Source organism: Morganella morganii, from assembly GCF_019243775.1.
In the GTDB taxonomy this organism is placed as follows: Bacteria; Pseudomonadota; Gammaproteobacteria; order Enterobacterales; family Enterobacteriaceae; genus Morganella; species Morganella morganii.
The window spans coordinates 2,702,946-2,818,288 of sequence record NZ_CP069157.1; the positions used below are offsets into that span (position 1 = coordinate 2,702,946).

Genomic DNA, 115,343 nt, shown 5'->3' on the forward strand with positions numbered 1-115,343 from the left:
GTTATCCGGATGGGTATTCCCCAGCGCCACAGTGATACCGCCCTGGGCGGATACTGTATGAGAGCGGGTCGGGAACACTTTGGATAACAGGGCACAGGACAGGCCGGACTGAGAAATCTGAAGTGCCGCGCGCATACCTGCGCCGCCTGCACCGATAACAACTGCGTCAAACTCTCTGACAGGTAAGCTCATTTAGACACCCCACACAATGATTGAACCGTAAATGACATAGGCTGCCAGCACAATAATGATAATAAATTGCAGCAGCAGGCGCAGGCTCAGGCACTTGACGTAATCCGTCAGTACCTGCCATAACCCGACCCAGGCATGGGCGAGAATGGCGATCAGTGTCAGGGTGGTGAACACCTGAGTGAATGAAGCGGTAAAGAAGCTGGACCAGACGTCATAAGTGATGTCAGAGGTAAAAGCCACAAAACCGACGAGGTAGAGTACATAAAGTGTAATCACAATGGCGCTGGCACGCAGAATTAACCAATCCTGAATACCGTTACGGCCGAGCGTGGTCGCACTGATTTTTGAATTTTTCACCATACCAGAACCCCCGCCAACACGGCTAAAATCACAGTCAGAACCATGGAAATCTTCGCGGATGAAATACCGGCAGCCAGCGTTTCATCAACAAATCCGAAATCCATTAACATGTGACGAATGCCACCACAGATGTGGTAAGCCAATGCAGTGAGGATGCCCCAGAGGATAAACTTCGCGAAGAAACCGCTCATGATATCAGCAGCCTGCGCAAACCCTTCCGGCGAGGACAGCGACAACCCTAATAACCACAGCAGAATCGCTACAGCAATGAAGGTAATGACGCCTGAGACACGGTGTAAAATTGAAGCGATTGCAGGGATCGGAAAGTGGATCGTCTGCAAGTCTAAATTGACAGGTCGTTGTTTTTTCACAATTTTGCCCACACAGCTCTTTATTATTTTTCCTTCCTCCGGACCCGGGCGGAAATCAGACAGCGCTGGGGAAATAAGAACAATCCTTAAGTAAAATCAACATCCGTATTGTTTTACAAAAGTAATGATTCAGTTACGCTGGGTGCTCCTGCTTCAGGGAATTCCGGAGACCTTGAGGCAGTATATGGACTTCACAATATGATTACAATTCCCATACAAAATGTTTGGTCAGATTTAGCCAGAACAGTGAATAAGATCACGGTTCACACAATAAAAACGCCCATTATTATGACTTGTGACATTCTGACAACATTTGAATTACATTATGTGGTTAAATACAAAAATTAAAACGGCAATTACCGGTAAGAAAGACTTCCCGTAAGTGCAAACTTATGCAAAAGTGTAACTTGCAAAAAATGCACAATATCTTGCTGTACAACATAACTTTTATCGCAACACAAAGTTTCATTAACAATCTGATAACCCGTCATGCGCCGTACCGGATAACGTAACACCAGGTACGGTATCCATTCAGGTAACGCATCAGGGGTTATCACAATAAGATTGAAAAACAAATAATAAATGCGCTAAGGAGACCTACATGTCTAATACAAAGGCGGAGCTGACACTAAACGGCGTCAGGGTTACTGATCTGGATATCCTGAGCCCGACTCTCGGCCAGCCCGTAGTTGATGTCCGGACGCTCGGCGGAAAAGGCTACTACACCTTTGATCCCGGCTTCACCTCCACTGCGTCCTGTGAATCAAAAATCACGTATATCGACGGTGATGAAGGTATCCTGTTACATCGCGGCTTCCCGATTGAAGAGCTGGCGATGAAATCTGATTATCTGGAAGTGTGCTACATCCTGCTGTATGGCGAAGCGCCTGATCAGAAAGAGTACGACGAATTTAAAGAAACCGTAAAACGCCACACCATGATCCACGAGCAGATCACCCGCTTGTTCAATGGGTTCCGCCGTGACTCTCACCCGATGGCCGTGCTCTGCGGCGTGACCGGCGCACTGGCGGCGTTCTACCATGACTCGCTGGATGTGAACAATCCGCGCCACCGCGAAATTGCGGCCTACCGTCTGCTCTCCAAAATGCCGACCGTCGCGGCAATGTGTTACAAATATTCTGTCGGGCAGCCGTTTGTCTATCCGAAGAACAATCTTTCCTACGCCGGTAACTTCCTGCGTATGATGTTTGCCACCCCGTGTGAAGAGTATGTGGTTAATCCGGTGCTGGAACGTGCCATGGACAGAATCCTGATCCTGCACGCAGACCACGAACAAAACGCCTCCACTTCCACTGTCCGGACCGCCGGTTCTTCCGGTGCCAACCCGTTCGCCTGTATCGCAGCCGGTATTGCCTCCCTGTGGGGACCTGCTCACGGCGGTGCGAACGAAGCCTGCCTGCGTATGCTGGAAGAGATCCAGACCGTCGATCACATCCCGGCCTTTATTGAGCGCGCGAAAGATAAAAATGACTCTTTCCGTCTGATGGGCTTCGGCCACCGCGTGTACAAAAACCATGACCCGCGTGCCAAAGTGATGCGTGAAACCTGTCACGAAGTACTGAACGAACTGGGCCTGAATGACAGCCTGCTCGAAGTGGCGATGGAGCTGGAACGTATCGCACTGAACGACCCGTACTTTATCGAGAAGAAACTCTATCCGAACGTGGATTTCTACTCCGGTATCATCCTGAAAGCGCTGGGTATTCCGTCAAATATGTTCACGGTAATCTTTGCTATCGGCCGCACCATCGGCTGGATCGCCCACTGGAGCGAAATGCACGACGACGGCCTGAAAATTGCCCGTCCGCGCCAGCTTTATACCGGTTACACTGAGCGTCCGTTTGAAACCAAAGTCACCAAACGCTGTTCATCGTGACAATACCGTATTAATCCTTATAAAACCCTCTCCGGAGGGTTTTTTTATGCATTTTTAACTCCCAGCTATTCATTTACCCATATATTCACCGGGTGTTTTTCCGGTCATCTTACGGAAGAAAGAGACAAACGCGCTGTCACTGGCAAATCCGAGAGCCTGTGCAATATCACTGCTGCGGTATTTTTTCGCCAAAAGTTCAACAGATTTTATTAATCGCCACTGCTGCCGCCATTGCTGATAGCTCATACCGGTTTCCCGCCGGAAAATCCGCGTTATCGTCTTTTCCCCGGCACCGCAGCGGGATGCCAGTTCATTAAGCGGCGACGGCAGTATCCGGGTGTCCAGGGTTTTCAGCCGCCGGTCTGAAGGCAGCGGTAATTGCATATCTTCCCGCCCGGCCAGCGCCAGCTCATCCAGAAACACCGGCAGCAGATGCTGTAAGCGGGGTTGTGTCCAGTCACTGTCAAACGGCAGTCCGGCAAAGAGAAACAGGATCTCACGCAGCAGCGGCGATACGCCGAAGATTTCACAGGTTGACGGCAGACAGGCACTGAGTTGTGCATCCGGATACAGTGAGCGGTAACCGACAGCCTCAAACATCTGCGCGCGATGCAGCATCTGCGGCGGGATCCACGCCACCCGCGTCGGTGGCAGAACGGAGAGAGTGTCCGTCAGGGTGATCTGAATCGCCCCTCGTTCGGTAAACAGCAATTGTCCGCGCTGATGGCAGTGAAAACCGGAATCATGCTGCGCCGCCATCTCTGCGGCAATGCCAATCAGTGGTGCGGAATAGCTGTCCGCATCAAATGCATCACTTTGCTTCAGCCACGCCATGTTGTCCCTTTTGATAAACAGAATGTCCTTATTATTATAATAAGACATCCCACCTTTTGCTAATCTGCTCCCCGTTCATTTCAGTTACAAAAAAGGGGGACAAAATGACAATACAAAAACCCGCATTAACACTTGCCGTTGCCCTGATGATGTTCCCGCAGATAGCGGAAACCATCTACAGTCCGGCGCTGACAGATATCGCACAGGGATTCGGCGTCAGTGCGGCACAGGCAGGACAGACTCTGTCCCTGTACTTTTTCGCCTTCGCACTCGGCGTGGTCACCTGGGGACGTTTATGTGATATCGCCGGGCGCAGACGCACCATGCTGAGCGGTCTGATACTTTACGCTGCCGCCTCCTGCGGCGCGGTTATCACACAGGATTTCAGCGTGTTACTGATCCTGCGGATGCTGTCTGCCTTCGGGGCGGCGGTCGGCTCAGTAGGCACACAAACCATCATGCGTGACTGTTACCGCGGGGATGAGCTGGCAAAAGTATTCTCTGTCATGGGGATAGCACTGGCTGTCAGCCCGGCACTGGGCATGTTCAGCGGCGCGTTGCTGACCGGTTTTGCCGGATATCAGGGCGTCTTTACCGGGCTTGCGGTACTGGCGGTTGTTCTGCTGGTATGGACAGCACTCCGGTTACCGGAAACACGTCCGGCACATATCACGTCAGTTTCGCTGCCGGAAACAGCCGGCCGTATGCTGTGTGACCGCTTTATTCTGCGCAATGTGCTGCTGATTGCCTTTCTGAATATCAGCCTGTTCAGCTACTACCAGTTAGCACCATTTTATCTCAGCGGGCTGGGCTTTACACAACAGGAATTCGGTTACAGCGGATTACTGCTCGCGCTTGGCGTGGCCGCAGGCTCTGTGATCAACCGTGTCCTGCTTAAACGCGGATGGCACAGCCATTCACTGATCCGCCTTGCTGCCGTAACCGGTATGGTCAGCGCTGCTGCGGTCTGGCTGTTGTCAGGATCGATTTTGTTTGTGCTGCCGGTAACAGGTATCGTGATTTGTTACGGGCTCGCCATTCCGAATATTCTGGCCGGTGTGTTACAGGATTACCGTGACCGCCCCGGTACTGCCGGTGCGCTGCTCGGTCTGATGTATTACCTGCTGATTGGCGGCGGACTGGCACTGGCCGGGCTGAGTCAGCATCTTGGCCTGACACTGTGTGTCTGTGCTGCGGGAACACTGCTCTGTGCACCGCGCAAGACAGTACAAAGCACACAAACAACATAAGAAAAAGCCGGTCTTCTGACCGGCTTTTCCTGTTACCCGTTATGCCGGGTTCGGGATATCCACAAAAATCACATCCAGCCCGTGCGTTTTCTGCAGCCATTCACCCAGAGCACGGATCCCGCCGCGCTCGGTGGCATGGTGACCGGCGGCAAAGAAGTGCATCCCGCATTCACGGGCGATATGGATTGTCTGCTCTGATACCTCGCCGGTCACAAAGCCGTCAAGCCCCGCATCTGCGGCTGCCTGAATAAAACTCTGACCGCCGCCGGTACACCAGCCCAGTTTTTTAATCTGAGCAGGCGCGTTATCCCCGCAATGCAGAATCTCCCTATCCAGCCCCTGCTGTAAACGCTGCACCAGTTCCTCGCCGCTGACCGGTTGCGCGAACTCACCGCACGGAAGCAGCGGATCAACCTGTCCGGTGACCGTGACCCCCATCAGTTGCGCCAGTTTCGCGTTATTTCCCAGTTCCGGATGGGCATCCAGCGGCAGATGATAACCGTATAAATTCATATCGTTACACAGCAGTGTTTTGATCCGGCGCTGCTTCATGCCCCGGATACTGACCGGCTCGTTTTTCCAGAAATAGCCGTGATGCACCAGCACCGCGTCCGCATTCAGTCTCACCGCTTCATCCAGTAATGCCTGACAGGCGGTCACGCCGGTCACCACGCGCTGAACCTGTTCACGTCCTTCAACCTGCAGACCGTTCGGGGCATAATCCTGAAAATCCTGTACTGCCAGCTTTTCATTAATAATCTGTTCTAATTCAATATGATTCATACATTTTTCCTGTCCGTGCGGATAGATTTACCATACCTTCCCTGCCCGCCAATAGCAATTTGCAGACATAAAAAAACGCCCCCGCGATAACATCGCCGGGCGTCTCTTTTGCTTTCCGGATGCCGGTATCAGTGCTGCTGGGTACTGCTTACCGCATTTTCTGAACGTGCCAGCCAGACCGGTTTATCGCTTGTCTTGGACCACACACGGTACAGATAGCTCCAGAAGCGGGCGCGATCCCGGTAGAACAGCATAAACGGGAACGCCAGGATACCTAAAGATACTGCACCGGTACGGCGCAAGAGAACCTTATGCAACGGATATACCTGAAATGTTGACATTGAGACCCTCCTTAATAACGGATTATCGCAGAACAGCAATAATCACCGAATGTATTTCTCTTTCATATTAACCCGGCTGGTGAAAATTTACCACTCATCTGACCACTTGACGCCGGTATGATACGCACAAAATGCCCCTTTTAAGTAATTAAATTACATAATTGTTATTTTTATCATTTCATTAACAATTTTATTATTTAAAATTAAGCTACCACGCTGATGAAAATACCTTATGATATTCACATCACTAATTGATAATGGGAATTATTTATTATGAGCGCCTGGCTGATCTATGCCCTGCTGTCTGCTATCAGCGCCGCAATGGTTGCTGTCTTCGGGAAAATGGGGTTGCAGCATCTGGATGCCAATACCGCAACCGCGATCCGTGCCGTGATTATGGCGCTGTTTCTGGTCGGCGTGGTGGTGGTTCAGGGAAAATTTAATCTTATCAGTGAGATAATCGAAAACCGTAAAGCCCTGTTCTTTATCGCTCTGAGCGGAATTGCCGGAGCACTTTCCTGGCTGTTCTATTTTATGGCAATAAAAAACGGTCAGGTTTCACAGGTTGCCCCGATTGATAAACTGAGTGTGGTCTTTGCCGTTATTTTTGCCGTGATCCTGTTCGGTGAGAAAATTTCCCTGATTGCAGCCGGTGGCGTTGCGCTGATCACCGTTGGTGCGCTGATGGTCGCGCTGGGCTGAGACAGGCAAAAAAAAAACGCGGAGGGAAGATCCGCTCCGCGCTGCTTTTCCGGGGAATGCGTCAGTCCGCAATCACCTGGTTGACTATTTCAATCGCTTCTTTTTCTATCTGTACCAGATGTTCCGGACCCCGGAAACTTTCACAGTAGATTTTATAGGCATCTTCCGTACCGGAAGGACGCGCGGCAAACCACCCCTGCTCACTCATGATTTTCAGGCCGCCGATCGACGCACCGTTACCCGGCGCGGCTGTCAGGCGGGCGGTGATCGGATCACCGGCCAGGGTATCTGCAGTAACCATTTCCGGAGACAGTTTTGACAGCCGGGATTTCTCCGCGTGACTGGCCGCTGCCTGGATCCGGCTGTAGCACGGTGAACCGAATTTTTCCGCCAGCTCATCATAATGCTGCTGCGGGTTTTTGCCGGTCACGGCGGTCAGCTCCGCTGCCAGCAGGCAGAGGATAATACCGTCTTTATCGGTTGACCACGGTGTACCGTCAAAGCGCAGGAACGAAGCCCCCGCGCTCTCTTCCCCGCCGAAGCCCAGTGTGCCGTTATACAGCCCGTCCACAAACCACTTGAACCCGACCGGGACTTCCACCAGATCACGCTGCAAATCGGCAACCACGCGATCAATCATCGCACTGGATACCAGGGTTTTGCCGACACCGACAGAGGCCGGCCAGTCCGGACGGTGCTGAAATAAATAGTTAATCGCCACCGCCAGATAATGGTTCGGATTCATCAGCCCTTTCGGTGTCACAATCCCGTGGCGGTCGTAATCCGGGTCATTGGCGAAGGCCAGCGAGAAGCGGTCACGCATGCTGAGCAGACCAGCCATCGCCCATTTTGAGGAGCAATCCATACGGATAACCCCGTCGTGATCCAGCGGCATAAAGCGGAATGTCTGATCCACCTGCTCATTGACCAGCTCAATATCCAGCTCATAGAAATCACGGATGCGTTTCCAGTACTCAATCCCGGCACCGCCCAGCGGATCCACGCCGATTTTGAGTTTCGCGTTACGGATAGCATCCATGTTGATCACGTCACTGAGCGAGCTGACATACGGCTCAATCAGATTCACCGCGCTGACCAGCGGGCTGCGCAGGGCATCACACACCGGCATCTGTTTCACCTGCGCCATATTACCGGCCAGCAGCACGTTGGCACGCTTTTCGATAACAGAGGTGAGGTCAGTGTCTGCCGGGCCGCCGGTCGGCGGGTTATATTTGATACCGCCATCTTCCGGCGGGTTGTGCGACGGGGTGATCACAATACCGTCGGCTTTATCAGCATGGTCGCGGTTGTAGGTCAGGATGGCATGAGACACCGCCGGGGTCGGGGTGAAACCATTATTTTCCTGAATAATAACGCGGACACCATTTGCTGCCAGTACGGATAACACCGTCTGAAATGCCGCTTCAGAGAGGGCGTGGGTGTCTTTGCCCACATAGCACGGGCCGGTAATACCCTGCTGCTGACGGATTTCGGCGATTGCCTGAGTGACCGCCAGAATATGTGCTTCATTGAAACTGCCGCGCGCCGCACTGCCGCGGTGGCCGGAAGTCCCGAATTTGACCTGCTGTGCCGGATCCGCCGCATCAGGTGCAAGGGTATAATACTGAGAGGTTAGCTGCGCCACATTGATTAAATCGGATTGTTGCGCAGGCTGACCAGCCCGCGGGTGCGTATGAGCCACTGTGTCATTCTCCCCTGATTATGCCGTCACCGGCAGATAAATACCCCTTACAGGGTATTGCAGACTTTCTCGACAGTATTTGCCGGGAAGCCCATTCCCTGCATAATCTGTTCTACCATGCTCTGCTTGCGCTGAGTATTGGTGTTGGTGATAACCCAGAACGGCGTGCCCGGAATGTGGCGCGGCTTGCTGGTTTTACCGCTGGCCAGCAGCGTGTGCTCATCACCGGCAAAATAGACACGGGTGCGGCCGTGGAGTTCATCAGTACTTTTGCTGAACCCTTGCGGATCAATATTATACAGTGCGGATAACACCAGCATAAAACGGTCGATCGTTTTCTTTTTCTCTGCATAGCTGTCGGACAGCAGCAGTTCGCGCATGACGCGGACCGGATCCTGAGAAGTGGCTTTTACCGGACGCGGGGTAACCGGCGGAGTTTTGTTATCCGCGCTGTCAGTTGCAACAGGTGCGCAGGTGGTACCCGGAGCCTGCGGCCCTAAATTGAGCATACGGCGCAAAATTTCCGATGCACTTTCACCAATGTGCTGTGTGTGGCTGGCAATATAACTGTAAAGTTCTTCATCTACATCGATTGTTTTCATTTCTACCCGGTTCTTTTATTCGTTAACGCGGAACACGTTATTATAAGATAGAAAAATGCAAAACAAAACAAGTAAAATTTCAATAACTTAAACTAAAAACCCCCGCAGTTTGCCCCGTACGGCATTTAAAAAATAAATCAGTAAGTTATCGTTTCCGGACGCACAATCAATCACAGAAACATTTACTTAACATGTTGGTTTCCGGGGGCTGCCGTGTCATCATATCCGCCTGTTTTGCTCTGCGGATCGGTTGTTAATATGAAATTACCTGCATTACTTCATCATGAAATATTCACGCCTGAAATATCACATCACACCACACCCATTGTTCTGATCCACGGTCTGTTCGGGGATCTGCATAACCTCGGGGTGCTTGGCCGTGAACTGCGGAAAACGCATACCGTGGTACAGATTGATGTCCGTAACCACGGCGATTCACCGCGCGCACAAACCATGACTTACCGGGAAATGGCGCAGGATGTACTTGATCTTATCCGCTCCCTGAACATTGAAAAAGTAATAGTGATTGGCCATTCCATGGGCGGAAAAATCGCCATGGCGCTGGCTGCACTGGCTCCGGATGTTACTGAAAAACTGATTGTTATTGATATGGCTCCCGTCGCTTACGGTGTACGTCGTCATGATGAGATTATCGCGGCACTGGAAGATGTTACTGCCGCCGGTGTCACCACACGCACTGAGGCCACCGCAATTATGGCGCGCCGCATCCGTGAGGATGGCGTTATTCCGTTCCTGCTGAAATCCTTTAAGCAGGGAGAATGGAAATTCAATCTGCCGGTTATCAAAGCACAGTATGAATCCATCATCGGCTGGGAAACCCTGCCGCCGCAACAGGTTCCGCTGCTGCTTATCCCGGGCGGTAATTCATCGTATGTGAAACCGGAATACCGCGACGCCATTATGGCGCAGTTCCCGCAGGCAACCGCCCATGTGATTGCCGGATGCGGCCACTGGGTACACGCTGAAAAACCGGACGCGGTTCTGCGCGCCATCAGCCGTTTCCTGGATAAAGCCTGACAGTAGTGCCGCCGTCACGGCGGCATCATTCACTGACGGAAACTCAGTATCAGACTGTCATCGTCACTCTCCTGCCACCAGGCCACAACAGAACGCACCTGATGTCTGACATCCTGCCCCGGCAGATCAAAACAGATATCCAGCAGGCAGCAGCCGGATAAAATCAGACACAAATACTGAAGCGGACGGATAAACACCGTCAGCATCTGCTTTACTTTGCAGCCGTAGTGATACTTTTTGTGCGACATCCGCGATAATTCCGCAGATTCTGAGATACGATCCATGTGCGCGTCCTCTGTTATTCCCTTGCTGAAAATACATACTACGTAATGCCTGCCCGCAAAAACACTCCGTTATCCTGAGCTGAATACTCTTTTTTTTCTAATATATTCATAACGATAATTGCAATATTTAATTCATTGACGAAACCCATCACCCGTCCTGCAGGGCTGCCGCACAGGCGGGCAGACGGTGCGATGTTAATCAATCTGCACGAAATCCGCGGTAACAGGCCGCGAAGCGGTGGCGGTAAGCGGGATGGCGGTGTATCATTGCGCGTTTATCATTGTAATCCGCCTTTTCGTAGTAAAATTATGGCCAAAGAACAAACGGATCGTACCACGCTGGATTTGTTCGCTGACGAACGCCGGCCCGGACGACCGAAAACAAACCCGCTCTCCCGTGATGAGCAGTTGCGGATTAACAAACGCAATCAGCTGCGGCGTGACAAAGTTAACGGATTACGCCGCGTTGAGCTCAAACTGAATGCGGATATTGTCGATGCCCTGAACCAGCTGGCATACGAAGAAAACGTGAACCGGGGCGAACTTATCGAGCAAATTCTGCTTGATTACCTTCAGCGTTCTGATTTATGCACCAAATTGTGAGACGACACACCACACAAATTTGACAGACTTCAAATACTGTTTTCGTCAGAATGGTATTTATGAAGATGAAATAGTTATAATTTCTGCTTGTTGTCGCTGCGGCGTCCTTTTGCAGGCACAGAGATTTTCGGTTGAGAGGCTTATTTATGGCAATCGCAGGTATATTTTTTGGTAGTGACACCGGTAACACAGAAAATATCGCTAAAATGATTCAGAAATTACTCGGCGATGATGTTGCTGAAGTCCGGGATGTTGCCAAGTGCAGCAAAGAGGACATCGAAGGGTTTGATTTCTTACTGCTGGGTATCCCGACCTGGTATTACGGCGAAGCACAGTGTGACTGGGATGATTTTTTCCCGACACTGGAAGAAATTGATTTTAACGGTAAAATTGTGGCTATCTTCGGTTGTGGTGACCAGGAGGATTACGCAGAGTATTTCTGTGACGCCATGGGCACCATCCGTGACATCATTGAACCGCGCGGCGCGACCATTGTGGGCCACTGGCCGACAGAAGGCTACCACTTTGAAGAGTCAAAAGGCCTGGCGGACGACAGTCACTTTATCGGCCTGGCTATTGATGAAGATCGCCAGCCGGAGCTGACTAACGAACGCGTGGCAAAATGGGTTGAGCAGATCCGCGAAGAAATGAGTCTTGACGAGATTCTGGCAATTTAAGGTTTTCCCTTAAATTGCGAATGATAATTCTGCTTATTTATGTAATGATATTATTTATCCGGTCCGGCATCGGTCAGGCGAATCGCACCTGACACCTTTTGATAGCCGGACATTGTGTTCAGCCGTTGAGCGTTTTCCCGAATGTGCGCTCACCAGCGACAATATAGGACTAAATCCGCATGACCGATAACAATAAAGCATTGAAAAATGCAGGACTGAAAGTCACACTTCCCCGCCTGAAGATTCTGGAAGTGTTGCAGGATCCGGAGTGCCATCACGTCAGTGCGGAAGATCTCTACAAAAAACTGATCGATATCGGTGAAGAGATTGGACTCGCAACTGTCTACCGCGTTCTGAACCAGTTTGATGACGCCGGTATTGTCACCCGTCATAACTTTGAGGGCGGCAAATCCGTTTTCGAACTGACCCAGCAACACCACCACGATCACCTGATCTGCCTGGATTGCGGTAAAGTGATTGAGTTCAGTGATGAATCCATTGAATCACGTCAGAAAAATATCGCGGAACGCCACGGTATTAAACTCACCAACCACAGCCTGTACCTGTACGGCCACTGTGCGGATGGTGACTGCCGTTCTGATGAAGGTATCCACGACGAGAAAAAATAATTCTCGCCGTTAACCATTTTGTATGAAAGGCGCGTATCGCGCCTTTTTTGTTGCCGTTTTTCAGAACACATGCACACAAAAAAAGCCGTTCCTGCGAACGGCTTTTTTATATTAATAACACTGTGTTATCTGTTATTTACTCTCAATTTTCGCCCAGGTATCACGCAGGCCGACAGTCCGGTTAAAGACTAATTTATCCGCTGAGGATAATTTGGCATCAGCACAGAAATACCCCTCACGCTCAAACTGATACGGCTTGCTGCTGTCAGCGGCAACCAGTGACGGCTCCACAAAACCCTGACGGATCACCAGAGAATCCGGGTTAAGCGTCGACAGGAAATCATCTTCTGCGCCCGGGTTCGGTACACTGAACAGACGGTCATACAGACGGATTTCCGCCGGTACCGCGTGCTTCACGCTGACCCAGTGGATAACGCCCTTCACTTTACGTCCGTCAGCCGGATCTTTATTCAGGGTTTCCGGATCATAGGTGCAGTAGATAGTGGTGATATTGCCTTCGCTGTCTTTTTCCGCACGCTCTGCTTTAATCACAAACGCATTACGCAGGCGCACTTCTTTATTCAGCACCAGACGCTTGTACTGTTTGTTCGCTTCTTCACGGAAGTCTGCGCGATCAATCCAGATTTCACGGCTGAACGGCACTTCGCGGCTGCCCATCTCCGGTTTGTTCGGATGATTCGGCATGGTGACCATCACATCACCTTCCGGCATGTTTTCAATCACGACTTTCACCGGATCAATAACAGCCATGGCGCGTGGTGCGCTTTCGTTCAGGTCATCACGGATACAGGATTCCAGTGCCGCCATTTCGACGTTGTTGTCCTGTTTGGTGACACCGATACGGCGGCAGAACTCGCGGATAGAGGCAGCGGTATAACCACGGCGGCGCAGACCGGAAATGGTCAGCATGCGCGGGTCATCCCAGCCTTCAACAAATTTCTCTGTTACCAGCTGATTCAGTTTCCGCTTGGACATCACAGTGTATTCAAGATTCAGGCGGGAGAACTCATACTGACGCGGATGGCAGTCAATAGTGATGTTATCCAGCACCCAGTCATACAGGCGGCGGTTGTCCTGGAATTCCAGTGTACAGAGTGAATGGGTGATCCCTTCCAGCGCATCAGAAATACAGTGGGTGAAATCGTACATCGGGTAGATGCACCATTTGTCACCGGACTGATGGTGAGTCGCAAACTTAATACGGTAAATGACCGGATCACGCATCACCATAAAGGAGGATGCCATATCGATTTTGGCACGCAGACACGCTTTACCTTCCTCAAAGCCGCCGTCACGCATTTTTTCAAACAGCGCGAGGTTCTCTTCCGGAGTACGGTCGCGGTACGGGCTGTTCCGGCCCGGCTCTTTTAAGGTGCCGCGGTATTCACGGATCTCTTCCGGACTTAATTCGCAGACATACGCCAGGCCTTTGTTGATCAGCTCAACGGCGTAGTTGTACAGCGTGTCGAAATAGTCGGAGGAGTAGCATACTTTGCCGCTCCACTGAAAACCGAGCCATTTGACATCGTTTTCAATGGAATTAACGTATTCCACGTCTTCTTTAACCGGGTTGGTGTCATCAAAACGCAGATTGCATTGCCCCTGATAGTCTTGTGCAATGCCGAAATTCAGGCAGATTGATTTCGCATGACCAATATGCAGGTAACCGTTCGGCTCAGGCGGGAAGCGCGTGTGAACCGTGGTATGTTTTCCGGAAGCCAGGTCTTCGTCAATAATCTGACGAATAAAGTTTGTCGGGCGGGCATCAGCCTCGTTCATTGTCATAATTCCTCAATGCAATATGCGCGTTAATAACCTCTTATCATCCGATATGATGCGCTCATATACAACCACCTGAGCACAGAAATATCAGCCGGGCAGATGCCTTCGCGCAAAAAACAGATAAAAAAAACGGGAAGCAGCTGCCTCCCGTTATTATCATAACCGCAATCACTTATTTAATGACATGATACAGCTCAGATTCGTTTGCCTTAACCAGACCTTTGGCAACAATCTCCACGCGATCATAATCATCGATATTACTGATGATTACCGGGCTTATCATGGATTTGGCATGTTCGTTCAGATACGCCAGATCCAGTTTCAGCACCGCATCACCGGCAGCAACCTGTGCGCCTTCTTCAATCAGGCGGGTAAAACCGTTACCGTTCAGATTCACGGTATCAATACCCATGTGGACAATAATTTCCGCACCATTATCGGTTTCCAGGCAGAATGCATGGTTGGTATCGAAAATTTTCACCACAGTACCTGCCGCCGGGGCATATACGGTGTCACTTTCCGGTTTGATGGCAATACCGTCGCCGACAACACGGCCGGCAAATGCTTCATCCGGTACAGCGGATAAATCAACCACTTCACCGTCGAATGGTGCCACCAGCGTCAGTACCACGTTACCATTGCCCTGTGCTTTGGCTTTCACAGCTTCCGGAGCCGCCGCCGCAGCCTGAGCTGCCGCAACCGGGCCTTCTTTCAGCACATCACGCATTGCGTTGGCGATCAGCTCGGCACGGGTGCCGACAATCACCTGCACACTCTCTTTATTCAGACGGATAACGCCGGAAGCACCGATTTGTTTCGCATAAGCATCATTGACCTGCGCGGAGTCTTTTACAGTCAGACGCAGACGGGTGATACAGGCATCAATACCGGTCAGGTTATCTGACCCGCCGATAGCCGCGATATACTGACGTGCTTCGCTGCTGATGGATTTTTTCTCATCTTTTTTGTTATCAGTGCTGACATTCTCACTGTAACCATCAACGGTATCGTTGGTTGCCATCGCCGCTTCACGGCCCGGGGTTAACAGGTTGAATTTGGTGATAACAAAGCGGAATACCACATAGTACAGCGCGAAGAAGACCAGGCCCTGCAGGATCAGCATATACCAGTTGGTTGCCAGCGGGTTGCGTGAAGACAACGCCATATCCACCAGCCCCGCACTGAAGCCGAAACCGGAAATCCACTGCATGGTTGCAGCGATAAACAGGGAGATACCGGTCAGGAAGGCGTGGATGACATACAGCACCGGTGCCACAAACATAAAGGAGAATTCAATCGGCTCGGTGATACCGGTGAAGAACGCGGCAAATGCACCGGCGATCATAATACCGGCAACTTTTGCTTTGTTTTCCGGTTTGGCGCAGTGATAAATCGCCAGCGCGGCACCCGGGATACCAAACATCATGATCGGGAAGAAACCGGCCTGATAGCGCCCTGTGATACCCGGAATCGCCGTACCGGCATCAATGGATTGCTGACCGGCCAGGAAGTTAGGAATATCGTTGATATCCGCCACGTTGAACCAGAACACGGAGTTCAGTGCGTGGTGCAGACCGACAGGAATTAACAGACGGTTAAAGAAGCCGTAAATCCCCGCGCCCCACGCGCCCAGGTCTTTAATGCTCTTACCGAAGGAAACCAGTGCATCATAAATGACCGGCCAGACATACATCAGCACCGCAGCCACCAGGATCATCACGAATGATGCCAGGATAGGTACCAGACGGCGGCCACTGAAGAATGACAATGCCATCGGCAGCTCAACACCGCTGTAACGGTTATACAGTTCGGCGGAAATAACACCGACCAGAATACCGATAAACTGGTTGTTGATCTTACCGAACGCCGCCGGAACGGCTTCCGGAGGGATCCCCTGAATCATACCGACCGTCGCGGTGGAACACAGAGTGGTCACCACCATAAAGCTGACAAAACCGGTCAGTGCTGCCGCACCGTCTTTGTCTTTTGACATCCCGTAAGCGATACCGATAGCAAACAGCATTGACATGTTATCAATGATAGCCGCACCGGATTTAATCAGGAACGCGGCAACCACGTTGTCCGCACCCCAGCCCGTCGGGTCGATCCAGTAGCCGACCCCCATCAGAATTGCCGCAGCCGGCAATGTGGCGACAGGCACCATCAGTGCCCGGCCAATCCGCTGCAGATAGTTCAGTATACCCACTCACTCCCCCTTGCCGCCCTGACGAACGGCCTTTTTGTTTTACAGCATTATTATCACAGCCATGATTGGCTGCCTTATTGTGTACAACTGAATTTGTAACAACCGGTCTGATCACTCACCGGATTGCGTAACACTTATTTTACTGCCAACTATACGTATCAGTCTAAAAAGTTTATTTCGCTTCGCAAATTAAATAGCTGTGATTTGTGATTATTGTCACCAATATTCGTCACCGGCTGGTTAAAATGCTGGCAGTCACACAAAACTTATTTTAAGATAAAAAATATCTTTTCCGGCGGCTGTATTCTCTCCCGTGACTAATAAATTCCGGGTATTCATGCTATAGATGAGACAGGAAGGATCTTCCTGAGACAGCACAGCAGATACCGGGCCGATAACCCGGTATAACTTAACGAGGTAGAATCGATATGCGTTTAATCCCTCTTGCGAAAGCGCAGGATGTCGGTCAGTGGTCCGCACAGTACATCGCTGACAAAATCAATGCGTTCCGCCCGACGGCAGAACGACCGTTTGTTCTGGGACTGCCGACCGGCGGCACCCCGCTGGCCACCTACAAGGCGCTGATCGCCCTGCATCAGGCCGGAAAAGTCAGTTTCCGTCATGTGGTGACTTTTAATATGGATGAGTATATCGGCCTGCCGGAATCCCATCCGCAGAGCTATCACTCATTTATGCATGAGAATTTCTTTAATCACATTGATATCCCGGCAGAAAACATCAACCTGCTCAATGGTAATGCCCCGGATACCGATGCGGAATGTGAACGCTACGAAGCGAAGATGAAAGCTTACGGCGGCGTGCAGCTGTTTATGGGCGGCGTCGGTAATGACGGTCACATTGCCTTTAACGAACCGGGCTCATCACTGACTTCACGCACCCGTGTCAAAACGCTGACACCGGAAACCCGTATCGCCAACTCCCGTTTCTTTGATAATGACATCAATAAAGTGCCGAAATATGCGCTCACTGTAGGTGTCGGCACACTGATGGATGCCAAAGAACTGCTGATCCTCGCCACCGGCCATAACAAGGCGATGGCGGTACAGCAGGCGGTTGAAGGCTCGGTGAATCATATGTGGACGATTACCTGTGTGCAGATCCACCCGAAAGCCATTGTGGTGTGTGATGAACCGGCCACACTTGAGCTGAAAGTGAAAACCCTGAAGTATTTCTGTCACCTTGAATCTGACATTATCGAACAATTTGCTGCTGAATAACCGCTGCTGACCGCCCTTTATCCGGGCGGTTTTTGTTGTGTTGTCTTATCTTTAAATAAGTATTCTCTCCCCCAGGAGGCGTTATGTACGCATTAACCAATGCCATTATTTATACCGGTCACGATCGTCTGGAAAACCACGCGGTCATTATTGACGGCGAATTAATCCACAGCGTGTGTCCGGTCAGTGAGTTACCGGACGGAATTGACACCCGGGATCTGGGCGGTGCCATTCTCTCCCCGGGATTTATTGATTTGCAGGTCAACGGCTGCGGCGGCGTACAGTTTAATGACAATGAGGACGATATCACTGTCCGCACCCTGGATATTATGCAGAAAGCCAACGAACGCACCGGCTGCACCAGCTTCCTGCCGACACTGATCACCAGCCCTGATTCGCTGATGAAACTGAGTGTCAGCACCATGCGTGATTATCTGAAAAACCATAAAAATCAGGCGCTGGGACTGCATCTGGAAGGGCCTTACATCAACCCGGTGAAAAAAGGCACACACAATCCGGACTATATCCGCAAACCGGATGCCGCGATGATTGATTTCCTGTGTGATAACGCAGATGTGATAACCAAACTCACCCTGGCGCCGGAAATGGTGGAACCCTCTGTTATCCGCAAACTGACGGATGCCGGAATTGTGGTCTCCTCCGGGCACTCCAATGCGAGTTATGAAGAGTCCCGTGCCGGGTTTGAAAACGGTATCACCCTCTCCACACACCTGTTTAATGCCATGCCGTACATTTCCGGCCGCCAGCCGGGACTGATTGGCGCGATTTATGATACCTCAGAAATATATGCCGGAATTATTGCTGACGGCCTGCATGTTTCCTGGCCTAACATCCGCAACAGTAAAGCCCTCAAGCGCGACAAGCTGATCCTGGTCACCGATGCCACCGCCCCGGCGGGGCTTGATCCGAAAACCAGCGGGCTGGATCATTTTATCTTTGCCGGCAAAACGATATATTATCGTGATGGTTTATGTGTGGACGAAAACGGCACACTGAGTGGTTCCTCACTCACCATGATCCGCGCAGTGGCAAACTGTGTTCAGCATGTCGGTATTCCGCTGGATGAAACCCTGCGCATGGCCACACTCTATCCGGCACGGGCAATTGGTGTTCAGGACAGACTGGGAAGTATTAAATCCGGCAGTATTGCCAACCTGACCGCCTTCACCGCTGATTTTTCTGTCTGTATGACAATCGTTAACGGGAATGTGGTCCATACATCATGAGTAAAAGACGCCGATGGGTAACGGAATTCCGCAGATAGGTAATATTGATTTAGTCAAACAGCTGAACGGGGCGGTGGTTTACCGCCTGATAGACCGTTCCGGCCCGATTTCACGCATTCAGATTGCCGAACAAAGTCAGCTGGCACCCGCCAGCGTGACCAAAATTACCCGTCAGCTTCTTGAGCGCGGCCTGATAAAAGAGGTGGATCAGCAGGCATCCACCGGCGGACGCCGCGCTATCTCCATTATTTCCGAGCACCGCGCCTTCCAGACTATCGGCGTGCGTCTCGGCCGCCATGATGCCACTATCGCACTGTTTGATCTCAGCGGACGGGCGCTCGAAGAAGAGACCTGTCCCCTGGAAGCCACTTCTCAGGCAGATGCGGAAGCTAAACTCATTGCGCTGATCGACAACTTCAGACAGACGCACCAGCGCCGCATCCGCGAGCTTATCGCTATTGCGGTGATACTGCCCGGACTGGTCGATCCGGATCGCGGTATTGTGCGCTATATGCCTCACATTACTGTCAGTGACTGGCCGCTGACTGAAAATCTTCATCACCATTTTAAACTGCCGTGCTATGCCGGCCATGATATCCGCAGCCTCGCGCTGGCCGAACACTATTTCGGCGCCACGCGCGATTGCGCGGATTCCCTGCTGGTGCGTATTCACCGGGGGGCCGGGGCGGGGATCATTATCAACAATCAGATCCTGCTGAACCGGCGTGGTAATCTCGGCGAAATCGGCCATATTCAGATAGATCCGCTCGGCGAACGCTGCCACTGCGGAAACTTCGGCTGTCTGGAAACAGTCGCGTCGGATGCCGCCATTGAAACCCGGGTAAAACACCAGCTGGCTCAGGGATTTGAGAGTGAACTGACGCCGGATAACTGCTCCATCCGCGCCATCTGCCGTGCCGCTAACCGGGGGGATGCTCTCGCGGCAGAAGTGATAAAACAGGTCGGTAATTCCCTCGGAAAAGCCATTGCCATCACAATAAACCTGTTTAACCCGCAAAAAGTGGTGATTGCCGGTGAGATAACTGCCGCTGAAAATGTGCTGCTCCCTGCTCTGCAAAGCTGCATAAATACGCAGTCGCTGAAAAATTTCCGCGAGGATCTGCCGGTGGTGATTTCACAGCTGCCGCCGAACTCCGCTATCGGGGCATTTGCCCTGATAAAACGGGCGATGCTGTACGGTGAACTGCTGCTGCATGTTCTGGAAAATAAACCGGATACGGCGGAATAATCCGCCACCGGATAAATGCGTCAACTCCGTGATTTTATCCTGTTTTTTGTACTGTTTATCTTCAAAGTGATTATTATGCAGGCAAACAAACGGATTTCATCAAAATATCTGCAAAAAGCAGTTGACGCTTTTGGCTGTAATCCGCATAATGCGCCCCGCAACGCCGATGAAGGTCACGCAAAAAAAAGATGGCTACGTAGCTCAGTTGGTTAGAGCACAACACTCATAATGTTGGGGTCACAGGTTCGAATCCCGTCGTAGCCACCATCTTTTTTGCGGGAGTGGCGAAATTGGTAGACGCACCAGATTTAGGTTCTGGCGCCGCAAGGTGTGCGAGTTCAAGTCTCGCCTCCCGCACCATTTCTCGTGACATTCGTTGTTGTTTATTATATTTCCGGATGGGGTATCGCCAAGCGGTAAGGCACCAGGTTTTGATCCTGGCATTCCCAGGTTCGAATCCTGGTACCCCAGCCATCTTCCACTGAGTGGAAAAATGAAGTATGATAAGCCTCGTTTTTCAGGTGGGGTATCGCCAAGCGGTAAGGCACCAGGTTTTGATCCTGGCATGCCCTGGTTCGAATCCAGGTACCCCAGCCATATTCTGAAAAACGGCTTTGTTAAAGCAGTAAAAGATGGCTACGTAGCTCAGTTGGTTAGAGCACAACACTCATAATGTTGGGGTCACAGGTTCGAATCCCGTCGTAGCCACCATCTTTTGCAGCCACTATCTTTTGGGGTATCGCCAAGCGGTAAGGCACTGGATTCTGATTCCAGCATTCCCAGGTTCGAATCCTGGTACCCCAGCCAAATTCTGAAAGCCCGTCTCTGACGGGCTTTTTGCTTTTCTGAATCCGGATAAATATTTCATTGTACTCAATGTGCAACGCGCGACAGCAGGCAAAATCAACGAAAAGCATGCGCGTCAGGGATGACGCGCCTGAGCGCACACGGATGTGTTTACAGCGGCTTTTCGTTTTTGCCTGCTGTCCGCCATCCCCGGAAGCAGAAGAGAATCACCTGCCCTGCCTGAATCCGTAATCAGACTCCCAGCGCATATTTCAGTGCCAGTTTTTTCAGCGGTGTTGCACGTTGTGCCACCGTCAGTGCCAGGTTACGCAACGGCTGTAATCCCGGCAGGGTATTACTGAAAGTGAGATAAAACGCATCCATCCCGGCCTGCATCAGCAGATTATCGGGACGGCGGCGGCGCTCATAACGTCTGAGAACAGATTCACTGCCCCAGTCCTCACAGCACTCCCGCGCCGAAATCAGGGTATTCAGCAGGGTATCCGCATCACGGTAACCGAGGTTTACCCCCTGTCCGGCCAGCGGATTGATGGTATGCGCCGCATCGCCGATCAGCGCCAGACCGTCCTGTACATAACAGGCGGCATGATGCCGCACCAGCGGGAAAGAGCCGCAGGCCAGCGGCGTGACATCTCCGAGACGCTCAGGGAATGATGCGCGGATTTCCGCCTGCAGTTGCGGCAGCGGCAGTTTACTGAGCTGGCGGATCCGCGCTGGTGAGTCATACCAGACCAGCGAGGCATAAGAATCAAACAGCGGCAGAAACGCACGCGGGCCGGACGGGAAAAACTGCTGCCAGGTGATATCCTGCTGCTCACGTCCGGTATCAACGGTGATCAACATACAGGACTGACGATACTGCCAGCCGCGGCTGCCGATACCGGCCAGCGTTCTGACCTGTGATTTCGCACCGTCCGCGCCGATAACCAGACGGGAACTGATTACGTCGCCGTTATCAAATGTAAGCAACCATTCACCGGATTGCTTTGTCATACTCTGCAACCGTGCCGGGCACAGACAGGTGATCAGCTCATGAGCGGTGATCATCTCCCACAATGCCCGCTGCAGTACCGGGTTTTCCACCATATACCCCAGCTCAGGTAACCCCAGGCTCTCTGCGGTAAAGGTTACTTCCGACCCTGGTTCCTCATAAGTTTCCAGAGTGCGGTACGGCACACAACGCATGGCACGGACACGCTCCCATACCCCGAGACTCTCCAGTAACTCAGCTGACGCGCGGCTGATGGCGGAAATCCGCACGTCAGGGCGGCTCTGAGCATCGAACGGTGCCGGTGCCTGTAACTCAGCCACAGTGACACCAAAACCGGCCTGAGCCAGTCCCAGGGCTGTGGCGGCACCAATCATTCCCCCGCCGATAACGGTGACTTCAGAATGTGTTAACGGGTTATCCATGACATACCTATTCTAATACGTTGATTTTTTGTTCAATTGCCGTAAATTCACCGGGAAAGGTGAAGATCCGTGCTGCCGGGTCTGGTCACTGGTGTGTCAAATGACTACAATATCGACCATTGGTTACATCAAAACCTGATTGAATACACACAATGCTTTTCAGTGTTGCGGGTATTGTTTCACTGAAAACAGCGGATTGAGAAAATGTCGACGAGTAAAAAACTGTACATAAAAACCTGGGGCTGTCAGATGAATGAGTACGATTCATCCAAAATGGCTGACCTGCTGGAAAGCACCCACGGCTATACTTTAACAGACAATGCCGATGAAGCCGATATTCTCCTGCTTAATACCTGTTCTATCCGTGAGAAAGCGCAGGAAAAAGTGTTCCACCAGCTCGGCCGCTGGAAAAACCTCAAGGATGTGAATCCGGACATTATTATCGGTGTCGGAGGCTGTGTGGCCTCCCAGGAAGGAGATTTTATCCGCCGCCGCGCCCCGGCTGTGGACATTGTCTTCGGCCCGCAGACACTGCACCGCCTGCCGGAGATGATCAACAAACTCAGAGGCGACCGCAGCCCGATTGTGGACATCAGCTTCCCGGAAATCGAAAAATTTGACCGCCTGCCGGAACCGCGCGCCGAAGGCCCGTCCGCCTTTGTTTCTATCATGGAAGGCTGTAATAAATACTGCACCTTCTGCGTGGTGCCTTACACCCGTGGTGAAGAAGTCAGCCGTCCGTGTGATGATGTGCTGTTTGAAATCGCACAGTTAGCCGCTCAGGGCGTGCGTGAAGTGAACCTGCTGGGTCAGAACGTGAATGCTTACCGTGGCCCGGCGTTTGACGGCAGTATCTGCAGTTTTGCCGAACTGATCCGTCTGGTGGCCGCCATTGACGGTATCGACCGCATCCGCTTTACCACCAGCCATCCGATTGAATTCACGGATGATATTATCGCTGTGTATGAAGATACCCCGGAACTGGTCAGCTTCCTGCATCTGCCGGTACAGAGCGGCTCAGACCGTATTCTGACCCAGATGAAACGCGCCCATACCGCGCTGGAATACAAATCCATCATCCGCAAACTGCGCAAAGCACGTCCGGATATCCTGATAAGCTCTGACTTTATCGTCGGCTTCCCTGGAGAAACTAATGACGACTTCGAAAAAACCATGCAGCTTATTGCAGACGTGAATTTCGATATGAGCTTCAGTTTCATCTACTCCCCGCGTCCGGGTACCCCGGCGGCTGATCTGCCGGATGACGTGACCGAAGAAGAGAAAAAACAGCGTCTGTACCTGTTACAGCAGCGGATTAACCAGCAGGCGATGAGCTACAGCCGCCAGATGCTCGGCACCACACAGCGTATCCTGGTGGAAGGCCCGTCCCGTAAAGACGTCATGGAATTATCCGGACGCACCGAAAACAACCGCGTGGTGAACTTTGAAGGCACCCCGGACATGATCGGCAAATTTGTGGATGTCGAAATTACCGATGTCTATACCAACTCACTGCGCGGCCGCGTGATCCGGACAGAAGATCAGATGAACCTGCGTGTTCACGAAACCCCGGAATCCGTGATTGCCCGCACCCGTAAAGAAGACGAACTGGGTGTCGGCATCTATCAGCCATCCGTACACTAACTAACGATCACGCGCAGAATGACCTGCGCGTGAGAATACACAGAGAGATTCAGTGACAGAGACCTATATATCACCTTCACAGGTAGCAACACAGGAAATTTTCCTCGAACCCGCCGAAAATCAGCGTCTGCAAAGCCTCTGCGGTCCCTTCGATGATAACATCAAACTGCTTGAGCGCCGTCTCGGCACCGAAATCAGCCGCCGCGACAACCGCTTCCGGCTGACCGGCAAACCGCACTGCGTCAAAGCCGCTGCGGCTATCCTGCGCCAGCTCTATGTGGAAACTGCCCCGGTGCGCGGTGTGATCCACGATATCGACCCGGAGCAGGTTCACCTGGCCGTGGCAGAAAGCCGTGTACTGGAACAGAGTGACGAACATGTGCCGGACTACGGCAAATCCGTCAATATCAAAACCAAACGCGGTGTGGTTAAACCACGTACGCCAAACCAGGCACAGTATATCGCCCATATTCTCGACCACGATATCACCTTCGGTATCGGCCCTGCCGGAACCGGGAAAACCTATCTGGCGGTCGCCGCAGCTGTGGATGCTCTTGAGCGTCAGGAAATCCGCCGCATCCTGCTGACTCGTCCTGCCGTTGAGGCCGGTGAAAAACTCGGCTTCCTGCCCGGAGATCTCAGCCAGAAAGTCGATCCGTATCTGCGCCCGCTGTACGATGCGCTGTTTGAAATGCTCGGCTTTGAGAAAGTGGAAAAGCTGATTGAGCGCAACGTGATTGAAGTCGCGCCGCTGGCCTATATGCGCGGCCGGACCCTGAACGATGCCTTTATTATTCTCGATGAAAGCCAGAACACCACCATCGAACAGATGAAAATGTTCCTGACCCGTATCGGCTTTAACTCCAAAGCGGTTATCACCGGGGATATCACCCAGATTGACCTGCCGAACGGCAATAAATCCGGTCTGCGTCACGCCATTGAAGTGCTGGCGGATGTACCGGAACTGAGCTTTAACTTCTTCCACAGTGAAGACGTGGTGCGTCATCCTATCGTGGCAAAAGTGGTTATTGCCTATGAAGCGTGGGAAGCCGCAGAACAGAAACGCAAACAGATGCTGAAACAGCAGCGTGATGCCGAACGCGCGCAGGCGCAGCAGGAACAATCTCATGAGTAATCCGGTTCTTGATTTACAAATCGCCTGTGAAAACACAGACAACCTGCCCTCTGAAGCTCAGTTTCAGCGCTGGATTGACGGCGTGCTGCCGATGTTTCAGGAAGAGAGTGAAGTTACCATCCGCCTGGTGGATGAAGCGGAAAGCCACGAGCTGAACCTGACTTACCGCGGCATGGATAAACCGACCAACGTGCTCTCCTTCCCGTTTGAAGTGCCGCCGGAAATTGAACTGCCGCTGCTGGGGGATTTGATTATCTGCCGTCAGGTGGTGGAGCGCGAAGCCGCCGAACAGGAAAAAACCGAAGAAGAACACTGGGCGCATATGGTCATCCACGGCTGCCTGCATCTGCTGGGTTATGACCACATCGAAGACGATGAAGCAGAAGAGATGGAAGGCCTGGAAACGGAAATCTTAAAAAAATTAGGCTATTCTGATCCGTATATCACAGAAAAAGCGTAGTCAGCGATGCCGTTTTTATGCTACATAATACGGCATCTTTCATTAAATCGGGGAATGTAAAAAAACCGCCATGAGCGACGACCATCCATCGGGTAGTGATACACCGAACCAGAAAAAGGGTTTCTTTTCTCTGCTGCGCCAGCAACTGTTCCACGGCGAGCCCAAAAGCCGTGAAGACCTCGTTGAGGTCATCCGTGATTCCGAACAAAATGCACTGATCGATCCTGACACCCGCGACATGCTCGAAGGGGTAATGGATATTTCTGATCAGCGTGTCCGCGATATCATGATCCCGCGTTCACAAATTGTGACTCTCAAGCGCAATCAGACACTCGACGAGTGCCTGGATGTCATTATTGATTCTGCCCACTCCCGCTTTCCGGTGATCAGTGAAGACAAAGATCACATTGAAGGCCTGCTGATGGCAAAAGATTTGCTGCCGTTTATGCGCAGTGATTCCGAAGAATTCAGTATTGATAAAGTGCTGCGCCAGGCGGTTGTTGTGCCGGAAAGTAAGCGTGTTGACCGTCTGCTTAAGGAGTTCCGCTCCCAGCGCTATCATATGGCGATTGTGATCGATGAATTCGGCGGAGTCTCCGGACTTGTCACTATCGAGGATATTCTGGAGTTAATTGTCGGCGAAATTGAGGATGAATACGATGATGAGGATGACGTGGATATCCGTCAGCTCAGTCTGCATTCTTATTCTGTCCGCGCCCTCACCCAGATAGAAGATTTTAACGACGCATTCGGCACCCGCTTCAGTGATGAAGAGGTCGATACCGTCGGCGGGCTGGTGATGCAGGCCTTCGGCCATCTGCCGACCCGTGGTGAAACCATTGAGATTGACAACTACCAGTTCAAAGTTGCGATGGCAGACAGTCGTAAAATTATCCAGTTACATGTTAAGATTCCGGACGATGCTCCAATCCCGTCTTTAGATGAAGATAATCTGACATGATAAAATCACCTCATGGTTTACGCCAGTGGCCGCGTCTGCTGCTGGCACTGATTTTCGGGGCCGGCGGAACGCTGGCCTTTTCGCCTTTTGATCTCTGGTATTTCTCACTGCCCGCACTGGCCGCCCTGCTGCTGCTGACTCTCAACCGGACAGGTAAACAGGCCTGTGCTATCGGTTTCGCCTGGGGGCTGGGTTTATTCGGCAGCGGCGTAAACTGGGTGTATGTCAGTATCGCGGATTTCGGTGGTATGCCGGAAATTGCCAACCTGTTCCTTGTTGTCCTGCTGGCTGCCTATCTGGCGCTCTATCCGATGCTGTTTGCCGGCCTGCTGGCCAAATGCTTCCCGCACGCCACAGTCTGGCGTCTGGTGATTGCCGCCCCGGCACTCTGGCAGCTCACTGAATTTTTACGCGGCTGGGTGCTGACCGGCTTCCCGTGGCTGGAATTCGGCTATACCCAGATTGACGGCCCGATGCGTGCACTGGCGCCAATCCTGGGTGTGAATGCCATCACCTTCCTGCTGATGGTGATAAGCGGGCTGATTGCTCTTTCACTCTCACAGCGCCGTATCCGTCCGCTGATCCCGGCGCTGGTACTGCTGTTCGCGCCGTGGCTCGCCCGCAACTACCAGTGGTATCAGATGAACAACGACCCGACTCAGGTCGCGCTGGTTCAGGGAAATATCGCCCAGTCCCTGAAATGGGAACAGGGTATGCTGGATAAAACGCTGGGTATCTATCTCAAAGAGAGCCGCCCCTACTTCCGGCCTGATACCCTGATTATCTGGCCGGAATCCGCTATTCCGGATTTTGCCGCCAGTCAGTCTGCGTTTCTGGATCAGCTCAACGGCCTGCTGACACTCAGCGGCGCACAGCTGATCACCGGTGTGGTTGATGCAGTTCCGAAAGCAGACGGTAAAGAGTACGATGTTTACAACACCCTGATTGTGCTGGGTAATAAAAGTGAATACGACAGCCGGGATAAAAACCGCTATTACAAACATCACTTAGTGCCGTTCGGGGAGTTTGTGCCGCTGGAAGATTTACTGCGTCCGCTGGCGCCGTTCTTTAATCTGCCGATGTCTGCTTTCAGCCGCGGGGGTTACATCCAGCCGCCGCTGACCGCCGGAAAAATGACACTCACCGCCGAGATTTGCTATGAAGTGATCCTCGGGGAGCAGGTGCGCCGCAATATGACCGATAAAACCGGCGTGCTGCTGACTGCCTCCAATGATGCCTGGTTCGGCCGCTCCATCGGCCCGTGGCAGCATTTCCAGATGGCACGGATGCGTGCGCTGGAGCTGGGTCGTCCGCTGCTGCGTGCCACCAATAACGGTATTACCGCTATTATTGCGCCGGACGGCTCTGTCACCGCTCAGTTGCCGCAGTTCACACAGGCCACCCTGAGTGCCACTGTAACCTCAGCGTCCGGCTTCACACCGTATTACCGTATGGGCACCTGGCCGGTCTGGGGTGCCACCGTTGTCTTCCTGGGTCTGGCACTGATAAAACGCAGAAAGAGCACAGAACGCGGTCTGCATTTTCGCTGATACGAAAAGTTTCCGCAGATAAAAAAATCCCGCCGTGATTGCTCACCGCGGGATTTTTCATTTCAGACTGATTACTTCGCCAGCCACAACCGTGCCATCATCCCCAACTGACTGGTCCAGCCGCTGGTGTAACTGACTATCTCCCCTTTGTGATAAATCACAAAAGTCGGCGTGACATTCACACCCCAGAGCTGAGAGATACGGCCATCCGGATCATTAATCACCGGAAAATAGTAACCTTTCGCTGCCATCCCTTTCGCCAGCCGGTCATCTTCACCGGAGCGGATAGCAACCGTCACCACATTGTAGCCAGACTCAGACAGTTCGCTGACTGACGGCGAGGTCAGTTTGCAGATCCCGCACCAGGATGCCCAGAAGTAGACCAACAGCGGTTTTTCCGCACTCATCTGCGCAATGGACACCGGTGTGCCATCTGTCAGTGTCAGCGAAGGCACCGTGTTTAAATCCGGTGCCTGCGGTTTGCGCCAGTAGTCCATCGCCTGTGACGCAATAAATAAAATCACCAGCAGCAGGAGAAATTCCTTTCCCCATCTGCGCAGTAACCGCATTATTTAACCTTAGCCAGCTGTTCCTTAATGATGGCATCCAGCTGTGCTTCATCCACGGCACCCGGCAGCATCACATCACCAATCAGCGTTGCAGGGGTTCCCTGAACACCTAACTGCTCTGCCAGCATCATATTCATACGCATGGTATTCATACTGTTATCAGTGACTTTCACATCACCGGCTTTGGCGGTTTTCAGTGCGCTGTTGATGTCATCCTGAGTCAGTGCGGTTTTCTTCTGCATCAGTCGGTTATGCAGCGGTGCAAATGCTTCCGGCTTGCTTTCCCATACAGAAAGTGCGGCACGGCTGGCATTCAGGGAACTTTCCCCTTTGAACGGCAGCAGTTTGAAGACAACTGCCACGTCAGGGTATTTTTTCACCATCGCTTCCAGCTGCGGATCAAAACGTTTGCAGTACGGGCAGTTGTAATCGGTGAAAGACACGATGGTCAGTTTCGGTGATTTTGAACCGATACGCGGTGTGTACTTATCATTAAACAGCGCGTCAGCATTGGCTTTAACGGCATCTTTCATCTGTGCGGTCTGTTTTTCGGTCTGTTTCTGCTGAAGCGCCATAATCGCTTCTTCCAGAATTTCCGGGTTTTTGACCAGCGTGTCACGAACCAATTCACGCACCTGCGCTTCCTGGTCAGCGGTAAAAGCGGCCGCATGAGCTGTGGCGGTAAAGATAAGCGGAGCAATCATTAAAGCCGCGAGTGTTTTTTTCATGGTTCAATTCCTTGTGACTGATTTAACAGATGTAAGAGTGTTTCTTTATCCAGCAATGGTGACAAGATTTCACCATCAGGTAAAGCGGGGCCGTAAATCTGATTAAACGGTACTGCCAGATGCCCGCGCTTTTGTAAAAATGCATTAATATCCGGTGACGGTTTTGTCCAGTCCCCGCGCAGTGCGACAACATCCGGTTCACGGAGTGCGTCCTGAACATCATCGCGTAATAATACATTGTATTTGTTTGCTTTGCAGGTCACGCACCATTCGGCGGTCACATCCACAAAAACCCGTTTACCCTGAGAAAGCGCGGTGTTCACCGCCTCTTCCGTCAGCGGCTGCCAGTCCACCTGATCACTGACCAGGCTCTGCTGCCGGTCATCCGTCATATTGATAGCGGCCCAGATACCACCAGCCACCAGCAGTGCCACCAGTGCCGCAGATCCGCGCTTAATACCGGTACGGCGGAAAGCCAGCAGCGCAAGTACCAGCAGCACAACTGCCACCATCACCACAGCGGTTTCCGGCCCGGTGTGCGGGATCAGCAGACTGATCAGCCACAGTGCCGTAATAAACATCATGCCACCCAGTACCAGACGCAGACCGTTCATCCAGCGGCCCGGTTTCGGCAGCGCCCGGGCAATTCCCGGAAACGCGGCGATCAGCAGCCACGGCAGGCTCATCCCCAGCCCCAGCGCGGTAAAAATCATCCACAGCTGTGAATACGGAGCCACCAGCGCAAACGCAACGGCGGTACCGAGGAACGGCGCGGTACAGGGGGTCGCCAGCAGCGTGGCAAACATACCTTCCATAAAGTGGCCGCGCATCCCTTTGCCGCCCGCTGTCGCCAGTTTTGTGGTTGCATTACTGCTCAGGCGGATAGAAAAAACACCGAACAGATTGGCACTGAACAGTAAAGTTACCACCACCATAAAGCCGAGGAACCACGGGTTCTGGAACTGAATACCCCAGCCGACCGCACTTTGTGTCAGGCGTAATACCGACACCAGCGCCGCGAGGATCCAGAAGGAGACCATAATACCGGAGGAGGAGACCAGGAACTGGGTGCGGATCATCCGCCGCTCACGGTTTTCCACATACAGCACAGCGCCGAGTTTCATCGCCAGCACCGGCAGAACACACGGCATAACGTTGAGGATCAGCCCGCCCAGCAATGCAAACAGCAGCAACATAATAAAGGAGGTATCACTGCCGGATTCGGCCGCAATATCCGGTCCGCTGCCGATCACCGTGGTGAGCGCCTGCGCTGCCGGGCCGTCTGTCACAACGACCGACAGCGGTTTTCCGTTCAGATCTGACGGTATTTCCCCCCAGTCATCCGTTACTTTAACGGTGGCGGTGAGATTATCCCCGGAAATCGTAAATGACGGTGCGGCAAAAATGGTTTCTTTATCCGCATTAAAAAACAGCTGCGGATCCTGCCAGCCGCCCGGGCGGTGCAGTGCCATCGTCAGCGTCCCGCCGTTCACCCGGCTGCCGCCGGTGGTGATATCACCGCCGGTCTGCGGCACCTGCTGCATGGCCATCGCATACTGACGGTCAAAATCGTCCGGCGCGGGTTCTGAGGTATCCAGTGAGACCGGATAATCGGTCAGGATACAGACATTACTGCATGTGGATAAGGTCAGTGTCCCGCTGAGCACCGGCAGCGCCTGAGCCGCCGTGACTTCCAGCGGGAACACCACACTGCCGCCGTAGCCCTGGGTGGAGAGCCCTGCGACATCAAAACGCTGAGGTGCGGGCCAGAACCACTGTGTGTCAGCGGAGGCCTTCTGCCATGTCAGTTCAGGGGCAACGCCCCCCTCGCCCGGTGACTGCCAGTAAGTTTTCCAGCCGGGTTGTAATTCAACCGCCAGCAGCAGACGCAGTTTTCCGTCTTTCCACTGATCTGATGTGACTCTGACACGGGCGTGATCATTGTGCGGCATTTCGGTCCAGCCGGTATCAGCCGCATGCACAGTGGTCAGCGTGAACAAAAACAGCACAAACGCTGTTAATACAGAACGCATAATTTTTTTCATCTCCGAATTAAGCAAAAAACCCGACAATACACAGATTGCCGGTTGCTAATCCCTCATCACACAGAAATGGAGATGCCTGCGCAGCCGCATCGGCGGGATATGCTGACGCCACGAGCGCGAACGGTAACGGACAGGAACAATCACCGCGGTCATGACGAAGAAAAGAAGGGCAAAAAAGAGAGGTTCTGCCGGGAACTGCGGCACGGTACTCAGCGATTTGGCGCTGATATCACAGGTGCCGCCGGGATTGGCACTGCCGGTTTCCGTATCACTGAGCAGCACCGGGGTGGTGAAATCCGCAGACGGGCTCAGACTGATGCGCGGCGCACCAGACATCCGTTGTGTCAGACACAACAGGATAAAGAATAATGTGAAAAACAGCAGCAGATAACCCTGCCTGCGTTGCTTCAGCATAGCCCGCTCCCCGATAGTTACCGCCTATCTTACACAGCCTGCGATTTCAGACAACCGGATAACCATAACTTTACACATTTAACCGCAATGTGATGTTACCGCCGTACCGCAGAATTGTTACAACAGCGGATTATGACACAATAGCACTTCCCGGCCATAAAAGCACCGCACCAAGCAGTAAAAAACACCATTAAAAGGTTAATAAACACACCAAAACCAGCATATAAAACCAAACCAATTCAAAATACCATAATTTAATGTGAGTGTACGTTCTGTGTGTAACTTGCACATCTTTATCTGACAGAGTGAGAGGGATCTCCCGATTTAAAACAAATTAACTTCCATTAATTAACAATTATGTTCTATTTTTAACAATACAAACACAAGAGCAATACACGTCCTTATACCGTTTCCCGAAAAGGAGTTGTTTATGCGCAAGTTAGTTTTGTCTGTACTGGTCACCGGAGCCGCGCTTGCCAGTGCGGCGGTTTCTGCTGAAGAGCTGACCGGTACACTGAAAAAAATCAATGACAGCGGCGTGATTGTTGTCGGTCACCGCGAATCCTCTGTTCCTTTCTCTTATTATGATAACCAGCAAAAGGTGGTCGGCTATTCCCAGGATTACTCCAACCATATTGTTGATGCAGTGAAAAAGACCCTGAATAAGCCGGATTTACAGGTCAAACTAATTCCGGTGACCTCTCAGAACCGTATCCCGCTGTTACAGAACGGCACATTCGATTTTGAGTGCGGCTCCACCACCAACAACCTGGCCCGCCAGCAGCAGGCCGCCTTCTCCAATACTATTTTTGTGGTCGGTACCCGTCTGCTGACCGGTAAAGATTCCGGTATCAAAGACTTTGCCGATCTCGCCGGGAAAAACGTGGTGGTCACATCCGGTACCACATCTGAAATGCTGCTCAACAAACTCAATGATGAGAAGCAGATGAAGATGCGCATTATCAGCGCCAAAGATCACGGGGATGCCTTCCGCACCCTGGAATCCGGTCGGGCGGTCGCCTTTATGATGGATGATGCCCTGCTGGCCGGTGAGCGCGCCAAAGCGAAAAAACCGGATAACTGGGTGATTGTCGGCACGCCGCAGTCCGAAGAAGCCTACGGCTGTATGCTGCGCAAAGATGATCCGCAGTTCAAAGCCCTGATCGATAAAACCGTTTCTGATGCACAAACCTCCGGTGAGGCTGAGAAATCCTATACCCGCTGGTTCAAACAGCCGATTCCGCCTAAGAACCTCAACCTGAATTTTGAATTATCCGATGAAATGAAAGGGCTGTTCAAAGCGCCGAATGACAAGGCCTTTGAATAACCACCACGGCGGCTGACAGCCTGACCGGCTGCGCCGTCCGGACTGAGGATATAACTAAGACCGCCGCGCCCGCGTTCACAACTGACGCGGGCGCGGACGATAAACCACAGTCCGTTGCATGCAAACACACTGTCTGTCCGGTAACCACTGGTTATCCGTCTTATACAGGGAGTTCGTTCTTTTACCGGGAGCCGCGCTATGTCAGCTAACTGGGACTGGGGCATCTTTTTTCAGCCCGCCCCCTTCGGCAACACCACTTACCTCGGCTGGATCCTGTCCGGCCTGAAGGTCACTGTGCTGCTGTCAATCTGTGCCTGGATTATCGCCTTTCTGGTGGGATCCCTGTTCGGTATTCTCCGTACGGTACCGAATAAGTTTCTCTCCTCGCTCGGCACCATTTATGTGGAAATTTTCCGTAATGTGCCGCTGATCGTCCAGTTCTTCACCTGGTATCTGGTGATCCCGGAGTTCCTGCCGTCGTCCCTGCGCGACTGGTTTAAAATGGATCTCGACCCGAATATCCAGTTCTTTATTTCCTCCACCCTCTGTCTGGGGCTGTTTACCGCCGCCCGTATGACCGAACAGGTACGTGCCGCCATTCAGTCACTGCCGCGCGGCCAGAAAGCCGCAGGGCTGGCGATGGGACTGACACTGCCGCAGACTTACCGCTATGTGCTGCTGCCGAATGCCTACCGCGTGATTATTCCGCCGATGACATCGGAAATGCTCAATCTGGTGAAAAACTCCGCCATCGCCTCCACTATCGGGCTGGTCGATATGGCCGCACAGGCCGGGAAGTTACTGGATTACTCCGCCAGAGCCTATGAGTCCTTTACTGCGATCACCCTCGCCTATGTCGGCATCAACGTTATTATTATGCTGGCCATGCATTTACTGGAAAAACGGGTGCGTCTGCCCGGGACAGGAGGCCACTGATGTACGAATTTGACTGGAGTTCGGTGATGCCGGGTATGCCGTTCCTGTTACAGGGGCTGGTTATTACGGCGAAAATCACAGTTACAGCGATTGTTATCGGCATCCTGTGGGGCACGATACTGGCTATGATGCGCCTGTCATCCATAAAGATTGTAAGCTGGCTGGCTGCTCTCTATGTGAACGCCTTCCGCTCCGTTCCGCTGGTAATGGTGCTGTTATGGTTCTATCTGATTGTGCCTAACTTAGTCCAAAATGTTCTTGGCATATCACCAAAAACAGATATCCGTCTGATCTCAGCTATGGTAGCGTTTTCCCTGTTTGAAGCTGCGTATTATGCTGAAATTATCCGCGCCGGGATTCAGAGTGTGTCACGGGGACAAACATCCGCCTCACTCGCCCTCGGTATGACCAAAATGCAGACCATGCGCCTGGTGGTTCTGCCGCAGGCATTCCGCGCGATGATCCCGCTGCTGCTGACCCAGGGAATCGTCCTGTTCCAGGATACCTCGCTGGTGTATGTGCTCAGCCTGACCGATTTCTTCCGCACCGCCAGCAATATCGGCGAGCGTGACGGAACACAAATCGAAATGGTGCTGTTTGCGGGTGCGGTTTATTTTGTTATCAGCTTTGGTGCGTCAATGCTGGTTAATTATCTCAAGAGAAGGACTGTGTCATGATCTCCCTGAAAAATATCTCCAAATGGTACGGTCAGTTCCGTGTCTTAACCGACTGCTCGACCGAAGTCAAAAAAGGGGAAGTGGTTGTGGTGTGCGGCCCGTCCGGCTCCGGTAAATCCACGCTGATAAAAACCGTTAACGGCCTTGAGCCGGTGCAGCAGGGTGAAATTTTCGTCAATGATATTCAGGTGAATGACAAACGCACCAACCTGGCGAAACTGCGCTCCAAAGTCGGCATGGTATTCCAGCACTTTGAGCTGTTCCCGCACCTCTCCATTGTGGAAAACCTGACCCTGGCACAGGTAAAAGTGCTGGGACGCGATAAAGCGGCAGCAAAAGAAAAAGGACTGAAACTGCTGGAGCGCGTCGGTCTGTCTGCCCATGCGGATAAATTCCCGTCCCAGTTGTCCGGCGGGCAGCAGCAGCGTGTGGCTATCGCCCGCGCCCTGTGTATGGATCCTGTCGCCATGCTGTTTGATGAGCCGACATCCGCCCTCGACCCGGAAATGATCAACGAAGTACTGGACGTTATGGTTGAACTGGCGCACGAAGGCATGACAATGATGGTGGTCACCCACGAAATGGGCTTTGCCCGTAAAGTGGCGGACCGTGTAATTTTTATGGATGAGGGCAAAATCGTCGAGGACAGCAGAAAAGACGATTTCTTTGCCAACCCGAAATCCGAGCGTGCCAAAGATTTTCTTGCCAAGATTCTGCACTGATGTTCTGACCGGCCGGTCACAGACCGGCCTTTCTTCTTCTCTTTATCATTCCCCTGCTTTTTTCATCCCTTTACGCCCTTAACTGTTGTTCCCTCAGGGGCATATCGGCTATGCTAACGGGTCAGAAATTAACGAAACCCAATATTTTCATGCTGTCCGCCCGGTCTGGTCGTCAGTCCGTGTCCGGCAGTTCATCACCACAGGAATACCGGTGCCATGCAAGAACAATATCGTCCCGAAGACATAGAGCAACAAGTCCAGAGTCACTGGCAGGAAAAACAAACATTTAAAGTGACTGAAGATAACAGTAAAGAAAAATACTACTGCCTGTCTATGCTGCCATACCCTTCAGGACGACTACACATGGGCCACGTGCGTAACTACACCCTGGGTGATGTGATGTCACGTTACCAGCGCATGCTGGGTAAAAACGTCTTACAGCCAATCGGCTGGGATGCGTTCGGTCTGCCTGCGGAAGGTGCTGCGGTAAAAAATAACACTGCACCGGCACCGTGGACCTATGCCAATATCGAATACATGAAACAGCAGCTGAAAAAGCTGGGTTTCGCCTACGACTGGGATCGCGAAGTCACCACCTGTACGCCGGAATATTACCGCTGGGAACAGTGGTTCTTCACCAAGCTGTATGAAAAAGGTCTGGCGTATAAGAAGACTTCCGCCGTGAACTGGTGTCCGCATGACCTGACGGTGCTTGCCAACGAGCAGGTTATCGACGGCTGCTGCTGGCGTTGTGATACCCCGGTTGAGCGCAAAGAGATCCCGCAGTGGTTTATCAAAATCACCGCTTATGCCGAAGAACTCCTCAATGATCTGGATACGCTGGAAGACTGGCCGGAGCAGGTCAAAACCATGCAGCGCAACTGGATCGGCCGTTCCGAAGGTGTGGAAATCACCTTTGATGTCGCGGACAGCACCGAAAAACTGAGTGTCTACACCACCCGTCCGGATACCTTTATGGGTGTCACTTATCTGGCGGTAGCGGCGGGTCATCCGCTGGCACAGCAGGCTGCACAGAACAATCCTGAACTGAAAACCTTTATCGATGAGTGCCGTAATACCAAAGTGGCCGAAGCTGAAATGGCCACGATGGAGAAAAAAGGCATGGCAACCGGTATGTTTGCCATTCACCCGCTGACCGGTGAAAAAGTCGCGGTCTGGGTCGCCAACTTTGTCCTGATGGAATACGGTACCGGCGCCGTTATGGCCGTTCCGGCGCACGATCAGCGCGACTGGGAATTCGCCACCAAATACGGTTTACCAATCAAGCCGGTCATCTTGGGCGAAGACGGTAACGCACCGGATATCAGTGAAGCAGCAATGACCGGCAAAAACACCCTGTTCAATTCAGGTGAGTTCGATGGTCTGGATTACACCGCCGGTTTTAACGCAATTGCGGACAAACTGGTGGCACTCGGCGTCGGCGAGCGCAAAGTCAACTACCGTCTGCGTGACTGGGGGGTTTCCCGTCAGCGTTACTGGGGCGCACCAATCCCGATGGCAACCCTGGAAGATGGCACCGTGGTTCCGGTTCCTGAAGATCAGTTACCGGTTATTCTGCCGGAAGATGTGGTTATGGACGGCATCACCAGCCCGATTAAAGCCGATCCTGAGTGGGCAAAAACCACCATCAACGGTCAGCCTGCGCTGCGTGAAACCGATACCTTCGATACCTTTATGGAATCCTCCTGGTATTACGCCCGTTACTGCTGCCCGGACTATGACAAAGGCATGCTGGATCCGGCTGCGGCCAACTACTGGCTGCCGGTCGATCAGTATATCGGCGGTATCGAACACGCGATTATGCACCTGATGTATTTCCGCTTCTTCCACAAACTGATGCGCGATGCCGGTCTGGTTAACTCAAATGAGCCGGCGAAAAACCTGCTGTGTCAGGGCATGGTACTGGCTGATTCCTTCTATTACACCGACACTGACGGCCACCGCGTATGGGTGTCTCCGGAAGATGCCATTCTTGAGCGTGATGATAAAAACCGTATCATCAAGGCAACAGATAAAGAAGGCCGCGAGCTGGTTCACACCGGCATGAGCAAAATGTCAAAATCGAAGAACAACGGCGTTGATCCGCAGATTATGGTGGAAAAATACGGCGCGGATACCGTTCGTCTGTTTATGATGTTTGCGGCACCACCGGAACTGACCCTGGAGTGGCAGGAATCCGGCGTGGAAGGCGCGAACCGCTTTATCCGCCGTGTATGGCGTCTGGTGTATGAGCATGTTCAGAAAGGCAAAACCGCGCCGCTGGATATCAGCAGCCTGACACCGGAACAGAAAGATCTGCGCCGCTCACTGCACAAAACCATTGCCAAAGTCAGCGATGACGCCGGCCGCCGTAAGCAGTTCAACACCGCCATCGCGGCGATTATGGAACTGCTCAATGAACTGCAGCGCGCACCTCAGGAAACAGAGCAGGATCGCGCACTGATGCAGGAAGCGCTGGATGCGGTTATCCGTATGCTGTCGCCGATTATCCCGCACGCCGGTTTTACCCTGTGGAAAGCACTGGGTCACGAAACGGATGTGGATGATGCACAGTGGCCGGTCGCCAGCGAAGAAGCGATGATTGACGATACCAAACTGATTGTTATCCAGATCAACGGTAAAGTCCGCGGCCGTATCACCGTTGCCGCCGATGCGGAGCAGGATGCGGTCATGGCGCTGGCCTCGCAGGAAGCTAATGTGGCGAAATACCTCGAAGGTGTGAGTGTTCGCAAAGTCATTTATGTGCCGGGTAAATTACTGAACCTGGTCGTGGGTTAATTTAAGGAGATATCGTGCGACATCGCATTATCACGCTGTTGCTCGGGCTTGCGGTGCTGGTCACCGCAGGCTGCGGCTTCCATCTGCGCGGCACCACGCAAATCCCGCCTGAACTGCAGAAACTGCAAATCAGCACCGGTGATCCGTATGGCGAACAAACCCGTGCTATCCGCCAGCAACTGCTGCTGAATAACGTTCAGATTATTGAAGGTGGTGATGCCACCATCCCGGTTCTGAAGATCACCAGTTCTTCCGAAGGTTCGGAAGAGACAGTATCGATTTTCCAGGACGGTAAAGCCGCTGAGAAAGAGCTGGTTTATTACCTGAATGCCCAGGTCATTATGCCGAACGGGTCGGTTTATCCGATCAATGTCCGCGTTGACCGTTCATTCTTCGATAACCCGCTGGAAGCACTCGCAAAAGATGCGGAAAAAGATATGATCCGCCAGGAAATGCGTGAGCAGGCAGCCGCCCGTCTGGTTCGTAAACTGCTGATTATCCAGCCGTCCGAACAACAGAAACAGGCTGAAAATGCTGAAGCGGCTGAGATTGTCGCACCGAAGGCATGATAAAAGTTTCACCTGAGCAACTCATCACGCAGCTCCGTTCGGGGCTGCGTGAACGTTACCTCCTCTGGGGGAACGAACCGTTACTGCTCCAGGAATCCCGGGATGCTATCCGCCATGCGGCGCAGGAACAGGGATTTGACGAGCACTTCACCTTTTCTCTTGAACAACATACTGACTGGGATGCGATTTTTTCTGTCTGCCGGTCACTCAGTCTGTTTGCCGGACGGCAGACACTCACCCTGTATCTGCCGGAAAACGGCCCCAATGCCGCAATGGGCGAACAGCTTCTCCGGCTGGCCGGGCAGTTACATCCGGATCTGCTGCTGATACTGCGCGGCCATAAACTGACCAAAGCCCAGGAAAACAGCGCCTGGTTTAAAGCGCTGGCACAGGATGGCGTCTATATCGCCTGCATGACCCCGGAACTGAACCGGCTGCCGCAGTGGGTCACCGCGCGGGCAGCTCTGTTACAACTGCAACCGGATGAACAGGCTGTCCGCCTGCTCTGCTATTGCTACGAAGGCAATCTGCTGGCGCTGTCACAGGCTCTCTCCCGGCTGGCGCTGATCTATCCCGACGGCAAACTCACACTGCCCCGTGTGGAAGCAGCAGTGAATGATGCGGCACACTTTACCCCGTATCACTGGGTGGATGCCCTGCTGGCCGGAAAAAGCAAACGTGCCTGTCATATCCTGACTCAGCTGCTGGCGGAAGATAACGAGCCGGTGATACTGCTGCGCACCGTCCAGCGGGAAGTGATGCAGTTACTGACATTACAGCGCGAAAGCCGAAACCAGCCGCTGCGCACACTGTTTGACAAGCACCGTATCTGGCAGAACCGCCGCGGTATGATAACCGAAGCCCTGGATCGCCTTGATGCGCATACCCTGCAGGTGGCGATATCCCTGATCACCCGTATTGAAATCCGCCTCAAGCAGGATTACGGACAATCCGTAAGTGATGACTTACTGACACTGACACTGCTCCTGAGCGGTAAAGCACAGACAGGACAGATCCTCTATGACGAACAACGCGGATAACCGGATTCTGGCGCTGTACGGCGGCACATTTGACCCGATCCACCAGGCACACATTAATACCGTGAAAGCCATGGCATCGGAAGCCGGTCTGGAACAGGTGATTTTACTGCCGAACAATGTCCCGCCGCACCGTCCGCAGCCGAAAGCGGATGCAAAACAGCGGCTGATGATGGCACAACTGGCCGTCAGCGGAGACCCGCTGTTTCTGGTGGACGACCGCGAACTGCGCCGCGATGCCCTCTCCTATACGGTGGAAACACTGCGTCAGTACCGGGCTGAGATTGGTTCACGGCGGCCGCTGGCTTTTATCATTGGTCAGGATTCCCTGCTCACGATTGATACCTGGCATGAATGGGACAAGATTCTGACCCTGTGCCATATTCTGGTCTGCAAACGGCCGGGATATTCACTCGATTTTCCGTCCGAACGGCTGGCTGACTGGTTTGTGCAGCATCTGGTCACTACGCCGGAAAGCCTGCACAAACGACCGTGCGGTTATATTTTCCTGGCTGATACCCCTCTGTTTCCGATTTCCGCCACCAATATCCGCGAACGGCTGAAAAACGGCGAGGACTGCAGCGATCAGCTGGCCCCCGCCGTTCAGGACTACATTCTGGCACAGGGACTGTACCGCTGACTCACCCGGCCTGCCGGGTTTTGGCAATTACAATCTCACGGATGCACACATCCTGCGGTTGCTGATAAGCAAACTGAATACAATCCGCGATTTTTTCCGGATCCAGACCTGACTGAATCTCTTTTTTCCAGGTCTGGTAATTCTGCTTAATTTCCTCATTGGTGGTATGACTTAATAACGGCGTTTCCACCACACCTGGCGCAATGGTAATTAAACGGACATTTGACGGTGCCACTTCTTCACGGATATTTTCCGTTATCGCATGAACGGCAAATTTGGTTCCGCAATAGACGGAATGGCTCGGGAATGTTTTTCGTCCGGCAATTGAACTGATATTAATAATGGTTCCTTCCTGACGCGCAACCATATCGTGCAATACAATATTAATCCCGGTCAGAACACCGTTAATATTCACATCCACCATTTGCTGCCATTCTGCATAATCCTGATCATACGGATTATCCAGCAGCATAACGCCCGCACAGTTAATTAATAAATCTGTTTTACCGTACAGGCTTTCTGCTTCTGCGATGGCAGCTTTCATTGCCGCAAGATCCGTCACATCCACGCTGCGGCACAGGCTGTCCGGCAGATGAAACCCTTCGGTAATCTGACTGCGGCGGGCCAGTAATAAGACCGGATGTCCGGCCTGACTCATCCGTTTTGCCACAGATTCACCGATACCGGAACTGGCGCCGGTAATAACCACTAATTTTTTCATTGCATTTACCTTGAGAATATAAATAAAGTTGCATGATTTTATGCCTTGCTTTACATATATCAAGAAGGCAGATTTATTTCACAAAGTAACCTGAAGGTAACTAATGGACGATAAAATAAAGAAAATTGTAGTGGTCAGTGAAATAGAAGTTACGCTGTCAGTTATCGGCGGAAAATATAAACCGTTAATATTAAATTTATTATCTGAAAAAACCGTTCAGCGTTTCGGGGAAATACGGGCTTATATTGTCAATATTTCACAAAAAACATTAACCAATCAATTACGCGAGATGGAAGCGGACGTCCTGCTGACCCGGACGGTCTTTGCCGAAGTGCCGCCCCGCGTGGAATATACTATTACAGACAAAGGCCGTTCCCTGATCCCGATTCTGCTGCTGATGTGTGACTGGGGTTATGAGAATATGGGCGACCGCTACACACTGCTGCGCCCGGAGTGTGACTGAGCCGCTGTTACCGGCTGCAGGATTGCCTGATCACACAGATAATCTGTCTGATAGTGGCGGGCAGTGGTGAGTAACAGATGTTTCACCGCTTCCGCAGAGCCGGTCCCGGTACGATATTCCTCAATCGCCGCACTCATCTGCTGCTTTTCTGCCGGGCTCAGTAAACGTTTGAAATAGCCCTGCATATGCATCAGTGCATTGGTCATATTGGCGCGGGTCGCAGGCTGTGAAAATGCGGTAAGCAGCGCCTGCTGCCAGACCGCCGCCGTTTCCGCCAGTTCCGCCGGGGAAAGTTTTCCTGCCTGTGACAACAGCCGTCCGCTGCTTTTATATAACTGTGGTGAATATGCCATCAGCGCATATTTGTAACGACTGTGCAGACGGATCAGCCCGCCCGCACTGAGCGGCGGATTCAGTGCCTGAATCAGTTCCTGCCGCGCCCTCTGCCGCCACAGTGCATCCTCATCGCTACTTTCCGGTTGTCGCTGATATGTCATATTTTCCGCCTTTTTATCTGTTACGGAGTGACTATAGTACAAATCGCACTGTTTCTGTTTTCCCTGTCCGCACATTTCCTGATATTTCTTTAATCTTTACTGCTTTGTATTCCCCCTGTTCGCTGTTATTCTTGCGGTGCCGGCGGCAACGCAGGGTGAGCCTCGCAAAATTGCCCTCTGTAACGTAAAATAGCGATTATCCCCCGGCACACAGCAACCCCGCGCCGGAACTGCCACGGCGGTACGACTGACGGGGATGTGTTCTGTTATCTATTTATCCGGAATATAAGGTGAACCTTTTGCAAGGCACAGAATTACTTGAGTTTATTATTGATAAACTCGAAGACTCCAAAGCACAGGACATTATTACTATTGATGTACGCGGTAAATCCAGCATTACCGACCACATGATTATCTGTACCGGCACATCCAGCCGCCATCTGGCGTCTGTGGCCGATAACCTTGTCACTGACTGCCGTCAGGCCGGTATGATGCCGCTCGGCGTGGAAGGTCAGGGCATTTCCGACTGGATTGTTGTCGATCTCGGTGAAGCTATCGTGCATGTGATGCAGGATGAAAGCCGCCGTATGTATGAATTAGAGAAACTCTGGAGCTGAGTGTTGAAGTTACAGCTCATTGCCGTCGGCACCAAAATGCCTGACTGGGTCGAAACCGGATTTCAGGATTATCTCCATCGTTTTCCGAAAGATATGCCGTTTGAACTGACCGAAATCCCGGCCGGAAAGCGGGGAAAAAACGCGGACATCAAACGGATCCTGGAAAAAGAAGGTGAGTTAATGCTGGCGGCGGCGGGCAAAGGCAACCGGATTGTCACACTGGATATTCCCGGCGCACGCTGGGATACCCCGCAGCTGGCCGGGCAACTGGAACGCTGGAAGCAGGACGGACGCAACATCAGCCTGCTTATCGGCGGCCCGGAAGGTCTTTCGCCTGCCTGTAAATCAGCCGCAGAACAGAGCTGGTCTCTCTCCCCGCTGACCCTGCCGCACCCGCTGGTGCGTGTGCTGGTCGCGGAGAGTCTGTACCGTGCCTGGAGTATTACTGCCAATCATCCGTATCACAGGGAATAACCGCAGTGCCCGGTCTGAACGCGCCTGACGGCGATAAGAAAAAACACAAGCAACGGATGGACTTCCGCGATTACAGCGCGGAATCCGCCCTGTTTATCCGCCGTGCGGTGGTTGCATTTATCGGTATTGTTATTTTATCTGCCGTACTGGTGGTGAATCTCTATCATCTCCAGATTAACCGCCATGAAGATTATCAGACCCGTTCCAATGATAACCGGATCAAACTGGTTCCTATTCCGCCGAGCCGTGGTCTGATTTATGACCGCAAAGGTACCCTGCTGGCGGAAAACAGAACCATTTATCAGCTCGAAATCGTGCCGGAAAAGGTCACTGACCTGCCGGACGTACTGAATGAGCTGCGCGAGATTGTCGATCTGACCGATGAAGACATCGCGAATTATGAAAAAGAACGCCGCCGTTCGCGCCGCTTTACCTCAATTCCGCTGAAAACTCCGCTCAACCAGATACAGGTGGCGCGGTTTTCGGTAAATCAGTACCGCTTCCCGGGACTGGAAATCAAAGGCTATCAGCGCCGTTTCTACCCTTACGGCTCCGCCCTGACCCATGTTATTGGTTATGTGGCGAAAATTAACGACAAAGATGTCGAGCGCCTGGATAAAGACGGTCTGTTGCCGAACTACGCCGCCACTCATGACATCGGAAAGCTGGGTATTGAGCGCTATTATGAATCCGTTCTGCACGGCAAAACCGGCTATGAGGAAGTGGAAGTCAACAGCCGCGGCCGCGTGATCCGCCAGTTACACGAGCAGGCACCGCAGGCCGGGAAAGATATCTATCTGACGATTGATCTTGAATTGCAGATGTATATCGAAAAACTGCTGACCACCAGCCGTGCGGCTGTCGTGGTCAGTGATCCGCGCAACGGCGAAATTCTGGCACTGGTGTCCAACCCGAGTTATGACCCGAACCTGTTTGTGAACGGCATTTCCGGCCCGGATTACCGGGGCCTGCTCAATAACCCGGATCGGCCGCTGATCAACCGCACCACCCAAGGGCTCTATCCGCCGGCATCCACTGTGAAACCGTTTATTTCAGTGGCGGCACTCAGCGAAAAAGTGATCACCCGTAACACCACGATTTTTGATCCCGGCTGGTGGCAGTTGCCCGGCTCAGAAAAACGTTACCGCGACTGGAAACGCTATGGTCACGGCAACCTGAACGTAGTGAAATCGATTATTGAATCAGCGGATACCTTCTTCTATCAGGTGGCGTATGACATGGGGATCGACCGTCTGTCCGCCTGGATGACCCGCTTCGGTTACGGCGAATATTCCGGTATCGATCTGATGGAAGAGTACAACGGTGTGATGCCGACCCGTGAATGGAAACAGCGGCGCTATAAGAAACAGTGGTATCAGGGCGATACCATCCCGGTCGGGATCGGCCAGGGATACTGGACATCAACACCGATCCAGATGTCAAAAGCCCTTAATACCCTGATAAATGATGGTGTGGTGAAAACACCGCACCTGCTGCTCGGCACCAAAGAAGGTAGCGGTATGCTGCCGTATGAGCAGAAAGAATATATTGCTATCGGTGATATTCATTCCGGATACTGGGAGCTGGCCAAATCCGGGATGTTCGGCGTGGCCAACGCACCGAACGGTACCGGCCGCAAATTCTTTGCCGGTACGCCGTACAAAGCGGCCGCTAAATCCGGTACAGCACAGGTGTTCAGCTACGAAACCTATAACGCCAGCAAACTGGCGGAACGCCTGCGCGACCATAAATTAATGATTGCTTACGCACCGTACGATAACCCGAAAGTGGCGGTGACCATTATTCTGGAAAACGGCGGTGCAGGCCCGGCAGTCGGTACTCTGGTCCGCCAGATCCTTGACCACGTCCTGCTGGGTGATAACAACACGGTACTGCCGGATGCTCCGCCATCACCGCCCGGCAGTGAAACAGAGTGATGCCCATGACTGATAATCCGCGCAAAGTATCCCTGATGACCCGCATGCACATCGACTTCCCGTTGCTGGTGCTGCTGCTGATCCTGCTGGTTTACAGTGCATTTGTGCTGTGGAGTGCCAGCGGGCTGGATCCGGAAATGATGGAGCGCCGCCTCGGGCAGATTTTCTCCGGTATCATCATTATGCTGGTTCTGGCGCAGATCCCGCCCCGCGTGTATGAGACCTGGGCACCGCACCTCTATATTGTCTGTGTCATCCTGCTGGTCTTTGTGGATGTCTTCGGGCAGATCAGTAAAGGCGCGCAGCGCTGGCTGGATCTGGGGATTGTCCGTTTCCAGCCGTCCGAGATTGCCAAAATTGCCGTTCCGCTGATGGTGGCGCGGTTTATGAACCGCGACCAGTGTCCGCCGACCCTGAAAAATACCGCCATCGCCCTGCTGCTGGTGGTGGTGCCGACCCTGCTGGTCGCCGCACAGCCTGACCTCGGGACATCCATTCTGGTTGCCGCCTCCGGTATTTTTGTACTGTTCCTGGCCGGAATGAGCTGGCGCCTTATCGGGATAGCCCTGCTGCTGCTCGCCGCCTTTATTCCGCTGCTCTGGTTTTTCCTGATGCACGATTACCAGCGCGGCCGCGTGATGATGCTGCTCGATCCGGAAACCGACCCGCTCGGTGCCGGTTATCATATTATTCAGTCAAAAATTGCCATCGGCTCCGGCGGACTGGCCGGAAAAGGCTGGATGCTGGGCACACAATCCCAGCTGGAATTCCTGCCGGAACGTCATACTGACTTTATCTTTGCCGTCCTCGCGGAAGAGCTGGGGCTGGTCGGGGTGATCTTCCTGCTGGTACTCTATCTGCTGATCATTATGCGCGGGCTGATGATTGCCGCCCAAGCCCAAAATACCTTCGGACGGGTGATGGTGGGCGGTCTGATGCTCATCTTCTTTGTCTATGTGTTTGTGAATATCGGCATGGTCAGCGGGATCCTGCCGGTGGTCGGTGTGCCGCTGCCGATGATGAGTTACGGCGGCTCCGCCCTGATTGTATTAATGGCAGGGTTTGGTATTGTCATGTCAATTCATACACACCGTAAGATGCTGTCAAAAAGCTTATAATACATTACGAGGTTTTCATGCGTTTACAATGGATTGCGGTCACAGCGATGGCCGCGTTGCTGGCAGGTTGCCCGTCAGTGCAGCCGCCGGTCAAACAGACACCGCCGCCGGGCCCGGCAAAAGAGATTCTCGGCGCCGTACCGGCCTACGAGCCGCTGCATCCGGGCGCGAATAATGATTACGTCCGTAATGGTCAGCAGTATCAGATTGTCCGTGATCCGGAAAACTTCAGTCAGCAGGGATATGCCTGGATTTATGGTCAGGCCCAGAACGGTAACCGGACCGCTACCGGCGAAATCGTCAACAGCGCCGAACTGACCGCATCCCACCCGACGCTGCCAATCCCCGGCTATGCGCGGATCACCAATATGGCGAATAACCGCATGATGGTGGTGCGGATTAACGATCGCGGCCCGTATATGCCGGGCAAACAGATCGGGCTTTCCCGCGCTGTCGCAGATCGCCTGAACCTGCTGCCGAATACCAAAATTAAAATTGACCCGATTGTGGTTGCGGAAGACGGCTCGCTGAGCGGCTCCGGGACTGTCGGTACCGTGGTCGCCAAACAGAGCTATGCCCTGCCGGGCCGCCCTGAACTGGGCAAAACCAGTGCTCTCGGTACGCCGGTGACCAATACCACCCCGGTGGTACCGATCAACAGCCGTCCTGTTATGGCACAGCCGCAGCCGGAATCCGCACTGATCCCGACCGTGAAACAGCCCGCAGCACCGGCAGAAGCCCAAACTGAAAACACCGCCGCACCCGCACCGCAGCAGGCCGCTGTCAGCGGTTACCGCGTCCAGGTGGGTGCTGTGGCAAGTGCGGAACGCGCAACACAGTGGCAGAAAGAGCTCAGCGATAAACTGGGTGTGCCCGGTATGACAGAATCCTCCGGTGATATGTTCCGTGTCCAGCTGGGGCCGTTTACCAGCCGTGAACGGGCCGCCGAAGTACAGGGACGCCTTCAGCAGCAGCTGAATATGAATTCATTTATCCTTGCACCTTAAAAACAGGCAGTGATAACACTACGCGCTGTCATAGCAGTTTTGCTATGATAGCGTTTCTTTTTCACCGGCATCATCAATGTTGTTTTAACACTCATGAAATACGCAACGACTTATCAACACCGCGCCGGGCGCCTGGCCGCTTTCGGTCTGACCCTGGCACTGAGCGCCGCAGCTTCTGCCGCTGATGTTCCGAATCTGAATACCACCATCCCGCCTGTTCCGGATATTGAAGCGGAATCCTATATTCTGATGGATTACCACTCCGGCAAAGTGCTGGCGGAGAAAAATGCCGATGTCCGCCGTGATCCGGCCAGTCTGACCAAAATGATGACCAGCTATGTCATCGGCCAGGCAATGAACACCGGTAAATTTACGCCGGACACCATGGTCACTATCGGGGAAAACGCCTGGGCAACCGGTAACCCGGTATTCCGCGGCTCCTCGCTGATGTTCCTCAAACCGGGCGAGCGCGTCAGCGTGGCGGATCTCACACGCGGTATCAACCTGCAGTCCGGTAATGATGCCTGTGTGGCGATGGCCGAGTTTGTTGCCGGTGATCAGGACACATTTGTCGGCCAGATGAACCAGTATGTGGCGCAGCTTGGTCTGAAAAATACCCACTTTAAAACCGTTCACGGTCTCGATGCCGACGGCCAGTACAGCAGTGCGCGGGATATGGCGCTGATTGGTCAGGCGATGATCCGCGACGTACCGAATGAATATGCTATCTATAAAGAGCGCTCATTCACCTATAATAATATTACTCAGCAAAACCGTAACGACCTGCTGGGTGATAAAAGCCTGAATGCTGACGGAATTAAAACCGGCCACACCAACGGCGCTGGCTATAACCTGGTCGCTTCCGCCACCGAAGGGGATATGCGTCTGATCTCCGTGGTGATGGGCACCAAATCTGCCAAAGCCCGTAATGCGGAAAGCAAGAAACTGCTCACCTGGGGCTTCCGTTTCTTTGAAACGGTCAGACCGATGCAGAAAGACAACCCGCTGGCATCTGAAATCGTCTGGTTCGGTGATAAAGACAAAGTGCAGTTAGGAGTGGAAAATGATGTTTATATCACCATTCCGCGCGGCCGCCTGAAAGATCTGAAAGCCGGTTTTGTCCTGACCGATCCGGAGCTGCATGCGCCGCTGGCGAAAAACCAGGTGGTCGGTACCATTAATTTCCAGCTCGACAACCAGATCATTGAAACACGGCCGCTTGTCGTGACGGAAGCGGTACCGGAAGGGAACTTCTTCAGCCGTCTGATCGACTACATCCGCCTGCTGTTTCACCGCTGGTTCGGCTGAGACTTGAAATCAGATGAACTATCCCCATATTTAGTTCATCTGACGTTTTGCTTTATTAAGGAGCACCCATGAAAACCAAACTCAATGAACTGTTAGAGTTCCCCTGCTCATTTACCTACAAAGTGATGGGTGCCGCTGAACCGGAATTAGTGAATGATGTTCTGGAAGTGATTCAGCGCCACGCGCCGGGTGACTACAGTCCGTCAATCAAACCAAGCAGCAAAGGAACCTATCATTCCGTTTCTGTCACCATTGATGCGACACACATTGAGCAGATCGAGAATCTGTACGAAGAATTAGGCGCGTTAGAGCGCGTCAGAATGGTGTTGTAACACCGTCATTTCTTCATCATTTCAGGCCGCCTTTCCGGGCGGCTTTTTTTTTATCCCTCTGAACATTTTATGCGCATCACTGGTACGCATTTGCCGTGCGCGTTATACTGCTGGCCCGGCATACCGAACTGAAGATACCATTTTGCAAAATAACACCATTATTTTACGTCAGCTGGGCCTGCGGCCTTATCATCCTGTCTCTGAAGCCATGCACCAATTTACCGAACAGCGTACGGCGGAAACCGGTAACGAGATCTGGCTGGTCGAGCATGAGCGCGTTTTTACCCAGGGCCAGGCAGGGAAAGCCGAACATGTTATCTCCCCCGGTGATATCCCGGTGATCCAGTCTGATCGCGGCGGCCAGGTGACCTACCACGGCCCGGGACAGCAGGTCATGTATGTGATGATTGATCTCAAACGCGACAAAATCGGTGTGCGCGAACTGGTAACCGCGCTGGAAAATTCAGTGGTTGAGACCCTGAAACAGTGGAATATTGACGCTTACCCGCGCCCGGATGCGCCCGGTGTTTATGTGGCGGGTAACAAAATCTGTTCACTCGGTCTGCGGATCCGCAACGGCCGCTCATTCCACGGCCTGGCGCTCAATATCAATATGGATCTCGAGCCTTTTCACCGTATTAATCCGTGTGGCTATGCCGGTCTCGCCATGACACAAATGGCTGATTTTGTTCCCGGTATTACCCTTGCGGATGTTCAGCCCGTGCTGACCGCACAATTCTGCCGGCAATTAGGATTCCAACTTGCCGCAGAATAGTGATATAATTTTTTTAACATTTTTAAAAAGATTTTTAAAAGATTGATGACTTCGTTACATTCAGCAGACAGGCCGTCACCACGGCACTCATCAATCACTATCCGATGAATCTAACCGGAAATGACATAAACATGAGTAAACCAATTCAGATGGAACGCGGTATCAAATACCGTGATGCCGATAAAATGGCGCTTATCCCGGTCAAAAACCTGGTATCAGAGACGACCGAACGATTACGCAAACCAAGCTGGATGAAAATCAAACTTCCGGCTGATTCCCATAAAATCAAAGGGATCAAAGATGCAATGCGCCGTAACGGCCTGCATTCTGTCTGTGAGGAAGCCTCCTGCCCGAACCTGAGCGAATGCTTTAACCACGGTACCGCCACGTTTATGATCCTCGGGGCTATCTGCACCCGCCGCTGCCCGTTCTGTGACGTTGCCCACGGCCGTCCGAATGCACCGGATGCCAACGAACCACAGAAACTCGGTCAGACCATCAAAGATATGGGACTGCGTTATGTGGTGATCACCTCTGTTGACCGTGATGACCTGCGTGACGGCGGCGCACAGCACTTTGCTGACTGTATCACCGCTATCCGCGACCACAGCCCGGCGATTAAAATTGAAACCCTGGTGCCGGACTTCCGCGGCCGTATGGATAAAGCACTGGAAATCCTGACCGCCACTCCGCCGGATGTCTTCAACCACAACCTGGAAAACGTACCGCGTATTTACCGTCAGGTGCGCCCGGGCGCTAACTATGAGTGGTCACTGAAACTGCTGGAACGCTTTAAAGAAGCCCATCCGGAGATCCCGACCAAATCCGGCCTGATGGTCGGCTTAGGCGAAACCAATGAAGAGATCCTCGATGTGATGCGCGACCTGCGCCGTCACGGCGTGACCATGCTGACCCTGGGGCAGTATCTCCAGCCGAGCCGTCACCATCTGCCGGTTCAGCGTTATGTCAGCCCGGAAGAGTTTGAGGAAATGAAAGCCGAAGCAATGGCGATGGGCTTCACTCACGCCGCCTGCGGCCCGTTTGTCCGCTCTTCTTACCATGCTGATTTGCAGGCCAAAGGCGAAGAAGTTAAGTAATTTCCCGCCATTCTGTGAATACCTGAAACCGCCGCTGAAAAACGGCGGTTTTTTTATGCCGATCCGGTGATAACGCTGGTAACGGGCAAAACGAAAAGTCGCTGTAAACACATCCTTGTGCGCTCGGATCGCGCCATCCATGGCGCTTACGCTTTTCGTTCGCCTGCCCGTTACCGGCGTTTTATCTGACCGGAAAAAAAACCAATGATATATGTCTTTTGTGCTCTGCCCCGCTGCCGCTATTCCCACTGCAACTGATGCGGATTATGATGCGTTCCATATCACATTATTAATGAGTAAATTATGAAACGTAGTGGCGTTTTATGTCTGACAGCACTCGCTCCCGCCGTCTGGGGCAGTACCTATCTGGTGACCACCGAAATGCTGCCCGCTGGTTATCCGATGACTGTTGCCATGCTGCGTGCCTTACCCGCCGGTCTGCTGCTGATGCTGTTTATCCGCCAGTTACCTAAAGGGATCTGGTGGGGGCGGATTTTCGTGCTCGGGGCACTGAACTTCGCGGTGTTCTGGTGGCTGCTGTTTGTCTCGGCCTATCGTCTGCCGGGTGGCGTGGCTGCGACCGTCGGCGCTATTCAGCCGCTGATTGTGCTGCTGCTCTCCCGCATGGTGCTGGGCAATGTACTGAAGCCGCTGGCAGTGCTCGGCGCACTGTGCGGGATAGGCGGGGTGGCACTGCTGTTACTGACACCGCAGGCAAAACTCGACACCATCGGTATTATTGCCGGGTTAGCAGGTGCGTTCTCCATGGCCGCCGGTACCGTGCTGAGCCGCCGCTGGCAGCCGGATGTCTCACCGCTGACCTTTACCACCTGGCAGCTCACCGCAGGCGGATTACTGCTGCTGCCGGTCTCTCTGCTGCTTGAACCGGCACTGCCGCCGCTGACGCTGCTCAATATCAGCGGATTATTGTATCTGGGGCTGATTGGCGCGGCGCTGACCTATCTGTTCTGGTTTCGCGGACTGGCAATCCTCGGGCCGAATTCCGTGGCATCGCTCGGTTTTCTCAGTCCGCTGACGGCGGTACTGCTGGGCTGGTTTGTGCTGGATCAGCAACTGAGCCTGTTACAGTGTGCGGGGGTTATCGTGGTGATCGGCAGTGTCTGGCTCAGCCAGGTCGCCAACCGGCGCTGATATAAAAAAACCCGTTACTATGGTGAGTAACGGGTTTTCGTCACGATAATGTCGAATTAAAATAACAGCTACGGTATAGCGTGTTACAACTTAAATCGAGACAACGTTTGCAGCAGACGGGCCTTTAGCGCCATCAACGATTTCAAATTCCACTTTCTGGCCTTCTGCCAGTGTTTTGAAACCGTCGTTCAGAATTGCAGAGAAGTGAACAAACACATCTTTGCTGCCGTCTTCCGGAGTGATAAAACCGAAACCTTTTGCTTCGTTAAACCACTTCACGTTACCTTTGCGCTTTGACATTCAAAAAAACCCTTTAACAAGTGATAGTACTTCATCAGTACCCAGCCAGTCGTTTTCAGACTGTATTGATCCTGCCGGGCAATCTGGTTCGATACTAAACTACCCGCCGGATAACGTCATTGTGAGAGATATTCCGCTGATATACCAGAGGATTTGTCCTGGTTATTTCAACGGTCAGCAACATTTGCCACCTTTTTACTCAGATAATGCCCTCATGGCGCAACAGCCACTGCTTAATATCCAGCCCGCTGCTGTATCCGCCCATTGAACCGTCGTGTGCAATCACCCGGTGGCACGGAATAATCAGACAAACAGGGTTACGCCCGTTTGCCATACCAACCGCGCGGCAGTAATTGGCAGAGCCCAGCTTCAGCGCCAGATCTTTATAAGACCAGGTGATCGCAAACGGAATAGTTGATAACTGCGCCCACACCCGGGTCTGGAATTCCGTACCGTGCGGATTGAGTTTCACACTGAAATCCTGCCGTTTCCCGGCGAAATATTCATCCAGCTCATGAATACACTGTCTGATATGCGGGTTATCACTGTCTGTCTGCGCCGGCGCAGTATCATCAAATCCCAGTTCAGTGATCCCCTGCTCATCCGCGCTGATAATGATATAACGGCGGGGAAATCCGGCCGGAGCCTTTATATAAGTCGTTGCCATACGTCTGCCCTTTGTGCTGGTTTTGCTATAGCAAAACCTAATTATGATAAAGAGACAAACATCATTTACGTCATTCATCTCACAACAGAGAAAATAACGAGGCAAATGAATTCATGCAAGTCAGTTCACCGGAAAATGATACCCCGGTGAACAGCTTTGTGACGAATGATGAGACGGCGGATTATTTCAGCCAGTCAGCGACGGCTTCATAGGTGCCGCGAAAGAGGATGCGGTCGGTTTTTTTGCTCAGCTGATAGCGGTACATCGGGTCGTAATATTCTTCCAGCAGCGGACACAGCCACGAGAAGTGAGCTTCGGTATTGCCGCTGCGCCACTGCTCGGCAAGTGCACTGTCGAGCAGCGCGGTCAGTTCCGCCGCCCGCTGCGTGCCGAGCCGCCGCCGGATAGCTGACAGCCCGTGATGCAGATACTCACTGTATGCCTCACGCCCCTTTTCCTCACCGTATGCGGCGGTGAAATCATGAGTCATGCGGTCAAAATATTCTTCTTTCAGCCGTTCCAGACGGCGCTCAAACGGATCTTCCACCACCACCAGCGAAGCCTGTGCCATTTGCACCCGCAACGGCTCCGGCAGGCCGTTGGCACCGATGGCGCGGCCTTCATCCTCCAGCACCCAGCGGGTCCCGGCGTTTTCTTTTTTTATCATGGCGGCAGCGAGATGGTTTTCAAATGTCGCCTGGGCAAACTGCGCCTCCAGCGTGCGCCCGAAAGACGATCCGCGGTGATGCGCCAGTCCTTCCAGGTCGATACCGTCCGCCAGTTCGCCCACCAGCGTGGTTTTACCGCTGCCGGTACAGCCGCCGATCAGAATCACCGGACGCGCCACCAGCTCTTCCGTCACCTGAATCACCGCCTGACGCAGTGCTTTGTAACCGCCGGTGATCAGCGGGTATTCCGTTCCCGCATCCCGCAGCCACTGCTGCACGATATGTGAACGCTGGCCGCCCCGGGCACAGCAGAGGTAGCCCTGCGGATAATCCGCACAGGCCGCCAGCCAGGTTGCTATCCGCTGCTCACGGCGTTCACCGCTGACCAGCTGATACCCCAGCGCCAGCGCCTTTTCAGCGCCCTGCTGCTTATAACAGGTACCGACAGCGGCCCGCTCCTCATCATTCATCAGCGGCAGATTGTGTGAGGCAGGCATGGCTCCCTGGCTGAATTCAACCGGCGCGCGGACATCAATCAGCGGGGTATCAGAAGCAAGGAGTGTGCGGATAGTTCGGGAAGACGGAGCTAATTCCATAATAAATGTGTGATTTCAGTTCAGATGCCAATAAATTCAGCTGTCTGCAAAAGACAGTTCAGATTTTTTTATTGTACGCCTGACGGGGACATTTGTCGCTGCGGATTTTCCCCCTCCGCATATTCACCGTGCAGACAGTTCATCATGCATTTACTCACATCCGGATTAATAATAGTGATAATCATTCAAAGTGCAAAAACACCATATATAGTGTGGTTGATATATTTAATATCTACATATAGTATTCAAAACACAGTTAACCCACGATATCTGCTCATAACGGGCAGCGATAACCACGGGAAACCGCCATGACAGTGACTATCTACAGCAAACCCGATTGTGTGCAGTGCAATGCCACCTACCAGATGCTGACACGGAAAAATATTCCGTTCAGTGTCATTGATATCACTCAGGATGAGCAGGCGTATCAGCATGTCCGCACACTGGGATATCAGCAGGTGCCGGTGGTGATCGCCGGTCAGGATCACTGGGCCGGGTTCCGTCCCGACAAACTTGCCGCCCTCTGAACCGCACACGCCGGAGGCACCATGACCACGCAGGCACTGATTTATTTCTCCACCCGTTCAGAAACCTGTCACCGTTTCACGGAAAAACTGGGGATCCCGGCCACACGGCTGCCGGAAGATGGTGACCTTACCGCCACTCAGCCCTTTGTGCTGCTGGTGCCGACCTACGGCGGCGGCCATCACAGCGGCGCGGTGCCGCGTCCGGTGATCCGCTTTCTCAACCGGCCTGAGAACCGGGCACTGCTGCGTGGTGTGATTGCCGCCGGAAATACCAACTTTGGCCGCGCTTATGCCATCGCCGGTGACATTATCGCCGCCAAATGTCAGGTGCCGTTTTTATACCGTTTTGAACTGCTCGGCACACAGGCGGATGTCGATAACGTCCGCCGCGGCTTACACCAATTCTGGCAGCAGCAGGCCGCTGAGACCGCCTGCTGAGTGCTGCTTACCTGATTCCGGGATAACACGATGACCACTGAATACACGGATTACCACGCCCTGAATGCCATGCTCAACCTGTATGATGCAGAGGGCAGGATCCAGTTTGATAAAGATGTCACGGCGGCGCACCACTACTTCCGCCAGCATGTGAATCAGAACACCGTGTTTTTCCACAATCTGCGGGAAAAGCTCGATTTTCTGATTAATGAAAACTATTACGAAGCTGACGTCATCGGACAATATGATTTTGAATTTATTAAAAATCTGTTCCGGCTGGCGTACAGCAAAAAATTCCGCTTTGCGACCTTCCTCGGTGCCCTGAAATATTACACCGGCTATACCCTGAAAACCTTTGACGGCCAGCGCTATCTGGAGCGGTTTGAAGATCGCGTCTGTATGGTGGCGCTGACACTGGCGCGGGGAGATACGCAACTGGCAGAGCATCTGCTGGAGGAAATCATCAGCGGACGTTTCCAGCCCGCCACCCCGACCTTCCTCAACTGCGGCAAAAAGCAGCGCGGGGAGTTTGTCTCCTGCTTCCTGCTGCGTATTGAAGACAATATGGAATCCATCGGACGCAGTGTGAACTCGGCCCTGCAACTCTCCAAACGCGGCGGCGGTGTGGCATTTTTGCTGACTAACCTGCGTGAGTCCGGTGCGCCGATCAAACTGATTGAAAACCAGTCCAGCGGCGTGGTGCCGGTGATGAAGATGCTGGAAGATGCCTTTTCCTATGCCAATCAGCTGGGCGCGCGCCAGGGAGCCGGGGCGGTATATCTGCATGCACACCATCCGGATATCCTCACGTTTCTCGATACCAAACGGGAAAATGCGGATGAAAAAATCCGTATCAAGACCCTGTCTCTCGGCGTGGTGATCCCGGATATCACCTTTGAGCTGGCCAAAAATAACGAGCCGATGTACCTCTTCTCCCCGTACGATGTGGCGCGGATTTACGGCAAACCGATGTCAGAACTGAGCATCACAGAGCACTATGCGGACATGGTGAATAACAAGGCCATCCGCAAACGCAAAATCAATGCCCGTGAGTTTTTCCGCATCCTGGCGGAGATCCAGTTTGAATCCGGTTATCCCTATATTATGTTTGAGGATAATGTGAACCGTGCAAACCCGGTCGCCGGTTACATTAATATGAGCAACCTCTGCTCGGAGATCCTCCAGGTCAACAGTGCCAGCGAATACAACGACGACCTCAGTTACCGCCATACCGGGCGTGATATCAGCTGTAACCTCGGCTCGCTGAACATCGCGAAAATGATGGATTCCCCGGATTTCGCCCGCTCCGTTGAAATCGCTGTACGCGGGCTGACCTCGGTGTCAGATATGAGTCAGATCCGCAGTGTGCCGTCCATCGATCACGGCAACCGGGGCTCTCATGCTATCGGGCTCGGGCAGATGAATCTGCACGGTTATCTGGCGCGGGAGCATATTCATTATGGTTCAGAAGAAGGTATTGATTTCACCAATATCTATTTTTTAACCATCGCCTATTATGCCCTGAAAGCCTCCAACCAGCTGGCAATTGAGCGGCAGCAGACCTTCCGCAATTTTGAGCAGTCTGCCTATGCCAGCGGGGAGTATTTCAGTAAATACATCACACAGAAATGGGAACCGGCGACAGAAAAAGTCCGCGCCCTGTTTGCTGATGCCGGAATTGCCGTTCCGTCACAGGCGGACTGGCAGCAGCTGAAAGAGAGTGTGATGGCGCACGGGCTGTACAACCAGAATTTACAGGCAGTCGCACCGACCGGATCGATTTCCTATATCAATCACGCGACCTCCTCCATTCACCCGATTGTGGCCCGTATTGAGATCCGTAAAGAAGGCAAGCTCGGCCGTGTCTATTACCCGGCCGCCTTTATGACTAACGATAACCTTGAGTATTACCGGGATGCCTACGAAATCGGGCCGGAAAAGATTATCGATACTTACGCCGCCGCCACGCAGCATGTTGATCAGGGCTTATCCCTCACCCTCTTTTTCAGTGATGAGGCGTCCACCCGCGATATCAACCGCGCACAGATTTATGCCTGGCGCAAAGGGATAAAAACCCTCTATTACGTGCGTCTGCGTCAGTCTGCGCTGGAAGGCACCGAAGTGGCGGGCTGTGTTTCCTGCGCCGTATAAACCGTTTTATATCAGGATATTATCATGACCACATTAAGCCGCATTTCCGCGATTAACTGGAACCGGATTGAGGATGACAAAGATCTCGAGGTCTGGAACCGCCTGACCAGCAACTTCTGGCTGCCGGAAAAAGTGCCGCTCTCCAATGACATTCCGTCGTGGCAGACACTGACCCCGGCAGAGAAACAGCTGACCATCCGCGTGTTCACCGGGCTGACCCTGCTGGACACCATTCAGAACACGGTCGGCGCACCGGCGCTTATCCCGGATGCCCTGACACCGCACGAGGAAGCGGTACTCTCCAACATCAGCTTTATGGAAGCGGTGCATGCCCGCTCTTACAGCTCGGTTTTCTCCACGCTCTGCTCCACACAGGAGATTGATGACGCCTACCGCTGGAGTGAAGAGGAACCGCCCCTGCAAAATAAAGCGGCGATTATCCTCGGCTATTACCGTGACCCGCACCCGCTGAAAAAGAAAGTCGCCAGTGTGTTTCTGGAATCCTTCTTATTCTATTCCGGATTTTATTTACCGATGTACTGGTCAAGCCGCGCCAAGCTGACGAATACCGCCGATCTTATCCGCCTGATTATCCGGGATGAAGCAGTTCACGGCTATTATATCGGCTATAAATTCCAGCGCTCATTACAGAATTATGATGAACAAACCCGCAAAGAAATAAAGGAATTTACCTTCAGTCTGTTATTTGATTTATACGAGAATGAAGTCAGTTATACGCGGAAATTATATGACGGTGCCGGATGGTCTGAGGATGTGATTAAATTCCTGCATTATAATGCCAATAAAGCACTGATGAACTTAGGCTATGAAGCACTGTTTCCGGAGAGTGTGACGGATGTCAGTCCGGCAATATTATCGGCGCTGTCACCGGATGCCAACGAGAATCACGATTTCTTTTCCGGATCCGGCTCTTCTTATGTGATAGGTAAAGCAGTGAACACAGAAGATGAAGACTGGGATTTTTAAATCAATCACTTCCGTTTAAGTATCGTACTATAAACACCGGTTTTATTAATGCACTGATATTGCAGCATATTTATATCAGTGCATTTTTAGCTCACAAAACAACCTGAATCATCAATTTTTACGGGGGTATTTTCCGGTTATCAGGATGTTTTTATCGAGTTATTTCCAGACTTAAGCGAAATATCTGTTATTGCACCAATAATTACACATCATTATTAATAAATATATTTAATGTGGTGCAATTTTTTTTCCCTGTTTTCGCGATGAATCTCACAACTTACTGACGCCGGGATTATCCGGCAAAATATCATCATATTCCCTTTTCAGGCATTCCGGATAAAAAGCGGTTAAAACAAGTGCCTGGTTAACTTTCCGGTACTTTTCCTTTCTTATTTTCCGCAGATTATTCATATATTAATGAAATAAGATATTCAGCGGATCCCGGTGATTTTACACCAAAAATATATCCGTTCTTTTTGATTAATTCTCATAAACAAGGGGTTGTCAGCATTATCTCGTATGCTAGGGTAAATAACGTTTTTTTTCAGGGAGAGGATCCACATTTACCCATTTCACATCCACGTTATTCTGAATGGATATACTGCATGGCAATAAAACTCGAAGTTAAAAATCTTTATAAAATATTCGGTGAGCACCCGAAACAGGCATTTGAATTATTAGAACAGGGCCTGGACAAAGAACATATCTTTGAAAAGACCGGTGCTACCGTCGGCGTACAGGACGCCAATCTGGCCATTGAAGAAGGCGAAATATTCGTCATCATGGGACTGAGCGGTTCAGGGAAATCTACCTTAGTTCGTCTTCTCAATCGCCTGATAGAACCGACCCGTGGCCAGGTGCTGATCGACGGCGAAGATATCGCTGTGATTTCCGATCAGGCACTGCGCGAGGTACGGCGTAAAAAAATCAGCATGGTGTTTCAGTCCTTTGCTCTGATGCCGCATATGTCGGTGATCGATAATACCGCATTCGGCCTGGAACTGGCCGGGATGAGCAAAGCGGAACGCCATGAGCGCGCACTGGATGCGCTGAAACAGGTCAACCTGGAGCAGTGGGCGAATTCCTATCCGGATGAGCTGTCCGGCGGGATGCGTCAGCGGATCGGGCTTGCCCGCGCGCTGGCGAATGACCCGGATATCCTGCTGATGGATGAGGCGTTCTCCGCCCTTGATCCGCTGATCCGCACCGAAATGCAGGATGAGCTGCTGAGCCTCCAGGGCGATAAACAGCGTACCATCGTGTTTATTTCCCATGACCTCGACGAGGCCATGCGTATCGGCGACCGTATTGCCATTATGCAGGGCGGCGTTGTGGTGCAGGTCGGCACCCCGGATGAGATCCTCAATAATCCGGCTAATGATTATGTCCGTACCTTCTTCCGTGGTGTGGATATCAGTCATGTGTTCAGCGCCAAAGATATTGCCCGCCGCCGTGCGGATGCGCTGCTGCATGTTGCGCCGGGCTTCGGCCCGCGTTCGGCACTGAAAGTTCTCAATGATGATGACCGCGAGTACGGTTACCTGATTGAACGCGGACAAAAATTTGCCGGTATTGTTTCTGTTGCCTCACTGGAGGCGGCACTGAAAGCGAAAAAACCTATCACAGACGCCATTCTGAGCGAGCCGCAGGCGGTCAGTGCTGACACACCGCTCAATGAGCTGCTGACCGTTGTCGCGCAGTCACCGTGTGCTGTTCCGGTGGTCGGCAACAACAACCGCTATGCCGGGGTTATCTCAAAAGGGATGCTACTGCAGGCTTTAGATAAGGAGACGCCGAATGAGCCGGAATAATCAACAGGATACAGAACTGGATCCGTGGGCGGCAACATCAGAGCCGGATCCTTCATCAGTACAAACAGCCCCTGACGCCGCAGACAGCAGTGATCCGTGGGGAAGTGCCGCCGATACCGGCGGTGCGGATGCCGACCCGTGGGGTGGCGCGGCGGACAGCGGCAGTGACTGGCTGGATGCCGCACCGGCAGATACCGGCCCCGCGTTTGACTGGGCAAATCCGTTTGACCACTCGCTGATCCCGTTTGACAACTGGGTGACCGATGCCATCAACTGGATTGTGCTGCACTTCCGTCCGGTCTTTCAGGGCATCCGTGTGCCGATCGACTTTGTGCTCACGACCTTTGAACAGGGACTGACCGCCATTCCGGCGCCGATCGCCATTCTTATCTTTGCCCTGCTCGCCTGGCAGATGAGCGGCAAAGGGCTGGGACTTGCCACCGTGGTATCACTGACCTTTATCGGTGCCATCGGGGCATGGAATGAAGCAATGGTGACTCTGTCACTGGTTCTGACCGCCCTGATATTCTGTATTATCATCGGGTTACCGACCGGTATTGCCCTGGCGCGCCATGAACGCGCCGCGAAATTTATCCGTCCGCTGCTTGATGCCATGCAGACAACACCGGCTTTCGTCTATCTGGTGCCGATTGTCATGCTGTTCGGTATCGGTAACGTGCCGGGTGTGGTGGTGACCATTATCTTCGCCCTGCCGCCAGTGATCCGCCTGACTATCCTCGGGATCCGTCAGGTGCCCGCTGACCTGGTCGAAGCCGCAGAATCCTTTGGTGCCAATCCGCGTCAGATGCTGTTTAAAGTCCAGCTGCCGCTGGCAATGCCGACCATCATGGCCGGGATCAACCAGACGCTGATGCTGGCGCTGTCAATGGTGGTTATCGCCTCCATGATCGCCGTCGGCGGTCTGGGACAGATGGTACTGCGCGGTATCGGCCGCCTCGACATGGGGCTGGCGTCTGTCGGCGGTGCGGGGATTGTCATTCTCGCCATTATTCTTGACCGTCTGACACAATCACTCGGGAAAGATTCCCGCAGCAAAGCCGGCCGCCGCTGGTATCACACCGGTCCAGCCGGGCTTATCACCCGTCCGTTCCGCCGCGCGCCGTAACACACGGCAGGGGGCTTCCGCTCCCGCTCATTATCACCCTGCCGCTGTTATCGCGGCGGCAGGCACAACAAGAGGGAAAACGATGCGTAAGACAGCAATCGCAGCAATCGCCTTATCGGCACTCATTGGTACTCAGGCTTTCGCGGACACCGCGCAGCCGGGCAAAGGGGTCAAAGTGCTGCCTGTACAAAGCACCATTACTGAAGAAACCTTTCAGACCCTTATCGTCAACAAAGCACTGGAAGAACTCGGCTATGACGTGCAGCCGATTCAGGAAGTGGATTACAACGTAGCCTATGCGTCAATCGCCAACGGTGATGCCACCTTTATGGCAGTAAGCTGGGTGCCGCTGCACAATTCCCAGTACAAAGCGGCCGGAGGTGACGATAAATTCTACCGCAAAGGGGATTATGTCGTGAACGCCGCTCAGGGGTATCTGATTGACAAGAAAACCGCTGAGAAATACCACATCACCAATATTGAACAACTGAAAGACCCGGAAATCGCCAAACTGTTTGACAGCAACGGCAACGGTAAAGCGGATCTGACCGGCTGTAACCCTGGCTGGGGCTGTGAGGCCGCCATCAACAACCATCTGAACGCCTATAAGCTGACAGACACCGTTGAGCACAACCAGGGGAACTACGCTGCGATGATGGCAGACACCATCACCCGTTACAAAGAAGGCAAACCGGTGCTTTACTATACCTGGACGCCGTACTGGATCAGTGATGTGCTGAAACCGGGACGCGATGTGGTCTGGCTGGAAGTACCGTTCTCCTCCATGCCGGACGGCGAAAAAATTGACACCAAACTGCCGAACGGCAAAAACTACGGCTTCCCGCCGAGCACCATGCATATCGCAGCCAACAAAGCCTGGGCTGAACAAAACCCGGCAGCCGCAGAGCTGTTCGCTGTCATGAAACTGCCGGTCTCGGCCATCAACGCCCAGAACCTGCGCATGCATAACGGCGAAAACTCGCAGGCGGATATTGAACGCCACGCCAATGCCTGGATTAAAGCCAATCAGGCAAAATTCGACGGCTGGATTGAACAGGCACGCAAAGCCGCTGATAAATAACCGGATCTGAAAAAGCCTCCCGGCGGCCATAGTCATATGGCCGCTTTTTTTTACCCTCAACGAAACGTGATCAACCTCACAAAATCGATACCCTTTCCGGTCTGCTTTCTATATAGTAGCGCTCCGTAGTACCCGTAATCATTTCATACTCAATCAATCTTATAATAATCATGAAAAAGAAAACTATTGATGCGGTTCTGACACCTCAGCTTATCTGCCTGATGGCAATGGCAACCGGGTTGTTAGTCGCAAGTAACTATTATGCACAGCCTTTACTGGAGACGATTGCCGCACAATTCGGCGTTACCGCCGGTATGGCCGGATTTATCGTCACCACCGCCCAGCTCAGTTATGCTGCCGGCCTGATGTTTCTGGTGCCGCTCGGGGACAAATTCGAGCGCCGTAACCTGATTGTCACCATGACACTGCTGTCAGCTATCGGGCTGGTGATTTCTGCTCTGTCACAGACCCTCTGGCAATTGCTGCTGGGCACCGCACTGGCCGGGATGTTTTCCGTGGTGGCGCAGATTCTTATTCCGCTGGCGGCGACTATCGCCAAACCGCAGCACCGCGGCAAGGCGGTCGGGATTATTATGAGCGGCCTGCTGCTCGGTATCCTGCTGGCACGGACCGTCGCCGGTGTGCTGGCGGAATTCGGCGGCTGGCGGACAGTCTACTGGGCTGCATCCGGGCTGCTGGTTCTGCTGGCGCTGATCCTGTATCTGCACCTGCCGCAGTATAAGCAGGTGTCTGAACTGAAATACGGTCAGTTGCTGGCCTCCATTGTGGTGCTGTTTGTCCGCACCCCGGTTCTGCGTGTCCGGGCGGCACTCGGTGCCATTGTGTTTGCCGCGTTCGGCCTGCTCTGGACGTCTATGGCCTTCCTGCTGGCATCGGATCCGTTTAATTATTCCGAGAGCACTATCGGGCTGTTCGGCCTCGCCGGTGCCGCCGGTGCCCTGATGGCAGGCCCGGCCGGGCGTTTTGCCGATAAAGGCAAAGGCCGCCTGACCACCAGCGCCGGTCTGCTGCTGCTTCTGCTCTCGTGGATCCCGCTGGCGCTGAGCGGTTATTCTGTCGCAGCCTTTGTGGCCGGGGTGGTGGTACTGGATCTGGCGGTACAGGCGGTGCATGTCACCAATCAGAGTACCCTCTACCGGATGATGCCGGAGGCACGCAGCCGTCTGACCGCCGGTTATATGACCTGCTATTTCTGCGGCGGCGCATTCGGTTCACTGCTGTCCGGCTATGCCTACAGCCACTATGGCTGGGATGGCGTCTGTTACAGCGGCGCGGCAGTCAGTGCCCTGGGACTGGTGATCTGGCTTGCCGGGAAGAAGTATGATGTACCGCAGTCTGATGAAACGCCTACCCGTCAGCAGCCATCACACACCTGATTCCTCCGGAAAAAGCACCTTCGGGTGCTTTTTCCACTCAAAAATCCAACAAACATCGCATAATAATCTACCACCTGTGGATTATTCCTTCGTTAAAAGTTACAAATAACACTGTTAATCAAAGAAAATAATTTTTGACCACGTAAAATAGATACCACAGCGATAATCACTGCCATAACGGCAATGAAGGTCATTTGATATTCTTCATTATCATGGTTCACTAATAAAAATTGACGTAATTTATGAAGCAAAAATTACGCATAATCAGAGTCAGCCGCCCGGTAATGAAAATGTAAGTGATTTGCTAAATAATAAGTGATATTTGTGACTAACATTCATAAAATTTATGAATCAGGTGGCATTATCAAAAGAAATGTAGTGATATTAACCTGCTATAATTGTTAAATTAATCTTTTGGCCGGTCATTTCACCGGGTCATAGCCGGGTTAACATACCAACAGAAACTAATAAGGTATCTCAATAATGGAAAGTTCATTTACACCGACAGAAGAATTGCTTAACAGCCGGATCTCACAACAGAAGAATCTGGGTGCCGATCTGCCGTATCAGGAAATTTTACTGACCCGGCTTTCAATGCACGTTCAGAGTAAATTATTAGAAAAACGCAACAATATGCTGAAATCTCAGGGTATCAATGAGACATTATTCATGGCTCTGATGATTCTGGATACTAAAGAATCTCACAGCATTCAGCCTTCAGAACTCAGCGCCGCGCTCGGATCTTCCCGCACCAATGCGACCCGCATCGCGGATGAACTCGAGAAAAACGGCTGGATTGAGCGCAAAGAGAGCCACAATGACCGCCGCTGTCTGCATCTGCACCTGACAGAAAAAGGCTCAGATTTTCTGCACAGTCTGCTGCCGCCTCAGCATGATGCATTACGTCATATCTGGTCAGCACTGGCCGAAGATGAACAGAAAAACCTGGAAAAGCTGATGCGCAAACTGCTTATTCAGCTCGATAAGAGCGACAACTAAATAACCTTTTATTGTTTAAGGTTAATGAATAAGAGCTTTTCTCAATAAGCAGGTGTAAAAAAACCTTTTCTGTTGGCCCGGATCCTTTATCCTTCACAGGCTGACATTTCTGCCATCAATTGATGTGCTGACCATCCGGGCTTGCGGTTGTCGTTTATCACAGTGACGACAATAGCAAGCCTGTCTTTGTTGCGGTTATGTCATGCAACACCTTAAAAAAAGAACAATATCCGGAGATAACTGATGAGTGTCAGTGAGGAAACTCAGGCTGTCCAGCCCCCAGTCCGTAACAAAAAAACGACAACGCCGTAATGCGCTGATGTTACTGACATTACTGTTTGTATTACTGGGTGCGGCTTACACCGTTTACTGGTTTATGGTGCTCCGCCACCATGAATCGACCGATAACGCCTATGTCACCGGCAACCAGGTGATTGTGATGTCACAGGTTCCCGGCAGTGTCACCACTGTCAGTGTGGATAATACCGATTATGTGACCGCCGGAACGCTGCTGGTGCAGCTCGATAAACGCGATGCCGGACTGGCGCTGGAAAAAGCACAGGTTGCGCTGGCAAACAGTGTCCGCCAGACACATCAGCAGATGATCAACAGCCGTCAGTTGCTGGCCGGTATTGAAGTCCGCCGTTCAGAACTGACCCGCCTGCAGAATGACCTGCGCCGTCGTGAAGTACTGGGCGCACAGAATGTGATCGGCAAAGAAGAACTTCAGCACGCCCGTGAAGCCGTGGTGAGCGCCAAAGCGCAGCTGGATGTTGCCACCGAGCAGTTTAATGCCAACAAAGCCGTGATCCTCGATACCCCGCTGAGCGAACAGCCGGCAGTGAAACAGGCGGCCACCGAAGTACGTAACGCCTGGCTGGCACTGGAGCGGACCGATATCCGCAGTCCGGTGGACGGTTATGTCTCCCGGCGCAGTGTGCAGGTCGGTGCACAAATCACTCCTGCTACCCCGCTGATGGCCGTGGTTCCGGCCACCGGTATGTGGATTGACGCCAACTTTAAAGAAACCCAGCTGAGCGCCATGCGTATCGGGCAGCCGGCCAAAGTGGTTACTGATTTCTACGGCGACAAAGTGGTCTTCACCGGTACCGTTACCGGGCTGGATATGGGCACCGGCAGCGCCTTTTCCCTGCTGCCTGCGCAGAATGCCAGCGGTAACTGGATCAAAGTGGTGCAGCGTCTGCCGGTGCGTATCGCGCTGGATCCGGCACAGCTGGAGAAATACCCGCTGCGTATCGGTCTTTCCGGTGATGTCACGGTGGACACACAGAATACTGACGGCCCGGTGCTGTCGAAAAGCGTGCGCACCGATCCGGCCTATCATACCAGTGCCCTGAGCATTGATATGCAACCGGCGGATCAGATGATCGCTGAGATTATCAGCCGCAATGCCGGTCAGTAAGGGGTCAGGGTTATGCAGGCGCCACTGACCGGAGCAAGACTGGCCTGGATGACTATCGCCCTGTCACTGGCGACTTTCATGCAGGTGCTCGACTCCACTATCGCCAACGTGGCGATCCCGACGATCGCCGGTAACCTGGGTTCTTCTAACTCTCAGGGAACCTGGGTGATTACCTCATTCGGGGTGGCGAATGCCATCTCCATCCCGATCACCGGCTGGCTGGCCAAGCGGATCGGCGAAGTGCGTCTGTTTATGTGGTCAACAGCGCTGTTTGCCATCTCCTCCTGGTTATGCGGTATTTCCAACAGCCTGGGCATGCTGATTTTCTTCCGCGTGATCCAGGGTCTGGTGGCCGGGCCGCTGATCCCGCTGTCACAGAGTCTGCTGCTCAATAACTATCCTCCCGCAAAACGCACTATGGCGCTGGCACTCTGGTCAGTCACCATTGTTATCGCGCCGATCTGCGGGCCTATCCTCGGCGGCTATATCAGTGACAACTATCACTGGGGCTGGATTTTCTTCATCAACGTGCCGTTCGGGATTGTGATCATGATGCTGACCGCAAAAACCCTGGAGGGCCGGGAAACCAAAACGGAAATCCGTCCGATTGATACTGTCGGGCTGATCCTGCTGGTGGTGGGGGTTGGTTGTCTGCAGATTATGCTCGACCAGGGCAAAGAGCTGGACTGGTTTAACTCGACGGAGATTATTGTCCTGACCGTGATAGCTGTGGTTGCCATCGCCTTCCTGATCGTCTGGGAGCTGACGGATGATCACCCCGTGGTGGACCTGTCTCTGTTTAAGAGTAGGAACTTCACAATAGGTTGCCTCAGCCTCAGTCTGGCTTATATGCTCTATTTCGGCACCATTGTTCTGCTGCCGCAGCTGTTGCAGGGGGTATTCGGCTACACTGCCACCTGGGCGGGACTGGCTTCCGCGCCGGTCGGTATTCTGCCGCTGCTGATCACACCGCTTATCGGCAAATATGCCCATAAAGTGGATTACCGGATCATTGTGACATTCAGCTTCATTATGTATACCGTCTGTTTCTACTGGCGGGCCTATACGTTTGAGCCGGGAATGGACTTTGCCGCCGCAGCCTGGCCGCAGTTTGTACAGGGGCTGGCAATCGCCTGTTTCTTTATGCCGCTGACCACCATTACGCTTTCCGGCCTGCCGCCGGAGAAAATGGCGTCGGCATCCAGCCTGTCAAACTTTACGCGGACACTGGCCGGCGCTATCGGAACATCGATCACCACCACGATGTGGACACAGCGGGAGTCCATGCATCACGCCAATTTTGCCGAGCATATCAACCCGTTCAGCCCGGATACACAGCAGATGTATCACACGCTGGGTGAAATGGGGATGTCGCAGCAGCAATCATCGGCCTATATCGCAAAAGTGATCACCGACCAGGGGCTGATTATCTCTGCGAACGAGATTTTCTGGCTCTCTGCCGGTGTCTTCCTGGTGCTGATGCTGCTGGTCTGGTTTGCCAAACCACCGTTTACTGCCGGTGGCGGCGGCGGTGCACATTAAATAAGAAATTAAGGGCACTGCGGTGCCTTTATTTTTATTGATGTGCTTAATATAAAAATAAAATATATTTATCTACAAATTAATTAAACAATAATAAAACAAAAACTTATTAACAGAATAATCACTTGCTATTAAAATCATTAAATTGCTATTCTTATTTCACCGCAGGAAAATACACTTTCCGGTAGCGGAATTAATATCACGGATGATTATCAATATTATATTCACAAAGGAGTGTGAGCATGATTTAGCATTATTAATGCTGTTTGCCATAATTTTTATTTTTAATGCACATTTTTGCACCATGCTCCGGCATGGTTTTTTTATAATATCTGACATTAACAGCATCTATCCCCGTACAGCCGTTATGACTGGCGTGCTGACAGACAGGTGAATATAACGGGAGATATTTATTTCAGAAAAAACATTCATGAACATCATTAATTAAAAACCCGGCAAACGCCGGGTTTTATTAATCATAATCAGCCGGTATCAGCTGACTTTATTCTGCTGCCACCAGCGTGCCAGGATAATCCCGGTCGCAACGGACACGTTCAGGCTTTCGACATTACCGGTACCGCCGACTGACAGGCGCATATCCCCGCCTTCCCAGACCGCGTCACTCAGGCCGTCACTCTCTTCACCCAGAACCAGTACCATTTTTGCAGGCAGTGTGGCTTTCGCCAGATCGGTGCTGCCTTTGTGGCTGGAGGTGGTGACGATGGCGTACCCTTTTTTGCGGAATAAATCCAGCGTATCCGTCAGACCATCGGCATCAATCCCGACCAGATGCTCGGCACCGCCTTCCGCTGTGCGGACAGCCGCACCGGATTCCAGCACAGAGGCATCCTGAAGGATCACACCGTTGACACCGAAGTGAGCACAGCTGCGCATAATACCGCCGAGGTTATGCGGGTTACCGACGTTTTCCAGCGCCAGCACGCAATCCTGCTCACCGGCGGTTTCCAGATAGGTTTCCGCACTCACACCGCCGCGCTTTTTAATCAGGAAGCAGACACCGCCGTGGTGTTCGGTACCGGATGCTTTGGCCAGCTCTTCCTCATCCACCACATGATAGGCTTTGCGGTTCGCTGCCAGCCATTTCAGGGCATCGCGGAAACGCGGTGTCACTGACTGAACAAACCAGGCGCGCACAATGCGCTCCGGACGGCTGCGGAACATGGCCTGACAGGCATTTTCCCCGTAAATACGGGTTTCTTCCTGACGCTGACGGCGCAGCTGTGCCGGGTCGATCTGGCTTTTGCCGCTGATACCGCCGTGATCCGGGATCAGCCCCTCTCCGTCTTCTGACGGCTGACGGGATACGGTTTTCCACGGTGAACGACTGTCATAGGAATAACTTCCCTGACCTCTGCGTTCTCCGCGATTGCTGCGTTCATTGCGATCCCCGCGCGGGCCGCGGCTGTTGCGGTCGCCGCGATCTGATCCCCGGCCACCGCGTCTGTCTGATTTTTTCTGATCGTCCTGTTTGTCCTCACTGCGGACATACATTACTTTCACTTTGCCGTTTTTACCATTTAAAGAGTCGTTCATGTGTTTCTCCCACGCCATTTCCGGGGGCGAAGATTACCCGATATCGTCCGGACCTGCCGGTTATGATCACCGGCCGCCCCCGCCGGAGGCACTGAACTCAGGCGCCCCCGCGAAAAATCATGCTATTGTGCAGCGTTAACAGTACAATGCATACTGTTTTTTGTGAAACCAGCCGATAAAAATGAAGACCAATTCTGTTTACCAGTTACGCCAGCGGCGTCTGGCACAATCCACCCGTGTTTTCCGTGCCCGGGGATGTCGTGTAGTCCGTTGTAATTACTGCTTATTACCCGAAAAAAACTGTCTGTGTGACACCATACAGACCCGGGATGCACGCAGTCAGTTCTGCCTGCTGATGTATGATACCGAACCGCTCAAACCCAGCAATACCGGGAAGCTTATCGCCGATGTCCTGCCGAACACACAGGCTTTTCTGTGGTCGCGTACCGAACCGGACGAGGCTCTGCTCGCGCTCCTGAAAGATGACACCCGCCAGCCGTACCTGATTTTCCCTCAGGCGTATGCCACTCCGCCGCGTCAGGTGTTCAGTGATGTGCCGGAAAATACAAAGCCGCCGCTGTTTATTCTGCTCGACGGTACCTGGCCGGAAGCACGCAAAATGTTCCGTAAAAGCCCGTATCTCGATAACATTCCGCTGCTCTCCATCAACGATCTGGCGCAGAAAGATTATCTGCTGCGGGTTGCGGCACGGGAAGATCAGCACTGTACCGCCGAAGTGGCCGCTGCGGCACTGATGATGGCAGGTGATACCGCGGCCGGAAAACAGCTTCTGGATCACTTCACCTGCTTCCGCCGTCAGTATTTGAAGGGTAAGTCACATCTTCCGGTGGCACAAATCAGAGCAGAGGAACTGCTTTTAGGCTAAATTAAAGCACACGGGAATCCGGTCTGAGGAGAACACCATGAGTCAGCGCGGCCTTGAAGCATTACTCCGGCCTCAATCCATTGCGGTTATCGGTGCATCCGAAAAGCCCAACCGGGCGGGTTCCCGGATGATGAGCAATCTGCTCAGCGGCGGTTTTGCCGGACCGGTTCTGCCGGTCACGCCGTCACGCCGCTCAGTGCAAGGGGTACTGGCATATCCGTCTGTCGCGGATCTGCCGCTGGTGCCGGATCTGGCCATTATCTGCACCCACCCCAAACGTAATATTGCCCTGCTGAATGAACTCGGTGAACTCGGCTGCCGTGCGGTGATTATTCTCTCCGCCACGGCATCACAGACTACTGAGCTGAAACAGACCTGTCAGCACTATAATATCCGCCTGCTCGGCCCGAACAGCCTGGGGTTGCTTGCGCCCTGGCAGGGTCTGAATGCCAGTTTTTCCCCGGTACCGGTGCTCAAAGGCAAACTGGCGTTTATTTCCCAGTCCGCCGCCGTTTCCAATACCATTCTGGACTGGGCACAACAGCGGGAAACCGGTTTTTCCTACTTTATCGCACTCGGCAGCAGCGCGGATATTGATATCGACGATATGCTCGATTTCCTGGCCCGCGACAGCAAAACCAGCGCCATTCTGCTCTATCTCGAACATATTCATGATGCGCGGCGCTTTATGTCCGCCGCCCGCAGTGCTTCCCGCAATAAACCGATCCTGGTGGTCAAAAGCGGTCGCACGCAGCGCACACAATTACTGGTCGGTGAAACGCCGAGCCTGGATATCGCCTATGATGCGGCAATCCAGCGCGCCGGTCTGCTGCGGGTTCAGGATACCCACGAGATGTTTTCCGCCGTGGAAACCCTGACCTTTATGAAGCCGCTGCGCGGTGAACGTCTCGCCATTATGAGCAACGGCGCGGCACCGGCAGCAATGGCGCTGGACGAACTGTTCCGCCGCCGGGGGAAAATTGCCGGTCTCAGTGATGAGAGCAGCGCCGCACTCGCGGCGGTATTGCCGGATGATTTTGTGATCAATAATCCGCTGGATCTGCGCGATGATGCCACGGTGGATCGCTACATCGCCACCCTGAATATTCTGCTCGACAGCCACGATCATGATGCCCTGCTGATCCTCCACTCCCCGAGTGCGATTGCGCCGGGCAAAGAAACCGCCGCCCGGATTATTGCCGCGATCGCGCAGCATCCGCGCAGCCGCTGGCTGACAATTTTCACCAACTGGAGCGGGGAATACTCCTCACAGGAAGCCCGCCGCCTTTTCGGCGAGGCGGGGATCCCCACTTACCGCACACCGGAAGGTGCTGTGACCGCTTTTATGCATATGGTGGAATTCCGCCGCAACCAGAAACAGCTGGCGGAAACTCCCGCTCTGTCCGAGGGACTGACCGCCAACCGGCAGCAGGCACATCACTGCATAGACAGCGCTCTGCGCCGTCAGCACACCGTGCTGGATACCTATGAGGTTGAGCCGGTGCTGGATGCTTACGGGCTGAACATTCTTCCGACCTGGATTGCCCATTCTGCGGATGATGCCGTTACCATTGCCGGAACACTGGGTTACCCGGTGGCACTGAAACTGCGCTCACCGGATATCGCACATAAATCCGATGTGCAGGGCGTGATGCTTTATCTGCGGGATAAACAGGAAGTCGCCACCTCAGCAGCAGCGATTATTGACCGGGTGACACAAAACTTCCCCGATGCGCAGATAGACGGGCTGATTGTGCAGTCGATGGCGAACCGCGCCGGAGCACAGGAACTGCGGATTGCAGTGACCCAGGATGCGGTTTTCGGCCCGGTGATTATGCTGGGGGATGCCAGCCGCCCGTGGGATGATGAATCCCCTGCCGCCGTTGCCCTGCCGCCGCTCAATATGGCGCTTGCCCGTTATCTGGTGATTCACGCCATTAAGAATAACAAACTGGCAGCCGGCAGTGCCCTGAATCCGCTGGATATTGCGGGTCTGAGCCGGGTGCTGGTACAGGTGTCCAACCTGATAATTGACTGCCCGCAGGTGGTGACACTCGATTTGCACCCGCTGCTCGCCTCCGGTACGGAGTTTACTATCCTGGATGCCACGATGACTCTGGTACCGGCAGCCGGTGACGGCCGTCAGCGTCTGGCTATCCGCCCGTATCCGGCAGAACTGGAGGAGAATTTTCAGTTAAAAGACGGCGCGGTTGTGCATGTCCGCCCTATCCTGCCGGAAGACGAACCCCTGCTGAAAGCCTTTATTGACCGCGTGACCAAAGAAGATCTTTATTACCGTTATTTCAGTGAGATCAGTGAATTTACCCATGACGACCTGGCAAAAATGACCCAGATTGATTATGACCGCGAAATGGCCTTTGTGGCGGTGGACAGCGGCGGTCAGATTATCGGGGTTGCCCGTGCGATGTCGGATCCGGATAACCGGGAAGCGGAATTTGCAGTGCTGGTGCGGTCAGATATGAAAGGCAATACTCTGGGTTATCAGCTGATGTGCAAATTGCTCGCCTACACAAAGTCACGCGGTATCCTCCTGCTGACCGCCATCACCATGCCGGAGAACCGTAATATGATCCAACTGGCGAAAAAGCTCGGGTTTACCGTCGAAACACAGTTTGAGGATGGCATCGTCAACCTGACACTTCACCTGAATTCCGAAATTGCGGCAGTGCAATAGTCAAAAACGGACAACGTGATATATGACACAGACTTAACCGTCACTTAAGCAGAAAGTGAATTGCTGCGCACAATCAGACAAACTGGTGATATAATCCTTTGATCTGTTCATCTTTTCATTACCGGCCCGGTACCTGTTTATTCCGTAACCGCCGCCTATAACTAAAGAGATAATTCGCACTGTGATGTTGTCAAAATTCAAATCCGCGAAACACCAACAGCACCTTGCACAACTGCCGAAGTTAGCACAGTCTGCGGATGATGTTGAAACGCTGTTCCATACCCGCGACTTTAAAGGCCGTCTGCTGGCAGAAATCGCCGGTGCAAAGAAAACCGTTTATATTTCTGCGTTATATATTGAGCACGATGATGCGGGCCGGGATTTCCTTGACGCGCTGTATGCCGCCAAAAAAGCCAATCCGGAACTGGATATCAAAGTCTTTGTTGACTGGCACCGCGCACAGCGCGGGCGTATCGGTGCAGAAGCGAATGCCACCAATGCCGACTGGTATCACTCCGTCGCGGCATCTCACCCTGACCTGCTTATCCCTATCTTCGGTGTGCCGGTAAATACCCGCGAAGCGCTGGGTGTTCTGCATCTGAAAGGTTTTATTATTGACGATACCGTTATTTACAGCGGTGCCAGCGTCAATAATGTCTATCTGTATCAGCATGATAAATACCGTTATGACCGCTACCACTTCCTGCGTAATCCGGAACTGGCGGCGGCAATGAAACTGTTTATTGATGAAATGCTGCTGCCGGAACCGGCGGTACAGAAACTCGATACCGAAACCCGCGTGAAAACGCCGGAGATCAAAAACCTGATCCGCGATTTCCGCCTGAAACTGCGCCATGCCGCATACCACTTCACCCCGCAGGCACTGCCTGATGATCAGCTGGCCGTGACGCCGCTGATTGGTCTCGGGAAAAAGAACATGCTCAATAACACCATTGAGCACCTGATGTGTTCCGCACAGGAAAAAGTGGTTATCTGCACGCCGTATTTCAATCTGCCGTCAACACTGGTGCGCATTATCAGCCGCCTGCTGCGGGACGGGAAACAGGTGGAAATCATTATCGGCGATAAAACTGCCAATGATTTCTATATTCCGCCGGAAGAGCCGTTCAAAATTATCGGCGGGCTGCCTTATCTGTATGAAATCAATCTGCGCCGCTTTATGCAGCGTCTGCAGCGGTTCTCCGACAGTGAGCAACTGACCATCCGCCTGTGGAAAGATGACGACAACACCTATCACCTGAAAGGGATGTGGGTGGACAATCAGTGGCAGCTGATCACCGGTAATAACCTGAACCCGCGCGCCTGGGGCCTGGATCTGGAAAATGCGATCCTTATCCGTGACCCGAAACAGGAGCTGCACGCACAGCGTCAGGAAGAGCTGGCCAATATCCGCACCAACACAACCATTATCCGCAGCTATACTGAGCTGGATAATATCCGTGACTATCCGGTCAAGATCAAAAAACTGCTGCGCCGTCTGCGCCGCGTCCGTCTTGATCGCCTGATAAGCCGGATCCTCTGATATAAACCTCCCGGCACCCGCCGGGATTTTTTTTATCTGTTTCCCGGAGAATGAGTATGCCCGTTACATTACGTACCTGCATGACAGTGTCTTTCTGCCTGCTGCTGAGTTCCGGCTGTTCGATGCACCTTGCTAATGACAGCTGGACCGGACGGGATAAAGCCCAGCATTTCGCCTTTTCAGCTGCAACCGCAATTGCCGCTAATGCTTATGGCGATCACCAGAACTGGCAGCACCGGCACAGTGCACAATTCGGTATCGGTTTTTCTGTTGCGCTGGGAGCCGCGAAAGAGTTTTATGACAGCCGCCCGGGCGGTACCGGCTGGAGTGTGAAAGATTTCGTCTGGGATATCGCCGGCGCCGTTGCCGGTTACAGTGTGTACCAATCGCTGAAATAAAAATCCGGTGACCGGGCAGTGTAAATTTTGTGAGCAACATCACATGCAAAAAATGATTCATTCCGGTTAATTTTCCGCAATGGCATCAGACCCGGCAATTTAAATATTTAATAACCTTTCGATTTAAATAGTGCTATTTCTCCTTATTCCTTATTTAAACAACATAGCTTAAAATTAATATTACGTAAAATAAACCGGAATGAAAATGGCATTTTCATTATTAATTTGATAATAACTACAACCCAAAATCCGGATAAGTAAGGATGAAAATAATATGTCTAAGTGCAAATACCCATAGTAAAAATAAAATAAGAACATATTCATACCATTAGATACCCGCAATAGGACCCCTCTTATTTCCTGCGTAGTAAACACCCTATAATTACCTGATAACAATAGGTATTAGGATCTTTTCCCATTCACCTTTATTCCGAACACAGGCCACTATTATGAAATATTCGGTGATAATACAAACCACAAACAAGCTGAAATCACGCTGAGTACATCCAATGGTACATACAGCGATAACTCAGAACAGGTTCTGGATGGCTCCACGATGGACAAAACAGAACTCGTTGGTGCTGCGACAATTACCACCAGAGGAACACTGGTTGATGACAGCCGTCTGGATCCGGCGGATCACGGTGAATATTTGGTGTCTGAAGGCGATACCTTCACAGGTAATGCCACCCAGACTGTTAATGACAAATCACTGTCCCGCAACGGCACATTTACCGGCGCCAGCCAGCAGTATCTGAACGGTGACAATGACTCCCGCAAAGCCATTGCACTTGATTCCACCTTTACCGGTGATAAAACGACAGGTCAGAGAGCCGGACAAACTGTCAATAATCACGGCCTGGCCATTGATTCCAAATTTGACTACGCCGATCAGACTATCAACACCGGTGGTGTTGCCAAAGGTAACACAATCAAAGATGGTGATCAGGTTGTCAAAGGTACGGCAGAAAAAACCAATATCACTAATGGTAATCAGACCATTGGTGCCGGCGGCAAAGCCACCACAAACAGTATCGATAATACCACCGGCACACACGGCCTTCAGTTAGTCAGCGGCACAGCAACTGACAACACACTGAAAAATGCCGATCAGATCATTGAAAAAACCGGTGTTGCCGTTAAAAACGTTATCGATAATGCCGGTGCTGAACACGGTATCCAGGTTGTACGCGGTAAAGCGGAAGATAACACCCTGAGCAACACTGATCCGCGTGTTGAAAAAGACGGTATCTCATCCGTTAAAAATGACATTACTGACGGCAGCCAGTTTGTGGATGGTTTTGCAGAAAATAATACCATCACTAACAAAGCCACTAACCGCGGTAAGCAGGTTGTCGGCAAAAACGGTACTGCCGGTATTAAAAATGACATTACCAACGGCAGTCAGTATGTGGATGGTCTTGCAGAAAACAATACCATCACCAATAAAGCTGATAAACGTGGTGAGCAGGTTACCAGCGGTACCGCCAACAATAACAAACTGACCAATACCAATCAGATTGTTAAGAAAGGCGGCCTGGCCACCGATAACACCCAGACCGGCAATTCTCACTTAAGCGTTGAAAATGGCGGTGAAGCGAAAAATAACACCCTCAACGGTGATATCGATATGATTGTTGAGGCCAATGGTAAAGCGACCGGCAAAACTACTTTTAACGGCAAAAACCATCTGCATCTGTATGCGGCCACCACCAATGGTGCGTATGTGGAAGATCTTGCTCTGAGCCAGACCAAAGGCAAAAGCTCCGTCACCGTTTATGAAGGCACTCAGGAACACGATGCCGTCACTATCGGTACCTTAAACGGTAAAGCAGCGGTGAATTTTGACCACCGGACCAATCCGGCAGGCCATACTCAGATGAATATCAATAATCTGGGTAACAATGATCCGGCGCAGTATGATAACACCACGTTAGATTTCACCATGAACAGCAATATCCTCAATGGTAATTCTGACTTTATCAATACTGATAATGCTTATGGTCAGCACTATGTCACCATCATTGAGCGGGGCACCGGTAAAGAAGCCGTTCTGAATCGCCCTCAGTCTGCTGATTTCGCATATGTGAAAAACGTGGCCGGTGACAGCAATGTGGTCTTTGGTATGAAGGATGCGGACGGCAAAATCCTCAACCTGATGGATGCCGGTACTTACATTCATAATATTCAGACCCGTACCGGTGCCGATAATGACACCACATGGTCATTCACTGCAACCGATCGCCTGACACCAAGTGCCCGTGCGGTACTCGCACTGTCCAGTGCGCCGCAGCTGATGTACAACAACGAAGTTGATCATCTGCGTGCACGTCTGCATATGCTGCGTACCAGCGACAGTATTGAGAACGGTCTCTGGATGCAGGGTATCGGCAGCAATACCAAAGTGGATAAGGATCAGATTCAGTACAAACTCAGACACGCCGGTCTGGAACTGGGTGCGGATTATCAGTTAGCGTTAAACAGTGACAGCAAACTGGTTCTGGGTGGTTTCACCTGATTTGATAAAGGTGATGTCAAAAATGACCGGGCAGGTACCAGTGATATCGACAGCTATACCTTCGGTGCCTATGCCACTTATCTGAACAGCAACGGCTGGTATGCGGATGCATTACTGAAATATAACCACTTTGATAATAAACTGAAGACAACATTCACTAACGGTTATGATGTCAGCAGCGACAATTACCCCACCTCTGTCTGGGGGATGGCGCTGGAAACCGGTTATACCTTTACCTTCAGTAATCAGATCTTTATCACACCTTACGGACAGTTAGCGTATAACCGTATGGGCAGTAAAGATATCACCTTACGCGTCAGTCCGCAGTAACACTACCCGATCAGATATGGTGACGTGACGTATATCCGGACAACTGACTGCCCATCAAAGAGCCGGAAATATTACCGGAATCTTTCGTACTGGCAACAGAAGGTGGCAGAACAGTGAGGTTAATCATTCAGGAGCGGGTGAAAGAACTATAGAAAAGGGTTTCATGATAAACATGAAACCCTTTCTGTTCCGGCCATCGGGTCTTTAAATGGCCTGAATTAACTGTAACGCAGATTTTTAGCCTCTGATCATGGATCAGAAGTTATAACGGATACCAATCTGTCCGTTGATTGGTGAATAAACTGCATCACCGGCAATGTGCTGTAATTTCATGAACATATTCACGTTGTTGTAGCGGGCATTGAAACCGGCACCGAATTTACCGGTACTGCCGGATAAATCCAGGTTAATGGTGTTGTAACGGTTAAATTCAACTTCGTTACCGTCTTCATACTGATGATTCCACGCCGCTTTCACATACGGAGAGAACACCAGGCCGTTATCAAAGCTGAAGTCTTTACCGGCATTGACACCCAGTTCGCTGGTAAATGAAGTCTGGCTCTTGATTGCTGCATCCATACCATTATTCAGGGTGATGTCTGTCACCCGGTCATCTTCATCCGAAGTCTCTTTCCATGACTGATGTTATGCAGTTCCTGTACCTGACTGCGTAATATAGCCCGTCAGCCATCCGACTTGTCAGGACCGTTTTTCCGGTATTTGCAACTGCAGCGATGAGCCCCGACCCCGGCAAAGTGTGACCACAGGATAATGCGTTCTGAGTTTCCCGGTTACCCGGAATTGTTCAGAAAGTCTGCATCAGGCACGCAGTGGCTTTTTTAATATTTCATTTTTGTCGCACAGTGCCCTAAAGAAGCAAAATCAGCCTGTCTTATAGCTTAAAAAAGCACGTAGCTCGTGTCCGGAAAGGAGAGAATTTAGATTGTATTCGAGGGATTCGGAACATTTCAGGAGAATGACAGCGATATATATAAGGTGTGATTTCTCACCATTGACTCATTATGATCTATTCAGGTGCAGAGTATTACCTGTAGTTAAACCCGAAATTACCGACTGTTAATTTTTCATCCGGTAAATGACCACACATTTCGCCATTTTTCTTTTCGCCCAAACGCAAAAAAGCCACCCAAAGGGTGGCTTCTTCACTTAATAATAACCTGGCGGTTCCCTACTCTCACATGGGGAGACCCCACACTACCATCGGCGCTACGGCGTTTCACTTCTGAGTTCGGCATGGGGTCAGGTGGGACCACCGCGCTACGGCCGCCAGGCAAATTCATTTCAATCCAAAACAAGCTTTCACAGTGAATGACTTCTGCCTCTTCACTGTGCTGAAAAATCTCTCTAATCGTCTCTCAACTCAAAACACCTTCGGTGTTGTCAGGTTAAGCCTCCCGGTTCATTAGTACTGGTCAGCTCAACGCATCGCTGCGCTTACACACCCAGCCTATCAACGTCTTAGTCTCAAACGTTCCTTCAGGACCCTTAAAGGGTCAGGGAAGACTCATCTCGAGGCAAGTTTCCCGCTTAGATGCTTTCAGCGGTTATCTCTTCCGCACTTAGCTACCGGGCAATGCAATTGGCATCACAACCCGTACACCAGTGGTGCGTTCACTCCGGTCCTCTCGTACTAGGAGCAACCCCTCTCAATCTTCCAGCCGCCCACGGCAGATAAGGGACCGAACTGTCTCACGACGTTCTAAACCCAGCTCGCGTACCACTTTAAATGGCGAACAGCCATACCCTTGGGACCTACTTCAGCCCCAGGATGTGATGAGCCGACATCGAGGTGCCAAACACCGCCGTCGATATGAACTCTTGGGCGGTATCAGCCTGTTATCCCCGGAGTACCTTTTATCCGTTGAGCGATGGCCCTTCCATTCAGAACCACCGGATCACTAAGACCTACTTTCGTACCTGCTCGAGCCGTCACTCTCGCAGTCAAGCTGGCTTATGCCTTTGCACTAACCGCATGATGTCCGACCATGCTTAGCCAACCTTCGTGCTCCTCCGTTACTCTTTGGGAGGAGACCGCCCCAGTCAAACTACCCACCAGACACGGTCCCCGATCCAGATTATGGACCCGGGTTAGAACATCAAACGTTAAAGGGTGGTATTTCAAGGATGGCTCCGTGCAGACTGGCGTCCACACTTCGTTGCCTCCCACCTATCCTACACATCAAGGCTCAATGTTCAGTGTCAAGCTATAGTAAAGGTTCACGGGGTCTTTCCGTCTTGCCGCGGGTACACTGCATCTTCACAGCGAGTTCAATTTCACTGAGTCTCGGGTGGAGACAGCCTGGCCATCATTACGCCATTCGTGCAGGTCGGAACTTACCCGACAAGGAATTTCGCTACCTTAGGACCGTTATAGTTACGGCCGCCGTTTACCGGGGCTTCGATCAGAAGCTTCGCCTTGCGGCTGACCTCATCAATTAACCTTCCGGCACCGGGCAGGCGTCACACCGTATACGTCCACTTTCGTGTTTGCACAGTGCTGTGTTTTTAATAAACAGTTGCAGCCAGCTGGTATCTGCGGCTGGCTTCAGCTCCATGAGTAAATCACTTCACCTAATGCCAGCGTGCCTTCTCCCGAAGTTACGGCACCATTTTGCCTAGTTCCTTCACCCGAGTTCTCTCAAGCGCCTGAGTATTCTCTACCTGACCACCTGTGTCGGTTTGGGGTACGATTAATGGTAACCTGGAGCTTAGAGGCTTTTCCCGGAAGCAGAGCATCAATCACTTCACCACCGTAGTGGCTCGTCGTCACGCCTCAGTGTTAACAACCGACCGGATTTGCCTGGTCAGTCCACCTGCACGCTTAAACCGGGACAACCGTCGCCCGGATGATTTAGCTTTCTCCGTCCCCCCTTCGCAGTTACCACCAGTACGGGAATATTAACCCGTTGCCCATCGACTACGCTTTTCAGCCTCGCCTTAGGGGTCGACTCACCCTGCCCCGATTAACGTTGGACAGGAACCCTTGGTCTTCCGGCGTGCGGGTTTTTCACCCGCATTATCGTTACTTATGTCAGCATTCGCACTTCTGATACCTCCAGCATGCCTCACAGCACACCTTCACAGGCTTACAGAACGCTCCCCTACCCAACAATATTTACATATCGCTGCCGCGGCTTCGGTGCATAATTTAGCCCCGTTACATCTTCCGCGCAGGCCGACTCGACCAGTGAGCTATTACGCTTTCTTTAAATGATGGCTGCTTCTAAGCCAACATCCTGGCTGTCTGAGCCTTCCCACTTCGTTTCCCACTTAATTATGACTTTGGGACCTTAGCCGGCGGTCTGGGTTGTTTCCCTCTTCACGACGAACGTTAGCACCCGCCGTGTGTCTCCCGTGATAACATTCTCCGGTATTCGCAGTTTGCATCGGGTTGGTAAGTCGGGATGACCCCCTAGCCGAAACAGTGCTCTACCCCAGAGATCAGTTCACGAGGCGCTACCTAAATAGCTTTTGGGGAGAACCAGCTATCTCCCGGTTTGATTGGCCTTTCACCCCCAGCCACAAGTCATCCGCTAATTTTTCAACATTAGTCGGTTCGGTCCTCCAGTTAGTGTTACCCAACCTTCAACCTGCCCATGGCTGAATCACCGGGTTTCGGGTCTGTACCTGCAACTAATTCGCCCAGTTAAGACTCGGTTTCCCTGCGGCTCCCCTATCCGGTTAACCTTGCTACAGAATATAAGTCGCTGACCCATTATACAAAAGGTACGCAGTCACACCATAAAGGTGCTCCACTGCTTGTACGTACACGGTTTCAGGTTCTTTTTTATCCCCTCGCCGGGGTTCTTTTCGCCTTTCCCTCACGGTACTGGTTCACTATCGGTCAGTCAGGAGTATTTAGCCTTGGAGGATGGTCCCCCTGTATTCAGACAGGATAACACGTGTCCCGCCTTACTCATCGGACTCACAACACCAGTGCTTTCAGATACAGGGCTATCACCTGCTGTGGCCAGCCTTTCCAGACTGTTCTCTTAACACTGATGCTGATTAAGGTCCTGGGCTGCTCCCTGTTCGCTCGCCGCTACTGGGGGAATCTCGTTTGATTTCTTTTCCTCGGGGTACTTAGATGTTTCAGTTCTCCCGGTTCGCTTCATTACCCTATGTATTCAGGTAATGATAGTGCAACGAATTGCACTGGGTTTCCCCATTCGGAAATCGCCGGTTATAACGGTTCATATCACCTTACCGGCGCTTATCGCAGATTAGCACGTCCTTCATCGCCTCTGACTGCCTAGGCATCCACCGTGTACGCTTATTCGCTTAACCTCACAACCCGAAAGTGTCTTTCTGGACGGGTCGCTGCGCGTCATAATTTCTTTGTCGGGCAGTGCTCGCAATGCTCACATACTGATGTATGCTCCGCTTGCTGTGCGCTGGCCTCCGCGAAATTATTTAGCTCGCTTCCCCCTCGAAAGTGAGTACTTTCAAAGTTGTTCGGCTGAGAGACTCATCAATATTACCTCGGTGATAATATTGATTGTTTCAATTTTTCAGCTTGTTCCGGATTGTTAAAGAGCATAATAATTCACAGCATACCGTTTCCGGTAAACTCTGAATTATTTTTCAGATATCAGATAATGGTGGAGCTAAGCGGGATCGAACCGCTGACCTCCTGCGTGCAAGGCAGGCGCTCTCCCAGCTGAGCTATAGCCCCATTATTTGGTTTTCCCGGGCGTGTCTTTTCATCATGAAAAGAGGAAACCGCATTGAGACAAGGCATGGAAAGGCGAAGTTTACTAAGGTAAACGAGTCTTTTCATAACGCAGTATCAATTCGGTTTTGGTAGGCCTGAGTGGACTTGAACCACCGACCTCACCCTTATCAGGGGTGCGCTCTAACCACCTGAGCTACAAGCCTATTCCCGGTATCTGCTTCTTTCTATCAGACAATCTGTGTGAACACTCACATTCTGTATCAACATAGGTAAGGAGGTGATCCAACCGCAGGTTCCCCTACGGTTACCTTGTTACGACTTCACCCCAGTCATGAATCACAAAGTGGTAAGCGCCCTCCCCGAAGGTTAAGCTACCTACTTCTTTTGCAACCCACTCCCATGGTGTGACGGGCGGTGTGTACAAGGCCCGGAACGTATTCACCGTAGCATTCCGATTCTACGATTACTAGCGATTCCGACTTCATGGAGTCGAGTTGCAGACTCCAATCCGGACTACGACGTACTTTATGAGTTCCGCTTGCCCTCGCGGGGTCGCTTCCCTTTGTATACGCCATTGTAGCACGTGTGTAGCCCTACTCGTAAGGGCCATGATGACTTGACGTCATCCCCACCTTCCTCCGGTTTATCACCGGCAGTCTCCTTTTGAGTTCCCGCCATCACGCGCTGGCAACAAAGGATAAGGGTTGCGCTCGTTGCGGGACTTAACCCGACATTTCACAACACGAGCTGACGACAGCCATGCAGCACCTGTCTCGGAGTTCCCGAAGGCACCAAAGCATCTCTGCTAAGTTCTCTGGATGTCAAGAGTAGGTAAGGTTCTTCGCGTTGCATCGAATTAAACCACATGCTCCACCGCTTGTGCGGGCCCCCGTCAATTCATTTGAGTTTTAACCTTGCGGCCGTACTCCCCAGGCGGTCGACTTAACGCGTTAGCTCCGGAAGCCACGCCTCAAGGGCACAACCTCCAAGTCGACATCGTTTACAGCGTGGACTACCAGGGTATCTAATCCTGTTTGCTCCCCACGCTTTCGCACCTGAGCGTCAGTCTTGTCGGGGGGGCCGCCTTCGCCACCGGTATTCCTCCACATCTCTACGCATTTCACCGCTACACATGGAATTCTATCCCCCTCTACAAGACTCTAGGCTGACCAGTATCAGATGCAATTCCCGGTTAAGCCCTGGATTTCACATCTGACTCAATCAACCGCCTGCGTGCGCTTTACGCCCAGTAATTCCGATTAACGCTTGCACCCTCCGTATTACCGCGGCTGCTGGCACGGAGTTAGCCGGTGCTTCTTCTGTCGGTAACGTCAATTGCCAAGGTTATTAACCTTGACACCTTCCTCCCGACTGAAAGTACTTTACAACCCGAAGGCCTTCTTCATACACGCGGCATGGCTGCATCAGGCTTGCGCCCATTGTGCAATATTCCCCACTGCTGCCTCCCGTAGGAGTCTGGGCCGTGTCTCAGTCCCAGTGTGGCTGATCATCCTCTCAGACCAGCTAGGGATCGTCGCCTAGGTAAGCCGTTACCTCACCTACTAGCTAATCCCATATGGGTTCATCTGATGGCGCGAGGCCCGGAGGTCCCCCGCTTTGGTCCGAAGACATTATGCGGTATTAGCTACCGTTTCCAGTAGTTATCCCCCCGCCATCAGGCAGATCCCCATACATTACTCACCCGTCCGCCGCTCGTCAGCGGAGAAGCAAGCTTCTCCCTGTTACCGCCCGACTTGCATGTGTTAGGCCTGCCGCCAGCGTTCAATCTGAGCCATGATCAAACTCTTCAATTAAAAGTGTTTGATGCTCAAAGAATTAAACTGTTTACTGCTGCTTATTACTAAGCTGCTGTATTGGTCACTCTTCAAGACTTCTCAAAAATAATATTTTTTGTGATATGTCCTGCGAGTGCCCACACAGATTGTCTGATAAATTGTTAAAGAGCAGTTACAACCTTCGCTGCCGTTGTCGGCCTTCTGCGTTGTTGCGAGGCTGCGTATATTACGTTTCCAGCCCCTTCGAGTCAAGCGTTGTTTTTCAACTTTTTTTCGCTTTCCTCTACTGTCGGCGCGCTTCTCAGCGTGTTGCTCCGTGTCAGTGAGGGCGCATTATAGACACTCGCTGAGATCACGCAAGTGTTTATTTCAACTTTTTTTCTGTTTGCTCAAAAACCGGGCAAACACATAAGGTATCGCTGATTTCCTGTGCATTATGCACAAAAAAGGGGCGCTTTCGCACCCCTCTGTTTTGCTTTCTTCTGTTATTACTGTTTCGCGGTGATCACACCATCGGTTAAATCCAGAGTGATCATTTTGCCCGGAATCAGTTTGCCGGACAGCATCGCCTGCGCCATCGGGTTTTCGATCTCCTGCTGAATAGCCCGTTTCAGCGGACGTGCCCCGAATACCGGGTCGAATCCGGCTTCTGCCAGTTTATCCAGCGCACTGTCAGTAATCGTGACCTGATAGCCGTGCTCTTCCAGACGTTTGTACAGGCGTTTGAGCTGAATTTTCGCAATCGCGTGGATCTGCTCTTTCGCCAGCGGATGGAATACCACCACTTCATCAATACGGTTGATGAATTCCGGTCTGAAGTGATGAGAAACCACTTCCATGACCGCGCCTTTCATTGCATCGTAATTCAGTTCACCAAAGTGTTCCTGAATCCGGTCAGACCCCAGGTTAGAGGTCATAATCACGACCGTGTTACGGAAGTCCACAGTGCGCCCCTGCCCGTCAGTCAGCCGTCCGTCATCCAGCACCTGTAATAAGATGTTGAAGACATCCGGATGCGCTTTTTCCACTTCATCCAGCAGAATGACGGAATAAGGACGACGGCGGACCGCTTCGGTCAGATAACCGCCCTCTTCATACCCGACATATCCCGGAGGTGCCCCGATAAGCCGTGCCACAGAGTGTTTTTCCATAAACTCGGACATATCGATACGCACCATCGCGTCATCGCTGTCGAACAGGAAATCAGCCAGCGCTTTACACAGCTCGGTTTTACCCACCCCGGTCGGTCCGAGGAACAGGAACGAACCAATCGGACGGTTCGGATCCGATAACCCGGCACGGCTGCGGCGGATAGCATTGGCTACCGCGTCAACTGCTTCATCCTGGCCGATCACACGGCTGTGCATCACCTGCTCCATGCGCAGCAGTTTTTCACGCTCGCCTTCCAGCATGCGGGATACCGGAATACCGGTCCAGCGCGCCAGGATCTCAGCGATTTCCACATCAGTGACTTTATTACGCAGCAGTTTCATCTCTTTATCTTCTGCCGCATTGGCTGCTGCCAGCTGTTTTTCCAGCTCCGGAATTTTACCGTACTGTAATTCTGACATTTTGGTCAGATCACCGGTACGGCGTGCCTGCTCCAGTGCCGTTTTTGCCTGCTCCAGTTCTGCTTTGATGTGCTGGGTACCGGACAGCGTTGCTTTCTCCGCTTTCCACTCTTCTTCCAGAGACGCATACTCGCGCTCTTTCTCGGTCAGTTCCTGCTCCAGCATATTAAGCCGTTTTTTACTGGCATCATCAGACTCTTTTTTCAGTGCCTGCTGTTCCAGTTTTAACTGAATGATACGGCGATCCAGTCTGTCGAGGGATTCCGGTTTGGAATCCATCTGCATACGCAGACTTGCACCTGCTTCATCAATCAGGTCAATCGCTTTATCCGGTAACATACGATCCGTGATATAGCGGTGAGATAACGTTGCCGCCGCGACAATCGCCGGGTCGGTTATCTGCACATGGTGATGCAGTTCATACCGCTCTTTCAGACCACGCAGAATCGCAATGGTGTCTTCCACTGTCGGCTCTGCCACATAGACTTTCTGGAAACGGCGCTCTAATGCCGCATCTTTCTCTATATACTGGCGGTATTCATCCAGTGTGGTTGCGCCCACACAGTGCAGTTCACCACGGGCCAGTGCCGGTTTCAGCATGTTCCCGGCGTCCATTGCGCCATCCGCTTTACCTGCGCCGACCATGGTATGCAGCTCATCAATAAAGAGGATGACACTGCCTTCTTCTTTGGATAATTCATTCAGAACGGCTTTCAGACGCTCCTCGAAATCACCGCGGTATTTGGCACCAGCCAGCAGCGCACCGAGATCCAGAGACAGCACGCGTTTATTTTTCAGTCCTTCCGGGACTTCGCCGTTGACGATACGCTGCGCCAGTCCTTCCACGATGGCGGTTTTACCCACCCCGGGCTCCCCGATCAGTACCGGGTTGTTTTTGGTTCTGCGCTGTAAGACCTGGATAGTCCGGCGGATCTCTTCATCACGGCCGATAACCGGGTCGAGTTTGCCGGATTCGGCGCGCTCAGTTAAATCAATCGTATATTTCTTCAGGGCCTGGCGTTGATCTTCCGCGCCCTGGTCATTCACATTCTCACCACCACGCATAATGTCTATAGCCTTCTTAAGTGTTTGTTTATTAATTCCGGCTGCTTTTAATACATCTGCTAATGAGCTGTTGCTCTCTAATACAGCCAGAACAAAAATTTCGGATGCGATGTAAGCATCATTTTGTTTTTGTGCAATCTGGTCACATATATTCAGGTGACGGATTAAATCCTGAGAGGGTTGCACATCCCCGGCGGAACCTTCCACCTGCGGTAAACGACTGATGGTGTCATCAATCTTCTGATTAAGCTGCGCAATATCCGCCCCGGCTGATGCCAGTAACGGACGCACCGACCCGCCTTCCTGATGCAGAAATGCTGACAGTAAATGCACGGGTTCAATAAACTGATTGCTGTGCCCGACTGCAAGAGACTGGGCGTCGGCGAGCGCTTGCTGGAATTTATTCGTGAAACGATCCAAACGCATAACACCTCCAAAAAATGGCTTTGAATTTTAGCTAAGTACTAAATGAGGACTTTTGTCAAATATTCAAGCCAGATTTTGAAAAAATATTAAATATTATGCGTAATCCTGAAGGTTATGACTTTTGCGGCGGGGTGATCCAGATAAATGACGCCATCCGTCCGGTACGGGCATCACGGCGGTAAGAAAAGAAGCGGGCAGAATCTGTCACGGTGCATTCGGTGCCGCCGGAAACAGCGGTCACACCGGCTGCTGCCAGCCGCTGACGGGCCAGCTGATAAATATCCGCCAGATATTTATCACCATGCGGAATAAATGCTGAAGCTGCTTCTGCCGCGTGCGCCATAAACGCCTCCCGCACTTCAGCGCCGACCTCAAATTTCTGCGGGCCGATGGCCGGCCCCAGCCAGGCAATAATGTCTGACGGCGCAGCCGTAAAGCAGGAGACCGTATTTTCCAGCACGCCACCACATAAACTGCGCCAGCCGGCGTGAGCACCGGCCACTTCGCGCCCGTCACGGGAACAGAACAGTACCGGCAGGCAATCCGCCGTCATGATCGCACAGACCTTCCCCGGGGTGCGGGTATACACCGCATCGGCCTGCGGGCCGCGCGGTGTGTTGTCATCCAGAATGGCAACATCCGTTCCGTGTACCTGATTCAGCCACAGCGGCGTGTCCGGAAACCCGGCCGCCTCTGCCAGAATCGCCCGGTTACGGGCGACATCCTCCGGGGAATCACCGGTATGCAGCCCCAGATTGAGGCTGTCAAACGGCGGCTGACTGACACCGCCTGTACGTAATGAACTGCAGGCTCTCACACCTGCGGGCAGCGGCCATTGCGGGGTAATCAGTGCGGTCATGGTGACTCCTTACCAGTCCATATCATCCTGATGCTCTTGTGCATCAGCTTTGAGAACTTCAATCAGTTTCACCATATCATCCGGAATCGGCGCGTGCCACTCCATCTGAATCCCGGTGATCGGATGGTAAAGACGCAGCATGGTGGCATGCAGAGCCTGGCGGTCAAATTCACGCAGTGCATCGCGGAATTCATCACTTGCCCCTTTCAGCGGGCGCGGACGACCGCCGTAGAGCTGATCACCCACCAACGGATGATTGATATGTGCCATATGCACACGGATCTGGTGAGTACGGCCGGTTTCCAGACGCAGACGCAGACGGGTGTGAGCACGGAAATGCTCCATCACACGGTAATGTGTCACCGCCGGTTTACCCATCGGGTTAACGGCCATATGAGTACGTTTGGTCGGGTGGCGGGAAATCGGTTCTTCCACTTTGCCGCCCGCTGTCATACGGCCATTGGCCACCGCTTCATATTCACGGGTGATTTCGCGCAGTTGCAGTGATTCCACCAGCCGTGTCTGGGCAGGTACAGTTTTCGCCACCACCATCAGCCCGGTGGTATCTTTATCCAGGCGGTGAACGATACCCGCACGCGGCACATCGGCAATATCAGGATAATGATACAGCAGCGCGTTCAGGACAGTACCGTCCGGATTACCTGCTCCCGGGTGCACCACAAAATCACGCGGTTTATTAATCACCAGGATATCATCATCTTCATAAACGATATTGAGCGGCAGGTTTTGCGGTTCAAAACGCATGTCCTCATCAATCAGTGCATCAATACTGATCTGTTCCCCGCCCAGCATTTTTTCTTTTGGTTTGTTGACAAGACGGCCGTTAACCTGAACCCTGTCATCTAAGATCCACTCTTTTATACGTGATCGTGAATAATCAGGGAACAATTCCGCCAAAGCCTGATCTAAACGCTGACCGAGCTGTGATTCATTAATAGTTGCGGTAAGTTGTATTTCTTGAGCCATGTTTGTCTCTGTTTCAGAAAGTTATATTTTGAACGGTAACACCGTTTCATTTAAACTATGTGGTATTGTATCGTGATCGCCAGCGGGAGCTGTACGGAGTGCTCCCTAAAAAATATTCAGAGGATAATCAACACGTGATGATACGTATGAAATATCTCGTGGCCGCCGCCACGCTAAGCCTCATGTTGTCCGGCTGTTCCGGAAACAAGGAAATTCTCCCGGATGCCTCACCGTCAGAGCTGTATACTGTCGGCCAGGAAAAATTACAGGACGGTAACTATAAAGGGGCCATCACGCAGCTTGAGACCCTCGATAACCGTTTTCCTTTCGGCCCGTATTCGCAGCAGGTTCAGCTGGATCTGATTTACGCCTACTATAAAGCAGGTGATTTACAGATGGCACTGGCCTCAATCGACCGTTTCATGCGTCTGAACCCGACACATCCGAACATCGATTACGTCCTGTACATGCGCGGTCTGACCGCTCAGGCGCTCGATGATAACATGCTGCAGAGTTTCTTTGGTATCGATCGTGCAGACCGTGACCCGCAAAACGCGCGTGTGGCGTTCCAGGATTTCAGCCAGTTACTGCGTTATTATCCGACCAGTATCTATGCAACAGACTCCGCAAAACGTCTGGTATTCCTCAAAGATCGCCTTGCGGCCTTTGAACTGGCCGTTGCGAAATTCTACACGAAACGCGGGGCATATGTCGCGGTGATTAATCGTGTTGAATTAATGCTGCGTGATTATCCGGACACACTGGCGACACGTCAGGCGCTGCCGCTGATGGAAAATGCCTATAATGAACTGGGATTAACGGCGGAAGCCGGAAAAGTGGCACAGCTGATTGCCGCCAACCCGCGCGACTGAGTTCCGTTTTACTCATCTGATTGAAAAGGCCATCTCCGGATGGCTTTTTTATTGTCTTATCATTATGTTACTACATAAAAAATGGCCGACAGCCTTCTCGTCTCTGAGAATATGCGGTCAGCCAACTTATCGATAATGCACGATTCAGTCCCTTCCCGCAAGTTGTATCATCTGTATTCTCAGCCTGAGTCACAAAATTATAACCTTTTGAAAAAACTAAAAAATATTAGTGACGGCGATCAATTTTTTCTTGCCGCCATCAACGTATTCTGAGTATCAACAAGACGGATGTAACAAAGAGAGGTCACTATGAATGTGAATATCACCAGTAAGCAAATGGAGATCACCCCGGCAATCCGGGAGCATGTTGAAAACCGTCTCGATAAGCTGAGTAAGTGGCAGGTTCCTTTAATTAACCCGCACATTATCCTCGCGAAAGATCCGCAGGGATTTGTGGTTGATGCCACCATCAGCACACCGAATGGAAATTTAGTTGCCAGCGCCAAACACGCTGATATGTACGCCGCCATCAATGAATTACTGGCGAAACTGGAACGGCAGCTGAATAAAGCACAGCACAAAGGTGAAGCGCGCCGCGCGGATAACAGTGTTAAAGAAGCCAACCTTGTGTCTGATGAAGAATCCGCAGAATAAAAAATATAATAAATTGAGTTTTGTCTCTGCGCGCCCTCCGGGCGCGTTTTTTTTTGGTTGACACAACGGGTTGCATCAGGTCTATTAACTATCATCTGATGACACAACGGACAACGCACTGACCATGTATCCCCGTATCCGCTTCTTCTTTTTCTTTTTTCGCTTCTGTTAATGAGGCTTTTTGTCGTGTGAGAAAGAAAACGAAGACGCACAGAAAAGCCTCCCGCTGCGGAGGCTTTTTTTTATCGCCGGGAAACAGGGTCTGAGGACAACATATGAACGATCTTTTAGCTATACGGGAACAAATCAGCCAGCTGGATGCACAATTGCTGGATCTGCTGGCAAAGCGGCGGCAGCTCGCCGTGGCTGTCGCACAGACAAAATTACAGGATAACCGCCCCATCCGCGATAAGAACCGCGAGCGTGAACTGCTGGATGTGCTGATAAACAAAGGCAAGCCGCACGGACTGGACGGATTTTATATCACCCGCCTGTTCCAGCTGATTATTGAAGATTCCGTCCTGACCCAGCAGGCGATTCTGCAAAAACACCTGAACCAGACACCGGATAACAGTGCACGGATAGCCTTCCTCGGCCCGAGAGGGTCTTATTCACATGTGGCCGCCCGCCAGTATTCCGCCCGTCATTTCGATCATATGACCGAGTTCAGCTGCAGTAAATTCCGCGATATTTTTGAGCTGGTTGAAAACGGTCAGGCCGATTACGGGATGCTGCCGCTGGAAAATACCAGTTCCGGCGCCATCAATGATGTCTATGATTTACTGCAGACCACCCCGCTTTCCATTGTCGGCGAGTTGCGCCTGCCGGTGAATCACTGTCTGCTGACCATTCCGGGCGCGGATATTGCCGGGATCACCACCCTTTACAGCCATCCGCAGCCGTTTGAGCAGTGCAGCCAGTATCTCAGCCAATTCCCAGATCGCAAAATTGAATACTGCGAAAGTACCGCGGCGGCGATGGAAAAAGTTGCCTCCCTCAACCGGACAGATGTTGCAGCTCTCGGCAGCGAGGCCGGCGGCGCACTGTACGGGTTACAGGCGATCGCACAGAATCTTGCCAATCAGCAGACCAATATGACGCGCTTTATTGTCATTGCCCGCCAGCCGATTGATGTGTCAGAGCAGGTACCGGCGAAAACCACGCTGCTGATGGCGACCGGGCAACAGGCCGGTGCGCTGGTCGATGCCCTGATTATCCTGAAAGAGCATGACATTGTAATGAGCAAACTGGAATCCCGCCCTATTCACGGCACGCCGTGGGAAGAGATGTTTTATATTGATGTGCATGCCAATCTGCGCTCAGTACCGATGCAGCAGGCGCTCAAAGCGTTACAGGCAATCGCCCGTTCAGTGAAGGTGCTCGGCAGTTATCCGGGGGAACATATCCCGCCTGCCTTAATCGGCTGATTATACCTGCCGGGGGTGCTGCCGCACCCCGCCACCGCACAATACGTCTGTCAGGCGCCCGGTTTTACACGTAGCATGTTCTGCATATCTGTTTGTCACCATCAGAGGTTGCGGGTAAACTGCACCCTTTATTTTTATTCGGAGTTCTTACGGCATGAGTGATATTGCGGGCTGGCAGCCGACTGCCCCGATAGCCAATCTATTAAAACGCGCAAAAATTGTTAATGAAATCAGACATTTTTTTGCAGACAGAGGTGTATTAGAAGTCGAAACGCCGACCATGAGTCAGGCGACCGTCACCGATGTCCATCTGCGCGCCTTTGAAACTCGGTTTACCGGCCCCGGAGCCGCACAGGGAATAACGCTTTATCTGATGACCAGTCCGGAATACCACATGAAACGGTTACTGGCAGCGGGCAGCGGCCCTATTTATCAGATGGGCCGCAGTTATCGTAACGAGGAAGCCGGACGCTATCATAATCCGGAGTTCACCATGCTCGAATGGTATCGTCCTCACTATGATATGTACCGTCTGATAAATGAGGTTGATGATTTATTACAGCAAACCTTAGAGTGTGAAAGTGCAGAATCGTTATCCTATCAGCAGGCTTTCCTGCGCTACCTGGATATTGATCCGCTGACCGCCGAGAAAGACAAACTGCGTGAAGTTGCGGCCAAACTGGATGTCAGCAATATTGCCGATACTGAGGAAGATCGCGATACTATTTTGCAGTTGCTGTTTATGGTGGGTGTGGAGCCGCATATTGGGCTGGAAAAACCGACCTTTATTTATCACTTCCCGGCAAGCCAGGCCTCACTGGCGGAGATCAGCTCTGAAGATCACCGCGTGGCCGAGCGCTTTGAAGTGTATTACAAAGGGGTTGAACTGGCAAACGGCTTCCGTGAACTGACTGATGCCGCAGAGCAGCGTCAGCGCTTTGAACGGGATAACCGCAAACGGGCAAGTATGGGTCTGCCGGAGCAGCCGATTGATGAAAATCTGCTGGCAGCACTTGAACACGGATTCCCGGAATGTGCCGGTGTGGCACTGGGGATTGACCGCCTGATTATGCTCGCACTGGGTGCAGAGCGGATCAGTGATGTGATCGCCTTCCCGGTTGATCGCGCATAATACCTCCTTCAGCCATCTGTTATGCAGATGGCTGCTTCTCTTTTCTTCATCTCATCTTTATTTTACCCGGCATAGCTAGTCAGCTCATTATTTGAAAGTGATCTGCATGGTCTGGTGCTATTTTTCGCTGAACATATATTAACGATATAAATCAGCGGAAAATAAGTTATGCACATATCATCAGAAATCTTATCAGCTAAATTTCATGCGTTTGAATCATCTGTAAAATCAGCAGTTAAAAACCTGTTTGCTTCATTACATTCTGTTTCTGATATTAAAATGACCAGCCATAAACCAGCTGAACCCACATTTAAGCAGGTTAACCTATGTCTTGATGAGGATGTGAATCAGGATCAAAGCATCACGTTCCGGGGTTACTGCAATAACTTCCGTGGCAATAAAGAAGATGCCATTCTGCTGCATGGACACTGGAAAGACGGACTCATACAGGTTGGTGGTAAGGCTGCCGCCGTTATAGAAAATAACAGGCTGGTTAAAATAAACGGGCAAGTTCAGCTAAAAACGGATCTGAGTGAAGCACAATGTCTGAATGCACAAGAACTGGTGGCTTACATAAATAAAAAATCCGGAGGCTCAGTTGATCTACTCAGGAATAACGGTCCTATCCATTTAGTTAGTTGTTTTGCAAAACGTCAGGCTGCGCAAGACCTTGCTGATGTGACAGGTCGTCCGGTCATTGCTTACTCCAATCAGCAAACAATTACTGCCGGTTATAACTATATTCATAACAAAGAATTTAATATTGAATCCAAACTCAAACATGCATGGGATCCGCGAGCTGTCATTATGAAAAAGGTATCTCATCAGGCAGTACCAAAAACCTTCTACCCTTCGGGAAATGGTGTGAAATAACCGGCAATGTATGAAGGTGCTGAAAATATCAGCACCTTCATATTTATCAGCGGCGGCTGTCGCTAGCCTGTTGCAGTAATCCCTGACTCTCTTTCATAAAGCGCTGTGCGTGCTCACCAAACCAGTCACTGACGGCGGAGAACTGCGAAATAAACTCTGCTTTATCTCGGCTTTCCAGCAGTGACATGGCTTCACCGAACTCACGGTGATAATCCTCTATCACATCCAGGTTATCTTCCGAAGCCATAATGATATCGGCATAAAGCTGCGGATCCTGGGCAAACAGACGACCAATCATGACCAGTTCCAGCCGGTAAATCGGTGAGGACAATGACAGCAGCTGCGCGAGATCGACATTTTCTTTTGCCAGATACCGCCCGTAAGCAAAGGTAGTGAAGTGACGCAGCGCCTGAATGTAGCGCATATTGCGATCATGCTCCTGCGCCTTAATACCCTGTAAATGCGCGCCCCAGACTGTAATTTGCTCCAGGAACCACTGATACCGCTCCGGGAAACGTCCGTCACAAAAGGCCACCACCTGCTTGGCAAAACTGCCGACATCCGGCCCGAACATCGGGTGCAACCCGAGCACCGGCCCGTTGTGTACTGCCAGCATCGCCTGTAACGGCCCCGCTTTAACCGACGCAAGATCTGCCAGAATGCAATCTTCCGGCAGCGGCGGTAATTGTTTAATAACCTGTTCGGTCAGGTGGATAGGCACACTGACAATCACCATGCCCGCATCTGCCAGCAGTTCCGGGGCATCCGCCCAGTCGCCGCTGTCCAGAATACGCACGGTATAACCGGACAGTGTCAGCATTCGCCGGAACAACTGCCCCATTTTGCCGTCACCACCGACAATCACTATCGGCCGGGCCTGCTCATTGAGCTTTTTAAACCCTTTATCATTCTCACGGGAATAGGACTCCCGCATGATACGGCGCAGCACATCCTCTATCAGATCCGGCGGAACCCCGAGGGATTCCGCCTCCTGCCGCCGTGATGCCAGCATTGCGGCTTCGCGATCCGGCGCATAGACCGGCAGGCCGTGCTGGCTTTTCACTTCCCCGACTTCCGCCACTAGCTGCAGGCGTTTTGCCAGCAGTGACAGCAGCGATTTATCCACTTCATCAATTTGATCACGTAAATGTGTTAATGCACCGGACATACACCCTGCCTGTTTTTATTATCCTGCCTGCTGTAACTGAACCACACGCTCTGCCAGCGCCGGTGAGATCTGCTGATGCAGCTGACGCAGAACTGCTTCAGTGGTTTCCCAACTGATGCAGGCGTCTGTCACTGACACGCCGTACTGCATGGCACTGCGCGGCTGTTCTGATGACTGATTGCCTTCATTAATATGGCTTTCCAGCATAATACCGGTAATTGAGGTATTTCCGGCACAAATTTGTTCTGCCACGGCATCCACCACCAGCGGCTGACGACGGAAATCTTTATCCGAGTTGCCGTGACTGCAGTCTACCATCAGTGAAGGGGTGAGACCGGCTTTCTTCATTTGTGCCTCGCATTCCGTAATATCTTCCGCACTGTAGTTCGGGCGTTTTCCGCCGCGCAGGATCACATGGCCGTTCGGGTTACCCTGTGTCTGTAACAGACATACCTGACCGGACTGGTTGATCCCCATAAAACGGTGCGGCATGGACGCAGCTTTCATGGCGTTGATGGCAGTGCTCAGGCTGCCGTCAGTCCCGTTTTTAAAGCCGACCGGCATGGACAGACCGGATGCCATTTCACGGTGTGTCTGTGATTCAGTGGTACGTGCACCGATAGCAGACCAGCTGAACAGATCCCCGAGGTACTGCGGGTTATTCGGATCCAGCGCTTCACCGGCCAGCGGCAGGCCGAGCTGAACCAGATCCACCATCAGTTTGCGGGCGATGTGCAGACCTTTTTCCATCTCGAAAGATCCATCCATAAACGGATCACTGATAAGTCCTTTCCAGCCCACGGTTGTCCGCGGTTTTTCAAAATAGACACGCATCACGATATACAGACTGTCACTCAACTCAGCAGATAATTCTTTCAGACGACGGGCATACTCCAGCGCTGCATCCGTGTCATGAACGGAACACGGGCCACAGACAACCAGTAAACGCGGGTCGCGGTGATGAACAATATCCGCAATCGTCTTACGTGCACCGGCGATGGCATGCTGGTCGTTGCGACTCAATGGGTACTTTTGTTTCAGTTCTTCCGGTGAGATTAAAACAATTTCATCACTGATGTGAACGTTATTGAGTGCGTCTTTTTGCATGATCATAGTGTTTTCCTGCTGAGTTTTACAAAAAATGGATTACGTGTTGAGTGTCTGAGAAAACACCATAACATCCTTCGTAAATAATTCAATCCAAAATCGTAAAATATTTATATTTTCGTACATTTTAAATTACAAAATAAAAATAAGATGTTCTGCACAGATAACACCCATCAGCTAAACCTCTTATAAATAAATGATAATTTATTGAAAATACAGTTAATTGATCGGATTAAGATTATGGTGTGTAAGATAGTGACAGAAAGAAAGGTAGTTTATAAGGTAGGCATAATGTAAATAAATATTTACGGCATAAAATGATGTCATATAAACAATACAGAGAATCGAACGGAAAACAGGCGGGAAAGGAAAATAAAATAGCGTATAAAAAAGGCCAGCACGAGGCTGGCCTTTTATTATCATATCGGATGCTTGCGCATTATTTTGCGTTCAAACGCTCTTTAATACGAGCTGCCTTACCTGAACGCTCACGCAGGTAGTACAGTTTAGCACGACGAACGGCACCACGGCGTTTAACGCTGATGCTGTCAACAACAGGTGAGTGAGTCTGGAATACACGCTCAACACCTTCGCCGTTAGAAATCTTGCGAACAGTGAATGCAGAGTGCAGACCGCGGTTACGGATAGCGATAACCACGCCCTCGAATGCCTGCAGACGTTTTTTAGAACCTTCAACGACCCATACCTTAACTTCCACGGTGTCACCCGGACGGAATGAAGGTACGTCTTGTTTCATCTGCTCTTGTTCAAGTTGTTTAATAATGTTGCTCATAATAAATCTCTTACCCTAGGTAAACTGATATTTCAAAAGATATCCCGCAGGATACCTGGATTAACTTGTTGCTCCGGACTGATATTCCCGCTGGAATTCAGCCAGCAACATCCTTTGCTCGTCAGTCAGAGCTAGGCTTTCCAGAAGTTCAGGTCTTCTGAGCCAGGTGCGACCGAGTGACTGTTTCATACGCCAGCGATCAATTTCTGCATGGTTGCCCGACAGTAAAACCGGCGGAACACACATGCCATCCAACACTTCAGGGCGGGTATAGTGCGGGTGATCAAGTAAACCGTCAGCAAAGGAATCTTCTTTTGCTGATGCCTGATGTCCGAGGACACCCGGGACAAAACGCGATACCGCATCAATCAGTACCATCGCCGGTAATTCACCACCACTGAGCACGTAATCCCCGACTGACCATTCTTCATCAATCTCAGTCTGGATAACGCGTTCATCTACTCCCTCATACCGGCCGCACACCAGAATTAACTTCTCGTTGGCGGCCAGCTCACAAACTCCCTGTTGATCGAGTTTGCGGCCCTGCGGCGAAAGATAAATCACTTTCGCATTGTCACCTGCGGCAGCTTTTGCTGCATGGATAGCTTTGCGCAGAGGCTCCACCATCATCAGCATGCCGGGACCGCCCCCGTAGGGCCGATCGTCCACAGTGTGGTGCCGGTCATACGTGAAATCACGCGGGTTCCAGCAATCTACACTGATCAGGCCGTTTTTTACTGCCCGTCCGGTTACACCATGCCCGGTTATTGAGAGGAACATTTCAGGAAACAGGCTGATAACCCCAATCCACATTTTCGTGTCCCACTTAATGACAAAACCATCACCGGAGGTTTAAAAACCGGGATCCCACTCAACTTCAATCAGTTTTTCAGTGAGATCAACTTTCCTGATAACCTGCCCGTCAAGAAACGGTACTAACCGCTCTTTCATGCCGAAGGCATCTTTCAGATTTGCTTTAATCACCAGAACATCATTCGACCCGGTTTCCATTAAATCGGTTACGGTGCCGAGATCATATCCGCCGGTGGTCACTACACGGCAGCCCATCAGGTCTTTCCAGTAGTAATCATCGCCGTCTAATTCCGGTAACTGCGAACTGTCTACCACGATTTCCGCGTTAGTCAGTACGTTTGCCGCATCTCTGTCGTCAACCCCTTTGAGTTTGACGATCATATCCTGATTGTGGGATTTCCAGTCTTCCGGTTCGATGTGTTGCCACACCCCGTTACGCTGGATAAACCACGGCTGATAATCAAAAATACTTTCAGTATTTTCGGTGGAAGAAAACACTCTGAGCCACCCTTTAATACCGTAAGATGACCCCAGTTTGCCGAGTACAATCGGATCAGAAGGGGCTTGCGGATTAGTGTGCTTGCTCATTGTTACCACCGTGACAGATTAAGCTGCTTTTTTTGCGTCTTTGATCAGTACAGCAACACGATCAGAGACAGTTGCACCCAGACCAACCCAGTGTTCAACACGGTCCAGATCTAAGCGCAGAGTTTCAGCCTTACCGGCAGCGATAGGGTTGAAGAAACCAATACGTTCGATGAAACGACCGTCACGTGCATTACGACTGTCGGTTACGACGATTTGGTAGAACGGACGCTTTTTTGCGCCGCCACGAGCTAAACGAATTGTTACCATAACATCCTCATTGAATTGACAAACAACCAGACCCCATCGAGGAATGGCGTCCGGTTGTCATAGAAAAAGCCCGAAAAGTTTACTCACTTTGGCGAAAAAATCAATCCAAAGTGATTATTCTTTGTGACTTTCTTTGTTTTACCGCCCCATCATACCCGGCGGCATCATACCTTTCATGCCCCGCATCATCTTCGCGAGGCCCCCTTTCTTCATCTTTTTCATCATGCGCTGCATATCATCGAACTGCTTGAGCAGCCGGTTGACATCCTGCACCTGAGTCCCGGAACCCGCTGCGATACGGCGTTTGCGGGAACCTTTAATAATTTCCGGTTTGACGCGCTCTTTTTTGGTCATGGAATTGATCATCGCTTCCATTTTGGTCAGCACGCTGTCATCCATCTGCGATTTCACCGCGTCCGGCACCTGAGACATGCCCGGCAGTTTGGTCAGCATCCCGGCCATGCCGCCCATATTGCGCATCTGCTTAAGCTGTTCCAGGAAGTCGTTGAGGTCAAATCCGTCACCTTTTTTCAGCTTGGAAGCCAGTTTCTCCGCCTGATCGCGGTCAACTTTGCTCTCAATCTCTTCAATCAGTGACAGCACATCGCCCATGCCCAGAATACGGGAGGCAACACGATCCGGATGGAACGGCTCCAGTGCTTCGGTTTTTTCCCCGACACCCAGGAATTTAATCGGTTTACCGGTGATATGACGGATAGAAAGCGCCGCACCGCCGCGCGCATCACCATCAACTTTAGTCAGCACCACACCGGTCAGCGGCAGGGCTTCGTTAAAGGCTTTGGCGGTGTTTGCCGCATCCTGACCGGTCATGGCATCCACGACGAACAGGGTTTCCACCGGGTTAATGGCCGCATGCAGGTCTTTGATTTCGCCCATCATGCCTTCATCGACATGCAGACGGCCTGCGGTATCCACCAGCAGGACATCAAAGAATTGCAGCTGCGCATGTTTCAGCGCTTTTTTAGCGATATCAATCGGTTTTTCTGACACATCAGACGGGAAAAATTCAATTCCCACTGTCTCTGCCAGTGTCTGTAACTGTTTAATCGCCGCCGGACGGTAAACGTCAGCAGAGACCACCAGTACCTTTTTCTTGTGTTTTTCTTTCAGCAGTTTACCGAGCTTCGCCACACTGGTGGTTTTACCCGCACCCTGCAGACCGGCCATCAGCACCACAGCCGGCGGCTGGGCGGAGAGATCCAGGGCGTTGTTTTCCTCGCCCATCGCCGCAACCAGTTCGCCCTGAACGATTTTGACGAACTCCTGCCCCGGCGTCAGGCTTTTATTCACCTCATGGCCGACAGCACGCTCTTTGACGCGGTTGATGAAATCCCGTACCACCGGCAGGGCAACATCGGCTTCCAGAAGCGCCATGCGCACTTCGCGCAGCGTTTCTTTAATATTGTCTTCCGTCAGTCGTCCGCGACCACTGATATTGCGCAAGGTGCGCGAAAGTCTGTCAGTTAAATTATCAAACATGTCATCGACTCTGCCAAAACTGAGCTAAAAATAGAAAAGATACCCGGGATTATAACACGCACCGCAGCAAATCAGCGAACCGATTTACGTAAAGTATCGTGTAATCATTGGAGTGATCTGCGGGCTGCGGTATACTGGCGTATGAATTTTGTTTCATCTTACTGACTGAATAATCACAAAACCATGCCTGAAATCTCTGTTGTTGCAATTAGCGCATATCTGTTAAGCCTGGTACTTCTGATGCCGGGCGTGCTCCGCTATCAGCGCGGCTACCGGAAACTGGCGCTTATCTTCGCCGTTATCGCTCTGGTGTGTCACGGCGTGGCGATTAAATCACAGATTTTTCAGGGCGCTGGTCAGAACCTGACACTGCTGAACCTCGGTTCGGTGGTCAGCCTGCTGGTCTCCGTCATTATGACGATTGTCGCGTTTCAGGGCCGGGCGTGGTTCCTTATCCCGATTGTTTACAGCTTCTCGATGGTCAACCTGATTCTTGCCACCCTGATGCCGGGCGAGTTTATCACCCACCTGCAGGCCAGTGTGCCGCTGTTTGTGCATATCGGACTGGCGCTGCTCAGCTTCGCGACACTGATTATTGCGGCACTGTATGCTATGCAGCTCGGCTGGATGGATCATCAGCTGAAAAACAAACGTCTTAAGTTTACGCCGGATATGCCGCCGTTAATGGTTATCGAGCGTAAAATGTTTCATATCACGCAGGTCGGCGTGATTCTGCTGACACTGACACTCGCCACCGGCATTGTGTTTATGGATAACATCTTTGATAAAGATAATATTCATAAATCATTGCTGTCGATGGTTGCCTGGTGTGTCTACATCGTGCTGCTGTGGGGGCACTATCATGAAGGCTGGCGCGGCAAACGGGTTATCTGGTTTAACTTCGCCGGTGCCTTTATTCTCACACTGGCATTTTTCGGGCACCGTCTGTTTCAGGAACTGATGCTGTATGCATAACAGCCGGTCTCTGTAACGCCCTTTTCCGCTCATCACAAAAGAAAGGAACACCGCTGTGGAGCACGTCTCAACAAGTACGCTGATTATTATTCTTATTTTATTAGTGATAATTTCAGCGTACTTTTCCGCATCCGAAACCGGGATGATGACAATCAACCGCTACCGGCTGCGCCATCAGGCCAAGCAGGGAAACCGGGCGGCCCGCCGTGTCGAGCGGTTGCTGGAGAAACCGGATCGTCTGCTGAGCCTCATTCTTATCGGTAATAACCTGGTGAATATTGTCGCCTCCGCACTGGGGACGATTGTCGGTATGCGCCTGTACGGTAACGCCGGTGTGGCTATCGCCACCGGGGTGCTGACCTTTGTCATCCTCGTGTTTGCCGAAGTGATGCCGAAAACCATTGCCGCACTCTATCCGCAGCAGGTCGCCTTTCCGAGCAGTTTTCTGCTGCGTCCGCTGGCAAAAATCTGTCTGCCGCTGGTCTGGGCATTTAACGCAATAACCCTGATTCTGATGCGCTGCATCGGTATCCGCGGCACCGTGATCCGCAGTGATGCAGTATCAAAAGAAGAACTGAAAACCATCGTTAATGAGTCCAAAGGTAAACTGTCCCGCCGCAACCAGGACATGCTGATCTCCATCCTCGATCTGGATAAAGTCAGTGTGGATGAGATTATGGTGCCGCGCACTGAGATCATCGGGATTGATATCAATGATGAATGGAAATCCATTCTGCGCCAGCTTACGCACTCACCGCACGGCCGGATAGTGCTCTACCGCGACTCGCTGGATGATGCCATCGGTATGCTGCGTGTCCGTGAAGCTTACCGGCTGATGATTGAGAAGCAGGAATTCACCAAGCAAATGCTTATCAAGGCCGCTGATAAAGTTTACTTTGTGCCGGACAGCACACCACTGAACTTACAGTTGGTCAATTTCCAGCGCAATAATGAAAAAGTCGGATTAGTTGTCGATGAGTACGGCGATATTCAGGGGCTTATCTCCGTGGAAGACATCCTGGAAGAAATTGTCGGTGATTTTACCACCTCAATGTCACCATCGCTGGCCGAGGAAGTCACCCGTCAGCCTGACGGCACGCTGCTGATTGAAGGTTCTGCCAATATCCGCGAAATCAATAAAGCCCTGAACCTCTCCCTGCCGGAAGAAGGCGCCCGAACCATTAACGGTCTTCTGCTGGAAGAGCTCGGTGATATCCCGACACTCAATACCCTTGTCGCTGTCGGGAACTATCAGTTTGAAGTGGTTGCCATCGGTGAGAATGTGATTAAAACGGTAAAACTGTCGCCGCTGAAACCGGCCGGTGCCGATATCGCTGCTGATATCTGAAAAAGATAAAAGACATAAAAAAACCTGCGGCAGCAATGCGCGCAGGTTTTTTTGTATCCGGGGCTGAAAAATTACGGATGCAGTTTTTCCAGCTCATCATCAGATAACAGCAGTTCATCATTTTTGTTGACGCGAACATCGCGCTCAATGATGTTTTTTGCAATCTGATGTGCTTCTTCCAGTGAATGCATTTTATACGTCCCGCACTGATACAGGTTCAGCTCAGGGATCTTCGCCTGATCTTTGACAGTCAGAATATCCGCCATAGCGTCTTTCCAGGCCTGTGCAACACGGGTTTCTGACGGCGCACCAATCAGGCTCATATAGAACCCGGTACGGCAGCCCATCGGCGAGATATCAATGATTTCAACACCATTGCCGTTTAAATGGTTACGCATAAAACCGGCAAACAGGTGTTCCAGTGTATGCGTTCCTCTTTCCGGCAGAATCTCTTCATTAGGAACACAAAAACGCAGATCGAAAACAGTGATGGTATCACCACCCGGGGTGGTCATGGTTTTCGCTACGCGTACCGCAGGTGCCGCCATGCGTGTGTGGTCAACTAAAAAACTATCCAGCAAAGGCATAATTCCCGCTCCTCTTTTTTTTGTAAAAAATGCCGAACGAATGAAACTTTTTCTGAATACGCTGGTCTGATGTATTGAAAGACGCGCAAATTGTTATCATCCCTATTCTCTGAGAGATTTATTTTGGCCACATTGATTGTGGCCATTTTCTTATCTGTCAGAAATCAGCGACCGCCATTCAGCGCCAGATACTCATCAAAACTTATCGTATCACTCTCTTCCATCGCTTTTTGTTTATCGACAGAAGCCTGCCATTGTTCAGCAAAGTCTGCTTCACTGATCACTTCATACGGCTCGTGAGTCAGTTCTTCATGATACCGATCTGCCAGGGCCAGCCCGTAACTTCCGATACCCGCTTCTTTTATCAGTGCCAGCATCCGCCCCGAGAACGTCAGTTCCGGGTCATCAAACTGTACTTTCAGTGCTTCGCACACTTCGCGATACTGTGTGCCTGAGCAGGTATCTAACACATCGGCAACACGCAGGAGATCATTAAACAGTGCGTGACCCACTTTTTGCAAGGGTTGTTTTTCACGGCCGCAGCCGATACCGATTTCCTGTCCCGGTTTGCGCCCTTCAAGAATCACACGATTCCAGTTATGGCGGGCACACGCCAGCTCATCCGCACTCATTTCCGGCGCATCCGCCAGCACACACCAGATAAGGAACAGGTCGAGGAAACGAATTTGTGTTTCATCGACACCGGTAGCAGAGAACGGGTTGATATCCAGGGCACGGACTTCGATATACTCCACCCCGCCGCGCTGTAAGGCGTCAGACGGTGACTCATCACCTTTCTGCACACGCTTCGGCCGGATAGGGGCATAGAACTCGTTTTCGATCTGCAGGACGTTGGCGTTAATCTGAAGGTGTTTTCCGTCTTTGGTTAATCCCAGTGCGGCAAACTCTTCAGACGGGATCTGAATGGCATTCTTCAGCCCGGCGACATACGTGTCCAGATGGTTGAAGGTGATGTTCAGATCACTTTGTGACTTGTTGGTATAACCGAGGTCACTTAAACGCAGTGACGTGGCATACGGCAGATATAACGCCCCTTTCGGCAGCGTTTCAAACGGCAGATTGGTTTTGCGGCCACGCAGGAACGAGCTGCAAATCGCCGGTGATGCACCGAACAGATACGGGATCACCCAGCCGAAACGGTAATAGTTGCGGATCAGGCGGAAGTAGCCGTCGGAGATTTTATCCTTGCCGCTCTGTGCATCACTGATACCGCTCCACGCCTGCCAGAATTCCATCGGCAGAGAGAAGTTATAGTGGACACCGGAAATGGTCTGCATCAGCGCACCATAGCGGTTTTTAAGTCCTTCACGGTACAGTGTCTTGAAACGGCCGGCATTGGATGTGCCGAACTGCGCCAGTTCGATATGCTCTTCAGAATCAATGAAGCATGGCATGCTCAGCGGCCACATCCGTTCATTGTTCAGATGACGCGCAGTGTAGCGGTGCACATCACGCAGAAATTTCACGGTGTAATCAATGCGCGAATCCACCGGGGTAATAAACTCCAGCAGTGACTCGGCAAAGTCCGTGGTGATCCACTTATGGGTTAATGATTTTCCCAGCCCTTCCGGGTGACCGGTACGTGCCAGGGCACCATCCGGCGTGATACGCAGTGTTTCGCGCTCAATGCCGCGGTTGATGCCTTTTAAAATCCGGGGGTGCGTCTCTAACCATGAGAGCGCTTTGGATACATCCGGGATCAAATCGACCTCCCGTCCTGATAATGGATATTATTCATAAGAGGGATACTTTATCGCAAAGCCGGGTTATTGTCGCTGTGATTCAACCCTGCCCCACACAAACGGAACAGCAGAAACCACTGCCGCGACAATACATTATCCCTCTTACACGTCATTGTTATTAAGATCAGTTTCAGAAGCATCTGTACTTCAGATAACGAGTATGACGTAAAAACGGATTCGATTCAGTGACGGGAAAAACGGAAAAAGAAACCCCGCTCAAAGAGCGGGGTTTTTATATGGTGCACCCGAGAGGATTCGAACCTCTGACCGCCCGGTTCGTAGCCGGGTACTCTATCCAGCTGAGCTACGGGTGCTGAATATGGGATAAGAGAGGAAGATGGTGCACCCGAGAGGATTCGAACCTCTGACCGCCCGGTTCGTAGCCGGGTACTCTATCCAGCTGAGCTACGGGTGCATCGCATACTAATTCTGTTACCGGAAATCAGTTTTGAAATAAGGTGATAAGATGGTGCACCCGAGAGGATTCGAACCTCTGACCGCCCGGTTCGTAGCCGGGTACTCTATCCAGCTGAGCTACGGGTGCGTACCTTAAAACATCTTTTCAGAACTGATTTTTTATCTTAGCATTTTCTTTTGCCAAAATAAAAACCCCATGACAGTATCGTGGGGTTCAAATGGTGCACCCGAGAGGATTCGAACCTCTGACCGCCCGGTTCGTAGCCGGGTACTCTATCCAGCTGAGCTACGGGTGCAATCTGAATGGCGGTGAGAGAGGGATTCGAACCCTCGATGCAGCTTTTGACCGCATACTCCCTTAGCAGGGGAGCGCCTTCAGCCTCTCGGCCATCTCACCATTGTTCCAGACCACACAACGATGATTTCCGTTTCCGTCATCTCGTCGTCGTGTGGCGCACATATTACTTTCCCCCACTGAGAAGTCAAACAATTTTTCCCAACTTTTTAAGATCTCACGATCGTTTGCACAATTACCGCGCACTATGTTGATTTTCACAACGATACGTGTGTTTTTACGGCAACAGGATCCACGTCAGCATAACGCGGCGGTGAGGAAAAAATCCGGCAGTGAGCAGAGAAAGTAACAGAATGACGGGCGATTTTTGCAGGAAAAAAAGTGAGGAGCCGGGATAATAGCGGCAGGAAGAAAAGAAGAAGGCGCCCGTCGCGGTAACGAGCGCGCCTCACAACTTAATAGTTATTGTTATTGGGTTGAGATTTTTCAGCCTGGATCCGCTGGTAAATTTCTTCACGGTGAACAGAAACCTCTTTGGGGGCGTTGACACCAATTCGTACCTGGTTTCCTTTAACACCCAGTACAGTCACTGTTACCTCATCGCCTATCATGAGTGTTTCACCAACTCGACGAGTCAGAATAAGCATTCTTTGCTCCTTGAAATATTAAAAGAGTCGGGCCTCTGAGTTTACCCGCCATTATCCATCCAACACCGTGAAAGCGTATAGCAATGATTATTTGTAAACTATATGTAGTTTTAGACACATTGCAATATTTAGTGTAGTTAAAAATTGCGACCTAACGTTAGTGATACAAAGACCTTATCACCAATATCAGGAGCACGCCGGAGCGCGCTCCTGTTCAGATTTACTCAGACTACAGGTGAGATGCCACCCAGCTTTCAACGCTTGCCATAGCAGCAGGTAAAGCAGCGGTATCTGTCCCGCCGGCTTGGGCCATATCCGGGCGACCGCCCCCTTTACCGCCGATTTGTTCAGCAATAAAGGCAACCAGTTCGCCGGCTTTGACTTTGCCGGTCAGATCTTTCGTTACACCTGCAATGAGGCTAACTTTATCATCACTGATAGTTGAAAGCACAATAATTCCAGAGCTTAATTGATTTTTTAGATCATCAACCATCGTGCGTAACATTTTAGGTTCAGCGTTAGTCAGTTGTTTCACCAGGAGTTTAACACCGTTCACTGAAACGGCATCTTTGGTCATGGAGGAACTTTCCTGCGCAGCCTGCTGTTCTTTGAGTTGCTGTAACTCTTTTTCCAGGGTGCGGATTTTATCCAGCGCAGCTTTGACTTTTTCGCTCACACCGGCTTCATCACTTTTCACCAGCTGAGCCACCGCAGAGAGTGCATCAGACTGCTGATTCACGCTTTCCAGTGCGCCGCTACCGGTGACCGCTTCAATACGGCGGATACCGGCCGCTGTGGCGGATTCACTGATAATACGGAACAGACCGATATCACCGGTGCGTGCCGCGTGAGTACCGCCGCACAGCTCGGTTGAGAAGTCGCCCATGCTCAGTACACGGACACGTTCATCGTATTTTTCACCGAACAGTGCCATTGCACCTTTGGCTTTCGCTTCTTCCAGATCCATCAGCTCGGTCACGACCGGCTCATTTTTGCGGATTTCGGCGTTGACCAGAGCTTCCACTTCACGGATTTGTGCCGGTGTCATGGCTTCAAAGTGAGAGAAGTCAAAACGCAGGTATTTATCGTTTACCAGTGAGCCTTTCTGTGACACATGCTCACCCAGAACCTGACGCAGCGCGGCATGCATCAGGTGTGTTGCCGAGTGGTTTAGGCGGATAGCATTACGGCGCTCTTCGTCGATTTTCGCGGTGATTTTGTGGTTCACCGTCAGTTTGCCGCTGTCCACACGACCGGCATGGCCGATAGCCTGACCGTATTTCTGTGTGTCCAGAACGCTGAACTGCGCATCGTTGCTCGACAGCACACCGGTATCACCGACCTGGCCACCGGATTCCGCATAAAACGCGGTTTTATCCAGGATCACCAGACCTTCATCACCGGCATTCAGCTCAGTAACCGGCTGACCTTCTTTGTACAGTGCAACAATGGTTGCCGCCTGTTCATTGTGGTCATAACCGGAGAAGTCACTGCGCTTGTCCACTTTGATGAGACTGTTGTAGTCCGCACCAAAACCGCTGTTTTCACGGGCACGGCGGCGCTGTTCTTCCATTGCCGCTTCAAAACCGGCTTCATCCACTTTCAGGTTGCGCTCACGGCAGACGTCAGCGGTCAGATCCAGCGGGAAACCATAGGTGTCGTAAAGACGGAATGCCGCTTCACCGCTCAGGGTATCCCCGGTCAGTGAGGCTAATTCGTCATCCAGCAGTTGCAGGCCGCGTTCCAGCGTACGGGCAAACTGCTCTTCTTCTGACTTCAGTACTTTCTCCACCATCACACGCTGGCGGGCCAGTTCTTCACCGGCAGAGCCCATCACGTCGATCAGCGGCGCAACCAGTTTGTAGAAGAAGGTGTCTTTCGCGCCCAGCATGTAGCCATGACGGACAGCGCGGCGGATGATACGGCGCAGCACATAACCGCGGCCTTCGTTGGACGGAATAACGCCGTCGCAAATCAGGAAGGCACAGGAGCGGATATGGTCGGCGATCACGCGCAGTGATTTGCTGGTCAGATCGTCAGCACCGGTCACTTTCGCCACATCGGCAATCAGTTTGCGGAACAGGTCGATATCATAGTTAGAGTTTACATGCTGCAGAACAGCGGTAATACGCTCCAGACCCATACCGGTATCAACGGATGGTTTCGGCAGCGGCTCTAATGTGCCGTCAGACTGACGGTTGAATTGCATAAAGACGATGTTCCAGATCTCGATGTAACGGTCGCCGTCTTCTTCCGGTGATCCCGGAGGGCCGCCCCAGATGTGGTCGCCGTGATCAAAGAAAATCTCAGTACACGGACCGCAAGGGCCGGTATCGCCCATCTGCCAGAAGTTGTCAGAGGCGTATTGGGCACCTTTGTTATCACCGATGCGGATAATGCGCTCAGCCGGAACACCGACTTCATCTTTCCAAATGTTGTACGCTTCGTCATCCGTTGCATAAACAGTAACCCACAGCTTTTCTTTCGGCAGGTTAAACCATTCTTTGCCGGTCAGCAGTTCCCAGGCGAAATTGATGGCATCGTGCTTGAAGTAATCGCCGAAGCTGAAGTTACCCAGCATTTCGAAGAAAGTGTGGTGACGTGCAGTGTAGCCGACGTTTTCCAGGTCGTTGTGCTTACCGCCGGCACGGACACAGCGCTGTGCTGTGGTGGCACGGGTGTAAGGACGCTTATCCAGACCGAGGAAAACATCTTTGAATTGGTTCATCCCTGCGTTAGTAAAAAGCAGCGTTGGGTCGTTGTTCGGAACCAGCGAACTGCTCTGGACAATCTGATGTCCTTTTGTATGGAAAAAGTCGAGAAACGCTTGACGGATCTCAGCGGTGCTTTTGCTCATATTTATCCCGAAATCAAGCTGAAATAATAAGATTTATGAATTGCGAAACAGACTGTGAAGCCGCTCCGATTCAACCTTCGGATCAATCAAGGCGGAGAGAAATTTAAGGGTTTCCCTTGAACATTAATTCCCAGATAAATCCATTCGCTGTACCCATTGTAAAGCGAATAAACTTTTTCTGAAAGTCTGTTCGTACAAACGGCGTTCATCCGGCCGGGAGAGGGGTTTTTGTATAAAGAACACGGTATGAAGGACAGAGACAGGTGGTTGTCCGCAGATAAAAAGAAAGCCGTACCCGTCACGGATACAGCTTTCAGAATAACTCAATGATTTTATTACTTTAAATCTTAAAATCAGTGTGGTTTTACGAATTAAAACTCTTCGTTGCCCGCATCTTCAGTTTCACTTTCTTCGTTGAAACTTTCTGCTGCGGTACTGAATTCACCACTGTGATTCAGTAATAACTCACGTAATTTTTTATCCAGTTCATCCGCCATTTCCGGATGTTCTTTCAGGTAAATTGTGGCGTTTGCCTTACCCTGACCGATTTTTTCACCGTTGTAGCTGTACCATGCACCGGCTTTCTCAACCAGTTTATGTTTCACACCCAGGTCGATCAGTTCGCCCATGGTGTTGATACCTTCGCCGTACATGATCTGGAATTCAGCCTGTTTGAACGGTGCAGCCACTTTGTTTTTCACCACTTTCACGCGGGTTTCGCTGCCGACCACTTCATCACCGTTTTTCACCGCGCCGATACGGCGGATATCCAGACGGACAGAGGCATAGAACTTCAGTGCGTTACCACCGGTGGTGGTTTCCGGGTTACCGAACATCACACCAATCTTCATACGGATCTGGTTGATGAAAATCAGCAGTGTGTTGGAGTTTTTCAGGTTACCGGCCAGCTTACGCATCGCCTGGCTCATCATACGGGCAGCCAGACCCATGTGTGAATCACCAATTTCACCTTCGATTTCAGCTTTTGGTGTCAGTGCTGCCACGGAGTCAACAATGATGACATCAACAGCACCGGAGCGGGTTAAAGCATCACAGATTTCCAGTGCCTGCTCGCCGGTGTCCGGCTGGGAGCACAGCAGGTTATCAATATCCACGCCCAGTTTCTTGGCATAGACCGGATCCAGTGCGTGTTCCGCATCGATAAACGCACACACACGGCCCTGACGCTGTGCAGCGGCAATAACCTGTAATGTCAGCGTGGTTTTACCGGAAGATTCAGGCCCGTAGATTTCAACAATACGTCCCAGCGGCAGACCACCTGCACCCAGTGCAACGTCCAGTGCCAGAGAGCCGGTTGAGATAGTTTCCACATCCATGGAACGGTCTTCACCCAGACGCATGATCGAACCTTTACCGAACTGCTTCTCGATCTGACCTAAGGCTGCTGCCAGTGCTTTCTGTTTGTTCTCATCAATAGCCATGTAAACTCCCTTCTCAACCCCTGAGACACCGCCAGGGTTATTAAAATGGTTTCAACTGAATCTGTTGAACTGATTATACTGTATAGTCATACAGTATCAAGTGATTTTTTCGTCAGAATTGCAATTAATCCGTCGAGCCCTTTCAGCACCGCCTGACAGCGCACCGCATTGCGATCGCCCGGAAAACACCATCTGCGGGCAGCGGTTTTTATTCCTGTTTCTTCCCGCCATGCCCAGCCGAACCAGACTGTGCCGACCGGCTTTTCATCACTGCCGCCGTCCGGCCCGGCAATGCCGCTGACAGAGACGGCTAAGTCCGCACCCGCGGTGTCCAGCGCCCCGGCGGCCATTTCGCGGACCACCGCCTCACTGACCGCACCAAAAGCGGACAGTGACTGTTCTGATACGCCGATCATACTGTGTTTGGCATCATTACTGTAGGTGACAAACCCGCGCTGAAAATACGCCGAACTCCCGGCGATATCTGTGATCACCTTGGCAATCCACCCGCCGGTGCAGGATTCTGCCGTTGTGACACTCAGACCGGCCTCAAGGAGATAAGATCCCAGTTCCGTACTGCGCCGGGTCAGAGCCTGTTCATCATGCATCGGTCACTCCTGTTGTGAAATCTGTTTTTTGCGGCGGATATCCCAGAGCCATAATCCGCCGATGGCGAGGGCAAACAGGCTGCCGAACGCCGCACCGATCACCACTACCGGCACACCCGCTTTAACGGCCAGGGAGTAGAGCCCCAGCATCAGCAGCATCGCGCCGTTTTCCCCCATATTCTGTACCGCAATAGCGTTCCCAGCCCCGACAGTCTCTTTACCGCGCTTTTGCAGCAGGGCATTGAGCGGCACCACAAACAGGCCGCCGAACACACCGAGCATAATCAGCGTGATATTGGTCGGTACCACCGAGGTCTGGAAGGTGAAAATAATGACCATCACCCCGATCAGGATCCCGGCCGGCATACAGCGGCACACGGTTTCCAGGGTGATAAAGCGGGCAGCCAGCCCCGCCCCCGCCACAATCCCAATAGCAACCATGGCGTTAAGCAGTGTCGGCATGGTCTGGCCGGTAATACCCAGCGCCGCCGGAACCCACAATACCAGCATCAGCCGCAGTGTCACGCCCGCGCCCCAGAACAGACTGGTACCGGTCAGGGAAAAACGGCTTTCCTGGTTTTTCCACAGTGATACTACAGCGCGGAAGAAAGTGACCACCATCGTGCGCGGATTACGGCTCAGGCCGGTTTTCGCAGGCGGCAGACGCGGAATATAGATATTGGTCACGGCCGCCAGTGCGTACATCACCGTACATAAAATCAGAGCCATTGTAATATGGTAATCAGACAGGAAGCCGCCGGTTACCGACCCCAGCAGAATAGCCACAATAGTTGAGGCTTCAATCAGCCCGTTGGCTTTCACCAGCTGTTCTCCGGTAGTCAGCTCACCGAGGATCCCGTATTTTGCCGGAGAATAGGCCGCCGCCCCGACCCCGATCAGCCCGTATCCCAGGAACGGATCCGCACCGAAGCAGATCACCACCGCGCCGAAAAGCTTGCAGCCGTTCGACAGCAGCATCACCCGCCCTTTCGGGAAGCTGTCGGCAATCTGTCCGACAAACGGCGCCAGCACAATAAAGGTCAGCACAAAGACCATCTGCAGCATCGGCTGGCTCCATTCGGGATAGTGCCGGGCGCTGAGCTGTGCAAGGATGGCGAACAGAATCGCGTTATCCGCAAATGCCGTAATAAACTGGGAAACCAGTACCGCTTTCATGCCTTTGTTCAGTAACGGGGCGGATGCTGTCATACCTGCGGCTCCTGTAATGCCTGTTGTTTCAGTGTGACAAAATCCGGTTTACCGCTGCCGAGTACCGGCAGTTGTCTGATATAACGGATATCACGCGGAACCGCCAGTTCCGGCAGCCCTTTCGCTTTCGCTTCTGTCAGCAGTTGTGTGCGATCCAGTTCACTGTCAGTGGTAAACATCACCAGTGCTTCGCCGCGTTTTGCATCCGGCTTCGTCACCACGGCATGCAGTTTATCCGGCGAAACACTCAGTGCCAGCTGCTCAACACTCTCCAGCGAGATCATCTCACCGGCCAGTTTGGCAAAGCGTTTGACCCGTCCGCGGATAGTGATAAACCCGGCTGCATCCTGTGTGACGATATCGCCGGTGTCATACCAGCCGATCTGAACCTCGCCCTGTATATTCTCCGCTGACGGCGGTTCAATCTGCCCCGGTTTTTCCACCCGCAGATACCCTTTCATCACATTCGGGCCGCGCACCTGCAGCAACCCGCCATTTTCAATACCGGCAACCGGCAGCAGCCGCGCTTCCATTCCCGGCACCAGCCGTCCGACTGTACCGGTACGGGCGGCCATCGGCACGTTAATGGAGATCACCGGCGCACACTCTGTCACCCCGTAACCTTCCAGGATGCGCAGGCCGAATTTATCCTGCCAGACCTGTTTGGTGCCTTCCGCCAGCTTCTCCGCCCCGGCCACAGCATAGCGGACACGGGCAAAATCATACGGATGAGCAAAACGGGCATAATTGGCAAGGAAGGTGGATGTCCCGAAAATAACGGTACAGTTCTGATCGTACGTCAGCTCCGGCACCATGCGGTAATGCAGCGGGCTCGGATAGAGGAAAATCCGGCTGCCGCACAGCAGCGGCGTGATAAGCCCGGCAGTCAGACCAAAGGCGTGAAACAGCGGCAGTGCGGACATAAAACGGTCTTTCGGCGTGAAATCCGCCACCGTTTTAATCTGCTCAACGTTCGCCAGCAGAGAGTCGTGGCTGTGTACCACGCCTTTCGGTGTCCCTTCCGAGCCGGAGGTAAAGAGAATAATCGCATCATCTTCCGGCTTCTGCGGCAGCAGTGCCGCCTGCGGCGTGACCAGGTGACGCATCACCCACAGTTTGTCTTTCAGGGTAACAGATGCTTTTGCCTCTTCCAGATAGACCCAGTTGGCTTCTGTCAGCTGTTCCGGCAAATGTGTCATTTTGCCTTTTTCCAGAAACTGGCGCGAGGTGATGATGGTAGTGATCCCCGCCGCCTTCATGGCATTCCGCAGCCCGGCGACACCCGCTGTGTAGTTAAGCAGTGCCGGAATACGGCGGCGCATGGAAGCGCCGAGGATCGCCGCCCCCATCACGGTGGCATTCGGCAGCAGGAAGCCGGTGCGCTCCCCCTCTTTGGTGTAGTGGCTGATAATGCAGCTCAGTCCGAGGGATTTTTTCAGCAGCCCCTGATAACTGTCCTCGCTGAAATTGATGTCATCAATGATCCGCTGGAAACGGCCGTAACGTTTTACCGCGCCGAGAAATGCCTGCGGCAGTGTCAGTGACGGGCGGCACGTCATGCGTGCATCCATCATAATGTCGCGCAGATGTTCCCCCGCCAGACGGCGGCGCTCTGCGGCACGCGGTGCCTCCGGCATCGGAATGGTCTCCGGCGGCAGAACATGAATGGTGATGGCCGGGAAAAAGTGACTTTTGATCACTTTCCGCATCCGGCTGAAATATGTCAGTTCCGCGCCGTCAATCCGCACCGGGATCACTTTCGCGCCGGTTTTGGCGGCAATAAAGGCAGCGCCGTCGTAAATTTTCATCAGGGAATCAGTGATCGTCACCCGCCCTTCCGGGAAGATCACTATCTGACGCCCTTTTTCAACTTCGCGGATCAGATGCCGCAATGCCAGCGGATTACGCGGATCCACCGGAATAATATCGGCAATGGGTTTTAAACAGCGGATGAAAAATGGCGTGGCATAATTGGTGTACATCGCGAACACCGGCCGGGTCGGCAGGAATAACCCCAGCAGAACACCATCGATAAAAGAGGCGTGGTTCGGGGTGATAACACTTCGCGGTTGATTAAGATTACTCAGGTCACCTGTAACACGAATGCGGAATAATCCGCGGAGTAGTGCACGTAACACATTCATCAACATACTGAATTCCCTGTGTATTTATTATTCCGCCAATCAGTTCGGCGGGCAGACGCTTTAATAATAACACAGCGGATTGATTAACCAACTGACAGAGCGGTACGGAATTACCTTTAATTCGATTTGTGTCACTGTTCACAATAATACAGTAGCAGGCACTATACTGCAGTGTGGATACGGGTGCAGATCTGACTGATGAGTTCCGGTACCGGACAGGTGGCATCCACCACGATATCCGCGCATTCCAGATAGAGCGGCTCGCGCTTGCTCAGCACTTCCGCCATCTCCTCCACAATGCACTTGCCGGTCAGGCTCGGGCGCTGATGTGCCTGAGGGGTGTGTGACAGCCTTTCCGCCAGGGTTTCGGCACTGGCGCGCAGATATACCACTTTGCCGGAGGATTGCATAAACGCCCGGTTTTCCGGTGCCATCACAATACCGCCGCCGGTGGAGACCAGACGGTGTGGTTTACTGACCTGACGCAGCACATCACTTTCCAGCTCACGAAAACTGCGCCAGCCCGATTGTTCCACCAGTTGGGAGATAGACATCCGGCACTGTTCTGTCACACAGGCATCAGTGTCAATAAAATCGTACAGTAATGCCTGCGCCAGTGGTTTACCCACCGTGGTTTTGCCAGCCCCGCGGGCGCCGATAAGATAAATAATCGGTTTTTCATCCTGATGATTCATACTATCCGCTTTCTCCGCAGGTGTTCATAATATTTTACATAAGTGTAAATTAAGATGACCTATCATAGCGTACTCAGATAAAAAGCTAAAGCGCGATCCGCAGAACGTGGCTGTCATCTGACAAAAAAACGTCCTGCGGATGCATAACGGCCTGTTTATGAACGGATCGTGTGGTCACCGACCCCG

101 protein-coding genes, 13 tRNA genes, 3 rRNA genes, 2 pseudogenes and 1 other annotated feature (2 of these 120 cut by a window edge) are annotated in these 115,343 nt (G+C 52.0%); of the genes and pseudogenes, 65 read left to right on the plus strand and 54 right to left on the minus strand.

The genetic code is table 11. From position 1 onward, the window contains the following. The 3 genes in view from sdhA to sdhC are tightly spaced (each overlapping or abutting the next) and all read right to left on the minus strand, a layout consistent with a single transcriptional unit that may run on beyond the window. Positions 1-192: the 5' portion of a succinate dehydrogenase flavoprotein subunit gene (sdhA, locus tag JL661_RS13035; RefSeq protein WP_036417105.1), read on the minus strand. It extends 1,575 nt beyond the left edge of the window; only the first 192 of its 1,767 coding nucleotides appear in the window; it begins with the start codon at positions 190-192; its stop codon lies off the left edge, out of view. Then, a complete protein-coding gene (gene sdhD / locus JL661_RS13040) occupies positions 193-552 on the minus strand; it encodes a succinate dehydrogenase, hydrophobic membrane anchor protein (RefSeq protein ID WP_036417107.1) in 360 nt (119 codons plus the stop codon). Further along, on the minus strand, positions 546-935 hold the full coding sequence (gene sdhC, locus JL661_RS13045) for a succinate dehydrogenase cytochrome b556 subunit (protein ID WP_015422545.1): 390 nt from the start codon (positions 933-935) through the stop codon (positions 546-548). Before sdhC ends, sdhD begins: the two co-directional genes overlap by 7 nt. Positions 936-1,524: 589 nt before the next feature. Here sdhC and JL661_RS13050 point away from each other — a divergent pair. Continuing rightward, positions 1,525-2,820, plus strand: coding sequence for a citrate synthase (locus JL661_RS13050; RefSeq protein ID WP_004235639.1), 1,296 nt, complete (start codon positions 1,525-1,527; stop codon positions 2,818-2,820). A 69-nt stretch (positions 2,821-2,889) separates the two neighbouring features. Here the strand turns inward: JL661_RS13050 and JL661_RS13055 are convergent, their stop codons facing one another. Then, positions 2,890-3,654: an AraC family transcriptional regulator gene (locus JL661_RS13055; protein WP_062772616.1), complete on the minus strand. Its 765-nt coding sequence runs from the start codon at positions 3,652-3,654 to the stop codon at positions 2,890-2,892. Between the two features lie 104 nt (positions 3,655-3,758). On the opposite strand from JL661_RS13055, the gene JL661_RS13060 reads away from it, so the two are divergent. Further along, the gene (locus JL661_RS13060; RefSeq protein ID WP_036417109.1) at positions 3,759-4,904 is read left to right on the plus strand and encodes a multidrug effflux MFS transporter; all 1,146 of its coding nucleotides are present in this window, start codon (positions 3,759-3,761) and stop codon (positions 4,902-4,904) included. A 39-nt stretch (positions 4,905-4,943) separates the two neighbouring features. Here the strand turns inward: JL661_RS13060 and JL661_RS13065 are convergent, their stop codons facing one another. Beyond that, positions 4,944-5,687, minus strand: coding sequence for a type 2 GTP cyclohydrolase I (locus tag JL661_RS13065; protein ID WP_004235636.1), 744 nt, complete (start codon positions 5,685-5,687; stop codon positions 4,944-4,946). Positions 5,688-5,815: 128 nt separating this feature from the next. After that, positions 5,816-6,028, minus strand: a complete 213-nt coding sequence (locus tag JL661_RS13070) for a YbfA family protein (protein ID WP_015422543.1) — start codon at positions 6,026-6,028, stop codon at positions 5,816-5,818. 273 nt (positions 6,029-6,301) lie between these two features. On the opposite strand from JL661_RS13070, the gene JL661_RS13075 reads away from it, so the two are divergent. Then, positions 6,302-6,730 (plus strand): EamA family transporter, encoded by a 429-nt coding sequence (locus JL661_RS13075; protein ID WP_004241607.1) that lies wholly within the window; start codon positions 6,302-6,304, stop codon positions 6,728-6,730. A gap of 61 nt (positions 6,731-6,791) precedes the next feature. On the opposite strand, the gene pgm is transcribed toward JL661_RS13075, so the two are convergent. Together pgm and seqA are read right to left on the minus strand one after the other, a co-directional pair. Beyond that, the gene (pgm, locus tag JL661_RS13080) at positions 6,792-8,432 is read right to left on the minus strand and encodes a phosphoglucomutase (alpha-D-glucose-1,6-bisphosphate-dependent) (RefSeq protein ID WP_062772245.1); all 1,641 of its coding nucleotides are present in this window, start codon (positions 8,430-8,432) and stop codon (positions 6,792-6,794) included. Positions 8,433-8,479: 47 nt separating this feature from the next. Further along, positions 8,480-9,034, minus strand: a complete 555-nt coding sequence (seqA, locus tag JL661_RS13085; RefSeq protein ID WP_024474164.1) for a replication initiation negative regulator SeqA — start codon at positions 9,032-9,034, stop codon at positions 8,480-8,482. 258 nt (positions 9,035-9,292) lie between these two features. Between seqA and ybfF the strand changes: the two genes are divergently transcribed. Further along, positions 9,293-10,072 (plus strand): esterase, encoded by a 780-nt coding sequence (ybfF, locus tag JL661_RS13090; protein ID WP_004235630.1) that lies wholly within the window; start codon positions 9,293-9,295, stop codon positions 10,070-10,072. 29 nt (positions 10,073-10,101) lie between these two features. Here the strand turns inward: ybfF and JL661_RS13095 are convergent, their stop codons facing one another. Next, positions 10,102-10,356, minus strand: coding sequence for a hypothetical protein (locus tag JL661_RS13095; protein ID WP_004235629.1), 255 nt, complete (start codon positions 10,354-10,356; stop codon positions 10,102-10,104). Positions 10,357-10,665: 309 nt separating this feature from the next. Here JL661_RS13095 and ybfE point away from each other — a divergent pair, with 309 nt between their 5' ends. The 3 genes from ybfE to fur all read left to right on the plus strand — a co-directional run bounded on the left by ybfE (position 10,666) and on the right by fur (position 12,265). After that, complete coding sequence (gene ybfE, locus JL661_RS13100) at positions 10,666-10,959, plus strand: LexA regulated protein (RefSeq protein WP_004235627.1); 294 nt, start codon at positions 10,666-10,668, stop codon at positions 10,957-10,959. A gap of 146 nt (positions 10,960-11,105) precedes the next feature. Next, positions 11,106-11,636, plus strand: coding sequence for a flavodoxin FldA (gene fldA / locus JL661_RS13105; RefSeq protein WP_004235625.1), 531 nt, complete (start codon positions 11,106-11,108; stop codon positions 11,634-11,636). Between the two features lie 179 nt (positions 11,637-11,815). Further along, on the plus strand, positions 11,816-12,265 hold the full coding sequence (gene fur / locus JL661_RS13110; RefSeq protein ID WP_004235623.1) for a ferric iron uptake transcriptional regulator: 450 nt from the start codon (positions 11,816-11,818) through the stop codon (positions 12,263-12,265). A 132-nt stretch (positions 12,266-12,397) separates the two neighbouring features. On the opposite strand, the gene glnS is transcribed toward fur, so the two are convergent. After that, positions 12,398-14,065, minus strand: a complete 1,668-nt coding sequence (glnS, locus tag JL661_RS13115; RefSeq protein WP_004235622.1) for a glutamine--tRNA ligase — start codon at positions 14,063-14,065, stop codon at positions 12,398-12,400. A 175-nt stretch (positions 14,066-14,240) separates the two neighbouring features. After that, the gene (gene nagE, locus JL661_RS13120) at positions 14,241-16,274 is read right to left on the minus strand and encodes an N-acetylglucosamine-specific PTS transporter subunit IIBC (RefSeq protein WP_046024198.1); all 2,034 of its coding nucleotides are present in this window, start codon (positions 16,272-16,274) and stop codon (positions 14,241-14,243) included. Between the two features lie 428 nt (positions 16,275-16,702). Here nagE and nagB point away from each other — a divergent pair, with 428 nt between their 5' ends. The 10 genes from nagB (at position 16,703) to JL661_RS13170 (ending at position 20,815) form a co-directional block, all read left to right on the plus strand. Continuing rightward, on the plus strand, positions 16,703-17,512 hold the full coding sequence (gene nagB / locus JL661_RS13125; protein WP_004235620.1) for a glucosamine-6-phosphate deaminase: 810 nt from the start codon (positions 16,703-16,705) through the stop codon (positions 17,510-17,512). A gap of 83 nt (positions 17,513-17,595) precedes the next feature. Continuing rightward, positions 17,596-18,759, plus strand: coding sequence for an N-acetylglucosamine-6-phosphate deacetylase (nagA, locus tag JL661_RS13130; RefSeq protein WP_062772242.1), 1,164 nt, complete (start codon positions 17,596-17,598; stop codon positions 18,757-18,759). A 13-nt stretch (positions 18,760-18,772) separates the two neighbouring features. Then, the gene (nagC, locus tag JL661_RS13135) at positions 18,773-20,008 is read left to right on the plus strand and encodes a DNA-binding transcriptional regulator NagC (RefSeq protein WP_004235618.1); all 1,236 of its coding nucleotides are present in this window, start codon (positions 18,773-18,775) and stop codon (positions 20,006-20,008) included. 15 nt (positions 20,009-20,023) lie between these two features. Continuing rightward, on the plus strand, positions 20,024-20,221 hold the full coding sequence (locus tag JL661_RS13140; protein WP_004235617.1) for a hypothetical protein: 198 nt from the start codon (positions 20,024-20,026) through the stop codon (positions 20,219-20,221). Then, a tRNA-Met gene (locus JL661_RS13145) sits at positions 20,199-20,275 on the plus strand. Before JL661_RS13140 ends, JL661_RS13145 begins: the two co-directional genes overlap by 23 nt. An 8-nt stretch (positions 20,276-20,283) precedes the next feature. Beyond that, positions 20,284-20,368: transfer RNA gene (locus JL661_RS13150), tRNA-Leu, on the plus strand. 39 nt (positions 20,369-20,407) lie between these two features. Beyond that, positions 20,408-20,482 (plus strand) — tRNA-Gln (locus JL661_RS13155). A gap of 48 nt (positions 20,483-20,530) precedes the next feature. Then, positions 20,531-20,605, plus strand: a tRNA-Gln gene (locus JL661_RS13160). A 37-nt stretch (positions 20,606-20,642) separates the two neighbouring features. Beyond that, positions 20,643-20,719 (plus strand) — tRNA-Met (locus JL661_RS13165). Between the two features lie 21 nt (positions 20,720-20,740). Continuing rightward, positions 20,741-20,815, plus strand: a tRNA-Gln gene (locus JL661_RS13170). A 231-nt stretch (positions 20,816-21,046) separates the two neighbouring features. On the opposite strand, the gene ubiF is transcribed toward JL661_RS13170, so the two are convergent. Beyond that, complete coding sequence (gene ubiF, locus JL661_RS13175) at positions 21,047-22,228, minus strand: 3-demethoxyubiquinol 3-hydroxylase (RefSeq protein ID WP_004235616.1); 1,182 nt, start codon at positions 22,226-22,228, stop codon at positions 21,047-21,049. A 204-nt stretch (positions 22,229-22,432) separates the two neighbouring features. Here ubiF and miaB point away from each other — a divergent pair, with 204 nt between their 5' ends. The 5 genes from miaB (at position 22,433) to lnt (ending at position 27,978) form a co-directional block, all read left to right on the plus strand. After that, positions 22,433-23,872 carry a tRNA (N6-isopentenyl adenosine(37)-C2)-methylthiotransferase MiaB gene (gene miaB, locus JL661_RS13180; RefSeq protein ID WP_015422540.1) on the plus strand — a complete coding sequence of 480 codons (1,440 nt, stop codon included), beginning with the start codon at positions 22,433-22,435 and terminating at the stop codon, positions 23,870-23,872. A 52-nt stretch (positions 23,873-23,924) separates the two neighbouring features. Beyond that, a complete protein-coding gene (locus JL661_RS13185) occupies positions 23,925-25,007 on the plus strand; it encodes a PhoH family protein (protein WP_062772239.1) in 1,083 nt (360 codons plus the stop codon). Further along, on the plus strand, positions 25,000-25,467 hold the full coding sequence (gene ybeY, locus JL661_RS13190) for an rRNA maturation RNase YbeY (protein ID WP_004235613.1): 468 nt from the start codon (positions 25,000-25,002) through the stop codon (positions 25,465-25,467). Before JL661_RS13185 ends, ybeY begins: the two co-directional genes overlap by 8 nt. Positions 25,468-25,537: 70 nt before the next feature. Further along, complete coding sequence (corC, locus tag JL661_RS13195) at positions 25,538-26,428, plus strand: CNNM family magnesium/cobalt transport protein CorC (RefSeq protein WP_004235612.1); 891 nt, start codon at positions 25,538-25,540, stop codon at positions 26,426-26,428. After that, the gene (lnt, locus tag JL661_RS13200) at positions 26,425-27,978 is read left to right on the plus strand and encodes an apolipoprotein N-acyltransferase (protein ID WP_004235611.1); all 1,554 of its coding nucleotides are present in this window, start codon (positions 26,425-26,427) and stop codon (positions 27,976-27,978) included. Before corC ends, lnt begins: the two co-directional genes overlap by 4 nt. Positions 27,979-28,049: 71 nt before the next feature. Here the strand turns inward: lnt and JL661_RS13205 are convergent, their stop codons facing one another. Genes JL661_RS13205 through JL661_RS13220 form a run of 4 tightly spaced genes read right to left on the minus strand, consistent with a single transcriptional unit; the run spans position 28,050 to position 31,734 of the window. Next, positions 28,050-28,547, minus strand: a complete 498-nt coding sequence (locus JL661_RS13205; protein ID WP_004235610.1) for a protein disulfide oxidoreductase — start codon at positions 28,545-28,547, stop codon at positions 28,050-28,052. Next, the gene (locus JL661_RS13210) at positions 28,547-29,275 is read right to left on the minus strand and encodes a DsbA family protein (RefSeq protein ID WP_004235609.1); all 729 of its coding nucleotides are present in this window, start codon (positions 29,273-29,275) and stop codon (positions 28,547-28,549) included. The genes JL661_RS13205 and JL661_RS13210 overlap by 1 nt, the downstream gene beginning before the upstream one ends. Then, positions 29,272-31,308 carry a protein-disulfide reductase DsbD family protein gene (locus tag JL661_RS13215; RefSeq protein WP_062772613.1) on the minus strand — a complete coding sequence of 679 codons (2,037 nt, stop codon included), beginning with the start codon at positions 31,306-31,308 and terminating at the stop codon, positions 29,272-29,274. Before JL661_RS13215 ends, JL661_RS13210 begins: the two co-directional genes overlap by 4 nt. Before the next feature lie 57 nt (positions 31,309-31,365). Next, the gene (locus JL661_RS13220) at positions 31,366-31,734 is read right to left on the minus strand and encodes a hypothetical protein (RefSeq protein ID WP_062772236.1); all 369 of its coding nucleotides are present in this window, start codon (positions 31,732-31,734) and stop codon (positions 31,366-31,368) included. Positions 31,735-32,158: 424 nt separating this feature from the next. Here JL661_RS13220 and JL661_RS13225 point away from each other — a divergent pair, with 424 nt between their 5' ends. The 8 genes from JL661_RS13225 to nadD all read left to right on the plus strand — a co-directional run bounded on the left by JL661_RS13225 (position 32,159) and on the right by nadD (position 40,441). Continuing rightward, the gene (locus JL661_RS13225; protein ID WP_032099113.1) at positions 32,159-33,061 is read left to right on the plus strand and encodes a glutamate/aspartate ABC transporter substrate-binding protein; all 903 of its coding nucleotides are present in this window, start codon (positions 32,159-32,161) and stop codon (positions 33,059-33,061) included. Between the two features lie 198 nt (positions 33,062-33,259). Then, positions 33,260-33,997, plus strand: coding sequence for an amino acid ABC transporter permease (locus tag JL661_RS13230; RefSeq protein WP_004235603.1), 738 nt, complete (start codon positions 33,260-33,262; stop codon positions 33,995-33,997). Continuing rightward, complete coding sequence (gene gltK, locus JL661_RS13235) at positions 33,997-34,674, plus strand: glutamate/aspartate ABC transporter permease GltK (protein ID WP_004235602.1); 678 nt, start codon at positions 33,997-33,999, stop codon at positions 34,672-34,674. Before JL661_RS13230 ends, gltK begins: the two co-directional genes overlap by 1 nt. Continuing rightward, complete coding sequence (locus JL661_RS13240; RefSeq protein ID WP_004240836.1) at positions 34,671-35,396, plus strand: amino acid ABC transporter ATP-binding protein; 726 nt, start codon at positions 34,671-34,673, stop codon at positions 35,394-35,396. The genes gltK and JL661_RS13240 overlap by 4 nt, the downstream gene beginning before the upstream one ends. A gap of 216 nt (positions 35,397-35,612) precedes the next feature. Then, a complete protein-coding gene (leuS, locus tag JL661_RS13245) occupies positions 35,613-38,195 on the plus strand; it encodes a leucine--tRNA ligase (RefSeq protein WP_032099112.1) in 2,583 nt (860 codons plus the stop codon). A 14-nt stretch (positions 38,196-38,209) separates the two neighbouring features. After that, positions 38,210-38,764: an LPS assembly lipoprotein LptE gene (lptE, locus tag JL661_RS13250; protein ID WP_015422538.1), complete on the plus strand. Its 555-nt coding sequence runs from the start codon at positions 38,210-38,212 to the stop codon at positions 38,762-38,764. Continuing rightward, a complete protein-coding gene (gene holA / locus JL661_RS13255; protein ID WP_004235598.1) occupies positions 38,761-39,804 on the plus strand; it encodes a DNA polymerase III subunit delta in 1,044 nt (347 codons plus the stop codon). The genes lptE and holA overlap by 4 nt, the downstream gene beginning before the upstream one ends. Then, positions 39,785-40,441 carry a nicotinate-nucleotide adenylyltransferase gene (gene nadD / locus JL661_RS13260; RefSeq protein ID WP_032099110.1) on the plus strand — a complete coding sequence of 219 codons (657 nt, stop codon included), beginning with the start codon at positions 39,785-39,787 and terminating at the stop codon, positions 40,439-40,441. The genes holA and nadD overlap by 20 nt, the downstream gene beginning before the upstream one ends. Position 40,442: 1 nt before the next feature. Here nadD and JL661_RS13265 read toward each other — a convergent pair whose 3' ends face one another. Continuing rightward, positions 40,443-41,162 carry an SDR family oxidoreductase gene (locus tag JL661_RS13265; RefSeq protein WP_062772233.1) on the minus strand — a complete coding sequence of 240 codons (720 nt, stop codon included), beginning with the start codon at positions 41,160-41,162 and terminating at the stop codon, positions 40,443-40,445. Positions 41,163-41,265: 103 nt separating this feature from the next. Here JL661_RS13265 and JL661_RS13270 point away from each other — a divergent pair, with 103 nt between their 5' ends. Further along, positions 41,266-41,625, plus strand: coding sequence for a winged helix-turn-helix transcriptional regulator (locus JL661_RS13270; protein ID WP_062772230.1), 360 nt, complete (start codon positions 41,266-41,268; stop codon positions 41,623-41,625). Here JL661_RS13270 and JL661_RS13275 read toward each other — a convergent pair. Further along, complete coding sequence (locus tag JL661_RS13275; protein ID WP_062772611.1) at positions 41,595-42,122, minus strand: DUF1722 domain-containing protein; 528 nt, start codon at positions 42,120-42,122, stop codon at positions 41,595-41,597. The genes JL661_RS13270 and JL661_RS13275 overlap by 31 nt on opposite strands. Positions 42,123-42,412: 290 nt before the next feature. Here JL661_RS13275 and rsfS point away from each other — a divergent pair, with 290 nt between their 5' ends. The 10 genes from rsfS to JL661_RS13325 all read left to right on the plus strand — a co-directional run bounded on the left by rsfS (position 42,413) and on the right by JL661_RS13325 (position 51,939). Further along, positions 42,413-42,739 carry a ribosome silencing factor gene (rsfS, locus tag JL661_RS13280; RefSeq protein WP_004240847.1) on the plus strand — a complete coding sequence of 109 codons (327 nt, stop codon included), beginning with the start codon at positions 42,413-42,415 and terminating at the stop codon, positions 42,737-42,739. Between the two features lie 3 nt (positions 42,740-42,742). After that, positions 42,743-43,213 carry a 23S rRNA (pseudouridine(1915)-N(3))-methyltransferase RlmH gene (rlmH, locus tag JL661_RS13285; protein WP_062772608.1) on the plus strand — a complete coding sequence of 157 codons (471 nt, stop codon included), beginning with the start codon at positions 42,743-42,745 and terminating at the stop codon, positions 43,211-43,213. A gap of 56 nt (positions 43,214-43,269) precedes the next feature. Next, the gene (gene mrdA, locus JL661_RS13290; protein WP_032099116.1) at positions 43,270-45,150 is read left to right on the plus strand and encodes a peptidoglycan DD-transpeptidase MrdA; all 1,881 of its coding nucleotides are present in this window, start codon (positions 43,270-43,272) and stop codon (positions 45,148-45,150) included. A gap of 5 nt (positions 45,151-45,155) precedes the next feature. After that, positions 45,156-46,268: a peptidoglycan glycosyltransferase MrdB gene (gene mrdB / locus JL661_RS13295; protein ID WP_032099107.1), complete on the plus strand. Its 1,113-nt coding sequence runs from the start codon at positions 45,156-45,158 to the stop codon at positions 46,266-46,268. A gap of 17 nt (positions 46,269-46,285) precedes the next feature. Then, on the plus strand, positions 46,286-47,275 hold the full coding sequence (gene rlpA / locus JL661_RS13300) for an endolytic peptidoglycan transglycosylase RlpA (RefSeq protein WP_049246186.1): 990 nt from the start codon (positions 46,286-46,288) through the stop codon (positions 47,273-47,275). 93 nt (positions 47,276-47,368) lie between these two features. Further along, complete coding sequence (dacA, locus tag JL661_RS13305; RefSeq protein WP_062772227.1) at positions 47,369-48,583, plus strand: D-alanyl-D-alanine carboxypeptidase DacA; 1,215 nt, start codon at positions 47,369-47,371, stop codon at positions 48,581-48,583. Positions 48,584-48,651: 68 nt separating this feature from the next. Continuing rightward, the gene (gene ybeD, locus JL661_RS13310) at positions 48,652-48,915 is read left to right on the plus strand and encodes a DUF493 family protein YbeD (RefSeq protein ID WP_004235588.1); all 264 of its coding nucleotides are present in this window, start codon (positions 48,652-48,654) and stop codon (positions 48,913-48,915) included. Positions 48,916-49,057: 142 nt separating this feature from the next. Beyond that, a complete protein-coding gene (lipB, locus tag JL661_RS13315; protein ID WP_004235586.1) occupies positions 49,058-49,690 on the plus strand; it encodes a lipoyl(octanoyl) transferase LipB in 633 nt (210 codons plus the stop codon). Positions 49,691-49,821: 131 nt separating this feature from the next. After that, positions 49,822-50,787 (plus strand): lipoyl synthase, encoded by a 966-nt coding sequence (gene lipA, locus JL661_RS13320; RefSeq protein ID WP_004235585.1) that lies wholly within the window; start codon positions 49,822-49,824, stop codon positions 50,785-50,787. A gap of 303 nt (positions 50,788-51,090) precedes the next feature. Then, complete coding sequence (locus tag JL661_RS13325; protein ID WP_004240855.1) at positions 51,091-51,939, plus strand: EamA family transporter; 849 nt, start codon at positions 51,091-51,093, stop codon at positions 51,937-51,939. Between the two features lie 90 nt (positions 51,940-52,029). Here the strand turns inward: JL661_RS13325 and cspE are convergent, their stop codons facing one another. The 3 genes from cspE to mnmH form a co-directional block, all read right to left on the minus strand. Beyond that, the gene (gene cspE, locus JL661_RS13330; protein ID WP_004235583.1) at positions 52,030-52,239 is read right to left on the minus strand and encodes a transcription antiterminator/RNA stability regulator CspE; all 210 of its coding nucleotides are present in this window, start codon (positions 52,237-52,239) and stop codon (positions 52,030-52,032) included. Between the two features lie 199 nt (positions 52,240-52,438). Further along, the gene (locus JL661_RS13335) at positions 52,439-52,906 is read right to left on the minus strand and encodes a methylated-DNA--[protein]-cysteine S-methyltransferase (protein ID WP_004235582.1); all 468 of its coding nucleotides are present in this window, start codon (positions 52,904-52,906) and stop codon (positions 52,439-52,441) included. 181 nt (positions 52,907-53,087) lie between these two features. Then, a complete protein-coding gene (gene mnmH, locus JL661_RS13340) occupies positions 53,088-54,170 on the minus strand; it encodes a tRNA 2-selenouridine(34) synthase MnmH (RefSeq protein WP_004240857.1) in 1,083 nt (360 codons plus the stop codon). 308 nt (positions 54,171-54,478) lie between these two features. On the opposite strand from mnmH, the gene nrdH reads away from it, so the two are divergent. From nrdH to emrB, 11 genes and pseudogenes are all read left to right on the plus strand, one after another. Further along, positions 54,479-54,697 (plus strand): glutaredoxin-like protein NrdH, encoded by a 219-nt coding sequence (gene nrdH / locus JL661_RS13345; RefSeq protein ID WP_024474189.1) that lies wholly within the window; start codon positions 54,479-54,481, stop codon positions 54,695-54,697. Between the two features lie 21 nt (positions 54,698-54,718). Then, on the plus strand, positions 54,719-55,135 hold the full coding sequence (gene nrdI, locus JL661_RS13350) for a class Ib ribonucleoside-diphosphate reductase assembly flavoprotein NrdI (RefSeq protein ID WP_004240863.1): 417 nt from the start codon (positions 54,719-54,721) through the stop codon (positions 55,133-55,135). Positions 55,136-55,165: 30 nt separating this feature from the next. Continuing rightward, a complete protein-coding gene (gene nrdE / locus JL661_RS13355) occupies positions 55,166-57,286 on the plus strand; it encodes a class 1b ribonucleoside-diphosphate reductase subunit alpha (protein WP_004235574.1) in 2,121 nt (706 codons plus the stop codon). A 24-nt stretch (positions 57,287-57,310) separates the two neighbouring features. Continuing rightward, positions 57,311-58,273: a class 1b ribonucleoside-diphosphate reductase subunit beta gene (gene nrdF / locus JL661_RS13360; RefSeq protein ID WP_036417132.1), complete on the plus strand. Its 963-nt coding sequence runs from the start codon at positions 57,311-57,313 to the stop codon at positions 58,271-58,273. A gap of 605 nt (positions 58,274-58,878) precedes the next feature. Beyond that, positions 58,879-60,084 (plus strand): glycine betaine/L-proline ABC transporter ATP-binding protein ProV, encoded by a 1,206-nt coding sequence (gene proV, locus JL661_RS13365; RefSeq protein WP_024474192.1) that lies wholly within the window; start codon positions 58,879-58,881, stop codon positions 60,082-60,084. Further along, a complete protein-coding gene (gene proW / locus JL661_RS13370; RefSeq protein WP_036417134.1) occupies positions 60,071-61,210 on the plus strand; it encodes a glycine betaine/L-proline ABC transporter permease ProW in 1,140 nt (379 codons plus the stop codon). The genes proV and proW overlap by 14 nt, the downstream gene beginning before the upstream one ends. Before the next feature lie 82 nt (positions 61,211-61,292). Then, positions 61,293-62,291 carry a glycine betaine/L-proline ABC transporter substrate-binding protein ProX gene (gene proX / locus JL661_RS13375; RefSeq protein ID WP_004235570.1) on the plus strand — a complete coding sequence of 333 codons (999 nt, stop codon included), beginning with the start codon at positions 61,293-61,295 and terminating at the stop codon, positions 62,289-62,291. A 170-nt stretch (positions 62,292-62,461) separates the two neighbouring features. Next, positions 62,462-63,688, plus strand: coding sequence for an MFS transporter (locus JL661_RS13380; protein WP_004235569.1), 1,227 nt, complete (start codon positions 62,462-62,464; stop codon positions 63,686-63,688). 483 nt (positions 63,689-64,171) lie between these two features. Next, a complete protein-coding gene (gene mprA, locus JL661_RS13385; RefSeq protein ID WP_004235567.1) occupies positions 64,172-64,687 on the plus strand; it encodes a transcriptional repressor MprA in 516 nt (171 codons plus the stop codon). Between the two features lie 243 nt (positions 64,688-64,930). Next, positions 64,931-66,110: pseudogene (emrA, locus tag JL661_RS13390) on the plus strand (multidrug efflux MFS transporter periplasmic adaptor subunit EmrA). A gap of 12 nt (positions 66,111-66,122) precedes the next feature. Beyond that, on the plus strand, positions 66,123-67,652 hold the full coding sequence (gene emrB, locus JL661_RS13395) for a multidrug efflux MFS transporter permease subunit EmrB (protein WP_062772224.1): 1,530 nt from the start codon (positions 66,123-66,125) through the stop codon (positions 67,650-67,652). A gap of 492 nt (positions 67,653-68,144) precedes the next feature. Here emrB and JL661_RS13400 read toward each other — a convergent pair whose 3' ends face one another. Next, entirely contained in the window at positions 68,145-69,206 is a 1,062-nt protein-coding gene (locus JL661_RS13400; RefSeq protein ID WP_062772221.1) for a tRNA/rRNA methyltransferase, read from the minus strand. A 181-nt stretch (positions 69,207-69,387) separates the two neighbouring features. On the opposite strand from JL661_RS13400, the gene JL661_RS13405 reads away from it, so the two are divergent. From JL661_RS13405 to JL661_RS13430, 6 genes are all read left to right on the plus strand, one after another. Beyond that, positions 69,388-70,092 carry a tRNA-uridine aminocarboxypropyltransferase gene (locus tag JL661_RS13405; protein WP_062772218.1) on the plus strand — a complete coding sequence of 235 codons (705 nt, stop codon included), beginning with the start codon at positions 69,388-69,390 and terminating at the stop codon, positions 70,090-70,092. A gap of 37 nt (positions 70,093-70,129) precedes the next feature. Beyond that, entirely contained in the window at positions 70,130-72,787 is a 2,658-nt protein-coding gene (locus tag JL661_RS13410; protein WP_062772215.1) for a bifunctional acetate--CoA ligase family protein/GNAT family N-acetyltransferase, read from the plus strand. A 184-nt stretch (positions 72,788-72,971) separates the two neighbouring features. Continuing rightward, complete coding sequence (gene pssA / locus JL661_RS13415) at positions 72,972-74,330, plus strand: CDP-diacylglycerol--serine O-phosphatidyltransferase (RefSeq protein ID WP_004235560.1); 1,359 nt, start codon at positions 72,972-72,974, stop codon at positions 74,328-74,330. A gap of 56 nt (positions 74,331-74,386) precedes the next feature. Beyond that, positions 74,387-74,728: a YfiM family lipoprotein gene (locus JL661_RS13420; protein ID WP_004904488.1), complete on the plus strand. Its 342-nt coding sequence runs from the start codon at positions 74,387-74,389 to the stop codon at positions 74,726-74,728. Positions 74,729-75,284: 556 nt separating this feature from the next. Further along, positions 75,285-77,246 carry a hypothetical protein gene (locus JL661_RS13425; RefSeq protein ID WP_062772212.1) on the plus strand — a complete coding sequence of 654 codons (1,962 nt, stop codon included), beginning with the start codon at positions 75,285-75,287 and terminating at the stop codon, positions 77,244-77,246. 45 nt (positions 77,247-77,291) lie between these two features. Further along, positions 77,292-77,576, plus strand: a complete 285-nt coding sequence (locus JL661_RS13430) for an autotransporter outer membrane beta-barrel domain-containing protein (RefSeq protein ID WP_081113470.1) — start codon at positions 77,292-77,294, stop codon at positions 77,574-77,576. A gap of 255 nt (positions 77,577-77,831) precedes the next feature. On the opposite strand, the gene JL661_RS13435 is transcribed toward JL661_RS13430, so the two are convergent. The 10 genes and pseudogenes from JL661_RS13435 to rluD form a co-directional block, all read right to left on the minus strand. Then, the gene (locus JL661_RS13435) at positions 77,832-78,182 is read right to left on the minus strand and encodes an autotransporter outer membrane beta-barrel domain-containing protein (protein WP_132275655.1); all 351 of its coding nucleotides are present in this window, start codon (positions 78,180-78,182) and stop codon (positions 77,832-77,834) included. 80 nt (positions 78,183-78,262) lie between these two features. Beyond that, positions 78,263-78,392: pseudogene (locus tag JL661_RS18470) on the minus strand (IS3 family transposase); the annotation flags it as partial. Between the two features lie 360 nt (positions 78,393-78,752). Then, positions 78,753-78,868 (minus strand): 5S ribosomal RNA (rrf, locus tag JL661_RS13440). 110 nt (positions 78,869-78,978) lie between these two features. Then, a 23S ribosomal RNA gene (locus JL661_RS13445) occupies positions 78,979-81,884 on the minus strand. A 312-nt stretch (positions 81,885-82,196) separates the two neighbouring features. Next, positions 82,197-82,272, minus strand: a tRNA-Ala gene (locus tag JL661_RS13450). A gap of 126 nt (positions 82,273-82,398) precedes the next feature. Further along, positions 82,399-82,475, minus strand: a tRNA-Ile gene (locus tag JL661_RS13455). A gap of 67 nt (positions 82,476-82,542) precedes the next feature. Next, positions 82,543-84,086, minus strand: a 16S ribosomal RNA gene (locus JL661_RS13460). Together the 16S, 23S and 5S rRNA genes with 2 tRNA genes alongside form the textbook arrangement of a ribosomal RNA operon. A 470-nt stretch (positions 84,087-84,556) precedes the next feature. Further along, on the minus strand, positions 84,557-87,130 hold the full coding sequence (clpB, locus tag JL661_RS13465; RefSeq protein ID WP_062773146.1) for an ATP-dependent chaperone ClpB: 2,574 nt from the start codon (positions 87,128-87,130) through the stop codon (positions 84,557-84,559). A gap of 112 nt (positions 87,131-87,242) precedes the next feature. Next, the gene (gene yfiH / locus JL661_RS13470) at positions 87,243-87,989 is read right to left on the minus strand and encodes a purine nucleoside phosphorylase YfiH (protein ID WP_004237890.1); all 747 of its coding nucleotides are present in this window, start codon (positions 87,987-87,989) and stop codon (positions 87,243-87,245) included. Between the two features lie 9 nt (positions 87,990-87,998). Then, on the minus strand, positions 87,999-88,976 hold the full coding sequence (rluD, locus tag JL661_RS13475; protein ID WP_004237889.1) for a 23S rRNA pseudouridine(1911/1915/1917) synthase RluD: 978 nt from the start codon (positions 88,974-88,976) through the stop codon (positions 87,999-88,001). A gap of 137 nt (positions 88,977-89,113) precedes the next feature. On the opposite strand from rluD, the gene bamD reads away from it, so the two are divergent. The 5 genes from bamD to JL661_RS13500 all read left to right on the plus strand — a co-directional run bounded on the left by bamD (position 89,114) and on the right by JL661_RS13500 (position 93,934). Further along, positions 89,114-89,848: an outer membrane protein assembly factor BamD gene (bamD, locus tag JL661_RS13480; RefSeq protein ID WP_024472621.1), complete on the plus strand. Its 735-nt coding sequence runs from the start codon at positions 89,114-89,116 to the stop codon at positions 89,846-89,848. A 309-nt stretch (positions 89,849-90,157) separates the two neighbouring features. Then, a complete protein-coding gene (raiA, locus tag JL661_RS13485) occupies positions 90,158-90,502 on the plus strand; it encodes a ribosome-associated translation inhibitor RaiA (RefSeq protein WP_004237887.1) in 345 nt (114 codons plus the stop codon). Positions 90,503-90,625: 123 nt separating this feature from the next. After that, positions 90,626-90,747: a sequence feature (Phe leader region), on the plus strand. Positions 90,748-90,777: 30 nt separating this feature from the next. Next, entirely contained in the window at positions 90,778-91,929 is a 1,152-nt protein-coding gene (gene pheA, locus JL661_RS13490) for a bifunctional chorismate mutase/prephenate dehydratase (RefSeq protein WP_062773143.1), read from the plus strand. Between the two features lie 154 nt (positions 91,930-92,083). Continuing rightward, positions 92,084-93,061 (plus strand): elongation factor P--(R)-beta-lysine ligase, encoded by a 978-nt coding sequence (epmA, locus tag JL661_RS13495; RefSeq protein ID WP_004238737.1) that lies wholly within the window; start codon positions 92,084-92,086, stop codon positions 93,059-93,061. A gap of 168 nt (positions 93,062-93,229) precedes the next feature. Further along, positions 93,230-93,934: a hypothetical protein gene (locus JL661_RS13500; RefSeq protein WP_036414086.1), complete on the plus strand. Its 705-nt coding sequence runs from the start codon at positions 93,230-93,232 to the stop codon at positions 93,932-93,934. Between the two features lie 46 nt (positions 93,935-93,980). Here the strand turns inward: JL661_RS13500 and tyrA are convergent, their stop codons facing one another. The 7 genes from tyrA to ffh form a co-directional block, all read right to left on the minus strand. After that, positions 93,981-95,102 carry a bifunctional chorismate mutase/prephenate dehydrogenase gene (gene tyrA / locus JL661_RS13505; RefSeq protein WP_004238738.1) on the minus strand — a complete coding sequence of 374 codons (1,122 nt, stop codon included), beginning with the start codon at positions 95,100-95,102 and terminating at the stop codon, positions 93,981-93,983. Between the two features lie 18 nt (positions 95,103-95,120). After that, the gene (locus JL661_RS13510) at positions 95,121-96,215 is read right to left on the minus strand and encodes a 3-deoxy-7-phosphoheptulonate synthase (protein WP_004237882.1); all 1,095 of its coding nucleotides are present in this window, start codon (positions 96,213-96,215) and stop codon (positions 95,121-95,123) included. Positions 96,216-96,648: 433 nt separating this feature from the next. Continuing rightward, on the minus strand, positions 96,649-97,002 hold the full coding sequence (rplS, locus tag JL661_RS13515; protein ID WP_004237881.1) for a 50S ribosomal protein L19: 354 nt from the start codon (positions 97,000-97,002) through the stop codon (positions 96,649-96,651). Between the two features lie 60 nt (positions 97,003-97,062). Next, a complete protein-coding gene (trmD, locus tag JL661_RS13520; RefSeq protein WP_004237880.1) occupies positions 97,063-97,815 on the minus strand; it encodes a tRNA (guanosine(37)-N1)-methyltransferase TrmD in 753 nt (250 codons plus the stop codon). 39 nt (positions 97,816-97,854) lie between these two features. Then, complete coding sequence (rimM, locus tag JL661_RS13525) at positions 97,855-98,403, minus strand: ribosome maturation factor RimM (RefSeq protein ID WP_004237879.1); 549 nt, start codon at positions 98,401-98,403, stop codon at positions 97,855-97,857. 18 nt (positions 98,404-98,421) lie between these two features. Continuing rightward, the gene (rpsP, locus tag JL661_RS13530; RefSeq protein WP_004237878.1) at positions 98,422-98,670 is read right to left on the minus strand and encodes a 30S ribosomal protein S16; all 249 of its coding nucleotides are present in this window, start codon (positions 98,668-98,670) and stop codon (positions 98,422-98,424) included. A gap of 138 nt (positions 98,671-98,808) precedes the next feature. Next, on the minus strand, positions 98,809-100,170 hold the full coding sequence (gene ffh / locus JL661_RS13535; protein WP_004237877.1) for a signal recognition particle protein: 1,362 nt from the start codon (positions 100,168-100,170) through the stop codon (positions 98,809-98,811). A gap of 183 nt (positions 100,171-100,353) precedes the next feature. On the opposite strand from ffh, the gene JL661_RS13540 reads away from it, so the two are divergent. Beyond that, on the plus strand, positions 100,354-101,145 hold the full coding sequence (locus JL661_RS13540) for a cytochrome C assembly family protein (protein WP_024472627.1): 792 nt from the start codon (positions 100,354-100,356) through the stop codon (positions 101,143-101,145). A gap of 55 nt (positions 101,146-101,200) precedes the next feature. Continuing rightward, positions 101,201-102,493, plus strand: coding sequence for a CNNM domain-containing protein (locus JL661_RS13545; protein ID WP_032097894.1), 1,293 nt, complete (start codon positions 101,201-101,203; stop codon positions 102,491-102,493). A gap of 71 nt (positions 102,494-102,564) precedes the next feature. Here the strand turns inward: JL661_RS13545 and luxS are convergent, their stop codons facing one another. The 15 genes from luxS to proA form a co-directional block, all read right to left on the minus strand. Beyond that, complete coding sequence (gene luxS / locus JL661_RS13550) at positions 102,565-103,080, minus strand: S-ribosylhomocysteine lyase (RefSeq protein ID WP_004238743.1); 516 nt, start codon at positions 103,078-103,080, stop codon at positions 102,565-102,567. 164 nt (positions 103,081-103,244) lie between these two features. Beyond that, complete coding sequence (gshA, locus tag JL661_RS13555) at positions 103,245-104,804, minus strand: glutamate--cysteine ligase (RefSeq protein ID WP_062773140.1); 1,560 nt, start codon at positions 104,802-104,804, stop codon at positions 103,245-103,247. Between the two features lie 276 nt (positions 104,805-105,080). Next, positions 105,081-105,157, minus strand: a tRNA-Arg gene (locus tag JL661_RS13560). Positions 105,158-105,181: 24 nt separating this feature from the next. Then, positions 105,182-105,258 (minus strand) — tRNA-Arg (locus tag JL661_RS13565). Positions 105,259-105,310: 52 nt separating this feature from the next. Further along, positions 105,311-105,387 (minus strand) — tRNA-Arg (locus tag JL661_RS13570). A gap of 92 nt (positions 105,388-105,479) precedes the next feature. Beyond that, positions 105,480-105,556 (minus strand) — tRNA-Arg (locus JL661_RS13575). 8 nt (positions 105,557-105,564) lie between these two features. Further along, positions 105,565-105,657 (minus strand) — tRNA-Ser (locus JL661_RS13580). 353 nt (positions 105,658-106,010) lie between these two features. Continuing rightward, the gene (gene csrA, locus JL661_RS13585) at positions 106,011-106,202 is read right to left on the minus strand and encodes a carbon storage regulator CsrA (RefSeq protein ID WP_004237871.1); all 192 of its coding nucleotides are present in this window, start codon (positions 106,200-106,202) and stop codon (positions 106,011-106,013) included. Positions 106,203-106,431: 229 nt separating this feature from the next. Beyond that, positions 106,432-109,059, minus strand: a complete 2,628-nt coding sequence (gene alaS / locus JL661_RS13590; protein WP_015422531.1) for an alanine--tRNA ligase — start codon at positions 109,057-109,059, stop codon at positions 106,432-106,434. Between the two features lie 371 nt (positions 109,060-109,430). Further along, positions 109,431-110,501, minus strand: a complete 1,071-nt coding sequence (gene recA, locus JL661_RS13595) for a recombinase RecA (protein ID WP_004237869.1) — start codon at positions 110,499-110,501, stop codon at positions 109,431-109,433. Positions 110,502-110,587: 86 nt separating this feature from the next. Next, a complete protein-coding gene (pncC, locus tag JL661_RS13600; RefSeq protein ID WP_032097893.1) occupies positions 110,588-111,109 on the minus strand; it encodes a nicotinamide-nucleotide amidase in 522 nt (173 codons plus the stop codon). Between the two features lie 3 nt (positions 111,110-111,112). Then, complete coding sequence (lplT, locus tag JL661_RS13605) at positions 111,113-112,318, minus strand: lysophospholipid transporter LplT (RefSeq protein WP_062773137.1); 1,206 nt, start codon at positions 112,316-112,318, stop codon at positions 111,113-111,115. Further along, on the minus strand, positions 112,315-114,468 hold the full coding sequence (gene aas / locus JL661_RS13610) for a bifunctional acyl-ACP--phospholipid O-acyltransferase/long-chain-fatty-acid--ACP ligase (protein ID WP_036426155.1): 2,154 nt from the start codon (positions 114,466-114,468) through the stop codon (positions 112,315-112,317). The genes lplT and aas overlap by 4 nt, the downstream gene beginning before the upstream one ends. A gap of 155 nt (positions 114,469-114,623) precedes the next feature. Beyond that, positions 114,624-115,157 carry a shikimate kinase AroL gene (aroL, locus tag JL661_RS13615; RefSeq protein ID WP_004238747.1) on the minus strand — a complete coding sequence of 178 codons (534 nt, stop codon included), beginning with the start codon at positions 115,155-115,157 and terminating at the stop codon, positions 114,624-114,626. Positions 115,158-115,312: 155 nt separating this feature from the next. After that, positions 115,313-115,343: the final stretch of a glutamate-5-semialdehyde dehydrogenase gene (proA, locus tag JL661_RS13620; protein ID WP_036414074.1), read on the minus strand. 1,223 nt of this gene lie beyond the right edge of the window; 31 of the gene's 1,254 nt are visible here — the last part of the coding sequence; its start codon lies off the right edge, out of view; its stop codon occupies positions 115,313-115,315.

Bases quoted from the DNA above. Each gene is read 5' to 3' on its own strand.
- JL661_RS13050 (WP_004235639.1), top strand. From the start codon at position 1,525: ATGTCTAATACAAAGGCGGAGCTGACACTAAACGGCGTCAGGGTTACT.
- ffh (WP_004237877.1), bottom strand. From the start codon at position 100,170: ATGTTTGATAATTTAACTGACAGACTTTCGCGCACCTTGCGCAATATC.
- corC (WP_004235612.1), top strand. From the start codon at position 25,538: ATGAGCGACGACCATCCATCGGGTAGTGATACACCGAACCAGAAAAAG.
- mrdB (WP_032099107.1), top strand. From the start codon at position 45,156: ATGACTGATAATCCGCGCAAAGTATCCCTGATGACCCGCATGCACATC.
- JL661_RS13500 (WP_036414086.1), top strand. From the start codon at position 93,230: ATGCACATATCATCAGAAATCTTATCAGCTAAATTTCATGCGTTTGAA.
- fur (WP_004235623.1), top strand. From the start codon at position 11,816: ATGACCGATAACAATAAAGCATTGAAAAATGCAGGACTGAAAGTCACA.
- JL661_RS13265 (WP_062772233.1), bottom strand. From the start codon at position 41,162: ATGAAAAAATTAGTGGTTATTACCGGCGCCAGTTCCGGTATCGGTGAA.
- dacA (WP_062772227.1), top strand. From the start codon at position 47,369: ATGAAATACGCAACGACTTATCAACACCGCGCCGGGCGCCTGGCCGCT.
- seqA (WP_024474164.1), bottom strand. From the start codon at position 9,034: ATGAAAACAATCGATGTAGATGAAGAACTTTACAGTTATATTGCCAGC.
- JL661_RS13325 (WP_004240855.1), top strand. From the start codon at position 51,091: ATGAAACGTAGTGGCGTTTTATGTCTGACAGCACTCGCTCCCGCCGTC.
- proX (WP_004235570.1), top strand. From the start codon at position 61,293: ATGCGTAAGACAGCAATCGCAGCAATCGCCTTATCGGCACTCATTGGT.
- clpB (WP_062773146.1), bottom strand. From the start codon at position 87,130: ATGCGTTTGGATCGTTTCACGAATAAATTCCAGCAAGCGCTCGCCGAC.
- ybeY (WP_004235613.1), top strand. From the start codon at position 25,000: ATGAGTAATCCGGTTCTTGATTTACAAATCGCCTGTGAAAACACAGAC.
- JL661_RS13140 (WP_004235617.1), top strand. From the start codon at position 20,024: ATGCGTCAACTCCGTGATTTTATCCTGTTTTTTGTACTGTTTATCTTC.
- ybfF (WP_004235630.1), top strand. From the start codon at position 9,293: ATGAAATTACCTGCATTACTTCATCATGAAATATTCACGCCTGAAATA.
- pssA (WP_004235560.1), top strand. From the start codon at position 72,972: ATGTTGTCAAAATTCAAATCCGCGAAACACCAACAGCACCTTGCACAA.
- recA (WP_004237869.1), bottom strand. From the start codon at position 110,501: ATGGCTATTGATGAGAACAAACAGAAAGCACTGGCAGCAGCCTTAGGT.
- JL661_RS13095 (WP_004235629.1), bottom strand. From the start codon at position 10,356: ATGGATCGTATCTCAGAATCTGCGGAATTATCGCGGATGTCGCACAAA.
- alaS (WP_015422531.1), bottom strand. From the start codon at position 109,059: ATGAGCAAAAGCACCGCTGAGATCCGTCAAGCGTTTCTCGACTTTTTC.
- rpsP (WP_004237878.1), bottom strand. From the start codon at position 98,670: ATGGTAACAATTCGTTTAGCTCGTGGCGGCGCAAAAAAGCGTCCGTTC.
- JL661_RS13335 (WP_004235582.1), bottom strand. From the start codon at position 52,906: ATGGCAACGACTTATATAAAGGCTCCGGCCGGATTTCCCCGCCGTTAT.
- rlpA (WP_049246186.1), top strand. From the start codon at position 46,286: ATGCGTTTACAATGGATTGCGGTCACAGCGATGGCCGCGTTGCTGGCA.
- JL661_RS13540 (WP_024472627.1), top strand. From the start codon at position 100,354: ATGCCTGAAATCTCTGTTGTTGCAATTAGCGCATATCTGTTAAGCCTG.
- JL661_RS13510 (WP_004237882.1), bottom strand. From the start codon at position 96,215: ATGATCATGCAAAAAGACGCACTCAATAACGTTCACATCAGTGATGAA.
- miaB (WP_015422540.1), top strand. From the start codon at position 22,433: ATGTCGACGAGTAAAAAACTGTACATAAAAACCTGGGGCTGTCAGATG.
- JL661_RS13210 (WP_004235609.1), bottom strand. From the start codon at position 29,275: ATGAAAAAAACACTCGCGGCTTTAATGATTGCTCCGCTTATCTTTACC.
- mprA (WP_004235567.1), top strand. From the start codon at position 64,172: ATGGAAAGTTCATTTACACCGACAGAAGAATTGCTTAACAGCCGGATC.
- epmA (WP_004238737.1), top strand. From the start codon at position 92,084: ATGAGTGATATTGCGGGCTGGCAGCCGACTGCCCCGATAGCCAATCTA.
- JL661_RS13065 (WP_004235636.1), bottom strand. From the start codon at position 5,687: ATGAATCATATTGAATTAGAACAGATTATTAATGAAAAGCTGGCAGTA.
- JL661_RS13230 (WP_004235603.1), top strand. From the start codon at position 33,260: ATGTCAGCTAACTGGGACTGGGGCATCTTTTTTCAGCCCGCCCCCTTC.
- JL661_RS13270 (WP_062772230.1), top strand. From the start codon at position 41,266: ATGGACGATAAAATAAAGAAAATTGTAGTGGTCAGTGAAATAGAAGTT.
- nrdH (WP_024474189.1), top strand. From the start codon at position 54,479: ATGACAGTGACTATCTACAGCAAACCCGATTGTGTGCAGTGCAATGCC.
- JL661_RS13220 (WP_062772236.1), bottom strand. From the start codon at position 31,734: ATGCTGAAGCAACGCAGGCAGGGTTATCTGCTGCTGTTTTTCACATTA.
- JL661_RS13405 (WP_062772218.1), top strand. From the start codon at position 69,388: ATGAAGACCAATTCTGTTTACCAGTTACGCCAGCGGCGTCTGGCACAA.
- nagC (WP_004235618.1), top strand. From the start codon at position 18,773: ATGGGTAACGGAATTCCGCAGATAGGTAATATTGATTTAGTCAAACAG.
- raiA (WP_004237887.1), top strand. From the start codon at position 90,158: ATGAATGTGAATATCACCAGTAAGCAAATGGAGATCACCCCGGCAATC.
- pheA (WP_062773143.1), top strand. From the start codon at position 90,778: ATGAACGATCTTTTAGCTATACGGGAACAAATCAGCCAGCTGGATGCA.
- JL661_RS13275 (WP_062772611.1), bottom strand. From the start codon at position 42,122: ATGACATATCAGCGACAACCGGAAAGTAGCGATGAGGATGCACTGTGG.
- ubiF (WP_004235616.1), bottom strand. From the start codon at position 22,228: ATGGATAACCCGTTAACACATTCTGAAGTCACCGTTATCGGCGGGGGA.
- JL661_RS13205 (WP_004235610.1), bottom strand. From the start codon at position 28,547: ATGCGGTTACTGCGCAGATGGGGAAAGGAATTTCTCCTGCTGCTGGTG.
- JL661_RS13060 (WP_036417109.1), top strand. From the start codon at position 3,759: ATGACAATACAAAAACCCGCATTAACACTTGCCGTTGCCCTGATGATG.
- JL661_RS13420 (WP_004904488.1), top strand. From the start codon at position 74,387: ATGCCCGTTACATTACGTACCTGCATGACAGTGTCTTTCTGCCTGCTG.
- mrdA (WP_032099116.1), top strand. From the start codon at position 43,270: ATGGACTTCCGCGATTACAGCGCGGAATCCGCCCTGTTTATCCGCCGT.
- pncC (WP_032097893.1), bottom strand. From the start codon at position 111,109: ATGCATGATGAACAGGCTCTGACCCGGCGCAGTACGGAACTGGGATCT.
- leuS (WP_032099112.1), top strand. From the start codon at position 35,613: ATGCAAGAACAATATCGTCCCGAAGACATAGAGCAACAAGTCCAGAGT.
- nrdF (WP_036417132.1), top strand. From the start codon at position 57,311: ATGACCACATTAAGCCGCATTTCCGCGATTAACTGGAACCGGATTGAG.
- JL661_RS13380 (WP_004235569.1), top strand. From the start codon at position 62,462: ATGAAAAAGAAAACTATTGATGCGGTTCTGACACCTCAGCTTATCTGC.
- yfiH (WP_004237890.1), bottom strand. From the start codon at position 87,989: ATGACCGCACTGATTACCCCGCAATGGCCGCTGCCCGCAGGTGTGAGA.
- proW (WP_036417134.1), top strand. From the start codon at position 60,071: ATGAGCCGGAATAATCAACAGGATACAGAACTGGATCCGTGGGCGGCA.
- JL661_RS13410 (WP_062772215.1), top strand. From the start codon at position 70,130: ATGAGTCAGCGCGGCCTTGAAGCATTACTCCGGCCTCAATCCATTGCG.
- glnS (WP_004235622.1), bottom strand. From the start codon at position 14,065: ATGAACGAGGCTGATGCCCGCCCGACAAACTTTATTCGTCAGATTATT.
- aroL (WP_004238747.1), bottom strand. From the start codon at position 115,157: ATGAATCATCAGGATGAAAAACCGATTATTTATCTTATCGGCGCCCGC.
- rimM (WP_004237879.1), bottom strand. From the start codon at position 98,403: ATGAGCAAGCACACTAATCCGCAAGCCCCTTCTGATCCGATTGTACTC.
- lplT (WP_062773137.1), bottom strand. From the start codon at position 112,318: ATGACAGCATCCGCCCCGTTACTGAACAAAGGCATGAAAGCGGTACTG.
- bamD (WP_024472621.1), top strand. From the start codon at position 89,114: ATGATACGTATGAAATATCTCGTGGCCGCCGCCACGCTAAGCCTCATG.
- csrA (WP_004237871.1), bottom strand. From the start codon at position 106,202: ATGCTTATTCTGACTCGTCGAGTTGGTGAAACACTCATGATAGGCGAT.
- rluD (WP_004237889.1), bottom strand. From the start codon at position 88,976: ATGGCTCAAGAAATACAACTTACCGCAACTATTAATGAATCACAGCTC.
- luxS (WP_004238743.1), bottom strand. From the start codon at position 103,080: ATGCCTTTGCTGGATAGTTTTTTAGTTGACCACACACGCATGGCGGCA.
- aas (WP_036426155.1), bottom strand. From the start codon at position 114,468: ATGTTGATGAATGTGTTACGTGCACTACTCCGCGGATTATTCCGCATT.
- nrdE (WP_004235574.1), top strand. From the start codon at position 55,166: ATGACCACTGAATACACGGATTACCACGCCCTGAATGCCATGCTCAAC.
- JL661_RS13070 (WP_015422543.1), bottom strand. From the start codon at position 6,028: ATGTCAACATTTCAGGTATATCCGTTGCATAAGGTTCTCTTGCGCCGT.
- sdhD (WP_036417107.1), bottom strand. From the start codon at position 552: ATGGTGAAAAATTCAAAAATCAGTGCGACCACGCTCGGCCGTAACGGT.
- JL661_RS13075 (WP_004241607.1), top strand. From the start codon at position 6,302: ATGAGCGCCTGGCTGATCTATGCCCTGCTGTCTGCTATCAGCGCCGCA.
- gltK (WP_004235602.1), top strand. From the start codon at position 33,997: ATGTACGAATTTGACTGGAGTTCGGTGATGCCGGGTATGCCGTTCCTG.
- lnt (WP_004235611.1), top strand. From the start codon at position 26,425: ATGATAAAATCACCTCATGGTTTACGCCAGTGGCCGCGTCTGCTGCTG.
- nrdI (WP_004240863.1), top strand. From the start codon at position 54,719: ATGACCACGCAGGCACTGATTTATTTCTCCACCCGTTCAGAAACCTGT.
- lipA (WP_004235585.1), top strand. From the start codon at position 49,822: ATGAGTAAACCAATTCAGATGGAACGCGGTATCAAATACCGTGATGCC.
- ybeD (WP_004235588.1), top strand. From the start codon at position 48,652: ATGAAAACCAAACTCAATGAACTGTTAGAGTTCCCCTGCTCATTTACC.
- nadD (WP_032099110.1), top strand. From the start codon at position 39,785: ATGACGAACAACGCGGATAACCGGATTCTGGCGCTGTACGGCGGCACA.
- mnmH (WP_004240857.1), bottom strand. From the start codon at position 54,170: ATGGAATTAGCTCCGTCTTCCCGAACTATCCGCACACTCCTTGCTTCT.
- proV (WP_024474192.1), top strand. From the start codon at position 58,879: ATGGCAATAAAACTCGAAGTTAAAAATCTTTATAAAATATTCGGTGAG.
- tyrA (WP_004238738.1), bottom strand. From the start codon at position 95,102: ATGTCCGGTGCATTAACACATTTACGTGATCAAATTGATGAAGTGGAT.
- JL661_RS13055 (WP_062772616.1), bottom strand. From the start codon at position 3,654: ATGGCGTGGCTGAAGCAAAGTGATGCATTTGATGCGGACAGCTATTCC.
- rplS (WP_004237881.1), bottom strand. From the start codon at position 97,002: ATGAGCAACATTATTAAACAACTTGAACAAGAGCAGATGAAACAAGAC.
- holA (WP_004235598.1), top strand. From the start codon at position 38,761: ATGATAAAAGTTTCACCTGAGCAACTCATCACGCAGCTCCGTTCGGGG.
- nagB (WP_004235620.1), top strand. From the start codon at position 16,703: ATGCGTTTAATCCCTCTTGCGAAAGCGCAGGATGTCGGTCAGTGGTCC.
- JL661_RS13215 (WP_062772613.1), bottom strand. From the start codon at position 31,308: ATGCGTTCTGTATTAACAGCGTTTGTGCTGTTTTTGTTCACGCTGACC.
- emrB (WP_062772224.1), top strand. From the start codon at position 66,123: ATGCAGGCGCCACTGACCGGAGCAAGACTGGCCTGGATGACTATCGCC.
- nagA (WP_062772242.1), top strand. From the start codon at position 17,596: ATGTACGCATTAACCAATGCCATTATTTATACCGGTCACGATCGTCTG.
- ybfE (WP_004235627.1), top strand. From the start codon at position 10,666: ATGGCCAAAGAACAAACGGATCGTACCACGCTGGATTTGTTCGCTGAC.
- trmD (WP_004237880.1), bottom strand. From the start codon at position 97,815: ATGTGGATTGGGGTTATCAGCCTGTTTCCTGAAATGTTCCTCTCAATA.
- cspE (WP_004235583.1), bottom strand. From the start codon at position 52,239: ATGTCAAAGCGCAAAGGTAACGTGAAGTGGTTTAACGAAGCAAAAGGT.
- JL661_RS13240 (WP_004240836.1), top strand. From the start codon at position 34,671: ATGATCTCCCTGAAAAATATCTCCAAATGGTACGGTCAGTTCCGTGTC.
- fldA (WP_004235625.1), top strand. From the start codon at position 11,106: ATGGCAATCGCAGGTATATTTTTTGGTAGTGACACCGGTAACACAGAA.
- JL661_RS13425 (WP_062772212.1), top strand. From the start codon at position 75,285: ATGGACAAAACAGAACTCGTTGGTGCTGCGACAATTACCACCAGAGGA.
- JL661_RS13400 (WP_062772221.1), bottom strand. From the start codon at position 69,206: ATGAACGACTCTTTAAATGGTAAAAACGGCAAAGTGAAAGTAATGTAT.